Here is a 113,363-nt window from a genome sequence, read left to right as displayed (position 1 = left end):
GGCTTTCCCCAAGAAGATCGAAGATTGGGACATCGAGCGCATCATAAAGGACTTTGCCGACGCTGCAGAACGCATGAAGGCCGGGGGCATGGATGGCGTCGAACTGGAGGCCTATGGACACCTGCTTGACCAATTCGCGTCCCCGCTGACCAACGAACTCGAAGGTCCTTACGGTGGTTCGCTCGACAATCGCATGCGTTTCTGTCTGGATGTTCTAAAGGCGATCCGGAAACGGGTCGGAGAGGACTTCATTCTGGGAATACGCTACACCGCTGATGAATGTCTTCCCGGCGGCACCGGCAAGGCTGAGGGACTCGAAATTTCCAAGCGCCTCAAAAAAAGCGGCCTTATTGACTACTTGAATGTGATCCGCGGTCATATCGACACCGACGCCGGCCTCACAGATGTCATCCCGATCCAGGGTATGGCGAACTCCCCGCATCTCGATTTTGCCGGTGAGATTCGCGCCGCGACGGATTTCCCCACCTTCCACGCCGCCAAAATCCCGGATGTTGCAACTGCCCGCCATGCGATTGCGTCGGGCAAGGTCGATATGGTCGGTATGACCCGCGCTCATATGACGGACCCGCACATCGTTCGCAAAATCATGGAGAAGCGCGAAGAGGACATCCGTCCCTGCGTCGGCGCCAACTACTGTTTGGACCGCATTTACCAGGGTGGGGCGGCCTATTGCATCCACAATGCCGCGACCGGCCGCGAGCTGACTATGCCGCATGTGGTCAAAAAGGCGAACGTTCGTAAGAAAGTTGTCGTCGTCGGCGCAGGCCCGGGGGGGCTGGAAGCCGCAAGGGTTGCAGCCGAGCGCGGCCACGACGTCGTCGTATTCGAGGCGGCCAACGATCCCGGCGGTCAAATCCGCTTAACGGCCCAAAGCGAGCGCCGCAGGGAAATGATCAGCATTATCGACTGGCGGATGAACCAGTGCGAGAAGTACGGTGTGGTCTTCCGTTTCAACACCTGGGCAGAAGCCGACACGGTGGAGGCGGAGAGGCCCGACGTGGTGATCATCGCCACCGGTGGGATGCCGCATACTGACGTCCTCTCCACAGGTAATGAACTTGTCATCTCGGCCTGGGACATCATTTCGGGTGACGTGAAACCAGGAACGAACGTTCTTATCTTCGATGACGCGGGCGACCACGCAGGGCTGCAGGCTGCCGAGTTCATTGCCAAGGCGGGCGCCAAGGTGGAAATCATGACACCTGACCGTTCCTTCGCCCCGGAAGTCATGGCGATGAACCTCGTGCCCTATATGCGTTCGCTGCAGAACCTCGACGTCACCTTCACGGTGACCTTCAGGCTTGAAGCGGTCGAAAAGCACGGCAATCAGCTCATTGCCCATGTCGGCAGCGATTACGGCGGTGTTGCAAAGCAGCGCACGGCCGACCAGGTCGTCATCAACCATGGGACAATCCCGCTCGATGAACTCTATTTTGAGCTGAAACCCTTTTCCACCAATCTCGGCGAAATTTCGCAGCAGCAACTGATCGTTGGCGAACCCCAGGCTGTCGTGCGCAATCCTGAAGGGAAATTCCAGCTCTTCCGGATCGGTGATGCTGTGGCCGCTCGCAACACCCATGCTGCCATCTACGACGGGTTGCGGATCGCCAAGGATATCTGACGAAAAGGCGGTCCGACATGTCGGACAGCCAACCTTTACGCAGTGATGTCGGGCAGGGCAGTCGAAGCCTTTGCGCGCACGGCAATTCTTCAAATATTCTCCGCGCTCGCGGCCGGAGATGACGTGAACAAGGATGAACCTCCATGAAAATTCTCGTCCCCGTGAAGCGGGTGGTTGATTACAATGTGAAGATCCGCGTCAAGCCGGATGGCACGGGCGTCGAGCTTGCCAACGTCAAGATGTCGATGAACCCGTTCGACGAGATCTCGGTGGAAGAGGCGCTGCGGCTGAAGGAAGCCGGCAAGGCTGAGGAAGTGGTCGTCGTGTCGATCGGTCCGGCCAAGGCCGAAGAGACGCTGCGCACCGCGCTCGCCATGGGTGCTGACCGGGCGATCCTGGTCGAGACCGACGAGACGGTCGAGCCGCTTGCCGTGGCCAAGATCCTCAAGGGCGTGGCAGCCGCCGAACAGCCGGGCCTGATCATCGTCGGCAAGCAGGCGATCGACGACGACTCGAACCAGACCGGCCAGATGCTCGCCGCGCTGTTGGGCTCTGCCCAGGCAACCTTTGCCTCGAAGATCGAGATTACCGACGGTAAAGCGACCGTCACCCGCGAAGTCGATGGCGGCCTGCAGACGATCGACATCAAGCTGCCGGCCGTCGTCACCACCGACCTGCGCTTGAACGAGCCCCGCTACGCCTCGCTGCCGAACATCATGAAGGCGAAGAAGAAGCCGCTCGACAGACAAAGCCCTTCCGACTTCGGCGTTTCCACCACCCCGCGGCTGAAGGTGCTGAAGACCGAAGAGCCAAGTGGCCGCAAGGCAGGCGTCAAGGTCAAGTCGGTCGCCGAGCTCGTCGAGAAACTCAAGACCGAAGCCGGCGTCCTCTAAGGCGAGAAAGGAAATACGACATGGCCATTCTGCTTCTGGCTGACCACGACAATGCAAGCCTTTCCGACCAGACCGCCAAGGCGCTGACCGCTGCCCGCCAGATCGGCGGCGATGTCACCATCCTGGTTGCCGGCAAGGGTGCCAAGGCTGCCGCCGATGCCGCTGCCAAGCTTTCCGGCGTCTCCAAGGTGCTGCTGGCCGAAAGCGACATGCTTGCCAACAATCTGGCCGAGCCGCTGGCCGACCTGATCGTTTCGCTCGCCGGCAGCTACGACACGATCATTGCGGCTGCGACCTCGACCGGCAAGAACGTCGCTCCGCGCGTTGCCGCCCTCCTCGATGTGGCGCAGGTGTCGGAAATCATCGAAGTCGTCGCGCCTGACACCTTCAAGCGGCCGATCTATGCCGGCAACGCCATCCAGACGGTGCAGGTAACCGATGCCAAGAAGGTGCTCACCGTGCGCACCGCCTCCTTCGCTGCTGCGGCGACCAGCGGTTCGGCTCCGGTCGAGGCAATCCCGGCCGTTTCCGATCCGGGTCTTTCGACCTTCGTCAAGGACGCGCTGTCGGCTTCCGACCGCCCGGAGCTGACGTCGGCAAGGATCATCATCTCCGGCGGCCGCGCACTCGGCTCGGCCGAGAAGTTCAGGCAAGTCATCCTGCCGCTCGCCGACAAGCTCGGAGCGGCCGTCGGCGCAAGCCGTGCGGCCGTCGATGCCGGCTATGCGCCGAACGACTGGCAGGTCGGCCAGACCGGCAAGGTCGTCGCCCCTGAACTCTACATCGCGGTCGGCATTTCCGGTGCCATCCAGCACCTTGCCGGCATGAAGGACTCAAAGGTCATCGTCGCCATCAACAAGGACGAGGAGGCCCCGATCTTCCAGGTCGCCGACTACGGCCTCGTCGCCGATCTCTTCGAGGCCCTGCCGGAACTGCAGAGTTCAATTTGATCGCTGTTATTTCCGTGTTAACAGGCGCGCCGGTCTAATCCATGAACGTGCTGCCGGAGTCGTAGTCCGGTTTCATCCACGGCGGAGAAAAACATGTCGCAAGCCCCGACACCACTCAAGCGGAGCGCGGACCTGCTACTCAATGACGACAGCGCGCCAATACGACGACAGGTCTCCGTGCTTGGCGGAGGTTTTCGTCCCCGCGCTTTGCAGGAGGTTCTCAACGCAATTGGCGACGTCCTCTTGTCCTCCCAGGCTCCTGTCATGGCGAGTTACATTGCGGGCAAGATATACCAGAGGCTCGAAAAACGGGGTGTGGCCAGACGCATCGACACCGCCACACCGTTGAAACCTGAGCATTTTGACCGCGCTCTTTCCAATCTGCATGCCTCTCTGCCCCGGTTTGCTGGCGGCGCAACAGGCTTGGCGGAACTGAACGAGCAACTGTCCTGGCGAAGCGGCCGGACCGGCCCATTTGCAAGCCTCAGGTTCGAGCAATCTCACGCCCATGCGATCGTTGTCGGACCTCACGGCCTTGAGGAACGCAGTGACGTGCGCCTCGGACTGACCTTGATGGCCCCTTACAGTCGTTTTCCAGATCACGTGCAGTTCCATTCACGTGTATTCTTGCTTCTGTCCGGTGGCGAAGTTTGCCTCGACGACAGCAATTGGTTCCGTGCCACTGCAGGAACCGTCTTCTTCAACGAAGCTGGCAAGAAGTTCGCGATGCGATGCACTGCTGAGCCCTTACTGGCAGTCTGGTGCCACGTCGAAGACACGGCTCTTTGATCGATGCGATGATCCAACCGATATGTGAATTGCGAAACGAAATCAGGAAGGAAGAAACCCATGGACGTTCGTGCCGCCGTTGCCGTTCAGGCCGGAAAACCGCTGGAAGTCATGACCGTGCAGCTGGAGGGCCCGCGGGCCGGCGAGGTTCTGGTCGAGGTCAAGGCGACCGGCATCTGCCACACGGACGATTTCACGCTGTCTGGGGCCGATCCGGAGGGCCTGTTTCCGGCAATCCTCGGCCATGAGGGTGCCGGCATCGTCGTCGATGTCGGCCCGGGCGTCACTTCGGTCAAGAAGGGCGACCACGTCATTCCGCTCTACACGCCGGAATGCCGTGAATGCCCGTCCTGCCTGTCGCGCAAGACCAATCTGTGCACGGCGATCCGCGCCACTCAGGGCCAGGGGCTGATGCCGGACGGCACGAGCCGCTTTTCGATCGGCAAGGACAAGATCCATCATTACATGGGCTGCTCGACCTTTGCCAATTACACGGTGCTGCCCGAGATCGCCGTTGCCAAGGTCAATGCGGACGCTCCCTTCGACAAGATCTGCTACATCGGCTGCGGCGTCACCACCGGCATCGGCGCCGTCATCAACACCGCCAAGGTGGAGATCGGCGCAACGGCGATCGTCTTCGGCCTCGGCGGCATCGGCCTCAACGTTCTCCAGGGCCTGAAGCTTGCCGGTGCCGACATGATCATCGGTGTCGACATCAACAATGACCGCAAGGTGTGGGGCGAAAAGTTTGACATGACGCATTTCGTCAATCCCAAGGAGGTCGGCGACGACATCGTGCCCTATCTCGTCAACACGACGAAGCGTGGCGCCGACCAGATCGGCGGCGCCGACTACACCTTCGACTGCACCGGCAACACCAAGGTGATGCGCCAGGCGCTGGAAGCCAGCCATCGCGGCTGGGGCAAGTCGGTCGTCATCGGGGTGGCCGGTGCCGGCCAGGAAATCTCCACCCGCCCGTTCCAGCTGGTCACCGGCCGCAGCTGGATGGGCACCGCCTTTGGCGGCGCGCGCGGCCGCACCGACGTGCCGAAGATCGTCGACTGGTACATGCAAGGCAAGATCCAGATCGATCCGATGATCACCCATACGATGCCGCTCGAAGACATCAACAAGGGCTTCGAACTCATGCATTCCGGTCAAAGCATCCGCGGCGTGGTTGTCTACTAACCCAGCAGACGGGGCGGCGCGCGAACACCGGCATTCGGTTCGAAGCCGGCGGCCGCCCACCACTCCTTTGTCTTCGCGAGGTCAACTCACCGATGCCTCTCGTCCTGCGATACGGCTTCGAGCATCCCGAGGATCGAGTAGGCGGCCTTAATCCGCTCAGGGATGGGATAGTTACGATTGGCAAGCAGTACTATGCCGATCCGGCGCGTTGGCACGAACGCGGCATAGGCACCAAAGCCACCGGTGGAACCCGTCTTATTGAAAAACACGTCCTCGGCTGGTTTTTGTGGCGGCACCAGCGGAGTCACCGCGTGCGGCTTCATCGCCATGTCGGAAGAGTTGCCAGCAAGGAGTGTATCCAGTGTTGCCGGCCAGGCATAGAGCTCCCACCCCAGGGACTGGAACGTATCGCCTGTCCGATAGTAGCCGGTCTGGGTTGCGCCAATCGCCTTCTGCAGCGAAGATTCAAGCCCAGAGGTGTCTATGTTCGCCTCGACGAAGCGCAACAGGTCGGCGGCAGTCGTCTTGACCCCGTAGGCCTGGGCATCGAGCGCTCCTGGGCTTACTCGCACGGGGTTGTTTTTCTTGTTGTAGCCGAAGGCATAATCTCCCATTTCCGCCTCTGGAACGCGGATATAGCTGTTGGTGAGGCCAAGTGCAGGAAAGAGGGTGCCCTCCATGAGCTCGGGAAAGGGTTTTCTGAGGCTCGCAGCTGCGAGGGTTCCGAAGAGACCAATGCTGGGATTGGAGTAGACGCGATACGTGCCGGGTTCATAGCCAGGGCGCCATCCGCGGAAATAGCGCGTGAGCGTGCTGTTGTTGATGACCTCGTCGGGAAACTGCAGCGGCAGACCTCCCGCCGTATAGGTACCCAGTTCGAGCACGGTGATATGATCGAAGGCGCTGCCTGCCAGCTCCCGCATATGCTCGCTCGCAGCATCGGAGAGGGCGAGCGCTCCTTTGGCCTCAGCATAGGCGCCGAGCGTGGCGGTAAAGGTTTTGCTGACGGAGCCGATCTCGAACAGCGTGTCAGCGGTGACGGGCGTTGCCTTTTCCTTGTCGGCGAGACCGTAGTTGAAAATAAACCGGCGGCCATCAACAGAGATACCGACCGCCATGCCGGCTACACCGTTTTCGGTCATCAACCCCTTGATGGTCCGGTCGACCACGGGCCTGATCCTGCCTTCAACGACGTCTGCCTCTGCACTGCAGGCAAGAAAGGTGCCGAAAAGGGAAAAACATGCACCAGCGCAAACCGCATATGTCCTGCTGGATATTTGACTCATAGCTCCTGGTATCCTCGCTTCGATGGGATCGCCGCATTCCCGGAACCGGGCTTGCGCAGTGCGACGGGCCTGCAGCTGCGGTCACACGCAGCCGTCAAGGCACAGGCGACCGGCCGCAGGCGCGACACTTTATAGGCCGTCGTCCGCGCCTTGAGCAAACGACGAAATCTCGCCTGAGGCATAAGAAAATCTAGGCCCGCCGGTGGCTGTTGAAGTTCAGCTAACCCTTTGATTTCAACGGGCGCTGCCCATATCCATGTAAGCCGGTTCGAAAACGTGTCCGTCCGGATCAGCAAAGGTGCGCAGGTACATGAATCCCAAATCCTGCGGCTCGCCGACATCCGCCTGGCCGCCGGATCTCGCGGCAGCCTCCACCATGGCATCGACCTCCTCGCGGCTGTCGCGAGACAGAGCGATCAGCATACCGCTCGTTGCGTGCGCGTCAGCTATCGGCTTTGCCGTGAACGTCTGATAATAGCCATGTTGCAGAAGCTGGAACGTGATCGTTTCTGACCACACCATCGAGCTCGCATTTTCATTGGAGAACTGCTCGTTCTTGACGCAGCCGATGGCCTCATAGAAAGCCGTCGCGGTTGCCAAATCCCTGACCGGCAGGTTCAGAAAGATCATTTTAGTCATTATCGTGCTCCTCTCAGAGATGGCTTAAACAAAGGTTTGCTCGAACGTCTGGCTCGGATGGATGCAGACGATCTCCAGCCGGTCGGTGCCGACATTTTCGAAACGATGAGGAACGTTGGCCGGGCCAACAATGATGTCGCCGGCAGAGCCGCGCGTCTTGTCGTTGCCAACCGTGAACTCGGCCTCCCCCTTTCGAACCACCCAGGTCTCGGCATAGGGATGAACATGCAGCGCCGGGCCGCGGCCCGGATCCGCGTCCACGACAAAAAGCGATACCTCGCTGCCGAAGTGACGACCTTCGAAGCGGACCGTACGGCTCGTGCCGGGTTCGGGCTGCTGATAGCGATAAACCGAAAACATCCTGATCTCCTCCAACCGTTCACAGTTATCTTCGCAGGAAGACATATTGGCAAACTATCTTCTCGTCAAGATAAATATCTTCTCGCAAAGATATCTTTGCGCCTGAGGCTCCATGGTGTATGGAACGGCACCACGCAAATGTGGCACGACAAAGCAAACGAGGATCATGCGGGTGGCGCCAAACAACAACCGCGGCTCAAAGGAGGGCGCTGTCGAAGACCATGTCGACCGGCTCCGCGCGCAATGGGCCTGCGAATTGCCGGACCTCGACACCGAGCCGATGGCGATCCTGGGACGCGCGAAACGGCTAACGAACCTGGTGGCGCCCTCCATCGAAGAGACCTTTGCCAAGTTCGGCCTCGATCGCGGCGAGTTCGACGTTATCGCGACCCTGCGCAGATCTGGGCCACCCTACCAGCTGACGCCGACGGCAATGTATACGACGCTTATGTTGTCTTCCGGCGGGCTGACGCACCGCCTTGATCGGCTGGAAAAGGCTGGTCTGATTGTACGAGAGAAATCGGCCCATGACGGGCGAAGTGTTGTCGTTTGCCTGACCGCAACGGGAATCGCGCTGGCCGAAAAGGCGTTTCGCGCGGATATGGCCAGTGAACTCTTGTTCCTCGAAGGTTTGGATGTCGAAGAGCGCGCGGCCCTGGCCGCGCTGCTGCGCAAGCTTGTCATGAGCGTTGAGGCAGGCCCGAGTGACGGGGTCACGTCGTGATCTCAATGGTTGCGCTTGACCCTAGTCCTGTGTCCACGCCGAAAACGCGTCGGGCAATACGTTCGACCCGCAGATCACCGTGACCACCCGCTTGCCGCGGTATCGCGAGGGATCTTCCAGGATCGCTGCAACGCCAAGGGCGGCCGATGGCTCGACCACGAGGCCGGCGTGCCGATGGAGCAGGCGCATGCCCGCCTTGATGCTTGCCTCCTCTACCAGCGGCACGTGATTGGCGACGGCGAGCAGGTCCTGAAGGACCGCCGCGATTGGGAACCGGCCGGCGACACCGTCGGCGATGGTATCGGCGCGATCGGTGGTGACGACTGATCGCGCCCGCCAGGATAGGGCCATGGCGGGCGCCCCGCTGGGCTGGATGCACACCACCTCCGTTGCGGGCGACAGGCACTTGAAAACGTGGCCAACGCCGGTGGCGAGCGCACCGCCGCCGAGCGCGAGCAGCATCGTGTCGATGCGGTCGAACCCTTCGACAAGCTCCAGCCCGATGGTGCCGGCGCCTTCGCAGGTGTCGAGGTTTTCGCTGTCCTCCACGAGTAAAGCGTTGCCGCTGGCCGCGATCTCGCGAGCGCGCTTTCGCGCGTCCTCGATGTCGCCCTCGACAAGTTCGACGGCGGCTCCGAGCCGGCGCATGTGATCGATCTTCGCGCCATTGGCGCTTGTGGCGGCGACCACTGTCACGCCAATACCGCGTTCGCGCCCACTATATGCGAGCGCCTGCCCGAGATTGCCGGCGCTGGCGCAGACCGCGGCCTTCTGATCGGCTCTTTCGAGGCGGGACATTACGACCTCGGTCCCGCGTCCTTTGAAGCATCGGATCGGGTTTGCGGTCTCAAGTTTGATGATCAGTTCGCAGCCCAGAAGATCGCCAAGAGATGAACAGCCGAATTGGGGCGTGTCGCGAAACATCCGTGAGATTTGTTCCTTCGCCTCAAAGATGCGCCCGAGGTCGAGCCTGGTGTCTGGTTGCCCGATTTCCCGGGATGCTGCGGGTCTTTCACCGACAGGCTGCATGTGACATCCTCCGACGCTGTTGTTGCAGTTGCACATCTGTGCGTTATAGCGCACATTCGAAGTGTGCGCTATAACGCACAGATGCGAGGTCAGTCATAAATGAAGTCCCTCAGTCCCGTTGACACGGGGAATCTACTGAAATCGATCAGGCACGACCTTGGATGGAGCCTCGACAAGACTGCAGAGCGTACTGGAGTAAGCAAGGCGATGCTGGGCCAGATCGAGCGCGGCGAATCCACGCCGACGGTCGCGACGCTTTGGAAGATCGCGACGGGCTTGCGGGTTCCGATGACGGCCCTGCTCGAGCCGGATCGCGAAGAAGGCGATGTGTTGCTCTTGCGTGACGCCAGTCGTCTCCGGGTGCGCCCGTCGGAGGAAGGGATGCAACGCGCATTGTTGTTCCCTTATGAGACCCGGTTCGGCTTCGAACTCTATGAACTGACCTTCGCGCCCGACTTCGAGAGTATCTCAGAGCCGCATGACATCGGGGTTGTGGAGCATGTGACCGTCCTGCGCGGGGAGATCGAATTGCTGGTGGAGGAAGAGTGGAGGCGGGTCGAGCAAGGGCAGTCGCTGAGGTTTCCTGCCGACCGCCGCCATGGTTACCGCAATCGGACGCAAAGTGAGACTGTTGTCATGGATTTGATCCACTATCGGTTCATCCCGCAGAATATCGCGGAGCGCAAAACGCAAGCGGGTTCTTGATCGAGGCGTTCCGACGTCGCGACCTGCATCTCCACTCAGATAGCGGCGCCAAACGCCTGTGAGGTGAGCGATCCATCGCTGCCCAGTTCAGGCCGAAGCCTCCACAAAATCGGCTTAGACATCTTCCCAGGGAAAGGTGTCGAGCCGCTCGGCTCCTGTTGCCGTGATCAAGACTTGAGTCTCGAGCTTGATGCTTTCGGATCCCGCTTCCGCAATCAAGCTCTCCACGTTAAGTACCATGTCCTTTTCGATTGTGCCGCTGCAATTTCGGCCGAAATCCGGATGCAGGAGAACGCCTGGCCACTCGTCCGCCATACCCGTGCCGTGCAGCGCCAAGGTATAGCGGTAGGGGATATACTTTTCCGGGATACGCCAAGAACGATCGTTGAACTCCGCAAACCCGATTCCCGGCCTGAGAACTGCGAGGTTGTGATCGATCTGATCCCTGGCTGCGGCATAAAGCTCCCGCTGTTTTTCGTTCATGGTACGATGACCGCAGGTCCATGAGCGGGAGAGATCGGCACAGTAGCCATAAGGGCCGATCATGTCCGTATCGAATGAAATCATCTCCCCAGCCTTGATCTCGTAGTCGGAACACTCCTGGTACCAGGGATTGGTCCTCGCGCCGGCCGTCAGAAGCTTGGTCTCGAGCCACTCCCCGCCACTTCTGGCATTCTCGAAATGCAGTTCCGCCCAGATCTCCCTTTCCGTTCGACCGGGCTCGGACTTGTCGTACATCCTCGCCATTCCGGCCTCGCAGACACGGATCGTCCACCTCATGAGCTCGATTTCATCGGCGCTCTTGATCGATCTCGCCCGCTCTGCCAATTCCTGCCCATCCAGAAGGTCGAAGCCTCTCTTGCGCAGCTCGAAAGCACCCGCAGGCTCGAGCTTGTCGATGGCGATGCGGGCGTTGCGGCCCTGCGACCTAATGACGTCGGCCACCTCGTCGGCCCATTCCTTCATTCGGCTCTCGATCAGATCGCCGGCGGTGAAGAAGATCCAGGACTTCGCAGGCCTGACTTCGTCGATACCCGGAAGTCCGTCGTTCACATGTTCTGCGCCTTCAAACTCGAACAAGATCGCCGGGCCATCGGCAAGGATGAGCGCATAGCGGGACGCATTGTGCATGGTCCAGATGCTCATGTTCGATGAGTCGAACGCATATCGAATGTTAACGGGATCATAGAGCAGGAGTGCGCCGCAGTCCCATTCCTGCATCGTGGCCTGCAGTCTGCCGAGGCGATATCGGCGAGCCCTATCCAGAGTGGCGGAGGAAAGGGGACTTTTGAGCGGCCGGTCCGCTCCCTCCGGATTGAGATAGGCCTGCTTCCTTTCGTCTTTGAAAACGGTCGACCCCGCTGGGCCTCCTGGGGCGATGACGTTCTCATTCATTGGGTCGGGATCCTCTCGAACACAGTTCGTGCAAAAACGGACGCGTGTCAGCCCGAGGAGCCATGTCGGCCATCCAGGGATGATCAGCGGTCAATGACCAGATCGCTCAGCGGCTTTGAACAGCAAGGCAGGAATAGGCCGGCGTCGACCTCCCTCTGGCGAATGCCGCCGTTATGCTTCATCTCGACTGATCCCGAGACGAGCTTGGACTTGCACGTTCCGCAGACGCCATTGGCACATGATGACGGAAGCCTCAAACCAGCCTTCTTGGCACAGCCGAGAACCGTCTGTTCCGATGCAACCTCGATCGTTCGAGCCTGCTTCAGGAATTGCACTTGGAAGGTCTTCGCGACGACCGGCGCCTCGCCGATAGGCAGTTCGGCATCATCAATGACGGCGGCGTCGAAACTTTCCTCAATATAGTTCGACGTCGGTACCCCCAGATCGGCAGATATCTTCCTGGCCGCGGCCATGAACGGCGCCGGGCCGCAGCACATGACGATCCTCTCGGCTATATCCGGTACCGCCATCTTTATGTACTCGGACGTTATTCGTCCCGTGATGCCAGGCCACCAGCGTTCGCCCGTGAGATGTTCCGGAAGAAAATGGAGCCTCAGCCCCTTCATCTTCGTTGTAAGCATGGACAGTTCGTCACGGAAGATGAGGTCGAGCGGCGTCCTTGCAGCATGGATGAACACGACGTCTGTCGGGTCGCAGGTGTCGGCCAGATCACGGACAATCGACATCACAGGCGTGATGCCAGATCCGCCTGACAGCAGCAGCTTCTTGCCGGCACCGGAGGGACGGATGAAATGTCCCAGCGGACCTTGCGCCTTCACGGTCGCGCCGGACTTCAGATTGTCGTGCAGCCAGTTGGAGACCCGTCCGTCCGGCACCCGTTTCACGGTAACCGTGAAGGCATTCGGCCTCTGCGGTGACGAAGATATGCTGTAGCAACGGGGTTCGGCATCTGCTCCAAGCGGGAAGTCGAAGAGAAAATACTGACCGGCCTGGAAGGCGAACCGTTTGCCCTGGGGAGACGCGAAGGTGAAGCTTTTGACGTCGTGCGTCTCTTGATGCACGTCGATACAGACAAGGGTATCGTCCAGTTCTGGATCCCAGACGTCCGTCGGCGCGTTCGAAGCGCTCGTCAAGGTCTTAATATCCATGAGCTCGCATCCGGTCGATGTACCAGGTCGCGAACTTGTCGAGATTCGTTTCGGAGAAGCGCGAGTAGGGACCGGGGACATAGGCAGGGTCGAGGGCGCCTGCGTGAGATCGCGCGACAAGCTCCGCGTCCTGGTCGGTTGTCGCAACCCAAACGTTCGTCAACTTTTCGAGATCGTAGTCGACGCCTTCGACGGCATCCTTGTGAACAAGCCATTTCGTGCGCACGAGGGTCTTGTCAGCCGAAAGCGGGATGACGATTGCAACAACCGCATGGTCGCCCATGAAGTGGTTCCAGCTATTGTGTCCCCACAGATGCGTGTCGCCCAGGTCTTTCCTGGTCATGGTGCCGAGAAGCTTCGACGAAGCCGCGGTCGCGTCAGGCGTCTGCGATTCACCGGCACCCGAAATGATCAGCCGCTGTGTTCTGAAGTTTGTCTCGCAATCGACGAGCTGTTCGACGGCGGCGGAAGGATAGCCGTCGGCCTCCCAGCTCTTGGTTTTGTCTGCATAGAGAGCTTGATGCTGTTCTGCCTGCTCTCGGTCTTCCGGGCTCAGGCTTTCCGGATCGAATCCGAAATCCAGATCGACGAACGAGACGCAGAGCTCCGGATGGTTCGCAGAGCAGTGATAGCATTCGCGATTGTTTTCCATCGTCAGCTTCCAGTTGCCGTGTTCGACCACGTCAGTCTGAAAAGCCACCTTTGTGTTGCGGATATCGTAGGGCGCGAGCCGTTCCGTCATGACCTCTTCAAGGTGCTCGATGTCGGCCGGTGGGTTGTCGGAGAGGCAGGCGTAAATGAGGCCGCCGATCGATTTGAAACTGACCGGCCTGAGGCTCTTGCAGCTCTTGTCGAAATCGGCGCCCATGTGAGGCGCGTAGGCGAGCTCGCCGTCAAGCTCGTAGGTCCACTGGTGGTATGGACAGACGAGCTTGGAGACCACGCTCGATCCCGCGTCAAGGATCCGCGAGCCGCGATGACGGCATACGTTGTGCACGACGCGGATCTGATTGTCGTCGTCGCGAAGAATGATGAGGCTGCTGTTGCCAATTTCGATAACGTTGGCGTCTCCCGGTTCTGGAACATCGCATTCCAGACCGATGCAGATCCAGTGTTTGCGAAAGAACACGTCGACGTCGGCTTCGAAAACATCCTCACGGTTGTAGAGCCCGGCGGGAAGCGAATGGCCGTCGGCCCTTGAGTCGAGAAGCGATGAAATCGACGAAGCGAAGGTCTGAAGCATAATTCTACCTCATGGTTGGATGGGCAATCATCCGCTTCATCTTTGCATGGTTCAACGGCACAAATCGGCCGTCATGACATAACCAGATGTAATGGCAATGCGGAAACGTTGAAAAAAGAAGCTGCCCGGTCAGCCGGCAAAGCGGGTCGGTAAATTGTATTTTCTAACAATTTTGATTGTGTACACAAAGTACACAATAATTGACTTCTGTCCCAAGCCATGCGATCATGGGCTGTCAGATGAAAAAAGAGGGCTGAGATAACCGATGGCGAAGAGCGTCAAGAGCAATCTCTACGATGACCTGAAACGTCAGATCCTGACGATGGAGCTGGACCCCGACGCCGATCTGGACGAGTCCAGTCTCAGCGAGCGCTACGGCCTGTCGCGAACGCCGGTTCGCGATATTTTCCGCCGCCTGGCGGGTGAGGGCTACGTCGACATTCGCGAGAACAGGGGGGCGCGGGTCATCCCGATGAACCACGCGACCCTGCGGAACTTCTTTCTTGTTGCGCCGATGATCTACGCGGCGATTGGCCGCCTTGCAGTGCAGAACTTCAAGCCTTCGCAACTCTCGGACCTGAAGCAGACCCAGGAGCGCTTCCGCGCCGCTAGTCAGAACATGGACGCGCTGGCGATGGTGCTCGAGAACAACCGCTTCCACGAGATCTTCGGGGAGATGTCGGCCAACGTCTACCTGCAACCCAGCCTGGGCCGGCTTCTCATCGACCACGCGCGCATCGGTCATACCTTCTTCCGACCCAGGAACGCGGACATGAAGCGGCGGCTGCAGTTGGCTGTCGAGCACCACGACAGCTTCATCGAGGCGCTCAGCATTCATGACGAGGACGCTGTGGTCGATCTTGTCTTCGAGCACTGGGAGTTGTCCCGCGAAAACATGGAAATGTTCATTGCGCCGCACGGACTTAAGGCGGACGCCCCGATCGGCGCTCCAACCACGCAATCATTGGAGAAATCACCGTGAAGTTTGAGGGGATCTTTACGCCGGCGGTGACGCCGCTCGACCGGGATGGGCAGATAGACCGCGTTGCGTTTTGCGCCGTCATCGAGCAGCTCATCGATGCGGGCGTGCATGGCATCATCGTCGGTGGCTCGACGGGCGAGTACTATGCCCACAGCAGCCAGGAGCGCTTCGAACTTGCGGCCTATGCCAAGGATGTCATCGGCACCCGGCTGCCGCTCGTCATAGGAACGGGCGCAACGAGAACCGAAGACTCGGTCGAGTACGCCAAGGCGGCAAAAGAAATCGGCGCGGATGCGATCCTCGTGTCCTCGCCGCCCTATGCGTTGCCGACGGAACGGGAAAATGCGGTCCACGCGCTCACGGTGGACCGTGCGGCCAACTTGCCGATCATGCTCTACAACTATCCGGCCCGCATGGGCGTGATGATGGGCGAGGAGTATTTTTCCCGCGTTGGTAAATCCAAAAATGTGGTCGCCATCAAGGAAAGTTCCGGCGACATGGGCAATCTTCATCGTCTCGCGCGCAAGTATCCGCATATCTCGCTGTCTTGCGGCTGGGATGATCAAGCTCTCGAATTTTTCGCATGGGGCGCAAAGAGCTGGGTATGCGCCGGCTCCAACTTCCTTCCGCGCGAGCACGTCGCGCTTTACGAGGCCTGCGTGCTGGAAAAGAACTTCGACAAGGGTCGCGCGATCATGACCGCGATGCTGCCGCTTATGGATTTCCTGGAATGCGGGAAGTTCGTCCAGTCGATCAAGCATGGATGCGAGTTGATCGGCCTGAGCGCCGGGCCGGTCCGCGCACCGCTGCGTCCGCTGAATTCCGAAGAAAAGCGAACCCTCCAGACCGTCGTCGCCACGTTGAAGCGCACGGTTGCCCAGATCACGTCGGGAGCAAATCATGCATGAACCCTTGACCGCTGCCGAATACAAGGCGATCGCCGCAGGCCTTCAGTTCCCGACGAATGGATTCATTGACGGGGCCTTCCGTCCGGCGCATTCCGGTCGGACTTTCACGTCCACGAACCCTGCCACGGGCGACGTTCTTGCCGAAATCGCCGCGTGCGACGCCACCGACGTCGATTATGCCGTGATCAAGGCCAAGCAAGCCTTCGACGACGGCCGCTGGCGGTTGTGTTCGCCTGGCGAGCGCAAGGCCGTGCTCCTCAAGCTCGCCAAGTTGCTGGAGCGCAACCGTCATGAACTCGCTATCATGGAAAGCCTGGACAGTGGCAAGCCGATCCGCGAATGCCAGACGGTCGACGTTCCCGATACCATTCATACCATTCGCTGGCATGCCGAACTGATCGACAAGCTTTACGACAACACCGCACCTGTCGGGGCAAATGCACTGACAATGATCGTCCGCGAACCTGTCGGCGTCGTCGGATGTGTGCTTCCGTGGAACTTCCCGCTGCTGATGTTGGCCTGGAAGATCGGTCCGGCCCTTGCAGCCGGCTGCTCGGTGATCGTGAAGCCTGCGCAGGAAACGACGCTCACCACGCTGCGTGTCGCCGAACTTGCCCATGAAGCAGGGATCCCTGCGGGCGTCTTCAACGTCGTGACCGGCGGCGGCAAGGAGGTCGGCGAACCGATCGGCATGCACATGGACGTCGACATGGTGGCATTTACCGGATCGACGCCTACCGGCCGCCGCTTCCTGCGCTATGCCGCCGACTCCAACCTCAAGCGTGTCGTGCTCGAATGCGGCGGCAAGAATCCCGCGGTCGTTCTCGATGACGCCGAAGACCTCGACCTTGTGGCCGAGCAGGTGGTCAACGGCGCCTTCTGGAACATGGGTGAGAACTGCTCGGCCACATCGCGGCTGATCGTCCATGCCAAGGTCAAGGACGAGCTGCTGCAGCGCATCGGAGCCTACATGCGCGAATGGAAGACGGGCGATCCGCTCGATCCCGAAAACCGCATCGGCGCGCTGGTCAGCAAGACCCACTTTGAGAAGGTGAAATCCTTTCTCGACGACGCGAAGAAGGAGAAGCTCTCTGTCGCCCACGGCGGCGACACGCATGGCGGCATCTTCATCGAGCCGACGGTGGTCGAGGGTGTAACGCCTTCCAGCCGTCTGTTTCAGGAAGAGATCTTCGGGCCGGTCCTTGCGGTCACGACCTTCAATACGCTCAGCGAAGCCATCGCTCTTGCCAATGACACCAACTACGGTCTTACGGCGTCCGTCTATACCGCAAGCCTGAGAAACGCCATCAAGCTTTCGCGGGAAATCCGGGCCGGGGTCGTCACCGTCAACTGCTTTGGCGAAGGGGACGCGACCACGCCGTTCGGCGGCTACAAGGAGTCGGGATTCGGCGGCCGCGACAAGTCGGTCTTTGCCCACGACAACTATTGCGAACTCAAGACGATCTGGATCGACGTCTCGGACCGATCTGTGGACGAGACGATCCGATGACCCGACATGTGATCAAGCGTCTGCCGATCGACACCGGCACTTCGGGATGGGAGGCGGTCAGCGAACGCGCCTTTCCCGCAACGGCGCTTGATCGAGACGCTACGGTTGACTGGCTTATCATCGGCGCTGGATTTGCCGGCCTGTCGGCGGCACGGCGCCTCTCGCAATTTCGTCCCCAAGACAAGATTGTCGTCCTGGAGGCTCGTGAACTTGCGAAGGGACCGGCCGGGAGGAACTCCGGCTTCATGATCGACGTGCCCCACAACTTGTCGGCAGGCGAGTACTCGGTGGCAGACGAGCAGGCAACCAGAAACGAGATCAGACAGAACCGTTTGGCGATCGCTTTTGCGGCGGACGTCGCGGCCGAATACAACCTGTCGAGCGATACGTTCGATCCGTCGGGCAAGGTCAATGCCGCGGCCTCGGACCGAGGGCTCGGCCTCAACGACAATTACCGCAAATCTCTTGAGAAGATCGGCGAAGAACATCGCGTTCTCGATGCCGACCAGATGCGGGAAATGACGGGCTCGCGCTATTATCGTGGAGGGCTTTACACGCCAGGTGCCGTGATGATCCAGCCCGCCGATTATATCCGCGGGCTGGCGCGCGGACTTCGATCGAAGGTTACCATCTACGAACATTCGCCGGTGCTGGAGCTTTCACGCGAAGGTAAGTCCTGGAAGGCGATTTCCAATCACGGATCCGTCTCTGCGCCGAAGGTCATTTTAGGGGTGAACGGTCACGTCGAAAGCTTCGGCCACTTCCGTGGACGGCTGATGCATATCTTCACCTACGCGTCGATGACCGCCCCGTTCTCCCAGAACGAGTTCGCAGGCGACGTTACCGGCGCCGATCGATGGGCGCTGCTGCCGGCAGATCCCATGGGGGCGACCGTTCGCAAGATCACCACCAATGGCCGTTCGAGGATCGTCATCAGGACGAGGTTCACATACGACCCATGTCTCAAGGTGTCGGAGAGGCGGGTTGCCGGCGTGGCTGCCGAGCAGCGCCGGTCGTTCGATGCCCGTTTCCCCGGGCTGGAACGCCTGCCGATGGAGTATAGCTGGGCCGGTGCGCTGTGCCTCAGCCGGAACCACGTGCCGGCATTCGGCGAGGTGGAAGAGGGCCTTTTTTCGGCGTGCTGCGAGAATGGTCTCGGCACCGTCAAGAGCACGCTTGCGGGCATGATGGCGGCCGATCTGGCGACCGGCACTGCTAGCCCCGAACTCGACAAATACAAGAATCACCCGGAACCGAGCAGACTGCCTCCCGAGCCCGTCGCGTGGCTGGGCGTCAATTCGGTCATCCGCTTTCAGGAATTGCGTGCAGGCCGCGAGGGATGATCCGTCGCCGCGCAATATGAAGACTGCGCTGCCCGCAGGACTTCAATGAGAATGGGAACGAGAACTAGGAGTAAGAATAATGAAGGCTTTGTGGAGGGCGCTCTGCGCCGCTGCGATGATCGCAATGAGCATGCTTCCAGCGCATGCGGAAGAAAAGACGATCAACATGGGCACGCTGTCGTGGGAAGACCTGACGCCCATCACCGGAATAACAAAGAAGGTTCTTGAGGACGCCGGCTACACCGTGAAGGTGACCGAGTTCTCCGAATGGGGCATTGCCTATGCCGCTCTTGCCAAGGGCGACATCCAGGTGCTCGCCTCTCAGACCGACTACGTCGCCCAGGACTACTGGGATAAGAACAAGAACCGTCTGGAAAAGATTTCGCCCGTTTCGCACGGTCTCTATCAGGGTATCGCCGTTCCTAAATATGTCCCGATCGATTCGCTCGATCAGCTCAACGAAAACGCCGATAAGTTCGGCGGCAAGATCGTCGGGATCGAACCGGGCTCCGGCCTCATGCGTGACACGTCGGACGCGGTCAAGGACTACGATATCAAGCTGCAGCTTCTCGAAGGCAGCACGGCGGCGATGACGGCGGCGCTGAAATCCGCCTACGACCGCAAGGAATGGGTCGCGGTGACGATTTGGGAACCGTCGTGGATGGTCCAAAAGTATGAGGTGAAGTACCTGAAGGACCCCAAGGGCGTCTTCCCGCCGCCGCAGAGCTACTACTGGATCGGTCAAAAGGGCTTTTCGGAAGAGAACCCGCATGCACGTGAAGTGATGGCCAGCGTATACGTTCCACTCGCTGACATCACCACGATCAATGGCGAGGTCAAGGATGGCAAGACGATGGACCAGGCTGTCCAGGACTGGATCGGCGCCCATGCCGATCTCATCAAGCGCTGGGAAAACATCAAGAAATATTAATCGCGTCGTGGCTGTTCCGATCTTGTCGGGCGGCCACCTCGACGCCCAACGAGAAAAGCCAGCGCCAATTGGCTCAAAGGGGATCGCTATGAAAGCCGCAAATGTCGATATCAATGAAGTCCTGATTGACTGCCAATCCCTCTGGAAGGTCTTCGGAGACAAGTCCTCTGCCGCGATGAAGTCAATCGCCGAGCGCGGGCTCAGCAAAAAACAGGTCCTGCAGGAATTCAACTGCGTTGTCGGCGTATCCGATGCGAGCATCCAGGTGCGGCGCGGTGAAATCTTCTGCGTCATGGGACTGTCGGGGAGCGGAAAGTCGACGCTCATCCGGCTCCTCAACAAGCTGATCACCCCCAGTGCGGGAAAGGTCCTGGTGAAGGGACGGGACTTGGCTGCCTTGTCACCTGTTGATCTCAGGCAGATGCGCGCCCGCAATATCGGAATGGTTTTTCAGAGTGTGGCGCTCCTGCCCCACAGGACGGTCCTGGAGAACGCGGCCTTTGGCCTTGAGGTGCAGGGAATTGCCAAGCCCGAGCGAAACGCCACGGCGAGTGCGGCTTTGGAGAAGGTCGGCCTTGCCGACTGGGTGAATCGCTATCCCAGAGAACTTTCCGGCGGCATGCAGCAACGCGTCGGTCTTGCCCGCGCGCTTGCGGCCGACCCCGAAATCATCCTCATGGACGAGCCGTTCAGCGCGCTCGATCCCCTTATCCGGCGCCAGCTTCAGGATGAGTTCAGACAACTCACCAAAGCCCTGGGCAAGTCCGCGGTTTTCATCACTCATGATCTGGACGAGGCCATCCGTATCGGCGATCGCATCGCCATCATGAAGGATGGCGTGATCATCCAGACCGGCACGGCCGAGGAGATCATTCTCAATCCCGCTGATGCTTACGTCGCCGAATTCGTCGCTGGCATATCCCGGCTTCATCTGATCAAGGCACATTCTGTCATGCGCAGCGTCACCGATTTCCAGCGAAGCGAGCCGAACTCCGACATTTCGTCTCTGGCGCGCACCACGCCTGATGCCGACATCGACGAGCTCATCACGTTGACGATGCAGTCGGAGCGTGATGCCATCGCCGTCGTAGACAACGATCAGGTCGTCGGCGTGGTCACGCCACGCAGTCTTCTGATGGGCGTCAAGGGCACGTCCACAAACGATCTCGCGGCGGCGTGACCCTAACCTGGAGCTCAGTGACATGGACAGTTCAAGCTTCACCGATATTTTTGACGAATGGACGGACTCCGCGCTCGAGTGGGTGAGTGACAACGGAGAGTTCCTGTTCGATTACGTTCGATGGGTTCTCGAAGGGCTCTACGACGCGATCCTGTGGCTCCTGGAGCTTCCACCCTTCTACGTGGTTGCTCTCGTCATAGCGCTTGTTGGCTGGCGGCTGGTCAATGCCTGGTTCGCCATATTGAGTGGGGCTGCACTCGCGCTCTGCTTTTCCATGGGCCTTTGGCCGGAGACGATGAGCACCTTGGCTCTGGTGCTGACAGCGACCGTACTTGCGTTGGCTATCGGAATTCCGATCGGCATTGCAGCCGGGTTCTTCACCGCCCTGGATCGCTTCATGGAGCCTGGCCTGGATTTGATCCAGACGCTTCCGCCATACATCTACCTGCTGCCGGCGATCGCGCTGCTCGGCTACGGGCCGGCCACGGCGCTGATTGCGACCGTCGTCGTCGCCATGCCTCCTGCCATCCGGCTGACGTCTCTTGGCATCCGGATGACGCCCAGGGAATTCATCGAGCTCGGCGAGGCAAGCGGCATCACGCCAGCCAAGATGTTCTTCAAGATCCGCCTTCCGTTTGCGCTTCCCAGTATCATGGCAGGGATCAATCAAAGCCTGATGATGGCATTCGGCATGGTCGTCATCGCAGGTATCGTCGGATCCGGCGGGCTCGGGGAAACGATCTACGGCGCGATCCGAACGCTCGATATCGCAACCTCGATCAACGGAGCGATCGCCATCGTGGTACTTACCATGGTGCTTGACCGGATAACCCAGAGCGCAGCACGCCTCGGTGCGGGGAGGACGTCATGAACGCTACGACCGTTCAGTTTTCGCCTGGCGCCTTCCTGGCCCCAGCAGTCGATTGGCTCAACGCCAACCTTCATCCTTTGTTCGCTACGATCAGTTACGTTGTCGAAGCGGTTCTGTCTGGAATAGAGGCCGCGCTCCTTTTAGTGCCGCCCTATGCTTTGATTGCGACTGTCATCGTTTTGGCATTCGCGGCGGTCGGCCTCCGTGCCGCAATCCTCGCGGGTCTTTGCCTCGGTTTCTGCCTGCTCGTGGGACTGTGGACGGCCTCGATGCAGACAGTCGCTCTGGTGACCGTTGCCGTGTTGATATCCGTTCTCATTGCATTTCCGATCGGCGTGCTGTGCTCACGCCACAAGACCTTGGAGGCAATGGTTCGACCGGTTCTCGACGTGATGCAGACGGTTCCGCCGTGGGTCTATCTCATCCCGGCGGTCATGATTTTCAGCCTCGGACGGGTACCGGCAATTATTGCCACGATCGTCTACGGCATTCCGCCAATGCTGCGTTTGACGACACTGGCATTCAACCAGGTGCCGAAGGAGTTCATGGAGCTTGGCAGCGCCATCGGCGCCCATCCGCGATCGGTGCTTTGGAAGATCGAGATCCCCCTGGCCAAGCAGACGCTCCTTGTCGGGCTCAACCAATGCATTCTTCTGTCTCTGGCGATGGTCGTGTTGGCTGGACTTGTGGGAGCAGGTGGTCTCGGCGCAGAGGTGACGCGCGGTTTGACACGTATGGAGATGGGTCTTGGGTTGCGAGCCGGCCTGGCAATCGTCGCCGTCGCGCTGCTGCTGGACCGGTTGTCCCGTGGCTTGTTTAATCGCCAACCTTTCTAAGGATTGATGCACGCCGCTTGCTCGCGGTTTTCGGATCGAATGAACGTCTGTTCCAGCGAGCAACTGTACCAAGGAGACAAGATGATGCGACCAGAAGATTGCCGATCCTGCGATGCTACCGAGCCAGCTAAGCGTCTGAAGGTGGGCTTCGTTCTGGCTCGATCGTTTACGCTTTCGGCCTTTGCGCTGTTCATCGATACCCTGCGCCTGGCGAGTGACGAAGCTGATCGTTCCGGGAGGGTCCTTGCCGACTGGCAGGTCCTGGGAAGTACCAGACATCTGATTACATCGAGCTGCGGTGTCCAGGTCGCTCCCACGTCGGACTTCGTCGATCCGTCCCGTTTCGACTACATCGTCGTGGTTGGCGGGCTGCTTTGCGTGGAACGGCCTGTTGACCAGGACACGATTGCCTTCCTGAAGCGGGCCTCCGTCCAAAAGGTGCCGCTGATTGGGCTTTGCACCGGTACGTTCATTCTTGCGGACGCCGGACTGATGACACGTCACGAGACGTGCGTAAGCTGGCTGCATGCCAAGAGTTTCCGGGAGAGTTTTCCCGATCTTCCGGTGCGGTCGGATCGGCTTTTCAATCTCGATCGCCAGCGCGGATCTTGCGCAGGCGGAAGTAGCGCCGCCGACATGGCCGCCTTGCTCGTGCGGCGCTACATCAGCCGGGAGGCGGAGCGAAACGCCTTGGAGGTTCTGCAGATCGAAAGGGCGCGGTCTCCTGCAGATGTGCAGCCCCGCCGGCCGCTCCATGAGAACTATGACGATGCACGCGTGAAGGCCGCGATGATCACGATGGAACAGCATCTGGAAGACGGGATCTCGATCCCGGCGCTGGCGGCGTCGGTGGGACTGTCGCGGCGCCAACTCGAGCGCGTATTCCTTGAGAAGACCGGAATGTCGCCAGCCCAGGCCTATACCCGTGTGCGCATGGAGCGTGCAAAGTCTCTGCTGGCCCATTCAAGACTGCCGATGATCGAGATCGCCCTCGACGTCGGCTTCGAAAACGCGTCGCATTTCACCAGAACGTTCAAGCGCATATTCGGACAGACTCCCTCTCAGCTTCGCGCGACGACCGTGGGAGTTCACTAAACGTGCGCCAAATAGGAAAGATCAGTGAACTTTGGCGCTATCCGGTAAGTTCAGTCGCAGGAGAGCGGCTGGATCATGCAGAGGTTTCCATCGACGGATTGATCGGTGATCGACGCTTTGCCCTTGTGGAGGTAGCGACGGGAATTGTTGCACATCCCGAACGCGATCAGCGTTGGCATAAAGCCGCATTCGTCAAATCCAGAACGACGGCTGCCGGTGAAGTGGAAATCCAAGTGCCGGACGAAGATTGGCTTGCGACCGGTGCACCGTATCTCGCCCATCTTTTGTCGGCATTCTTCGGTTTCGAAGTGGCTGTGAGACCGTATCAATGTTCCGCAAACGCTACGGCTGAAACGGATCTTGCCGTCAATCGATATGACGTCGCGCCACTCCATCTGCTGACGAGCGCTTCTGTGGAACACCTCAAGTCCATCGATCCCGACGGCGATCCGGACCGACGCAGATTCAGGCCCAATATATTCGTGAAATCTGACGCCGACATCAAAGGCTTTGCCGAGCTGGACTGGGTGGGGTGTCCGCTCCACCTGGGAGCCGTCCCAAGCGCCATCGTTGCCCCGACAAAACGATGTGGATTTACAATTATCGCTCAGGAGGGCCTTGAGAATGATCCCGAAATACTCAGGAATGTCATGCGGCATGGCAACCGGAATATGGGCGTCTATTGCCGGCCCGGTCATAGGGGCACTTTGAGCGTGGGCGACAGCGTGCTTCTTTAAGGCTTACAACCGCCGCCGCCACGGCAAGAGGTCAGCGCTTTTATATGAGCTGCTTAGGCGAAAGGTGCGAGAAAGGCTTTTCAACAGCTGCTGCCGCGCTTCGAGCTCTCACACCGTGCCATAATCAGGGGTCATGTTTTAATCGCGGTGAACCCCGAAAAACGGCTTCTGCCGCGAGGTTTTCAACGTTACTTGACATAATCAATGTAATGCTAGCAAGACAGGCGGACAAGTTCATCGGAGGTCGGGCTGCCTTGGTCAGTTTGCGAAGAAAGCTTCCGCCTTTGACCGGATTGACAGCATTTGAGGCTGTTGCCCGGGTAGGGAGCTTCACGAAGGCGGCGCGCGAATTGGGCGTCACGCAAGCAGCCGTCAGCCGTCAGATCCATCTGCTGGAAGAAAGCCTTGGCTTTCCGCTCTTCCGGCGCCTGCATCGAAAGATCGAAGCCACAGACAAAGGTCGCTTGCTCTCTGCGGCTGCAACAACGGCCTTTAACCTCATGGCCGACACAATCGCGGAGATAAAAAGGGACGAGAGCCACGAAGGCCTTACAATCTCGGCCAGCGTCGCCTTCTCCCATTTCTGGCTTTTGCCGAAGATCGCCTCATTTTCCAGAAAGCACCCTGAGATCCCGCTACGGATCATCTCTCAGGACAATGCTGTAAGCCTCGATGGAGGCGATGTCGATTTGGCGATCCGCTACGGAAATGGGATGTGGTCAGACGGTAGAGCCGAGCTTCTCTTCGAGGACGAGATTTTCCCAGTCTGCAGCCCGCACTACCAGGCGAAGCTGGAGGGGTTTGCAGACCTGCACGACCTAACCCGGCATCCTCTCATCAGCTCTGATACTGAAGATCCAAGCTGGACAGGATGGGACGAGTGGTTCGCCGCCTTTGCAATCCGAGCCCCAAGGCGGCCGTCGGGATTGCGATGCAGCTTTTATACGGAAGCCATCTACGCAGCCTTGAACGGGCAGGGCATCGCGTTGGGGTGGAAGCGTCTTGTCCAAAACCTGTTGGATCAGAAGGCCCTGGTCAGGCTGACCGAGGATTCGATCGCAACGCGAAACGGCTATTTCGTCATTGAGCCGTCGCGAAGCGCCAAGAATGCTCGCGTCGCACAGTTTGTCGAATGGCTGAAACATGAAGCACGCGACTGCGAACCGGACCGGTAGCACATAGACGAGCCGCCGCTAAATGGCGCTTTTCGGACCGCGCAGGCCAACGCAAGTTGAGCCATTGGCCGGCCGTCAGGAGAAAGCCGTGGGAAGACCCTCAGCTCTCGAGATCGTGTGGCATGTGAAAGCCTTCGGGCAAGACCCCTAATATTTCAAGATCTTGAACTGCCGCCGGCTTCTTGTGCTCGCCTTTTACCGCGCATGCTGCCAATACCGCCCTCAGTGCGATAGGGCGGTAATGCTCCGGAAGTTCCTCAGAACTTTCTTCGGATTTCGGTTCCGTGGGCATGGTCGTTCTCAACTTTCAAAATTGCGGTGGCGGAAGCGGCCGCGCGGTCTGATCCGGACATGCGCGGCACTTCCCCGTGTCAGCCAATCGTCATGAGGCTTGCATTGCCGCCGGCCGCAGCCGTGTTGATCGAAATCGAAACCTCTTCCAGCAGCCAATTGAGGCAATATGCCTCGTGATCTTTTGCAAGTTCATCGGTCGTGGCCGACTGAACGAGGACAAGAGGCCCCTTCAAGGCCGCAATCCTTTTGTTGATAGAGCCTGTGCGTTCCACATCCCCTTCGACCAGGGCGCCGGAGAATGGACCGTCGGATTCCCAGTTCGAACTCCAGGAGATCCTAGCCAAAACGGACGCTGGAAGCGCGGTGAGGGCGATCTCAAGGTTCGACGCACGATCGATCACCATCTGGTTTCCGGTGGCCAATGCCGCCGCAAGCTGACGGAAGAGGCCCTTTGCGGTTACCGGCGCAAGGAGGATCCTCCCCCTTGGATGAAGGGCATAGAGGTTTCGTTCGCCCACAGGTCCCGCCAGTTCCTTTTCGAGCCCGAGCGCGGAAATCGCGGCAAGCTCGCGCGCTGCTTCGGCTTCGGCGTTGTGGCCTTTCCGGCCCAGCCAGGATGCGAAATCGCGAAGGGCAGGGTCGGTATGGACCGAACTGTGTTGCGGGGGGACGGGCGCGCGCTGTACGAGACGGCCGATGTAGAGGGGCCCGCCTGCCTTGGGTCCCGTGCCGGACAAACCCCGCCCGCCGAAGGGCTGGACGCCGACCACCGCGCCGATGATGTTGCGGTTGACGTAGAGATTGCCCGCTTTCACCCGTCCCGTGACGTGCTCGATTGTCTCGTCCAGTCGCGTATGGAGCCCGAAAGTGAGGCCGTAACCGGAATTGTTGATATCGTCGATCAAGCGATCGAGATCTTCGCGGCGATAGCGGATGACATGCAGCACAGGTCCGAACACTTCGCGCGTCAGGTCCGACATCTGCTTCAGTTCGATGATCGTCGGCGGAACGAAGGTGCCAAGAGCCGCAGTGTCGGGAAGCGGCAATTGCTCCACCTTGCAGCCCAGCGAGCGCATCCGTTCGATGTGCTGGTCGATCTCGGCCTTTGCCTGTTCGGAAATCACCGGTCCGACGTCGATGTTGAGCCGGTCGGTGCGTCCGATCCTGAGCTCCTTCAACGCCCCCTTCAACATGGCGAGCGTCCTGTCGGCGACGTCATCCTGGAGGCAAAGCACCCGCAAAGCCGAGCAACGCTGGCCGGCGCTGTCGAAGGCGGAGGCAATCACGTCGGCAACAACCTGCTCGGCGAGCGCCGAGGAATCCACGATCATCCCATTTTGTCCGCCCGTTTCCGCAATCAAGGGTATTGGTTTTCCGGCCGGCGAGAGGCACTCACTTAGCTGGGCCTGGATTTGACGGGCGACCTCGGTCGAGCCGGTAAACATGACCCCTGCCGTTTCCGGGGCCGCCACCAGTGCAGCTCCGAGACGGCCGCTGCCGGGCACGAACTGCAGCGCGCCACGCGGCACGCCGGCTTCATGCAGGATTTTCACGCTTTCATAAGCGATGATCGGGGTGACGCCAGCGGGTTTCGCCATCACCGAATTGCCGGCCACAAGGGCGGCCGCCACCTGACCCGTGAAGATCGCCAGCGGGAAGTTCCAGGGGCTGATGCAGACGATCGCGCCGAGCGGTGCATGCGCTGGACCGAGCGTCTTGCGTGCCTGGTCGGCATAATAGCGCAGGAAGTCGATCGCTTCGCGGACTTCGCCGACCGCGTTGGCGGCTGACTTGCCTGCTTCTCGCATGGCGATGGCCATCAGTATCTCGATGCGGGCCTGCATTATGTCGGCGGCTCTATCAAGGCAGGCTGCTCGCTCACGAGGCGACAACGCAGCCCATTCTGCGACACCATCGGCAGCCATACGTGCAACTCTGGGCGCATCGTCAACCTTGAGCTCCGTAACGTGACCCACGATATCGGAGTGATCGGCCGGATTGGCAATCGGCCGTGTCTCACCGTCCTGCGAGCCGTCGGCGAGTAACGGCATGGCATGGAAGTATCGGGAAAGGGTGGCGGCGAGATTAGCGGAAAGCTCCGACAAGGCTGCTTCATTCGAAAGGTCAATCCCCTTCGAATTGAGCCGGTCCTTTCCGAAAAGCGCAGCCGGAAGTGCGATCTGGTCATGCGGCATGCCGACCACGGGCATGGCTTCGACGACGTCCACAGGATCTGCAACAAGCTCATCGACCGAGATGTTTGGATCAGAGATGCGGTTTACGAACGATGAGTTTGCGCCATTTTCGAGAAGGCGGCGGACGAGATAGGCGAGCAAGGTCTCATGCGTGCCGACTGGCGCATAGATGCGGCACGGTCGATTAAGCTTGGCCTTGCCGACGACCTCGTCATAGAGCGGTTCGCCCATGCCGTGCAGGCATTGGAACTCGTATTTTCCAACCTGAAATTCCGGACCGGCCAGATGATATATCATCGCAAGCGTTTGCGCGTTGTGAGTGGCAAACTGAGGGAAGACTAAATCGACGGCAGCGAGCAGCTTGCGCGCACAGGCAATATAGGAAACGTCGGTATGAACCTTGCGGGTGAAGACGGGAAAGTCTTCAAGGCCGTCGAGCTGTGCGCGTTTGATTTCGGCATCCCAATAGGCGCCCTTGACCAGCCGCACCATCATCCGGCGACCGGAACGGCGGGCAAGATCAATGATGTAGTCGAGGACGAAGGGGGAGCGCTTGCCATAGGCCTGCACCACGAAACCGAGACCGTTCCAGCCGCTGAGATCCTGGTCGAGGCTCAATTCTTCGAGTAGGTCGAGAGAGAGTTCGAGCCTGTCGGCCTCCTCGGCGTCGATGTTGAGACCGATCTCGTACTTCTTTGCCAGGAGCGCGAGCTGCTTTACCCGCGGCAGCAATTCGCCCATCACGCGGTCTGCCTGAGCGCGGGCGTAACGTGGATGAAGCGCCGAGAGCTTGATGGATATTCCAGGCCCTTCATATATGCCGCGGCCATTGGAGGCCTTGCCGATCGCATGGATCGCTGCCTCGTAATCGCGATAATAGCGTTCTGCATCTACAGCAGTTGTGGCAGCTTCCCCGAGCATGTCATAGGAGTAGCGGAAGCCGCGGGCTTCGAGCGGCCGGGCGCGCTTCAGTGCTTCGTCGATCGTCTCACCGGTGACGAACTGTTCGCCCATCATGCGCATCGCCATATCGACGCCACGCCGGATCACCGGCTCGCCGGCGCGCGCGATGAGACGAGTAAGCGCTGCAGCCAGGCTGCGGTCGTTGACGGTGGACGTCAGTTTACCGGTGACCACAAGGCCCCAGGTTGCGGCATTCACAAACATCGACTTCGTGCCGCCCAGATGCGACTTCCAGTCTCCCTCGGCGATCTTGTCGCGGATCAATGCGTCGCGGGTTTCAGCGTCGGGGATGCGCAGCAGGGCTTCGGCAAGGCACATGAGGGCGACACCCTCCTGGCTTGAGAGAGAATATTCATGCACAAGCCCCTCGACCCCGGTACCCTTGTGCTTGGCACGCAGGGCTTCGATGAGGCTGCGCGCGGTCTTAGCCGCATCGGCCTTCGCCCAGGAAGGCGCCCGTGCCGCTTCTACGAGGGGAGGAAGGCATTCGGGCTCGGGACGACGATATGCTGCGGTGATTGCCTGTCGCAGGGGCGTCTGTGCTCTGATTGGTGGTGCAAACAGCGAAAAAGGCATCGGGTTCGGCAAAGTGTTGTCCTTGTGGATTTTGTCGGATTGGCTCGACATTTTGGTGCCTTTCAGTTCGCTGTGTTGGATGCCGATTGCGTTGTAAGCGTCAGTGATGCGGTTGGAGGGGTATCATGCGCGCCCGTTCCGAAGTCCTTGATCTCCGGAGAGGCGTGCAGCGCGGCACCGTGCGGTCGTAAGCGCCGCGCACAACCTCAACCTTGCGAAAGCGGAGCTGAACGATCTCGCTGCCGCCCTTCGGGAAGTCGTCGCGGATGTCGGTGGGAACCTTCTTGCCCGTCATCTCTTCGAGTGCCTGCGTGTTTTGAAAATTGCGGCGTTCCCGGCTGCGACGCTCCATGAGACCGAATGGAATATGCACCACGTTCATTACTTCTTCAAAATACGACAAGATAATGCCACTTGCATCACGAAAGCATCGGGTCGGATCAAACTCCGCCCGCCCGGTCGGGTGCCGAAACGAGGCCATACGTCGAATTGTACGCCTGGATGCGTTCAACAAACCTTCCGGCAGGGGAAGGCAGGCGAGCGCGCGGTCCATGTAAGTCTCGACACGCTTCAGAAACGAATCTCTGTGGTTGCGGATCCTGTATTCTAACGGGGCTGGTCAGGGTGGCATTCCTCCTCAGCAAGCAATCCACACTAGCACGCACGATCAAGGCATTCAGACTTGATTTTACTGGTTTATAGCCTGTATGGATTTATTGTTGCGCGCGGAGCTGTGTGAAATGACTAAAGATGAGCATGAAATTAGTGAACTTGACCTATTCGACAGGAAGATTCTCGAAGCGCTCTCCGACGACGGAAGGATGTCGATCACCGATCTTGCGGCGCGCGTCGGGCTTTCTAAGACGCCTTGCCAGCTGCGATTTAAACGGCTCATTGTTGACGGCTACATTGAAGGGTTCAAAGCCGTCATCAACCCCTCGAAACTGAATCTGGAGCATATAGCCTTTGCGGAGGTCAAACTCTCAAACACTCAGGAAGATGCGCTTCGCGCCTTCAATGCGGCAGTCAAGAAGATCAAGGAAGTCGAGGAATGTCACATGATTGCCGGACGCTTTGATTATTTGCTCAAGATCAGGACGCGTGACATACGCCGCTATAGACACGTACTTGGCGAACGGATTTCAAACTTGCCGTTTGTGGCGAGCACATCGACGAATGTCGCCATGGAAACGGTGAAAGAGAACTGGAGCGGGTCTAGCTACGCAAGCTAGCGCCCGGCTACGGCTTCCGCATGTTCTTTTAGCGTTATGAGATTGGCTGGACATACTCGAACCTTGCACGATTTTGCGTGTGGCCGGTGCGTTTTATGTCAACGGTCGGCACGGATATCGTTGCCGGATTGCGTCATCGTGGGCGCGGTCAGCTTGCCTGGGTCGTCATCGGACTTTTCAGAATTGGACAAATGCTCGCGACGAGGACCCGCCACGCCTGTGGCGGTCTCTCGTCAAGGTTCAATCCGCAGGACGTGTGCCGCCGCGATTTTGTCAGGCGGAGGACGCTTCCCATCCAACCGACGTGGATGGCGGCGCCTGATGCCTGACTGCGTCCGTTTCGGGTTGAAGGAGGCTTATGGTTCTGTGCACGTCAGTTCGACCTGCGCCTCCGATCGCCGCCGATGCATCTTTTTGGGGCCTGAAGCGTTCCCCACGCACAGCAAGGAGACGCACCATGGCCAGGCGGGAATTCACGAATACCGGCATGGGCAAGCGCTACATGCCCAGCGACAAAAACCTCCGCTCCCTGTCAGCCGATAGTCGCCGCAAAGCCAAGGGAGCGGACGACGATCGCGAAAACGCACTGAGGCAAAGGCAATGACGAACATCCGTTTCAAGGGCTTTGACAGTCCCACCCAGCTTCGTGAACACCTTGCGGACGTGGAGGAGGGCGCCTCGGCCGACGATCCGGCCGAAGACCTACCAGGCGAGGATGAGCTGCAATCGGCCCTGCGGGAGGTTGCCTGGCTCCGGAAGGACGTTGCCGACCTGCGTGAGCAGCTGGCCCCGTTCCCTGGTCAGCTCAAAGCCGAGGGGGGGAGCCGCGTCGGCGCCGATCCGTGGCTTCGCATGGGAGTAGCGGTTCTTGCCGCGATCGCGCTCGCACGATGGGTGCTTCATCTTCGCCAGGGTGCGCCAGGCATCCCTGCGGCGATGGTTCCGGCCCGCATCGATCGCGATCGTTGGTAGCTAGGTCCGCTGCCGTGGATTTCATCCAGACTGTGCCTCAGGATCTCCCATCGGTTAAAGGGACGCTCCTCAGCACGCGCAGAACATCTGGCATCAGCACGCCGACGCTGCCATAAATGGCTTCATCATTGGAGGCACATCATGCAGAGGAATGCGCCGGACTTCAGCCTTGGGGGCAAGGTGACTTTGGTGACGGGAGCGAGCCGTGGCATCGGTCGAGCTTGCGCGCTTGCCTGTGCCGCAGCAGGCTCCGATATCGTTTTGGGGGTCCGCGATGTCGCAGCGTCGGCGGGCCTGGTTGCCGAAATCGAGAGCGCGGGACGAAAAGTTCTCCCAGTTAAACTGGACATTCCCAATAAGGCCCATATCGCGCAAGCCGTCGACGGGGCGCTTGCGACGTTCGGTCGGATCGACGTCCTCGTCAACAACGTCGGCGTAGCTCCGGGCAATCTTGCGGAACTCGTTGAGGAGAAGGACCTTGACGAGATACTCGATGTCAACATCAAGGGCACCTTTCTGATGACGCAGGCAGTAGGCCGTCACATGATCAAGCGCAATAGAGGCCGGATCATCAACATCAGCTCACAGGCCGGTACCGTGGCACTGCGCGGCGAGGCAATCTATTGCATGAGCAAGGCGGCAATTAATCACCTCACGCGCTGCCTTGCAGCCGAATGGGCACGCTATGATGTCACCGTAAATGCCGTATCGCCGACGTTCATCCACACGGATGGTACAGCACCTTTTCTAGCCGATGCCGACAATCGCAAAGCGACGCTCGCTCACATTCCACTAGGCCGGATCGGTGAAACCGATGATGTGGTGGGTGCCGTAGTCTTCCTTGCATCACCGGCTGCGAGCCTCATCACCGGCGCGAACCTGCTGGTGGACGGTGGATGGTCTGTCGCCTGAGGCCGAGGCGCTCCTGCAGCGCAAGTCTTATGCAGACGAGAACAACGTTTGCCCGGATAAGATCGCCTTGCGTCATCGGCGCCGACGTAGCGGACCTCTCCGTCTCGGCCCGATCCGGCAACAGCGATAGCATTCTTCAGCTTGGCAACATCGATTCCGACAAAAGCTTCTCTATAATCTGCCAGGCTCGTCCTCCTATCGTGAGGATCGGCTCGGCCTATCCGAGCAACCCTCGCAAGACCAGTGTAGGGCGAGCCACCTCAGGCACGAAGACGGACATTACGGTCTTACACTCATTCGAGGCCGGCGAGGCCGTCTATCGGTCACTGGGGTTCGAGATCGCGCGAGAGATGCCGTTGAAATTCTCGTCCCCCAACAGAAAACACCGCTTTTGCAGGACGGCGCATTACCTCGCTGAGCCGCCAGTGCAGGCATTAGCTAGCACTGAACGAGTTCGATTGGCCGATCACAAGGTCGAAGGACTGCCGGCGACAGGCGGCTGGCCTGCGCTATCCTGGAGTTCCACCTCCTGGCTTTACCCCACAGTTCCGTGGCGCTGTTTCCTCGGCCCCAATGCGGTCGAGCCGGAGGATGATGACTGTCAAGGCGTGGGAGGGAGCGCCTTATCGATCTTGAGGCGTAACAGAAGCAAGTGGCAAAATTTATTATGTGTCGCTCCGCTTCAACAAGTAATCCAGGCCGCCGGCGCGGTACCAACGATAGGCGTAAGGTTCGAGCACCATATGGTGCTTACCCTTCTCGTCGGCGCGACTGTCACTGTCGTCGGCTATGTCAATCAACAGGTGGCCGGCGTCATCGAGGCCGGCGTCGAAGGTAATCTCCACCGGCTTGGCGTGGAAGTTGTGGATGATGACAACGGCATTATTCCGCCACTCGTAGCGGACGGCGAGCACGCCGCGATTGTTGCAATCAAGAAAGCTGAACTCGCCCCAACCGATCTCGGGTGCCTCCTTGCGCATGCGGATCATCCGCTCGGTCCAGTTAAGCATGGATTCCGGATCACGGCGCTGGAAGGCAACATTTATATGGTCGAAACCGTAGGGGCCCTTCGAGATGACCGGCAGGACCGGCCTGTCGCTCTTGGTGAAGCCACCCTGCGGCTCGTTCGACCATTGCATCGGCGTGCGGGCGCAGTTGCGCTCCGGCAGCGACAGGTCGTCGCCCATCCCGATTTCGTCGCCATATCGCAGAACTGGTGTTCCGGGCAGCGAGTACATCACACTGTAAGCAAGCCTCAGGCGGCGCATATCACCGCCGAGCATGGGGGCGAGGCGTCGACGGATACCGCGCTCGTAGAGCTGCATCTCTTTATCCGGGCCAAAGGCTGTAAACACCTGCTGGCGCTGCTTCTCCGTCAGACGACCCAGATCCAATTCGTCGTGGTTGCGCAGGAAAATGCCCCATTGACCGGTCTGCGGGCGTTCCTGTGTGTCATGCATCGCCTTGGCGAGCGGTCGGGTGTCTGCGCTGGCAAGCGCATAAAAAAGCGCCTGGTTGACGTGGAAGTTGAACATCATCTGCATGCGGTCACCGTCGTCACCGAAATATTGCAGGTTCTCCTTCGGCACGACATTGGCCTCAGCCAAGATGATGCTGTCGCCCTTACGCCACTGCAGGAATTCGCGGAAGGTTCGCAGCATGTCGAACTGTTCCTTCGGCACTTTCACGTTGGCGCCCTTTTCGGCGATAACGAAGGGCACGGCGTCCATGCGGAAGCCGGAAACGCCAAGTTGGATCCAGAAACCCATGATTTTCAGGATTTCCGCCTGAACATGCGGGTTTGCGGTATTGAGGTCCGGCTGGAACTTGTAGAAACGGTGAAAGTAGTACTCGCCGGATTTTTCATCATGCGTCCATGTCGCCTTCTGGACACCTGGAAACACAATTCCTTCATCGGCGTTGGCGGGTTTGTTCTTCGACCAGACATACCAGTCGCGATAGCGCGAGTTCTTGTCCGAGCGGGCCGCTTTAAACCATGGATGTTCATCGGATGTGTGATTGACGACGAGATCGATGAGCACGCGAATTCCGCGTTGCTTGGCTCCGTGAGTGAATTCGACGAAATCGCCGAGCGTTCCGTAACGGGGATCGACGTTGTAGTAGTCAGAAACGTCGTAGCCATCGTCGTGACCCGGAGAGGCCTGGAACGGCATCAGCCAGATCGCGGTGACGCCAAGCCCGGCCAGATAATCCAGTCGGCGCTGAAGGCCTTGGAAATCGCCGATGCCATCGCCATTGGCATCCATGAAAGTCTCAACAGAAAGGCAGTAGACGACGGCGTTTTTGTACCAGAGGTCGTTGATCACAAACATGCTCCTTGGGAAGTGGTGGTCCGGGGAACGAAGCGTGCGAGCAGGAGAAAGGTTCCCCGGTTAAGGTCGGTATGTCTTGCTCAGTTGATGCCTTCGGGTTCCATCGCCCCAACCGTTTTCCGCTTTTCGGCGAGCGTCAGCAGGCTTTCCCGGATAGGGTCAGTATCTATCGCCGCGGGACGAGTGCTTCATTCTGGTTGATGAGTTTTAGCGCATCCTTGGGACGGACCACATCTGCGACCCTTCCGAGGCTCGAAGACGACCGCGCCCTCGACGCCCGATGACCAACCTGGACGTGAGCAGGTGCTGCAAGAGAACCATGTGTATTCGGGGACCCTCGGGCCAACGCAGGCAAGCCCGAGGATTCGTAGTGGAAGGAACGCCTTGCCGAACGCTGAGGCGTAAAAGTCTACCCGTTCACAAGGGCAAGCTCCTGCTCGCGGTAACGGCTGCCGGTGACCTTTGTCGGAGCGAGCGCCTCGCCGATCTGTTTGAGCTCATTGTCCGACAAGGTGATGTCGGCTGCCGCAGCATTTTCTTCCAAATGCTTGAGCTTGCGCGCGCCGGGGATCGGCACGATGAAGTCGCCCTGATGCAGCACCCAGGCCAGTGCGAGTTGCGCCGCCGTTACGCCCTTTGCCTGCGCCATGTCCTTCAACGAGGCGACGAGGGCAGCGTTCGCGGCCATTGCGTCAGCTTGAAAGCGTGGCAGGTTCTTGCGCCAGTCATCGGCACCAAGTTCATCGGGTTTATTGATTGCGCCGGTCAAGAGACCACGACCGAGCGGACTGTAAGGGACAAAGCCGATGCCAAGCTCGCGGCAGACCGCCAACACCTCCAGCTCCGGATCCCGGCTCCACAGCGAGTATTCGCTCTGCACCGCCGCAATTGGGTGCACATTATGAGCGCGCCTTATCGTGGCAGCGCTTGCCTCCGAAAGGCCGAGTGCTTTCACTTTGCCTTCCTTGACGAGGTCCGCCATGGCTCCGACAGTTTCCTCAATCGGCACGTTGGGGTCGACGCGGTGCTGGTAGAAGAGGTCGATCTGCTCGATTCCGAGCCGTCCGAGAGAGGCCTCTGCTACTGCCTTTACATGTTCGGGGCGGCTGTCGACGCCGACCATGCGCGACGGCCCTTCGCCCTCATCGGTGATCTTGAAGCCGAACTTGGTTGCGATCACGACGCGATCCCGGTGCGGTTTCAAAGCCTTGCCCACCAGAATTTCATTATCGAAAGGACCGTAGACCTCTGCAGTATCGAAGAAGGTTACGCCGATCTCGACAGCGCGGTGCAGCGTGCGAATGGCGTCTGCCTCATCCTGACCGCCATAGGCGAAGGTCATCCCCATGCATCCGAGGCCCACCGCCGAGACGTTGAGTTCGTTTCCGAGCATCCGTTTTTTCATCACTGATCTCCTTTTATGATGAATGGAAGATAGGACAAGGAAGGTTGTTCGTTAATTCGCCTGGAAATTCACACGCTGTTCTATAGAATGGAACAATGGACAGAAGTCGCCTACCTCAACTTGCAATCTTCGCTACCGTGGCCGCTTGCGGGGGATTTCGGGGGGCGGCCAAGGAGCTGGGGATAGCACCGTCTGCTGTGAGCCACGCCGTCTCGAGCCTGGAGGCTGCTCTGGGAGTTCGGCTCTTTTCTCGCACGACCCGAAGCATCGCGGTAACGGAAGAGGGCGCGCTGCTTCTAAAACGGCTGAGGCCGGCGCTGGGCGAGATCGATCTGGCGCTTGATGCGGTAAAGGAAATCAAAAACCGTGTAGCCGGCAATCTTCGCCTCAGCGTGCCACCCTTTGCGGCGCATTGGCTTTTGGCGCCACGCCTTGCGGCTTTCAGCAGGGCTTACCCGGGCGTCGTTCTGGAAGTCCGGGTCGAGGAGCCGTTCAACGACATCGTCGCTGCGGGCCTTGATGGCGGCATGCGCCTCGGAGAGAGCCTGGACCCGGATATGATCGCCGTCAGAATGAGCGCTCCTATGCGGGCAAGCGTCGTTGCTTCACCCGCTTATTTCGAGGAAAAGACCGTGCCGGTCCATCCGCGTCAACTGATGGATCACGCTTGCATTCGGCGCCGATTTGCCAGCGGACAGGTCTATAGATGGGAATTCGAAAAAGATGGCGAAGAGCTGGTCCTTGATGTCGATGGCCCGCTTATTCTAGGCGACGACCGGCTGGTGATCGAGGCCGCGCTAGACGGCGCCGGCATCGCGTTCCTGCTAGAAAACATGGCGAACGCCGCCGTTGAAGAAGGGCGGCTGCGTTGGATTCTTGCCGATTGGTGCGCGCCGTTTCCCGGTGTCTATCTTTATTACCCAAGCCGGCGTCAGATGCGCCCAGCACTGCGCGCCTTTATCGAGTTCTTCAAGCATGCAGGCTGACAGTCATGCAAGTTGCCCTGGACCGTTTTGCCTGCAAAGTGGGGGAGGAGCCTCCCAGCCGGGCGGGATGACGTTGGAGGTGTGGGACCGACCCATGGCGCGCTGGCCGGCAGCAATGATCAGGCACTATTTCCACAAGGCTTTGCGCGTTCACCGATCCCAAGGAAGCGATGCCCTTTCTAATGATGCTGACCATGGATGGCCGGAACCGTGAACGAGGCAGTCTGGCCGCCAATCACACGGTGTTCAGGCGTGACAATTTCGATCAGTACCTTATGTTTGCCAGCCGGCAGGCCCGTCAGAACAATTGCACCCGTGCCGCCTGCATCCGCCCAGCGCCACGGAAGATCGTCGACGTTGACGTGCAGGTGGCCCACCCGTGGCGATACGTCGCTTGCGCCGGGACCGAAAATCGGCAGGATGCGAAAATTCTCCGTCCGATACGGAATAATGGCCACCCCTCGCGTGGTGAGTGGTTCTGCAAGGGGCTGATCGACAAGTAGTTTCGGCTCGGGCTCATCCTTGATAGGTAAAAACTGAGTCTGGACGCTGCCTGGCGTTTGGGCTTGGGCAATCGCGGTCGCTACAGTCAGAAGAGCGATTGCAGCAAGGCCGAGGGCTCTAACGGTCGTGATCATGACAAATATCATCCTATGATAACCGCGCCGGTCGAGACCGGAGATTTCCGATCGCCGGCGCGATGTCTGGTTGAAGGAAATAACCGAGATGCGGATCAAGCCACGCTGAGCTCGACTTCGATGTTGCTGCGGTGGCCTTCGAGTAAGGGCAAAGCTGGTGCGCCCGTTCGACAAGGATGGTCGCCAGTTCAGGCGCGCTTCCCGGCAGGCTCACACTCAGCCGCGCGCGTAGCAGATAGCCATATCACTCAAGACAAGGTCGACTTCGGTATTGATCGAGGCATCGGCAGGCAGGCGGAGGTGGCGCTTGCGACCGCGCCGAGGAAACATGCGGACCAGCCCGCCGCAAAGAGCTGCTCGGGATTGGCGCCAGCGCCCGTCGATCCGGGTGGCGACAGCTTGATGTCAAGACGCCCGTCTAAGCTGCGCGAGGCGCCGTCGCGCCCGCCGGTGGTGTGGGTTTTACCCGTGTAGACGACTTTCGACATTTCATTTGGTCCTGATCGGATGTCAGCCGGCCTGATAGCGGGCTGCTGGCTTGTTGGTGGACAGATTTCCCGCCATGGCCTGCCGGGCGCCGTCGAAGGCATCCCATTGGCCGGCATCGTGAAGGCTCGGGATGGTGACGAACTCCTTGCGCGAAAGCCCCAGTAGGGCAGCGTCGACCAGGTCTTGAGCCGGCATGACCATTTCTTGCGGCAAGTGCTGAACCGGAAGCCCCGCGACATCCCAGAAGTCAGTCGCAGTGGCACCTGGGAGAACGACCTGTACGTGGACGTTGCTGTCGGCCAGTTCCTGGCGCAGGCTCTGGCTGAAGGAGAGAACAAAGGCCTTCGTGCCGCCGTAGACGCCGTTCAATCTTTCCGGCGCGACCGCCACGATCGAAGCAATGTTGATGATCGTCCCCCGGTCCCGCTCGACAAACCCAGGGACGGCTGCGTAAGTGAGGCGCATCAGCGCATCGACATTGAGCGCAATCATCGCGCTCATGGCGTCGACGTCGGACTGGATGAGCGAGGCGGCCGCCCCGACACCGGCATTGTTGACCAGCATCGTGATCCGCGGGTCGTCAGTGATCAGCGTTGCGACCCGGGCGACGTCGTCCGTTTTCGTGAGGTCGGCAGTGACGGTCAAAACGGTGCGGCCCGTCCGTTCGCGGATGGCAGCCGCTACTCGTTGCAGCCGCTCGCCGTTTCGCGCGACGAGCATCAAGTCATAGCCCTGGCGGGCAAGTCGATCCGCATAAAGGGCGCCAATGCCGCCCGATGCGCCGGTAATGACGGCGATTCCTAACGTTTCCTGCATGGCATTTCCTTTCGGGTTGTCGTGGACACAGCCGAGCGTCAGTTGCGATTTGTGGACTGCGATGGGTACGAATATGAGCTCGCCAAAGTTGGCCCGGTAGCGAGCAAAAATGAGAGCCAGCCTCTCGTTTGACAGACTTGATCAGCGTTGGCGCTGATACCGAGGTGCCGGCTCACTGTTCATGAGGTCGTCAAGCAGTGCCTTGCGTGCGTGCTCATAACTCGCCCAGCGGCCGGTCTTTACCAGCGAGGGGATGGTGATCGCCTCGCGACGGTCGAAACCGACCATCGCGGCATCGACGAGATCGGCAGCCGTCATCATTGCGGGTATTGCTTCAGGCACGCAGGCGGGAAACCGCCAGAAATCGGTACGCACCGCGCCGGTCAGAACGCGCTGAACATAGACGTTTTGATGTGCTATGTGCGGCCACTGCTGCGGGGCGTGCATATGCCTTAACGTTCATTCCGATCAGGCGATCGAGATTGAGCACCCGGTCTTCCGGAAGCGGTTTGCCAGCTGGCAAGTCGAGATTGACGACAAGGTCAAAGCCCTTCTCCTCCACGAACCTAGCCTCCACGCCTTGGAGGCCTTGGTCCGTCGAAAGGTCGACAGCAACAACCTCGACCGCCACATCGGTCTCAGCTTGCAAAATGCTCGCAAGGGCGCGATTGGCCGGTCAGGGTTTTTTGCGAGCAACACGAGGTCATATCCGCGGCGAGCAAGGCGGTCGGCATATAACAAGCCGATCGCGCAGGACGCCGGGTGAAGAGGGCCTTGGGGTGAGTTCGCGACAGATGTAGTCGTTGCCACCGTTTGGGACTTGCCGGATTCAAGAGGTTGCCTCTCGCATTCTTGCTCTACCGCCCCGGGTGGCAATGCTCGATCCTCGGCGCCGATCATCAACAGGTCGTGACTGCCCGGTTCGATCAGCGCAAGGCGGTCATATCGAGGCTTTGAACCTTCAAAGGAAGAAGAACATGAACACGCAATTGAAACGGAAGATCGCCTTTGCCCTGTCGATGGGTATCATCACAACCGGAATTATCTCCTTCGTCCTTCTTGCGCTCAACCTCGGCTTTTCAAAAGGATTCGTCCTGACATGGCTGCGCTCGTGGAGCATCGGGTACCTAATCGTCATTCCCGCCATCCTGCTGATCGGACCGCGACTTCAGGCGCACGTCGATCGCCTGGTCCGATGATGAAAGGATCACCGATGGGCCTGGCTGTATGTATGAGAGCCTGCAGAAGCTGAAGGTGAATAGGTCGGCCCACCAGCCCCGTGCCCAGCTGAACAAAACCCGCGCGGATGCCTGGAAGAGCCTTTAGGAGAGGATTGGCCAAGCAAGCTCAATTCGGTTTCCCGGGAGTTGAAAACAAGACATTTCCAGCGATGGAGCAATGGCCACATGACTACGGCAGATGCTTTCTCCAATCACTACGTGCATTTTACAAGGACCAGGATTACTTCGAGGCAAATCTCGGCCTGCTCAAAAACAGCGGTGATGGTGGTCTGGGGTGAGAATGACTTTATATCAAGAAAGAAATGGGAATCGAGCTTGCCGAAAGGGGTCAATGCGGAATTCTCGCTCCCTCGCGGCGTCGGACACTACTCAAGACCCGGAGCGGACAATCGACAAGGTCCGCGCGTCATTGCGGTGAGTGCGCAATGCCACCATAGTTGCCGCACGTCGCGCGGAACCGTGGCAATGCCCAGTCGATGAATGTGCGCACCTTCAAGGCAAGAAGCCCTTGGCGCGAATAGACGATATGGATCGGCCTCGGCCCGCTATCGTAGCCTTTCAGGATCGGCACAAGCGCGCCAGCGGATAATTCGTCGGGAATCTGGTAGTCGAAGAGGCGGGCGATTCCGACGCCGCCTAACGCCGCGGCAACACAGTTGGCTGCGGTGTTGACCTCGATGCGGCTTCGCGGCACCGCTTCGATTGGTTTGCCCTCAACTTCGAATCCCCAGAAGAATGACCGGTTGCTGAACATGATGCCCTCGTGGTTCGGCAAATCGGTGGGATGTTGAGGAACGCCATGCCGCTCCAGATAGGCTGGGCTGGCACATGTCAGCAGGCGAAATTCGCCGGCCTTAACCGCATACAGCGAACTGTCGGCGAGTTCGCCTAGCCGAATGGCAACGTCCACCTGCTCATTCACAAGGTGAACTGAACGGTCGAGCGACAGAAGGTTCAACGTCACCTCCGGGTGCTCTTTCATGAAGTCCAGCGCGATAGGCAACACGTACCGACTTCCGAACTCCACTGGCATTGTGATCGTGAGGATTCCACGCGGCGTTTGATATTCGCCGGAGGCTCGGCGTTCAACCTCTTCGAGGTCTGCCATGATCTTGCGTGCGGCTTCGACATAGTCGCGCCCGGCGTCGGTAAGCTGCAGATTGCGACTTGTTCGGATGATGAGACTTGCGCCGAGGTGCCGTTCAAGATCGGCGACCTTGCGGCTGACGCTGGGCAGGGGAGCATTCAGCCTGCGGCTGCCAGCCGACAAGCTGCCGGCGTCGATGACCGCAAGCAGTACCCGCATCGCATCAAATCGATCCATAGGGCCCAACGACTGGAATGACCTTTCAAAGGTAGCCGAAATCACGTCCGGTGCCTAGATGGCGGCCTCGGCGACAATCGTTGCCGCGAACACTTACGGGACAGGCTCATGCGGGTCATTTATACGCTCTGGGGCAACCGATCCTGGCGTGACATTTGACACTCGCACGACTGGCCGATCACAATGTCGCCAGGACTGCGTTCGACAACCGGCTGCCGTAATTCGCGCGCGTGCTCACCTTCTTTTCCAGCGCTTCGATCACCACGGAGGAGAAATCCACGCCGTAGAGCCGCTCAATGTTTTGGAGCCCACCCGGCGTGAATACGTTGATCTCCAATATCTTGGAACCAATGATATCGAGACCGACCAAGAACATGCCATCGGCGACGAGCTTCGGTCTTACGATTTCGGCGACCTCAAGGATTTCTGGCGTGACCTTCACTGCGGCTGCGGTTCCAGCCGCGCTGATGTTGGAGCGCACCTCGCCCTTTGCCGGGACCCTGCGAAATGCCGCATAAGAACCATCCTTTTCCAGCGGCCTGCCGTTCATCAGAAACAATCGAATATCGCCTTCGACGGCATCGGGAAGATAGCCCTGGGCGATCAGATATCCCTCGCCGCTGACTGCTTCGAATATCTGATTAAGATTGGATTCCTTGCTTGATTTGATCTTGAACACGTGCCGGCCGCCCGATCCTTGAAGCGGCTTGAGGACGACGCCACGCTTCTGGCTGTCGATGAAGGCCCTGATCTCGTCCAGGCTCTTGGAAATAAGAGTAGTCGGCCGTATGACTTCGGGGAAGTCTTGAAAATAAAGCTTGTTCTGGGCCTTCGCCAAGGCGTCGGGATCATTGACGGCGATCACGCCGCGCTCAACCGCAAGCCGTCCGAACATTGCCCCGACATGCGCTGCCCAAGGCCGTTCATCGGCGTCCAGGGATGGGTCGTTGCGCAGGAAGAGAACATCGACATCCACCACGTCAATCGTTTTGGTCGAGGTTTTCTCATTAAGGGTCGCGATGAATGCGTCGGCGTTCTTGGGTTTTCCAACACCTGGAATGATGGCCCGCACAGAGAGACTGTCATCCGGTCGAAGCACAAAACCATCGGGCGTGACGTAGCAGATATCATGGCCACGGGCCATCGCCGCAATCGCCAGAGACGTCGTCGTAAAATACGAAGCCTCGCCCTCGATGGAGTTCACGAAGAACGCAATGCGCATCTAGCTTTCCTTTGGTTGGACCATGTCGATGGGCCGCATTCCCTGTCTGGCCCTGTCGAGCCTTTCGCGCCCTTCACCGGTGGCGAGAAACAGCGGATAGACAGACGGTTGCTTCAGCAACCCGCGTGCTGCAAGCTCTTCCATGACGCCAAAATGAGAAGAGGCGATCTTTCCCATCCAGAAGGGTTCAAGCGCACCGCCGCGCTTGAGGTGATCCAGGAGCTGAAGCAGTCCTCTCAGGTAGATCGCGTCTTTGGCGAGACCGCCGCCTCGGTAGACCCGCAGCGCAAGATTGAACGCCCCGAAGTGGGTGAATTTATAATCCTGAACCAGACGATAGAACGCATGTTCAAAGGGCACGTCCGCAAGCATGTCGGCGCATGCGACGACGCGGGCAGCAATTAACTTCAGCCGTTCCACGGTCATACCGCCTGAGAGGTATTCGGCGAACACCGCAAGACCTTCCTGCATCCCTTCATAGCCAGAAAGGCCAGAGCGAAAGAGCCGCAGGCCTTGCGAGGATCCGTTGAAGTAGGTGAGCAGGTGGACGCCGATCTCATGGGAAAGAAGTGGCTCCACGCGCCGTCGATCCATATTGGTCGTCTTTGATATCAGAAGGCGATGATTGGTCACCATCAACCCTGATGGAAGATCATCGCGAAGCTCGATTTCGACTTTGAAGTCCGGCCAGGCCCGCCGATACATAGCGATCATTGCCTGCGCCCGTTGCGAAACATAGTTGGCGTCCGCATTCGGCGCCTCGGAAACCCGGTCGTCAAAATCAGCCGGGTCGTCGTTCGAAAGCATGCCGAGAATGCTTTCGGCTTCGGCAAGAAGAGACGGTTCGACAGGCCCGTACAACGCTCTTCCGAACTCAATGAAGCTGGCTGCCTGGCGCGACGCGATCAAGGAAAGCTGCAAATCCACTTCGCGCTGCTTTTCCCGATAAAGATCGTAGAGAACCGGGTCTTCCATATGATCAAAGGAAACCGAAAAGAGGTGCTGCTTTGCGCTTTCGACCTGGATGGTCAAAGGCCGGTAGAGGAAGGCGGGATCGCCTTTGAAACTGTTCGACTTGAACTGTTGAAACGCCTGCTGAGCGTTGATGGGGGTAACCGCAAGGAGCACGTCAAAGGCCGAAGCAATTTCATCGATGCCCCGGTCAACACGGCTCACGGCATCAACAAAGGCGCGTCGGCCCAAGGATCGATGCGATGTTAGTTTCAAGATGCCACGAGAGCCTATGAATGCGGCACATGCCCGTAGCCCGGCATCGAACAGGGTTGCAATCAGCTGATCTCGAAGCTCCGGGTATATCTGTGCGGACTCGGGCGCGCGGTAGATCGGAGCAAACTCGGCCGATAGGACGGCGCAACCGGGTAAAATAGAAATTTCCTCATCGATCACCGATGGTGGAGCGCCTCGTTCCTCGACCCTTGGCGTGCGAAACCGAGCTTCGCTCGCCATGACGGCCTGCGAGAATGCCTCTTTAGCTACAACGGCATTTTCGGTTGACCAGACCGAAACCTCGAAGGGGGGCAGATAGGGCGCGTCATCGGTAAGGAACTTGTCGCGACCAAGCTCTCCGCTTCTGATGACCAGGAATGATCCAAATCGTTCGACCGCGATGGCGCTAAGAGCCTGGATGACGGGCATGACCTGCTTTGGGGTCGATGCGAGAAGATACGAAGCGTTTGACTGTGTTACCGAGCGGGCAACCTCTTCGGTCTTGCGGGTCTCAACGTAAATGAAGAGGAAGGGCAGCAGTCGATCAATATGAAGTCGCCCGCCTTCCGGCAGCTCCTTGCGGATCGGCTTATCATCACGCAGACACTGTGTGACCTCCTCCAGCCAACTTTCCTGAACTGCCGACGTCTGTTGCATCATCGAGGCTGCCCCACAATGCGTTCCAGAAGCGGAACCGCCGCCGTTACCGCGTCGCGAAGCTTGCCGAGTACGGCGTTGTCCGGCTGCCCGGTCCATTCGTCCATGAATATCTTCTTGAACTCGATGGCGATGGCACATCCCGTCTTGGGGAACTGCTCATGGATAAACCGTGTTTGCTCTCCCTTGCCCTGGAAGGCGATATTCTCGCCCACAGCCAGCGGCTTGTCTCCGATCTTGAAGGCTCGGAAGTGCTCCATCAACGGATCAACGACATGCGCCCAGCGATCGCGGTCCATCGAGAAGGTACCGATGTTGATATCTGGGGCTTGCTCGGGATCGGTCCGGATGTCGGGACCGGCGCGGCGATGGTTATAGCTGTGGACGTCGAGAAGGACGAACTCCCCGTGGTTTCGCTCAATAGCCTTTAGAAGGGAGCCAAGCATTTCATAGTAGTCATCGTAAACCATCAGCGAGGCCAAGTGTTGGGAGGCGGGAAGGCCATTTTTCCAGACGGTTAGCCCCCAAGCCTGCTCGGGACGGAAGTAGACGGCCTGTTCGCGACCCCGGTTGAGATCGATCTCAAACCGAGAACGATGAAAAACGATCTGGTTCGGCACGCCACTGATCAGGACGGCTGTGAAGGGGTCTTCCTCACGAAGACGCTCGGACTCGCTCAAAGCACAAAGCGGCAGCAAGTCCTGCCGCATAAGCCGACCGTCATGGATTGCCGTCGCGATGACCGGAGATTGGCCTCTCCTGACGCTCCATAAAGAACCGGTGGCGGAACACGCGCTGTTTAAAACCTCGATCTGGTTTGTCAGTGATCGACCTTTCTGAACCAAGCCCTGCCTAAAGTTGTCGGGATTGCTTTTCCGCCAGCTGGACACGCCGGTGCTCCTTGGTTGCCTCTGCTTTTTCGCGATCTTAAAGAGAGTGGATCACAATCAGGACCAACGAAGGCGGGACGATCCTTCAATGGAGGGACGACCGGTCGATGGCTGCAGAAGGTTTCCGGACACATATTATCTACCGATTGCAGGGCTCTCGCCTGTTAGAAAAGAAGGTAGATCGGCGTCCACCTTGATCAAGATGGGCGGCATCGAGGCATTTGCAGGAGGGGCACGAACACTTCGACGGGCGGGCATTGATGTTCGAGGAAACAAAGCCTGCCTGAACCGACGGATTGATCATCTTGAAAACGTGAGGTTCGCGGCCTTGGCTGCGAAATTTATGGAACAGCCAAGCCGGTCAGGTTTTGATGTGAAAGATGCATTTTGGGCCGGTTCAGGAGCTGGATGGACAGCGCATGTTGAACGAGAGCGCATTGGCTATGCGCGCCGGCAGGTGGAACATGCTCGCTATCTGATCGTCGGTGGTTGCTCCGGCACGCGGGCACCGCATTCGGCCGTCACAGATCTTAGCGGTCATTTAGCGCGCGTAGGTGTCGGAAAAAGGAGGAAGAATGCTCAAGATAGGTTCGATTGTCTGGGGTGTAAGGGATGTCCCGCGTGCCATTGAATTCTGGTGCGCTGCTTTGAATTATAAGCCCGCGAGGGAGCCGTCGGCGGATTGGGCGATCCTCGTTCCGAAAAAGGGCGAGGGGCAACAGATGGCGATCACAATCGTCTCATCTGATCCTGAAACGCATCAGCGCCATCATCTCGATCTTTACGCATCCAATCAAAAAGCCGAAGTCGAGCGGTTGTTGTTAATCGGCGCGCAACGCGTCAACTGGCGCTATCCAGAGGAAGCGGACTACATCGTCTTGGCTGATCCAGACGGCAACACGTTCTGCGTCATTCAAAAGGAATGAGTTCCGCATGACGTCGATTTTCCACCAAGCCCTAAAGAGCTTGCGCTGGATAGTGAGCCCGAAGTTGAACGGGCCGGCTTGGCTGTTTTCGGCGGTGATCATGCGAGCAAAAGGCGATGAGTGCGGGCAGCAGTTGCAGGGCCAGATCGCCAGATGTGGGGTGAACGCGCGTCTCGTTGGCCGACCATGACGCGCGAGAGAGTGCGCGCGAGCCGGAAGACGAGCATGTTTTCGCGAGAAGAAACCCCAAGGCTTAGATGCACTGAGCAATGGAAATCGGCTACTCCTAGGAAACCATCTTGGAGGCACGCCAATCGACAAATGCGGCCAAAATTGCTGCCAGCAATGCGAGTGATGCCGATATCAGCATCATACCGAGCAGTACATGCGTTGCACCTGCCTTCACAAGGAACAGGCCGGCGATTGAGGCTGTGAGCGCACCGCCAGCGGTTGTCATTGCAGCGGCCAGCCCCGCCGCGGTACCGGCGAGATCGGCGCGCACCGACAGCACGCCTGTGTTGGCGGCGGGCATGGTCAGTCCATTGCCGATGCCGATGAACATGCAAGGCCCAAAGAACGCAAGAACGTGGGCTGCTGTCGCCAAAATCGATAGGATCAGGCCAACCAACAGCCCCATACACGTTATGAGCCGCCCGACAATGAGGGTGGCGCCTAGCGCGTGCTTTGAGGCGAAGCGGCCAGCCAAATAGCTACCCAGGATGAAGCCCGCCGGGACCAACCCCATGTACAAGCCGAGTTTCGCACTTGAGCCGTCGAGCGTGTGACCGACGGCCAGTGGTGCTCCGCCCAGGAAGATGTAAAGTGTTCCCATGGACCAGGCCATACACAGGGTGTAGGCCCAGAACCGCGCCGAACTCAGGAGCTGTCCATAGGCGGCAAGATAGTTCCCATGCGGTCTCTGTGAGTGCGCGGCCGTTTCCCTTAAATCACAAAGGGCCAAAGCGAGCATAGCTGCACCAAGGACCGCAAAGACAATAAAGCTCGCCCGCCATCCAAACAACTCGTCCAACGTCCCGCCAAATATCGGACCGAGCATCGGCGCAACTGCCCATCCCACGGCGGCGTAGCCGATTTTGCTTGCGGCTTCGCGCTCGCCCGATGTCTCCTTGATCAGGACGAGGGCCACGGAAAAACACGCAGCAATGGACGCCTGCATTGTTCGAAACAGAAGGAAAACGCCGATATTGGTCGCCAGTGCACAGCCAACGGACGCGACAATGAAGATGGAGACAGCCATCAATACGACCGGCCTGCGCCCATATCGATCCGTCATCGCCCCTGCGATGACCGCTGTCAGCGCCGTTGCCGTTGCATAGCCCGCAACCGAAAGATTGACGAGCGCGAAATCAGCTTGGAACGTGGCTGCAATGTTCGGAAGCGACGGCAAGATCATGTTCACCGGCAGCACCGCAAGCGCCGAAAGCAAGATGAGGGTCGCTAGCCGGGGCGGGGCAGTCGTCAGGGTTTTGTCCGTTTTGCCGGTCAATCGGGTGCACGACGTCTGAAGGGGATTTTCGCTCGTCATGGTTTTGTCCGTCTCGTCAGTAGGGATTGCGGAAGTCTGACGAGGCGCGGCCCAATCTCGGGGGCATAAAAAAAGGCCCCGTCAGGAGCCTGCTTACCGCGCATGGGTGCTTTCGCCGGATGATTATACCATCCTGCCCATGCGCCCTATCACCACGACGAGAACCATTGCGATCTTCATGAGGATACAGCTAGAGAGGAATTTGCACGTCGTCAACGCGTATCCTCTGCAGACCACGCCCAGGCCAGGTATGGCGATGATCGCTTGGGCCGCGCGCTAATGCCCGCAACAGGGTCCGACGCATAGAGGAACCAGAATTATGTGCTGATCTCGCCGAGCTCCCGCTCCTGGAAAACAATTTGCCACGCCGCTCATCGCATCAAAGTGGATTGCCGTACTCCTCTTTAGCGGTTAAAGCGATGTCGCACATTCTGGTGGGGGTATCGCGATGACGAACAACGCACGTAAGATCATCACACTTCTTGGTCTGCTGGCTATGATGACTAGCAGCACTGTCTATGCCCAGGACGGCAAGACGCTTTCAGTTACCGATGACCGCGGGGTCAAAGTCGAGGTTCCATTTCAACCGAAGCGAATCGCTTCGATCTCGTATTTTGCGGATGACGTAGCGCTCGCATTGGGTATCAAGCCCGTCGCCAGCACCTACATGACAGCCGGCCGCGAACCTGACTTTCTTCTTGGCATGACTGCGGGTATGAAGCAGATCGGCCAGCGCGCCAAGCCTAATCTCGAGCTTTTGTCGGAGGCTAAGCCCGACCTGATCGTCGCGATCCGCCGTTACACGCTCGGCAATGCACCGCAACTCGAAAAGATTGCTCCCTTCGTCGCCTTTAACATGGAGCTCCTGGACGGGAGCGACCGCGAGATCGCAGAGCTTTCAAAAATCCTCGGCAACCCTGAGCGCGGCATCCAGCTCAACAAGGAGTTCCGCGAGCATCTTGCCGATTTTGCGGCAAAGGCACCCAAGGACGTGCGCCCCCGGTTCGCGATCATGTGGGGTGGCGAAACACCCTTTGCGTTCCACACCGAAAATACGGCTGCCTCCATCGTAACTGCGATCGGCGGCGACAACATCGCCGGAAACATGACGCCGGGCGGGGAGTTCGGCATCGATTTGAGCCTGGAGACAATGCTCGAGAAGGATCCCGAAGTTCTCTTCATCTATGACTCTGGTTCGGACCGGCCGCATGAGAACAACCCGATCTGGCAGGAGCTCACCGCCGTGAAGAACAAGCGGGTCTTCTACGTCGGCGACCAGTGGGTCGAGACGAACGGTCCGATTGCCCGCGAGATCGTCCTGCGTGAGGCCGCCCACTATCTCTATCCCGATGCGTTTTCTGCCGTCGACGTGAGGGCGGAAGCTGCGAAGATCATTCCGGGTGAGGCCCAGAACTAAGGCTAATGATCGCGACGACGATGGACGCACGGAAATCCTCAATAGCCATTGGGTTCGTCGTCGCCGCGACTTTGTTGATCATCGTCCTGGGGCTGCTGCCAGGCGCGAAAATGCTATCTCTCGAGAGTGTCCTGCGCGTGCTTTGGGCTCCAGACGGCAAGATCGACTCGATCCTTGTCTGGACCCTGAGGCTGCCGCGAAGCCTTGCGGCTTCCATCGCGGGTGCCGGACTGGCGGTTTCGGGGTATCTTCTACAGGCGCTGACGCGCAATCCACTCGCAGATCCGGGAATCACGGGCGTGACTGCCGGAGCGATCGCGCCTATCGTAGGCTGCTTCGTTCTTCTACCGTGGCTTTCTTCAGCCTATTATCCGTTCGTTGGCCTTGCGGGCGGTCTTGCCGCTGCTTCGGTGACCTTCTGGGTGTCGCGCGGCGGAAACGGACGTCCGCTGCACCTGGCGCTCGGCGGCGTCAGCATTTCCCTTTTCCTGGGCGCTATCACGATTTACGTCTTGCTCCTGGCAGGGCCGCAATCGACCGCGCTTCTGTTCTGGTTGTCCGGAGGCTTCCAGGGGCGCACGTGGTCGCACGTGATTCATATGCTGCCATGGGCTGTCGTTGGCGTGGCAGGCGCCTTGTTGCTGCACCGCGTGATCGCCATGTTTTCACTCAGCGACCACGCTGCCGCGGGCATGGGCCTCCAACTCAATGTCTGGAAGCCGATTCTCCTAGTTCTCGGAATCTGTCCCGTCGCAGGCGTTGCCCCCGTGGCGGGTCCTGTCGCCTTCGTCGGCCTTGCTGCGCCCCATATAGCTCGTCTGCTGAAGCCGCGGGGGGCCGTTTGGGAAATCGCCCTGACTGCGGCTATTGGGGCGCTGATGGTCACCTGTGCGGACCTCATTGCCCGGACGATTGCCATACCCAAGGAATTGCCCGTCGGTATCATCACGGCGCTTCTGGGTGGGCCGGTCTTCATCTATCTCATTCAGCGTGGACGTCTCGACTTCAAGGGGCAGGGCGCATGACGGCGGGTTCGCAAGTCCTTGGCAGACCAACACCGTGGCTATTGCCGGCTGCCGCACTGATTGTCTTCATGTCCTTCGCAGCCGCGGTTTTCCTCGGCGTAGTGGACATTCCCGCGTCGGACATTGCCGCGGTCCTTGCCGGAAATGGCTCACCTGAAGCCCGCTCCATCATCCTCGATATCCGCCTGCCGCGGATCGTCACAGGCATCCTTGCCGGAATTCAGTTCGCTGTTGCGGGATTTTTGCTGCAGACCATCACGCGAAACCCTCTCGCCGATCCTTCATTAATGGGGGTGTCGCAGGGGGCGACCTTGACGGTGACAGTCTTCCTTCTTTTCACAGTCTACATTTTTAATCCCGGCTCGAACACAGTAGCCGAACTTCCGATCGCCTGGCTGCCAGCAGCCGCCATGGTGGGCGGCATGACTGCAGGCGGCCTCATCTACCTGCTTGCCTTCAAGCTCGACCTCAGCCCACTCCGGGTCACGCTCTGCGGGATTGCAATTGGAGCCGTGCTCCATGCTCTTGCCATAGGCCTTATAGCAGGTTGGGGGTCGGCTCGTATTGAGATCATTCTCGAGTGGCTCTCGGGCAGCCTTTACGCGCGCACCTGGGAGCATGCGCTCTTCCTTCTGCCGTTCACGATCGCCGGCCTGGTCGTCCTGCCCTTGATCTACCGTCCGTTGATCCTGTTGCAGTTCGACGCGCCCGTCGCCCGTTCGTTCGGAGTGTCATACCGCAAACAGTTTTCCGTGGTGCTATTGGTCTCCTGCGCCCTTGCTGCGAGCGCCGTCGGCGCGGTCGGGCCAATCGTCTTCGTCGGGCTGATCGTTCCGCATCTGTCTCGCTTCCTGGCCAGACGCAATTTCCAGATGGTACTTCCTTTGACCGTTGTGCTTGGTGCGGTCATCGTCACCCTGTGCGATCTCATCGGCCGCCTCGTCGGTCGCGCCGAGGAGATTCCCATCGGCGTCGTCACAGCAATCGTCGGCGTGCCGGTCCTGCTCGCCCTTCTACGCAATGCCCCTTGAGATCGCTCATGCCTCTGAGTTGCTCGCAGTTGTCGGTTTTTTACGGTCGTCGCAAGGCGCTGGACGGCTTTCGGCTTTCCTTGAATAAGGGGGAAATCCGCGCTCTCATCGGCCCGAACGGATCCGGCAAGAGTACGGCCCTGCAAGCGATGGCCGGCCTGATCGATCCCGCCGAAGGCCACGCCGCAATCGAAGACGTTCCCGTGGCGTCCATGTCGCGACGGGCCATTGCCAGGAAGCTTGCCTTCCTGCCACAGCAACCATCAGCCCCTGACGAGATGACGATTGCGCAGCTGGTGCGGCAGGGCCGTTTTGCGCATGTCGGTCTGTTCCGCAGCTATAGCCGCAAGGACGAAGCGGCTGTCGAGTGGGCGCTCGAAAGCACAGGCCTGACGAGCTTGGCCGATAGGACGCTTCAGCAACTCTCCGGCGGTGAACGGCAACGCGCCTGGATATCGGCGGCGCTGGCACAGGAGGCGGGCATTCTTTTGCTCGACGAGCCGACATCGTTCCTCGATATCGGCTATCAGGTCGAGGTTCTTGACTTCGTGCACCGGCTAAGCAGGGAGAGGGGCGTGACGATCGTCATGGCGATCCACGACATCAATCAGGCGATCGCCGTCAGCGACCGCATCTCGCTGCTGGAGAAAGGTGAGCTGCGCTTCGACGGCGAGCCGAGGGCGCTCGCCCAAAGCGGCCTCATCGAAAAGACGTTTCGGGTGAAAGGGCGGTTTGTCGAGGTTGCCCCGAACAAGCCGCCGCATTTCGACGTCGAGCTTACGCGGCTACTCCGCCCCGACGCTTGACCAGACGGAAGACGACCTTGGTCTGGGTGTAATAATCCAGCGCGTCGGCGAAATCCGGCGTCCAGCCGTCCTCGACGAAAGGAATGAAGCCGTCATATTCCAGCTTTCTGCCGGAAACGTCGAAGCCCGCCTTGGCGAAGGCACGCCCGTAATCGGAGATGGAGCGGTCCTGCACCACCGTGTTGGTGCGTTTCGCCACCAGTTCCCGCCATTTCGGCCAGAGGGGATTATCGGTGTGGCAACCGGTCACGGCGTAGTAAACGCCACCTGGCTTCAGCGCTCTCCAGATATCGGCAGCGTGTGCATCAATATTCTCGATCAGATAGATCACCTCGTGGCTGATTGCGAGATCGAACTCCTCCACCCAGCCTTCGAGCGATCCGCCAACCGCATGCTGGACAGGAAGATTCCCTTTGAAGGCCTCGGCCTTGGCGATCGATTGCTCCGCGATGTCAATGCCGAGGGCCTTGCGGAACGGTCTGATGGCGTAAAGATGACGCAGGAGGCCGCCTTGATTGCAGCCGAAATCGAGAACGCACTTTTCCTTGAGATCACGCTCGACGATGAGGTCGACAAGATGTCGCCAGATAGGGGCGTGCCCATCCGCCATCCTCTCCTCGGCTTCAGGATCGACGTACCAGGTGGCGATGGTTTTCGGGGCAATTTGGCTCATGCTTGGTTTCTCCGATGCGACTCATCCGACGCCGTCTCATAAGTTGGCGAGCACGATGTGGATAGGTCTTGAAATCACGAAAACTGAACTTTCTGCGTAAAGCCGGGTCGGACGCAGAGGCAAAACTGGAGCAAGAACGGCATTATCCACGTCGATCTCCTCGATGGCGTCGCGGCGGCTTTCGAGCACCATCTTTGATGACGCGAGCGTCTGGCAGCAAAGGTCCGTGGTTGAGGACACAGCCGGCGTAAGGTGAGTTAAGGACTAGCTCGTTCGCATCGATCCTGATTATGGAGTCGTGTTGCAACCCGTGAAACAATTACTCTTTAGACTGAATGCTCCGCTCACCTCTCCTCTAGCAGCGGGCGGCAACCTATATCAGCGCTGAATTCACTTTGCAGTATTCGTGCCTCGACAGGAGACATGTATGAACCAGAACCCATATGAGCTTTTGGGCGTGAAGCCGGATGCGAACCAAAAGGAAATTCAAAGCGCTTTCCGCAAGCTCGCCAAGAAGTTCCATCCTGACCTCAATCCGGGTGACAAGAGAGCCGAGACGCGGTTTAAGGATATTTCCGCTGCCTACGAACTTCTGAGCGATGAGGAAAAGCGTGCCCGCTTCGATCGCGGCGAGATCGACATGACAGGCGCCGAGCAGGCGCCGCGCAACTATTATCGCGACTACGCCTCGGCGAGCGGTCCTGGCGGTCCCTACCATAATACCTCCGGCTTCGCCGATTTCGGCGACGCCGACGATCCTTTTGCCAGTTTCTTTTCGCGCCGCAGCGGTGGCGCGCAATTCCGCGCCCAAGGCATGGATCGTCAGTTCTCGATGGAGGTCGACTTCCTCGATGCCGTCAACGGCGCCAGAAAGCAGGTCAGATTGCCGGATGGCCCGCCCCTCGACGTGCAGATTCCGGCAGGCACCCGAGACGGACAGATGTTGCGGCTGCGCGGCAAGGGCGAGCCGGGAATTGGCGGTGGACCGGCGGGCGATGCGCTGATCGATATCCGCGTTCGTCCGCATCGCTTTTTCACTCGTGATGGTGACGATATTCGCCTGGAATTGCCGGTTTCGCTCAGCGAAGCCGTGCTCGGCGGCAAGGTGCGCGTGCCGACACCCTCGGGTCCCGTCAATCTGACGCTGCCGCCGTATTCGAATACAGGCAAGGTGCTGCGCCTCAAGGGCAAAGGTGTTGTAAGGAGGGGCGGTGAACAGGGCGATGTCTATGTCACTCTCAAGATCGTCCTGCCTGACAAGCCGGATGACCGGTTGACCGCATTCGTCAAGGATTGGGCCGAAACGAGCGCGCAGGATCCAAGAAGGAGCATGGAGGTCTGAGCATGGATGATGTTGAATTCCGGCGTTTCCTGAGGATCGACGTCACCGAGCTGAATTTTTGGATCGAAGAGGGATGGCTGGTGCCTGATGCCGTGGAGGAACGGCTGCGGTTCCACGACAGCGATGTCGCCCGCGCGCGATTGATCCTCGATCTTACCCGGAAGATGGGACTTAACGAGGCTGGCGTCGATGTCGTTATGGACCTGATAGACCAGCTTCACGGGCTGCGCGGAACCATGCGCCGGCTATTGACCGCGATTGGTCAACAGGAGCAGGAGGTGCAGCAACGGCTGCTGAGCGCCCTCGCCGATCTCGAACGCTATCGCGACTAGGCCGCTGCCGGACCAGCACGGTCATTTGAGCCTCCGTTAGTTCCACGCGGGCCCGAAGGCAACTTCAGTGGCGTTGACCGCGGTGACGATGTTATACTGGCGCGAAGGGCCTTCCAAGGCGTCTTTCGGGATTTGGTCTGATGGGTTCCGCACTCTGAAAAACGCGACGCTGCCTGAGAGACAACCCCGCAGCCGGCAGTGCAGACGTTTGCCATTCGCAGATCGTTCGGTGCTGCTGCACTTGGAAAAAGTTACAGCGTTTCAATTGCGTTCGTCAGAACCAGACGTCAGCGACCGTGCGTCCATCAAGCGGCAGATCGTGAAAGCTGTGGAGGCCGTCAAAGCGGCGCAGTGGAACTTCCGCCACCTGCTGCGGATCAGCGAGGCGAAGATTGACAGCTATTCTTGTTCGGCCGTTGTCGTTTGGCCTCAAGCTGCGCCAGGCGATAAGGTTGCCGCAGAGCTTGCAGAAATTGAATGAGATCCTGCGAGACCCGCAAATATACGCTGCCATAGCATTCCCTGGGTCTTCGACGGCGATTTCCTGACCATCGTATCCGTAGGTCCACAGCACGCCATAGCGGCGGCAGACCGTGCAATTGCAGATCGTGGCATCGGGTATGTCTCCTCGATACTCCCAACGCACAGCGCCGCAATGACAAGTGCCACGCGTTATCTTAGGTACGATTCGTACCGGCCGTCCCATGGCGCGTTTCCATCTGCATCCGTACCTGTTCGCCTGCCAGCTGATCGTGGCGCTGGTCGCGGGAGACTTCCTTAGCGCCTCTCGGAGTAAGCTAAACAGCGCGCCCGTCTCCCGGCTCGGCGAAATCCGAGTGCTTCATATCATTGCAACCCAGAGGAGCGCAAGCTTCGTAGCTTGCGCCGTCCATAGCACACAAGGCCATGGCCCAAATGCGGCCATATGCGGTGAAACGGTGGCCCGAATGGCGATCGCCACCGTTGGCACGCCAACCCTGCCGAGCGTGAAACTCAAATTGCAGCAGCATATCCGCGTGGAGCCAGCTCCACCATTGGCACTCAGGCGGGGGATACGACCTCAAGGCTGCGGTGCAGGATCGGCCTCCAACTCTGGAATCTCAACCTCGCGGACGGCAGCAAAACCGGATTCGCCAGCTGGCAATCCCTGAAGCCGACGGTTGCGTTAAGTCGTCGATTGTCCATTGATATGTCACAATAGTTGCACCAATGACACAGACGGATCCTGTCGTGCCATAATTGCCTTATTTTCTTGCTACCTGATGTTGCCCCGTCAAAGTCGGCTGGTATCTCTCGATATACGCGAATCGACGATGGGGAGACGTGATGAGGAAACTGGCGCCAGTGGCATTGATTGCCATTCTCAGTGCATGTGCAAGACCCGCCGACGGACCAAGCGCCAGCAATATCTACAACACCACACTCCCGCATTCTAACCAGAAGGTGCCGGTGCTGCGTCTTGCGGATGCTCCTGCTGCGCCGGCGAATATCTCCGCTCTTTCCTATGCGCCTGCCGACCGCGGCCTGGCGGTCCTGCGCTCCGGCGGCTATTCGGACGCACGCCTTCGCCGCGGGGACGTCATCGACGTGACGATCTTCGATTCGGGCGAAGAAGGCCTGTTTTCATCGACGCAGAGCAAGACGCTCAATCTCGGGCGCTTCACGGTTGATTCCAGCGGTTATGTCACGATGCCTTTCGTCGGCCGTCAGCGCGTGCTGGATTCCTCTCCCGAGGCGCTGCAGAGTCAGATCGTCAGCGGCTTGCGCGGTTCGGCGGTCAATCCGCAAGCGGTTGTGACGGTCGTGGACAAGCCGACGAGCGGTGTCACGGTCAACGGCGGCATCAACAAGCCGGGCGGCTATCCGCTGACGGCGCGCAAGGAACGCGTCCTTGATGCGATTGCGCTCGCCGGCGGGACATCGTCGGACCCAGGTTCATCCAGTGTAACCCTCATTCGTGGCCGCCAGCGCGCCAGCGCGCCGCTCGAACGGGTCATGAGCGACAATTCGCAGAACGTCTACCTGCTGCCGGGCGATCAAGTCATGATCGACAAGGATGCCCCGAGCTTCACCGCATTTGGTGCTTTCAAGAGCGTTGGTGAATTCGAATTCCAGCCGGGCAAGCTGACGCTTTCCCAGGCACTCGGACGCGCAGGCGGCCTGCTCGACGACCGCGCGGATGCGAGTAATTTCTATCTCTTCCGCAACCAGCCGGTCTATTCACCGGCCACCATGGTCAATGGAAAGCCCGTCGCCCCGGCGCGCATTGGCGCGAAGCCGGCGATCTACAAGATCAACCTGCGTGACGCCTCGAATTTCGTGCTGATGCAGCAGTTCCAGATGCAGGACGGCGATATCCTCTACGCGAGCAATGCCGGTCTCGTCGATGCGGCAAAGCTTTTGACGGTCTATCAGAAGAGCGTGCCGACGGCGGCCGCTCCCCAGCCCGGCGCAACGAACTGACGCGTCAGCCGGCCGCCATCACCTTCTTGAGAAGTGCCCCGGCCGATCGTGCATCGGCAGGGCGCTTGCCAGCATCCTCTTTGCTGAACTGCCCAGCCAGCGCGCGAAGGCCGGCGGCGTCTTCGTTGGCGTGATCTAGAAGATAATCGATGAGGCGGCCGAGCGAATAGATATCGCTCGACGGCATAAGAGACCGGCCAGCCTGTTGCTCGGGCGAGACGAAAGCCGGCGAACCGGCATGGGCGATCTCGAATTCCGCATGACTGTGACCGATTTCCAGTGCAATGCCGAAATCCGCCAGTTGCAGTTGTGACACGTCTTCGCCCGGGATCAGCAGGTTGCCAGGCGCAACATCGCAATGGACAAGGCCTTGGTCGTGGGTTGCGGTCAGGGCGGCAAGCAGCGCCAGAGTCAGCGAATAGACCTCGCGCACCGACAGCGCTTGCAGGCTCAAGCGATCGGCAAGGCTTTTGCCGATCCAGTCCATGAGCAATGCGGGCCGCCCATCGGCGAGCCGCAGCACGGCCCGGGTCGGGGCGATATTGCCATGCCGCATTCCAAGGCCAATCGTGCCTTCGCGCAGAAGCAGCGCGCCTGCAATCGGGTCGTCCGCCATGGCGGCCGGAACCGACTTGATGGCATGCGACGTGCCCAGGTCACGGTGGCGCACCTGCCAGATCTCGCTTCGCTTACCGCGGTGGGTGAACATTTCAAGGCTGAAGGTGTTGGCAATGATAACCGGATCATCGTCGTTCAGCCGGTTTTCGCGACGGTCGAGTGCGTCGCGGATGCGGTCTACAAGCATCCGGCGCTCGTCTTCCCGCCGCCGTCCTTGCGGGCCGTCGCAAAGAACCTGCATCATCGCCGAATATCTCGCGGCGATCTCGGCAAAATCCTTAGGACCGCTTCCGGTCATGGGCTTTTGAGCTCGATGACGAGGGCGCTCAGATTGTCACGGCAATTGCCGATCAAGCCCTCCTGTACGAGGATATCGGCCGCCTCCCTAGGGGAAGCGGACAGCAGGATTTCGGCAATCCCGCGCTCTGGCACAATACGCGCAAGAGGGGCGCTGCAGAGCATGAGCCGGTCGCCGTGCCGAGCCTCTTCCAGAAGCACATCAGGCACGAGTTGCCGCCGAAGCCCGACGGCATTCGTCAGTACCCGCCGGATGCCGATCTCGACATGGTCGCGGGTCAAGCAGCGCATCATGCCGTCGCGCACGAGGTAACAGCGCACGTCTCCGGCCCAAAGCACGGCAATGAAACCGTCAAGAATGGCGGTCGCCGCGATGCTTGCCAACGGCGGCTCGCGCCCTTCAGTGGCGGCTGCCGATTGCAGCAGACCATGCGCACGCCCGAGCTTGCCTTTGATATCCTGGACGAATGCCTCCATGGTTTGCGGCCGCTCGATCGCTGAAAGGGCATTGATCGTCAGACGCGCCGCCTTGACGGCAGCCAGGCCGTCTCCGACGCCATCGGCAACGCAAAAAAGCGGAGGCTCGTCGGAGACCAGGAGAGCGTCGGCATTGGTCGAAAGCCTGGTGCCGGCATGTGTTGCATGGCTGCGCTCAATTACCAGCCCCGGCCTGACGGGTGGTTTTGGCGGTGCAGGCGGCGAAATCGCAGCAGCCCGGCTCGGCAAGCTTTCCGTTACGGCTTCCGTGCCACCGAGCAGCCGCATGAAATCCTCGGCTTTCGGCGCCCCTGCCGTCCTGAAGCCAATGACCTTGCCCGTACCGGGTTCTGACTGCCACCAAAGCGATGTCGGTGGTGCACCGGCGCCACCGCGGCTCTCGCCCTCCGATGCCCTTGGCAGGCGCAACCGCTTCAATATCGTGGAGAAATGGCCAATGTCAAAGTCGCGATTGCCGACCGTCTCGGCCAGGCCTTCAGCTGCGGTGAACCAGGTGGCATCGAGATAGAGCTGTCGGGGATGGTCGGTGAAGTCTCGCAATTGAGCCGCAATCACGAGCGGGAAGCTGCGTCCTACACGGTCCCTGCTGGGCGACAATACCCCGGCAATGGCCGAACGGCTCCAGATTCCGGCCTCGACGATGAAGCGCCAGCTTGGCGTTTTGCCGAATTGTTGCTGCCACTGTTCGCCGAATGCATGGGCGCAGGCCGAAAGACCATTCTGCAGCCAGCGATCGAGCTCGGAACGCACGGCGGTGTCGAGACCGGACGAGACGAAATCGCCGTGTGTCGGCACCTTGCCGAAAAAACCGATCCGATCGGTCTCAGCAGCCTTTGCGTCAACGGCGGTCGCTCCGTTCATGGCCATGCTCAAAACTGCGACGGGCAGGAGAACTTCGAAAGGGCCTCCAGCCGGAATGGATTGAGCACGGAACCGAACTGGACGTCGAACTCGGCCGTCTGACCATTGGTTTCGAAGCGCGCCCGGAAGAGATCCTGGCTTTCGTTGAAGATCTTGGCATCGTCGAACAAGCGGAACGGCGACCAGTCGCCATTTTCCGTCATGGCCTGCTGCCAGCCACCCGGCTGGAAAGCGATCCTCGACAGGTTGGCGCTTTCCTTGGATGGCCAGGAGATCGATTTCGACTGGACGGGACCATGGAAATAGATCACCCGCTCGCCGTCGATCTCCATCATCACGGCATTGGCGCTTTCGCTCAGCGACACGGGCTTTACGTTGATGGCCACAACCGGCTCCTGACTGCCGGCCGGAAAGAAGGCGCGGTGGATCTTGTCGGCGTTTTCGAACTGGGCAATCGCATCGCTCGCAATGCCGGGCGCGCCGAAGGTGCCCTTCCAGCCCCAGGGCGAGGCGCTGGTATCGACAAAGGGTGCCAGCTTCTCCTTGAAGAAGGTCTGAAGGAGGCCATCGGGGCCGAAGAGGCGAACGAAATCGCTCATGGCGACATCACGCTGTGACGCGCGATCAAAGGGATAGCGGCCGGTGACGGCATTGGAGCAGAAGCTTGCGGCATCGCTGGTCCACAGATTGCTGATGCGGGTGCGCGCGGACTTCACGGCAAGTGAACCGACATCGGCCGACAGGCTTGCGATCCAGGTATCGACCGGCGCGGGAAGGCGGCGAGCATCTTGGAGGAGGTCTTGCGTGGCGGTGGTAAGCTGGCCGTTGACGTCGAAGACCTGGGCGATCTCGGCCGTCGAGGTCGAGGCGCGCGAGAGCTGTTCGTGGAGCTTCTGCAAGCTCGTCTGAAGCGAGGCGATCTTCGAGCGCGGCGCGCTGGTGCGATCCTGTCCCTGCAGCGCAGCCTTTGGCGGCTGCAGAGCCTCGCGCAGGTTCCCATACGGATCCGGGGCATTTTCGGCACCGGAGAGGATCGGGGTCGAGAGCGCTTCCGGCGCCGAGCCATCATTCGATGCGAGTTCGCGCCCGGCCGGCATCCGCAAATCGGTCGCCGCGGCGATCGATCGCGATATGGCTTCTATCACGCTCGGCTCGGCCGACAGAATACGGGTGGTTTCCGTAGCATCGCCAAGCGACTGCGAAGGACGCAGGCGGAAATCCGACAACAATGCGGACCACTGCTGGCTGAAATTGTCGAAATAGAGCTGCAATGCCGCCTGCGCCACACGGTCGACGGTCATACCGGCGGAGTTGGTGTCGGTGCCGCGCACCCATTTTTCATCGAATGCCTCGCGTGCGGCATCGGCAAGACGTGGCATGACGACGGTCCGATATCCGGTCGTCGTATAAAACCCGGAAATGCCGTCGCGAAGCGGCGCCTTCGACCTGCGCTCGAAGACCTGTTCGCCAAGCGGGCCGAAAGCATCGGCAGGCACCCACGGAGCAAGCGCGCGGGTTTGGCGATAGCCGGCAAGAATATCATGGGCGCGGGCGGCAAGGCTTTTCGAGCGGATTGTCTCACGCGTCCTGGCAATCAAGACATTGTCGAGTTCGACCGGCGAAAGCGCGCCCGTGGCCATCGTCTCGGCATGGGCAATCAGCGCACGGCGCGCGGCCGCACGACCTTCACCCGGATAAAGCGCCGTGAACATCTCCTCGGATTTCAGCGACACGAATTCCGGCTCGATCGGACCGAGGCCGCCCAACATGCCGTAGAGCTTCAACGCATCGAAAGCCTTGCCGGCATCTTTCGCATCCGCCATTTCGTTTTGTAGTTCAACGAGCATGCGCGGCAAAAGCAGGGCATTCAGTGCCCGTTGATAGGCATCGCGCTGGCGACTGGCGATCTTGCCTTTCTGGTCAAGGCCGAAACTGACCGGCCAGACGCGATCCTTGGAGAAGCCGCTGGTGACGGCTTTCAAATGGTCGAGCGCCGGAAGTATGCGCAGGAAATCCTGATCCGCGACGTTGCGCACCGGCACGCCCCTGACAAGCTGCTCGTATGCGCCGATATGTTGCTCGGCGCTTGCCAGTGCCCGCGCGTTCTGAAAATAGGTCATCGTCCAGCTGGTGAAAACGACAGCGAGCAAGACCAAGGCTGCGCCATAGGCTGCGCGGCGGAAATAGGTCTGGCGGCGCGAGAGCCTGGCGTCGCGCGAAACGAGCGAAGCCTCGTCGAAGATCACGTCCTTGAAGAGGCGCGTCAGGAAATAGCTGCGGCGCATGCGCGGCACCGCATTGGCCGCGAACGCGTCGGACTGGGTTCCCGAGGCAAAATAGATACCGCGCAGCAGCGGCGCTTCCACCAGTTTCGAACTGGAGCAGAGTTCCGTCAGCGTCTCGTGCAAACGCTCCTTCAGGGCAGCCAGTTCTGCGGGGAAGCGGAAGATGCGTCCGCGAAGCTCGGCATTCGGCTCCTGTTGCAGCCGCTCGACCAGCATGGCGCCGACGCGTTCCTGCAGTAGGGCAAATTCCTCCGAAAAACGGTCGGGGAGATTCTGCGACTTGTAGCTTTCCTCAAGCCCGAAGGTCGTGCCCCAGACCTGCTCGCGGTCACTCCTGTTGAGGCCATCGAAGAATTCGACGAAACCGGTCATCAGATCGGCCTTTGTCAAAACGACATAGACGGGCACGCGCGCCTGCAAGAAATCGTCGAGTTCCGACAGGCGCTGGCGGATGGCTCGCACCTCCTCGCGCTGAGCTTCCGGATCGCGTTTCAACAGATCGCCGATCGAAAGCGTTACAAGCACGCCGTTGATCGGCTGTGAACGGCGATATTTGCGCAACAGGCCGAGGAAACCTTCCCAGCCGGCCTTCGAGGCGCCGTTGAGATCATCCTGCGTCGTGTAGCGGCCGGCGGTGTCGATGAGGATCGCCTCATCGGTAAACCACCAATTGCAGTTCCTGGTGCCGCCGATGCCCTGCACGGCACTGCTGCCGAGAGCATCGCCAAGCGGAAACGTCAAGCCCGAATTTGTCAGCGCCGTCGTCTTGCCGGAGCCTGGCGCACCGAAGATCACGTACCAGGGCAGCTCGTAGATGTAGCCGAGACGCTTGCGCGTAATGCGCCGCAGCAGCGCCAGCGCCTCCTTGAGGCGCGTGTGTATTTCGCCGACCTCAGCCTGTTGGCTTGCGGCCGCGTCGGCCGCCGCATCCCGCTCGATGCCTTCGACCAGCTTGTCGTCGCGGCGGCGGGCTCGGATCAGCGAATAGACGAGATATCCGATCCAGGCGGCAAGCACGATCCCAAGCGCAATCAATCGGGCGCTGACACTCGCCAACGGCTTGAAGTCGCCATAGGCCAGTATGTAGCCGTAAAACCAGATGACGACGCAGATCGCCGCAACCCAGATAATGGAGAGGAACCGCCGACCGAGCAGGCCCGCATAGGATTCCACATAGGATCGGAGCGTATAGAAATAGCCAAGCGGGTTCACGGAGACTTGCCTCCTGCTGCGGATGTGGCAGGGCCATTATCGGTCCCGCCCGGTACAGGCGCATTCATGCCCGCATCGTTCAGTCGTTCACGGGGGTCCGTGAGCACGAGGATTTCGGTGCGCCGGTTGATCTCACGGCCCTGCGGCGTGTCGTTGCTGGCAATCGGATCGCTATCGGCGCGGCCATCCGTCAAAATCGCGCCGGGACCGGTATAAGCGGCAAAGATTTCGCCGACGGAGCGGGCGCGCGCTTCCGAAAGGTGCCAGTTCGACGGAAACTGGATTGTCCGGATCGGCACGTTGTCGGTATAGCCGACGACGACGGCGCGGAATTTTTCTGCCGCCAGTGCACCGCCGATGCGCTCCAGAAGGCCGCGGAACTGGCTGCTGACCTCGGCGCTGCCGGTTTCGAAGAGACCTGAATTGTTTATGCGGACCCGGAGCCTGCCGTCGTCATTGGAAAGCGTCACCAGCTTGCGCTCCACCTCTGGCTGGAGGAAGGCGAGCAGGTTGTCGAGGCGGCTTGGTTGCGGCGGCTTGACCGGCGGGGCGATCACGACCTTCGGCACCGGCGGCGTCTCGACCTGTGCCTTGGGCGGAGCAGCGGGCGGTTCCGGCGGCTCGATCAAGACGCTCGGCGTCTCGCGCGGCGGCAGCGAGGCAAGCCGCTCGAAGGTGCCGTCCGAGGCGCGGTTCAGCGAAAGCGTGAAGAAGAGATAGCCGAGGGCGAAAAGAAGGACGAGGGCGCAAAGCAAGGTCCACAGAGCGACGGCGGTACGAAGCGGGGTATGGCGAGCGGAAACGCCGCGCCAATGCGGCGACAGTTCCCGTTCGAAAACGCCGTACTGACCGAGCAGCGTCTTATAGAGGCTGTCTCGGATGCGACCGAGCTCCAGCGTGCCGCGCGTCGAAACGCGGGTTCGCCCCTCGAAGGCCAGAGACAGGCAGAGATAGATCAAGAGCAGCAGGTCCTTGTTGGCGCCCGGGCTTTGATGGAAATGGTCAAGAAGATCGAAGACGCGATCACCACCCGTCACGTCCATATGGAAGGTGGAAACAAGTCCGGAGCGCGCCCATCCGGTGCGCACGCCCCAGGGTTTGCTGAGAACCACGTCGTCGACCGTCGCGCAAACGATATAATGGGCTGCACGGGCCCGCTCAGGGCTGATGCGGGCTGCCGCAAGGTCACGTTCGTAACGGCCGACTGCCTCGATTGTCACACGGCGCAGCTGGTCGACATCCGGCTGGGCGTCACTGTAGCGGATCGCGTGCGCGAGATTGAGAAGCGGTGCGGCCGAACGCACGATGGTTGGAACTTCCTCGCCGCCGAAGCGGAAGTCGCGCACCAGTGCTTCTAAGGACAAGCCGCCGATACCCGCTTCTCCGCGGTCGTTGGGGATGCCCGGAATGATGTCCTTGACGTCGAGGGCATCATCGAGCAGTTCCGCCATCTTCCGTGCCGATTGCGTCTTCTTGACGCCGGCTTCGGTGATCTCGACCACGGTTGGCAGATCCTGCCAATTTGCAGACCGTTCGTTCTTCATTCTCTAAGGGCCCATAGTTCCATTTCGAGGCCGGGAAAGTCGCCTGCGAGATGCAGGGCGATGGCGCCCGAAGTGTCGAGTTGCTTCCAAAGCGGATTCTTGGTGTCGAGTTCGAAGTAGATGGTGCCCGAGCGATAGGGCAGTTGGCGCGGCAGAACGGGCAGCGGACGCACGGGAATACCGGGCAGCGCGACATTGACGAGATCGGCGATGCGCTCGACCGGGCCGACCTTGACCTGGGCGGGGAAGCGCCGCCGCACGTCCTCGGTAGGCATTTCGGCGCGCACGGCGAGCACGAAGCCGGCATCTTTGAGCAGCGAGCGGTCATGGATCGTGCCGACCCGTACGCCGTGGCGGCGCTCGGCAAGCTCGATCGAAACGGCGGCCTGTTCGAGAACGGCCGACAGCGAGGTCCTGAGATCCTCAAAGACGGCCGAAAAGGTCGCCTTCAGATCCTCATGGCGATAGGGCGGGAAGTCGCTTGCCCGCTTGCCGGCCGTGGTGAACGTCGCGAGCTCGCCGGCCAGCTGAATGCAATGTTCGTAAAAGGTGATGGGATGCATCCGCGTCGCGTTGGCGGAGATATGCCGCAGCATTGGGTCCGCGCGATTTAGGATCTGCAGCAGGAAATAGTCGCCGACTTCAGCTGTCCCTCTGATCGTTGGATCGCCGATGCGTTCGGCGATCGCCTGCGCCCGGTGGCGCACGATGCCAAGGAGCTCGGTGATGAGCTCGGCAAGGCGTGGCTGGGCAGCGCAGTTGAGGCTTGGGGCGATAAAGTCGGGATCGAGGATGACGGCGCGGTCCGATCGCACCTCGATGACGCGGGCAAGACCAAGCAGTTCGTAACCGGAAAGCTCGTCGCCTGTCTTCAGATAGCGCAGGCTCAGCCGGCCGACATCGATCGGCGCCATGAAATCCGTTTCGACATTGGCGTCGGGCGCTTCATAATGCGAAGCGACGATGCGCACGCTGTTCAACGCCGCGCTGCCGTTGATCGCGACGTCTGCTTTTCCGGGCTGTCTTGCCGGTAGAGCGAGATAGATGATGGCGTTCTTGGTGTTCTCGTCCAGATCGATCGGTGCCGGCAGATCAGCGTCCACCGGTGCTTCGAAGGGCGTACCGTCAGGCAGGATGCCGCGCAGGTTCGAAAGCGCGAACTGGCCGATCGCCAGTGCGCTGCGATCGATGCCTATTTCAGCGATTCCCCAAGGGTAGGGCATCAAGGCACGCGTCGTGGTCCGGACAAGCCGCTCCGTCCAGCGGTCGGATTGTTGGAAATGCTGTACGCGAAGGAACATGCCTTCGCTCCATGCCACCCGGTTTTCATTTCTCATGATGCGCGATCAATCCTTCCCGTTATCGGCTGGCTGTCCTGCCCGGCGCTGCCAGACGGCCCCATCATCGCTTCGCGAAAGAGCTCGCGTATGGAGAGGCTCCTGCCGCTCTTTTCGAACTGCGTCCGGTAGGCCTGCCAGTAGTTTCGCTTTCGCTGCCACGGTTGCCGGTACGGCTCCGCGTCAATCCTGGCTTCGACGATGCGCGGCTCCAGCATGTGGCTTGCTGCGCGGACCAGCTTTTCCAGTGCAGCGTTCAGCACCAATTGCCGCTGCAGCAGAGCCTCCAGCCGCGCGCTGAGTGCTGCATCCTCGCCGGTGATGAAGCTTGCTCCGTCGCCGATCTCGGCAGCTTCAATCTCAAAGATCGAAAGCGTCCCGTCGCTCGCCTCCTCAAGCTGCCGGACAAGCGCCTCAAGCGCCGGCATGCCGAGAGGTGGGCTTGCCGCCAACGCGCCGAAGGCCCTGTCTATTTCCTCGGCATTCTCGGCCGCTCGCGTCTGTCCGGTTACCTCCTCGGTCGTTTCCCCCGCTTCTGCCGCTGGCCGATTTTGCCGGAGGTTAACGGCGCTGCGCGTTGCTGCCCCATGCTCCAGCTCGCTGCTATAGCCAGCGTCGCTGTTCCAATCGTTTGGCACGATCGCCGCCAGACCTTCGACCTGCGGAGGTCCGCTCCAGCCGATCTCGACATCGCGCGACGATGTTCCGTTCCTTTTCGTCGCCGCAAGATCGGCTTGCGGCAGCCAGTCGTCATTTGCACGTTCGCCGAGAATGCCGGTCGCCGTACGCCCGCCGGGCGCGATATCGGCGAGAATCGACGAGATCGTCAGCGTCTCATCGGAAAGCCTCAGGCTTGCATCCGGATCCTCGAATTCAAGATTGTTGTCACCGGATATGTGGACTGAGAAGGCCAGTCCGCCGACCTCTAAGCGTGATTGGTCATTGAGCCTTGCACTTTGTCCTTCCAGCAAAAGCATGCCATCGACACGCGATCCGTTGGCGCTCTGGTCGCGCAGCAGGAAACCCTCGCGGTCCCGCTCTATCGTGCAATGATGCTTCGAGACGTGGCATTCCGGATCAGACATCTGCCAGTCACAGTCGCCAGCCCTCCCGAGTGTGCGCCGGCCGTGCTCGAAGAACCACTTGGGAGCGACGCTGTTGACAAAATTGCCGTTGATCTGCCTGAGTTCCAGCCGCATTACCATCTCCCCTCACACAGCTTTTACGGGTGCTGAAGCACGTTCGACGACGACCGCGTCGCTGCTGTCTCGGGCTGCAGGTGCTACGCGGGCCCAGCTGTTCCAGCCGAGCCGTGGCGGGTCACCGGCCTGGCCGAGCTGGCAGAAGGGAATTTGCTCCTTCTTCAGGATGATCTGGATGTCGAAATCGAAACCGGAACCGACATAGAGCCGCGTCAGCGCGAAGAGCTCCCCGATTGCCGGCCTGCCCGGCGAAAGCGTCAGATAGGCGTCATAGTCGAGCGGGCCGATCATGACGCGGAAGCCGCCGCTGAAATCGTGGATTGCAGCGCCTGCCGTGGCATTGACGCCGAGCTGCACGTCGCGTCCCGGCTCGAGTAGGCTTCGGTCCTCGACCGGGATCGTGAGCCAGCGTCCACGGAACTGCTCGATTTCGACGGGCAGTCCGGTGAACTCGCAGAGCATGGCGCGCAGGTTGACGAGGTTTCTGACGCGCGCGGAAAAGAAGCCGCTAAAGCGCAGGATGAGCTCATCATCGATGCCGCTTTGTTCGGCAAGCCTCTTCGTGCCGAAACCGGTGAGAGAAAAGAGCGTCGTGACGAAACTGTTCTTGCGCCGGTCACGACCCCAGCGCAACCGCCGCGCAATGCGGTATTTCTCGCAGGCATCGACGAACAGCGCGCTCATGCGGGCGCTGAAAAGATCAAAAAAGCTGGCAAGCGCGCGCGATCGGTTGCGCTCTTCGCGCATGATGAGTTCGTTATAAGCCGGTGGCATCGAGCCGAGCGGCCCGGTAAGGCCCGCCAGTGAGCTGCGGATCACGGCCTTGTCGCCCGTCCGGTTAAAGCCGCAGACGGCAAGCGGTGCCGGCGACACGCCGATATGCGCACGAACGCCAAGATCGTGTCCGGAAGCCTGCTGGGCGACACGGAAGGCCGTCGTCGGCTCGAACCGGCTTGGATCTTGCTCCAGCTTCTCTTCAAGGTGATCGCTCGTCTTTTTCACGGCCATGCTCATGCAATCACCTTCCTCACAGGAGCGGACGTTCGGCGGCTCGCGCCGGCCAGCTCGCGATTGGCTTCGATTGCCCCTTCATGGCGATCGAGAGGCGGGTGAAGCTGTTGAGCGAGGTGTAGAGGCCGAAAAAGCGATCGAGCACGCTGCCGAACAGGAAAGCGGATGCCCGATCGATGGCGCCGGGATCGAATTCGAGCGTGATCTCGGTGCCCGGCACCATGCCGCCGTTGCCAAGGCGTGCCGTCGAGTTGCGGGCATGGATCCGCGCTAGTGCATCGACGAGCTGCTTGGTTTCCGGGCTGTCACGGAAGGCATAAAGGGAAAGGATATCCTTAAGGGCGGTCCCTTCGTTGTCGAACAACGACAGATGATTGAGCATCAGGTGAGACATCAGTCGCCAGTTGCGGTCGTCCTGCTCGTTCATCCGCACCGATGGCGTCGGTGGAATGAGAGCCTCGACCCGGGCGACCGCCTCGCTGCCGGAAGCAAGCTGCAGCTGCGGATGCCCGCCGCCGAAGGGCAGCTGCTCCGGCAGGTCGCGGTTGAGGCACAATGTGTCAACGCTGGCGACCGCATCGATCGCGCCGGTCGGCCGGTGCATGCGGTCGACGAAGGCGATATCGACGTCGCTCGTGCCGTCATCGGCCTCAAAGCGGCGCGAAATCTGCCAGTAGGTCGAGGCCGTGCTGCCTTTCTGGCGGCGCCCGAAGAACGGCTGAGAGAATTCCTCCTGGCCGCCGCGGCCCGTCAAGAGGACGCGTTCGATTGCATAAATCTCCCGGGTCCGCTGACGTCGGGCATCCGGTAGCAGCCGGTATTCCGTGCGAGTTCCGTCGACGGCCACCGGCTCGCAGATCTGCCGGAAGAGATTGACGACCGGAGTGGCATTGAGAGCGAAGTCGCGCGCAGAAACGGCTCGCTCCAGCTTGGCATCGCTGTCGTTGAGATAAATGAAGATCTCGAGCGTTTCTCCATGCCAGGGATCCAGCCCTTCGATATCGAAGAACAGGAATTTCTGCGGCAGGGCGAAGAATTCCGTCAAAAGCCCGTAGCCGGTGAAGCTCGACGGGGGATAGGGCAACATCGCCTGCTCAGGGTCAAAGCCGACGGGCTGCAGATTGCTCGCCCGCAGAAATTTCGGCGTACGATCGTCGGCGTGATGGGCAAGCGCGATCCCGAGCGTATGGTTTGCCAGAAGCTCATAAATGCGGATCGCCTGCTGCCAGGGCGAGGCGATGTAGAGCCTCAGCCGCTTCAGTCCGCTCTCGGAAAGATGGCCCATGCGGGGTGCGCTCGAACGGATCGACAGCCTGAGGCATCCGGCTGCGCCGGGATAGGGCGAAAGCGGCGCATTGAACGGCTGGCCGGAAAGCGAGGCAGAGGCGATCTCGACAGGCACGATCTCGACGTCTTGCGTTGTGCGGAAGCGGCAGGCCTCGCCGCCGACCGGCTCAGCCAGGATTTCGCTATGACGCGGCACCGTCTGCACCGAAGCCAGCATCTCGCTCGGACGGAATTTCACGATGCTCATGGAGGGTAACGGCGCCAGGTAATGGGGATAAAGGGTTTCCAGAAGGCCGTCGGTAAGCTCGGGGAATTCATCGTCCAGCTTCTGGCGCACGCGGGCTGCGGAATAGGCGAAACTCTGGATCAGCCGCTCGACATGCGGGTCGTCGGCGACATCACCCGTCATGCGCAGCCGGCCGGCAATCTTCGGGAAAGCATCGGCAAAGCGTGCGGCGCGGCGGCGAAGCGCGCCGAGTTCGTCATTGTAGCGTTGCAGGAAGCCGTCAGCCATTTGCCGCCTCGACCATGAAGCGTTGCGTTGACGGGTCGATCATCGATTCGAAGCTGATCGGCGGCATGCCCTCATGCAGACGGAAGCTTGCCTGGATGCGCATGCGCAGCGCCCGCTCACCGTCGTGACGGCTCTTCAGGATCGTCACCCGCACATCCGAAAGGCGTGTTTCGAAAAGCGCAATCCGCCGCTCGATGACGCGCGCCAGCCGCAGCTTCGCATTGTCGGTTACCAGATTGGCGGACACGATGCCGTCCACCCCGTAGGAGACCAGTGCGTCCTTCAATTCGTCGAGGATGGCCGGTGGCGCCGTGGGGCAGCGCCGCGTATTGAGCAAGGCTTCGAGATCGCGGCGGATCGCTTCACGCATCTCGCGCACCTGCTCGGCAAGGCTCAGGTGGTCGTCGCTCGGCAGATCCGGGTTCGCGTCGATCAGCCGGTCGAGGATCGACTGCGACAGCATCCGCTCGCGCGGACGGCAGCGCTCGAGCGGATCAGCCATGAATGGTTCTCCTTGCTTCGAGGTGTTCGGCTGCGTCAAGGTTCACCGTCTCATGGAAGGAGACGAGTTCGTCGCCCGCCAAGAAGCACCGATGGCCGCGGCCCGTGGTGATGCCGCTCGGCTCCTTCACCCATTCGGTCTCGCGACCAAGAAGCAACGCCGGACCGGCTTTCGTGCCATGATAGATCGCGGGCAGAAGCACCGGCGCGCTGGCCCCGTCAATCAACGACAGCTTGCCCCGGCGAAAGGCAAGATCGCGCGGCCGTGCGATGGGCTCGATCGTCACCGAAGCGATTTTGGAAAAGTCCACCCAGAGATAGGCGCCGCCTGTCATGATGATTTCGAGCGCGTGGGGGATGCGATCGTCGAGGTCGCGAAAATCGGAAATCTCGCGTCCGTTCCAGACCATTGGCCTCTCGCCGCGCAGGTCTTCCAACCGGTCGAGGGCGATCTCAGCATCTGCCCTTTCCTGCGTCCGGGCGGCGATGCCAAGGCGCATCGCCGCCATGTCCAATTCGCTCGGCCCTTGCGGGAATTCCGGCACCGCACCCTTTTCGAACCAGGCATCGCGCGCGGCAATTGCCCGCAACTGGTTGCGCAGCAGCGCAAAGCCCATGGCATCTTCTGGTGAGAAGGTAACGGCGACATTGCACTGGGCGTCGGCGCGTTCGTAGTCGCCCGACAGAACCAGAAGGTCGATGTAAAGGTGCCGCGCTTCCTTGTCGGTCGGCGCGGATTTCACCTGTGCCTTCGCAAGTTCGAGCGCCTGCCCCAGAGCGTCTTGGCCAAGCAGATTGGCGATTTGGGCGGAGAGCGTCATGCGGACATCCTTTGCGGTGCGTCGGTCGGGCGGGCAAAGCGTGTCGTGGCGTTTGCCGTCTCGGCGATGAGGTGGAAACTGGTGGAAACGTCATCGAGTTGGAAATGCGGCTGCAGCCGCACAGTGCAGGAAAAAGTACCGGGCTTGCCGGGGATATCGTGAACGCTGATACCCGCCGAGCGCAGCGGCCGGCGCGTCCTTAGCGTCAGGTCGGCGTCGTCGTTGCCGAGTGTATAAGCCGCCAGCCAGTCCTCCAGCCGCCGCTGGATCGACGGCGCGTCCGACAGCTGGCCGATCTCGTCGCGCATGATGACCTTCAAGTAATGCGAGAAGCGCGAGGCGCAGAGCACATATTGCAGCATTGCAGCGATCCGTGCGTTTTGGCGCGCATGCTCACTGGAATAATGCGGCGGCGCATGCAGGGACTGGTTGGAGTTGAAAATTGCCGAGGCCGACAGGTAAGTCGTCGCGACCGGCACAATACCCAGATCGCAGAATTGCTGTTCCTGCATGCTGGTGAGGCTGATCTCGACCGGCGCCTGGGCCGAGAGCCCGTTGCTTTCGGTGCCGAAGTCGTAAGGCGCAAGCTCATCGGCACCCAGCATGCCGCCATCGATGGCATCCTGGGTCACGCCGCGGATATCGGCGAACCAGCCCGATTCATTGAAATTGCGAATGACCATCGAGGCGAATGCAAAGGCGCCGTTGCCCCACAGCAGCGAGCTTCCATCCTCGCTGATCGTCTCGCGGAACGGGAAGCCGTCGTTGCGGTGGCGCGCCAGCGGTTCATGGGGTGGCCGCATCAGGATGCGCGGCGCAACGAGGCCGAGGAAGCGGGAATCTTCCCGTGCCCTCAGGCTGTTCCAGCGGATACGCGACGGATCATGCGCAAGCCAGGAGAAATCTTGCACGCGGTCGAGCTCGTCGAACCGTTCCAGGCCGAGCGCCTGCGGTGACGCCCCGGCAATGAAGGGGCAGAAGGCGGCGGCCGCGACCGTGCCGAGCTGCACGAGCGTGCTTACCGCATCCCCGTCTCCCGCCATCTCCGGCGCGCACATATAGTCGCCGACGATGAGACCGAACGGCTCGCCGCCCGGCATGCCGAATTCGCGGCTATAGACCATTTCGAACAGATGGCTCTGGTCGAAATCGGCGGCGCGTTCCAGATTGCGTGCCAGCTGATCCCAGCTGGCGCTCAAAAGCTTGATCTTGACTTCGCCGCTGCGGCTTGCCTCGCGCACCAGCATGGCAAGGCCGCGCCAGCGGGCCTCCATCTTCTGGAATTCCGGATGGTGAAGAATTGCATTGACCTGCCTGTTGAGGGCATCGTCGATCAGCGCAATCAGCTGATCGGCCGTCCGTCGCCACTTTGTGCCTGAGTTCATCGTCATTGCGGTTCACGCATTGCAGAAGGTGAGGGACCGCGCGCCCGATGGACGCGCGGATATCGATCAGTTCTTGGAGGGAATACGGGCGACCATGCGCAGCGAGGTCGTCAGCTCTTCCATCTGCAGCCAGGGGCGCATCCAGGCGACCGCATTGTATGAACCCGGTTTGCCGGGGATTTCCTGGACCGTCACCTTGGCATCGCGCAACGGATACTTGGCGCGAGATTCCTCGCCGGCATCGTCGTTGGCGTTGACGTAGTTCGAAATCCAGCGGTTCAGCCACACTTCGCAATCCTCGGCTTCCATGAACGAGCCGATCTTGTCGCGGCCCATGACCTTGAGATAGTGGGCGAAGCGTGACGTCGCCATCATGTAGGGCAGGCGGGCGGAGACTGCGGCATTAGCAGTCGCTTCCGGCTTGTCGTAGAGCTTTGGCTTGTGCGTCGTCTGTGCACCGAAGAAGACCGCGTAATCGGTGTTCTTGTAGTGGCAAAGCGGCAGGAAGCCGAGCTTGCCGAGCTCGGCATCACGCCGGTCCGTGATGCCGACTTCCGTCGGGCATTTGAGATCGAGGTCGCCATCGTCGCTGGCAAAGATATGCATCGGCAGGTTCTCGACCTTCCCGCCATTTTCCGCGCCGCGGATCGAGGTGCACCAGCCGCTCTTGGCAAAGGCCTCGGTAAGACGCGTGCCCATGACATAGGCGGCATTCATCCAGCAATAGGCCTCGTGATCTAGCTCGCCGGTCTTGGAACCGCCCGTCTCGTCGAAGCCGAATTCGTCGATCGGATTGGTCTTCGGGCCATAGGGCATGCGGGCAAGCACGCGCGGCATGGCCAGTGTCACGAAGCGCGAATCGTCGCTTTCGCGAAGGCTGCGCCATTTCGTGTACTCGACCGTCTCGAAGATCTTTTCGAGATCGCGCGGCTTTGCCAGTTCGCGGAAGTCCTCGAAGCCGAACATGCGCGGGCTTGCTGCTGCGATGAAGGGCGCAAAGGCTGCGGCAGCGATCGACGAGATGCCCTGCAGCATCTGAACGTCTTCGAACGAATTGTCGAATTCATAGTCGCCGATCAATGTGCCCATGGGCTCGCCGCCCGGCGTGCCGAACTCATCATCATAGACCGACTTGAAGAGCCTTGACTGGTCGAACTCGACCGCCTTGGCAAGATCCTTGGAGAGCTCGCGCTTGGAAGTGTTCAGCACCCGGATCTTCAGGTTGACGCTGGTTTCGCTGTTCTTGACCAGGTAGTTCAGCCCGCGCCAGGAACCTTCGAGCCTGGCGAATTCCGGCGACTGCATGATCGCAGCCAGCTGACGGGAAATCGTCCTGTCGAGCTCGGCGATCGCGTTGTTCAACGTGATCGTCAGGTTGCGGTCGTACTTGACGGTGCCTTTCAACGCCTGGTCGGTCAGCGTGCGCAGCAGGTTCTGCGCGCGATCCGGCTCTGTCTGGCGGGTGGCGGCCACGACCTTTGACAGGAGGTTCTCATCGGGTACGTATGCGACCTCGTCCTGGGCCGCCAGTTGAGTATCTGCGCTCATTCCTCAATCCTTTTCGGTGCGAGCAGCCCGGAAAGCGGCAAACGGCCTTGGGAATATCCGGTGCTCATAAAAAGATGGGACGGACGTTCAAACGTCCGCCGGCCCTTCAGTTCACGTTGTCCTTGTTGCCGGCGGCGCCGAGCTCGGAGACCAATTTGTTGAGGTCGCCATTGTTCTGAAGGATGTCTTCGAGCATCCGCTCCAGCTCCTCCGAGCGGTCTGCCTTGCTCATCAGGTCGCGCAGCTCATTGCGCGCATCAAGCAGTGCCTTAAGTGCCGGAACCTGATTGACGACCGCGCCTGGCTCGAAGTCTTCCATGCTTTCGAACTTCAGCGATACGGCGAGATCCGAGCCGTCGTTCTGCAGCGTATTTTCGACCGTGATGTTGAGACCGGGCGTCATGCGGCGCATGACGTCGTCGAAATTGTCGCGATCGACCTGAACGAATTTCCGCTCGCCGAACGGCTTGAGCGGCTGCGTCGGATTGCCGGAGAAGTCGCCGAGCACGCCGACGACGAAGGGCAGCTCCTTGACTACCATCGCACCCTCGGTCTCCACCTCGTATTTGATGTGGACGCGCGGCTTGCGAACCCTTTCCAGTTTCTCATGCACACTTGCCATATAGAGTCTCCTTCATGCCCTTGGCAGATTGTAAATTCGGTTCATGCGAGCCGCGCTCGGCGAGAAGCGCGGGTAGGATTTTCCGGTCATTCACCCTTGTCGGCGGCAGACTTGATGCCCGCAGCACTCAGCACCGCGTTGCGGGCCTGGGGTTCGGGAAGCAGTTCGGCAAGCAGCTCGGAAAAATCCATTCGGCTGCGCCGGACCAGAGTTTCGAGCGCCATCGAAATCGGCGAATGAGGCTCGGTGCGGCGAAAATAGCGCGCGACGCCGGCGAGGATTTCGAGCGCTTCCTCGCGCGAAGCAATAGTGTCGGCGCTGCGCGGCCGCGGGGCCTCAGGCTCCGGGCTATTGCTGTTGGCAGCCAGGGGCGCGGTTTCCGCATCAGCTGCAGCCTCGTCGTTTTCGATACCCGCAAGCTGGCGAATTGCGGCTGCCGCTTCGAAAAGAACATTGCGCGTATTGGAACTTGGCGGTGCCTGATCACCGCAACGCTCCGCAAGAAGGGCAGTCAGGGCATCGAAACTGGCGATGCATTGGTTCAGCTGCTTGAGGTGCGCGGCCATGGCCGAGACGCCCGCTTCGCTTGCTGCAAGATAAAGGTCCTCGCGACGCTGCGATTCGTTTGGGCGCTGCGAAAGCTGGAAGTCCCAGAGCGAAAATTGGCCGAACTTCGCGCCGGGAACGAGCGGTGAAAGCCGTACCGCCTGAATGATCGTTCCTTCGCCGCCCATCCCGTTCAAGCCTGCCAGGGGCGCAAAACGCTCGTGGAAATCGTCGTCGCCGATCGAATGCAACTCATCCCAATGCTTGTCTAAAAGCGACATCATCGCAGCGTAGACTTCGCCCAGTCCTGCGAAGCCTGCAAGCCTTAGTTGAGCTTCGGCGAGCCAGGCTAATACTTCCAGGTCCTTGCTGTCTGAAGAAAGAATTCGCAATCCAAGATTGTTAACATCGATCCATGCAGGTGATACCCCAATGGTCTCGCCAGGGGAAATACCTCGTTCTACAGTCCGAGCGAGGTTCCTAGCATCTTTTATATTATAGTATATCTTGCGCGATACAGTATTGTTGCGGATGTTTTCTCCACAAGGCGCATTTTCATCAAATGGAATTGCGATGTCGCGAATGTTCAAATTCGATTAATCCTCATATTTGAAGACGATGACCGAGGTCATATTATTGTGGGGCAGCATTCTTCATTGTCAACCACGGTGGATTTGCAACATTTTTATGACACGCGATGGATAGACTTGACATAAAAAATTCTCGTAATTTAATCTTGCCAAATTGAAATACGCGCCCTAGCTGTCTCAATGCATCTCATAGGTGTTCCCCTTGGACATCGGGGGAGGGGGAATCACGAATGCCGCAGATCGATCTCAATCGTCTGATCAGAACGCTTGAGCCAAGCCTCCGTGTCGGTCTTGAGACAGCGGCATCCATTGCCGTGCGCCATCAGCACCCGGCTGTCGACATCGCCCACTGGCTTCGCGCACTGCTCGATGTCGCGGATGTTGCCCCGGTTCTCGAAGAGGTCGGCATCAGCTTGCAGACCTTGCGAAGCGAGCTCGATGCGGCAATTGGCGATGTCGCTCGCGAAGAGGGGCGGGCTCTCGCGCTTTCGCAAAATCTGCTGACGTTGGCGCGCGAGGCATGGTTGGTCGCCTCGCTGCAGTTCGGCCGAAACAGGGTCCTTGTCGCTGATGTCCTGTCGGCGCTGATTTCGGATTCGACGCTGCGTGTCCTGGTGCGCGCAATTGCGCCGTCGCTGCGCGATCTTGACGGCAAAGCCTTGGAAAAGTTGCTGAAAAAGACCGAGCCTGACGAGGGCGGCGCCGAGAGTGCCATCCTTCCGGCGGCCGGGCGAACGTCGCCCAATGGCGTCGACGATAACGAATTCCTGCGACTTTACACTCGCGACATGACAGCAGATGCCAGGGCCGGACGCATCGATCCGGTCATCGGCCGAAACCGGGAGCAGCGGCAGCTCATCGACATCCTGATGCGCCGGCGGCAGAACAATCCGATTCTGGTTGGCGAGGCGGGCGTCGGCAAGACGGCCGTTGCCGAGGCGCTGGCGCTTCAGATTGCCGATGGAAACGTGCCCGACAAACTGAAGGCAGTGCGACTGCTCACGCTCGATCTGAGCCTGCTGCAGGCCGGAGCGGGCGTCAAAGGTGAATTCGAGCGTCGCCTCCACGGTGTGGTCGATGCGGTGAAAGCCTCCGCCCAACCGATCATCCTGTTCATCGATGAAGCGCATAGCCTCATCGGCGCGGGCGGACAGGCGGGTCAAGGCGACGCTGCCAATATCCTGAAACCGGCGCTCGCGCGCGGTGAACTGCGTACCATCGCGGCGACCACCTGGAGCGAATATAAACGCTTCATCGAAAAGGATGCAGCACTCACCCGCCGTTTCCAGACGGTACACGTGCAGGAGCCGGACGAGGAAACGGCAATCCGAATGCTGCGCGGCGTGGCCGAAACCTTCGCCGCCCACCACAAGGTCCGCATCCGCGATGAAGCCCTGATTGCCGCAGTGCGGCTTTCGGCCCGCTATTTGCCGGCGCGGCAGTTGCCGGACAAGGCGATCAGCCTGATCGACACGGCGGCTGCGTCCGTCTCGCTCGCCCGCCAGACCATTCCCGAGCCGCTCCGGAACCTGCGCAGCGAACACGATCTGCTCGAAGCCGAAGCGACGTGGCTCTCAAGCGAGCCGGATACCCCTGAAAACACCGAACGTCTCGCCAGAATCGACGCGCAAATTAAGCTAATTTCAAGCGAGATCGACGCTCTTCAGACAAAATACGACGAGGAACTGCGCCTGCTGAAGGAGGCAGACCGACTGGAAGCGGCCTTCGTGCCGAGGAGGGTGGAAGATATCCCGGAGCCTGCCGAAGAACCGAGCAATGTCGCACCCTTCCCGGCAAGCGGACTATCGGCGCAAGGCGCACGCGCGGCCTTTGCGGTCGCCGAGCGAAAGCTGCAGCAGGCAGCCGGTGAGGCGGCACTCGTGCCGCGCGTTGTCGATAAAGACATCATCGCGACGATCGTCGCGCGCTGGACCGGCATTCCCGTCGGCAAGCTGCTTGCAGATCAGGTCCAGACCACCAAGAGCCTCGATGACCGGCTGAAGGAGCGGATCGTCGGCCAGGATCCGGCGATCGGCCGCATTGCTGATACGATGCGGGCTGCTCGCGCCGGACTTTCCGATCCGCGCCGGCCGCCGGCCGTGTTCCTGCTCGTCGGCATGTCCGGCACGGGCAAGACGGAAACGGCGCTGTCGCTTGCCGACCTTTATTACGGCGGCAGCCAGCAGTTGACGACGATCAACATGTCGGAGTTCAAGGAGGAGCACAAGATCTCCATGCTCCTCGGCTCGCCGCCCGGCTATGTCGGCTACGGCGAAGGCGGCGTGCTGACGGAAGCCGTGCGCCGACGACCCTATGGCGTCCTGCTGCTCGACGAGATCGACAAGGCCCATAGCGGCGTCCAGGAGATCTTCTACCAGGTCTTCGACAAGGGCACGCTGCGTGACGGCGAGGGCCGCGATATCGATTTCAAGAACACGACGATCTTCATGACGGCCAATGCAGGCTCCGAACTCCTGGCAGCCCTTGCCGCCGATCCGGATGCGATGCCGGATGGCGAGGCGCTGGAAGCATTGTTGCTGCCGGAACTGCAGAAGCATTTCAAGCCGGCCTTCCTCGGCCGCACGATTATTCTGCCCTTCCTGCCTTTGCAGCGCGAGGCACTTTCGGCGATCGTCGACATGCAGATCGGCCGCATAAGGGATCGTGTCACGGCCACCTATGGCACCGCGCTTTCGCTATCCGATGAAGCCCGCGAGGCGCTGGTTTCGGGTGCGAAGACCAGCGTGATGGGTGCCCGCGCCATCGAGGTGATGATTGCCCGCGAGTTGCTACCGGTGCTGTCAATCTTTTTCCTCGACCGGATGTCCGACGGACGGAAGGTCTCGCATGTTTTGATCAATTTCGACAGTGGCCGCTTCGGCATTAAGCCGAGCTCTGCGGCAGACGAAAAGGTATTCGCCGGACCGGATGAAAACCGGCAGGCGGATGAAGCAGTCCCGGACGGCGAGGGCCGTTCGGCCAGCACAACGGACCGAAAGGCAAATGCGCCTTAGACGCAACTAGGCAACCCCGCTCGATAAGAGGAGAGCTGACAGCATGCCGATTTATCTGCAAATCGACGGTATTCAGGGTGACGCAACCCATGAGCAGCACCGCAAGTGGATGGACATCGAAGCCATCCACTGGAACGTTTCTCGTAACATGAACACATCCGCCGGCTCCGCGGCCAACCGCGAAGCCTCCGAGCCGACTGTATCGGAAGTCATCCTGACCAAGGTCAGCGATTCCTCTTCCACGAAGCTCTTCCAGGAGGCCTGCGCCGGCCGTACCGGCAAGCGCTCGGTCATTCATCTGGTCACCACCGGCAACCCCGGCAACACTTATGTTGAATATTCCCTGGAGAACACGCTGATCGCCAGCTACTCCATCGATTCCAACGGGGACCGCCCGATCGAGACGATCAAGCTCAACTTCACCAAGATTGAAGTGAAGTACACGCCATACGACGATCAGCACTCGCCGCAATCGCCGATGATCGCATCTTACGATCTCGCAACAACGAAGGCTGCGTAAGACTTTCTCACTCTGGATGCCGGCAGCTGGCCGGCATCCGTTTTCGCGTTAAAAGAACCGGAGCTGTCGCCCCGCCGAACTGCAAGCCGCTGAACCAAAGTCCGATATCTGCCGGTGGACTTCGGTTGCTCGCGCGGCGTTTGGCGCCAACGAGGAAATTTCCCTCATGAGCACGCCTGCTATCGATAAGATTTCACTCACCTCCCAGCATTTGATCGTCGAATACACGTCGACCGAAAGCATCTTCGGCATGGTGGCCCCAAGCTATAAGATCAAGGGTGTCAAGGTCGTCGGTACGAGCCACCTTCAGGTCATGCGTTATGTCTACACGATCGCACGTGTCGAAGACCTGTACTTCGAAGGTGACAAGTTGCAGCACATGCCGGGCTTCCGCGAACTCGTTACCGAATGGATCAAGCCGGGTCAGCAGATCGTCAGCGTGCCAAACGGCAGGACGAGTATTGCTCATGTTTACACTGGCAAGAAGAATATCGCCCAGATATCGGCTGTCGAAAAATACAAGGCGACGGTGCCGATGGGATTCCTCGACATTATTGGCAAGGACCCAACACCGAAGAAGATTCTCTACGGCAATCCTGCTGTTCCCTTCATCCAGCAGGGGGACGACAAGCCGATGGCGGCTGCCTACTACAACAGCGCGACAAACCAATTCGAAATCCTTCGCCAGTTCGACAAACATTCGCTGCTGCAGAACTTCCAGCGGCGCTTCTCAAAGGCAATGACGGCAACCGGCTAAGCCGGCACGTCGCCGCATCTCCTGGCACGCGAGACGAAGGGCCCACGATGAACGATCTACCCTCGGCTGCCGATTTCATTCAGGCAAGCAGGAACCTGCGGGTGAACTCTCCGCTTGGGCCGGACCAGCTTTTGCCGGAGCGGGTTTCGATCGAGGAGGGGGTATCTTCGCTTTTCGAGATCCACGTCAGCGTTCGTGCCAAGCGCGAGGCCGTCAAGCCTGAGGAGCTGATCGGCCGGCTGGTCGATGTGTCGATCGAAGTCCAGCAGGGAGAGGATGGCGACGGCGTCCGCCGCCCCTTCAACGGACTGGTGACCGATATGAACGAGGGCCCGCCGATTACCCGGGGCTTGCGGTCTTATGCGCTGGTGCTGCGGCCGCAGATGTGGCTGCTCTCGCGCCGCTCCGATTGCCGCATCTGGATGGACAAGACCTCGCTGGAAATCGCCGAGACGCTGTTTTCCGAACACGGCATTCCGGCGCCCGATACGTCCGGCGTCATCACTCCACCTCCGCCGCAGCATTATTCCGTCCAGTGGAACGAGACCGATCTCGATTTCCTGATCCGCCGTTTCGAGGAGGACGGCCTGTTTTACTGGTTCAGCCATGAGGAGGGCGGTCATCGTCTTCATGTCGGCGACGGCGCAAGCTCCTGGGCAGGGCCGTCGCCGTCGGCGCGGGGCGAAGGCAGGGTGCGCCTGGCGCAGGGCTCGTCCGATCGCAACCACATCACCGAATGGATGCGGCGTTACTCCTACGTGCCCGGCCAGCGGGCAGGCGCCGACTGGAACTTCGAGACGCCGCAAATGGTGCCGGGCACGATGACGCCGTCGCTGGTGCAGATGCCGGAGGCTGCCAAGCGCGAGCTTTACGAATTCCCCTCCCGCATTGGCACGGTGGCCGCCGCCGAGCGGGCGCAAAAGCTCAGGATGCAGGCAAGCGAGGCCGACCACAATCGGGTGTCCGGTCTTTCGACCTCCCGCGTGCTGGAGGCCGGCCGCCGCTTCACGCCGTACGAGGAGGCGCATCCGGATCACGTCTATGAAGAGCATGTGATCATTAAGGCGCGTCATATGGCGGTCGATCGGTCCTATGAGACGAACAGCAACGAGCCGGAATACTACAACCATTTCGAGGCCGTTCCCTCCCGCGTGCCGATGACGCCGCACCGGGCGACGAAGCGGCCGAGGATCGAGGGCACGCAGGTAGCGATCGTTGCGGGACCACAGGGAGAGGAGATCCATCCGGACCAGTATGGCCGCATCAAGGTGTGGTTTCCTTGGGACCGCAGGGCGAAGAAGGACGGATCGGACACCTGCTGGGTACGTGTGGCGCAGAGCTGGGCGGGCTCCACCTGGGGCGGTCAGATCATTCCGCGCATCGGCATGGAAGTGATGGTCGCCTTCGTCGACGGTGACCCAGACCGGCCGCTCATCACGGGTGTCGTGCCCAATCCGGCAAACGGCGTGCCCTATGATCTCCCGGCCAACAAGACCCGCATGGTGATGCGGTCCAACACCCATAAGGGCTCCGGCTTCAACGAGATGAGCTTTGAAGACGAGGCCGGCCAGGAGAACATGTTCTTCCATGCGCAGAAGGATCATACGACTCGGGTGCTGAACGACCGGACGAAGCGCATCGACCGGCACGAAGTGGCCTCGATCGGCGCCAACCGCGCCGTGGAAGTCGGCGGCAATCAGAAGCACGAGATCGGTGGCTCGATGAACACCGTCGTCGGCGGCACGGGTCCGATGGCGATGGCGCTGATGGGGGCCGTGCAGGGGCTCTCGGGGCAAACTGCAGGTCTTTTGAGCCAGGCTGGTCAGATCGCCGGCGGCGGCGGACCTGGCGTTGCCGCCTTCGCCGGCACGCTCGCCTCCTCGGCGCTTGGCTTTCTGAGCGCCGGTGGTCTCGGCAGCCGCCAAGGCGTCGTTTCCGGCCCGAATCCGCGGGCCGATGCGGGCTCGGCTCTCGCCGGCTCGGGCACCGGCGTCGGCGATGCAGCCTCAAGCCTCTTTCCGCTTCCGGGCATCATGAACACGATCGTGGGTTCGTTCCAGTCGACAACCGTTGGTATTGCCAAGGCCGAGCAGATCGGCATGAGCAAGGTGACGAACATCGGCCAGACCGAAATGATCAACGTCGGCAAGCAGCAGAACATAGCGATCGGCGAACAACAAAATCTCACGATCGGCAAAGAGCAAAATATCAATATCGGAGAGGCCCAAGGCACGGTCGTGGGCGAGAAAATTACCGTCAATGTCGGCAAACTCTACAATCTCGTCTCCGGCGAGAAGTACCATGGAGAGGCGAAGGTCTTTGAGGTCTTTGCCGAAGACAAGATCTTTCTGTCCGCACCCGGGGGCTACATCGAAATCAACAAAGCCGGTATCCGCATCCGCGGATTGAAGGTCGATATCGAAGGTAACCAGATCAACTTCAAGAAAGGCGGTCCCGGGGAGGGGCCGTCCTGTCTGCGGCAGATGTCAAGATCGTCAACCCCGTTCGTGAGGATGTGACGATGGAAGCGACGCCAGCAATCGATCTGCCGGACATCTCCGAATCCTCCCGCGTCGTGAGGCATGCCGTCGATGATATGAGCGGGCACATCTGTGCAGTGCTGGATGGGGGGGCTTTTGATGATATGCCAGCCACGCTGGCCGGCGAAGGGATAACCTGCCGCTCGCTGTTCTTGGAGGGGGTGCCGGCGGATTTTCGCAGTGCAGGGCCGTGGATGGTCGATCTCCTGGCGGCGCCGACGCGATCCTATGTCGAGTGGTTGGACATCCATCATTCCTGCGCGGTCTACTGGTCGTGCCCCTCGGGGCCGGACGCCCTTTACCGGCACCTGAGAACGCTGAACGAGGTCATGATTCCGCTGGAAAGCGATCGTGACGGGACGCAAGGCACTTCGGAAAAGCAACGTTATGAACGGGTTCTTTTCCGCCACTGGGATCCCAATGTCCTCGGCGCCTTGCTGCCCATCCTCACGAAACCGCAGTTTGCCCGATTTCTAGGCCCGGCGGATAGCGTGGTCTTCAACGGGCCGGATTATGGGGGCGTCCGACGGGCGCGGAAGGCGATCAACATGCCAGATGCGGTCATTGGGCCGCTTAGGTTGGAGCCGGCCCAGATGGAGAGGTTGAAGGCCGCCATGCTCCATTCATCGCGGCTGCGGATTGCGCGTTTCCTCAAGAAGAACAGACCGCCTCACTTTTCGGGCGTGGACGACGACTTCGTATGGGGCGCTACGCTGGCCAGTGAACGAACGGCCGATGAGCTTGGAATTCGGACGGAGCGCGGGCGGGCACGTTGGGCCTATGTCATGGTCGTTTCGGACGGCAAGGCGGCGGATCTTCCGGAAGTGCGAAGCTTCCTCCAAGAAAAGGGAACCACACCGGACACCCGGGTCAGGGAATTGATCGGCCACACGGTCGACGCGCTGCGTTCCAGCAACATCCTCAATGGAGCAGCGTCATGACCTCGGTGGCGATAGGAACCGCAGGTCAGGTTGGGGGCCAGGTTGCAGGCGGCGTTCTGGGCGGGGCCATTGGAGGTGTGCTCGGAGGGCCGGTTGGAGCGTGGATCGGTCGCGCGATCGGGTCAAGGGTTGGTGGCATGGCTGGCCGCGCGGCTGCTGAAGCCATTGCAAGCTATATGGAAGGTGCGAACGAAGCTGCCGAGACCGAAACCAAGGAACAGGAAGCTGCAAAGCCCTGTGTGGATTGCGGAGAGATCGATTGCTTCAATCCACCGGAAGGATCGACACCCGAGCAGATCGAGGAATTCAAGCGGCAACTTAAAGAGCAGCAGGACGCCATCAACGATATTTCGCCCGACCAACTCGTCAAGAATATGGAAAACTACGAGGAATTCGGTCGGGGTGCGAAGGATGCTGTGGATCGGGCGACCGCAAGAGACAGTTGGATCCAGAACAGGGTCACCGAACTGCTCAAGCGCGACCCGAGGATGACGCGGAAGGGTGCGGAACAAGCTGCGAAGGGCGAACTGAGTACGATGGACGTTATCCATACGCCGGATCTGTCAGCCGGCGGATCGGGGAAAATCTCTCAGCACAACGGCGGAATGGGACCACGGTCGGCAAACAGATCGATCGGTTCCCAATGGTCCAAGACGGGCGCCAACTCGGACAAGACGCGATTGGAGCAACTCAAGGAGCATGCGCAGAAGGCCAAGGAAAAGGGTGAACGCACGAACGCAGACTTGAAAATCTGCGAGGATGGCAAATCATCTAAGTCGAGCAAGAAACCGGCAGGCTCGAAGGGCGGCTCAGGGAATGGTCAGGGTGGTCCCGGCAATGCCCCGATGTCATAGTATTGGTTATTGCATCTATCTGTTCTGACTGGAGGTAGCGTGAAAGATTATCAGATAAGGCTGGCTTCGATCATCGAGGATTTCGGTGCTCCGCAAGGCGGCGAGGCGGCGCCTGCTGCCGAGCCCGAGCGCTACCGGGGCAGAGTTCCCGATGCGGTGATCGAATTCTGGCAGCAGAACGGGACCGGGATCATATTGGACGGATATTTCCAATTTTGCGATCCCGACATGTACGCCCCGATCATGAAGCTGGTTTTCGACGGTGATTCCGAGATCGAGGCGGGGAAGACCCATGTGCTGGGATTTGGCGCTTTCGGGAAAATGATCGCCTGGAACGAAACCCATCAGGACATGATCATCGATCTCGTCAAGGGAATGGTGTCATGCCCGGCCCTGACAAGCGGCGAGAAATTCGATGAAAATATCGCCGTCACGAGCCAGTTGATGACGCTCGATCAAGCTTTTCTTGACGAATACGATGCGAATGCGAAAAAGCTTTTCAAAAGCGCGCGCTCGAAAATCGGCAAGCTGAGAGTGGGGCAAATCTATGGGTTCAAGCCCATTCTTGCTTTAGGCGGAAACCGTTCACTGGATAGTCTGACGATCTATGAAGCGCTTCCGCACATGGCCATCCTGGCACAGGCGCACGGCATGCAACTTATGGACAATGCGAGTTTTCCGCCAAAAGCGGTCCGCGCCATCGGAAGTTAATGTCAGTCCTAAAGGAGGTCTGAAAATGCTGCCGTCACCGAAAGTTCGAAGATGAGGAATTCCAGATGGTTGGCAGTCCGGTCACGCTCAAAGGCCATATGCATGTTTGCCCCATGGTTGATCCCGGTCCGCGGCCACATGTCGGCGGGCCAGTTGTTTCGACCTCTCAGTCCTTCGTCTGCGTCGAGGGCGTGCCGATTGCAACAGTGAGCGACCGATGCACATGCACGGGCGTGCCGACGACGGCCGGCATTACCGGTGGATCGTCGGTCGCGAAGATTAACGGCAAGAAGGTCGCCCGCTTTGGCGATTCCTGCGAGCATGGAGGTCGTTTGGTCCAGGGTGTTCCTTGGCTGACGTTCGAATAGCAGCCGGCAGGCCCGACGGGTCGCAATTCCACACGAAGGATCTCGATGATCTTCTCCGGCGAATGACCTGCGTGTGAAGAACAACCCAATGCAAGTGTGTTCCTGGAGCGGCGACGAGATAAAGGTCAGCCGCACGCATGAAAGACCGCATCACGTTCGAGTACGTCCTTGAAGCTGATCGAGGTCGAAAAGACCGTGTTTCCCCCGAAGGTCAGTCATCGTTTCTCAAACCGAACGAGTTTCTCATGCGACTGACCACAAGCATTGACAGCCATTTTCTTTGTCGTCACTTCAACCGCATCCGTTTTCGCAGGTGAAGTCGGCCTGCAGGATATCCGCGTCTTCTCGCATGAACGCGGCAGCGCACTTGCCGTGACGATCTGGTATCCATCGAAGGGCGATGGTGAACCCGCACTGGTCGGCGAAAGCAAAATTTTCGAAGGTACCCCAGCCTCGAAAAATGCTTCTATCGAGGTGGGTCATTTCCCACTGGTGCTACTTTCGCATGGCTCCGGTTCGAGGGTGGAAGGCATGGCGTGGATCGCCAAGGTATTGGCGGAGTCAGGGTTCATCGTGGCCGGCCCCAACCATCCCGGCACAACGAGCGGCGATTCCACGCCAGCTGCCACGCCAAAAATCTGGGAGCGCACCCAGGATATTTCGACCATCATCACGGCACTTGTCAGCGATGCGCGCTGGCAGGCATCGATCGACACGAAGCGCATCGGCGTTCTCGGTTTTTCCCTCGGTGGTAGCACGGGAATGGAGCTTGCCGGCGCTCGCGCCGATCTCGATGCATATATGCGCTATTGCGACGACTATCCGGCCATGATGGATTGCCGCTGGTTCGAAGGCGGGCGCGGCTTCGTCAACAACAAGCAGGTCGCGGTCGAAATATTCGATCTGCGCGGCATCGACCTGGCGCGCTTCGAACAATCGAACCGCGATCCGCGCATCGCCTCGGCGGTGCTGGTCGATCCCGGCCTTGCGACTGCCTTCAACGCCGAAAGCGTGAAAAGCATCGATATCCCGCTGACCTTCATCAATCTCGGCAGCATCGGCAAAATCCCGGTTGCGGTGCTTTCTGATCGGTTGGCGAAACAGGTCCCGAACGCCGCTTATGCGCAGATCGACGATTCCGACCATTTCAGTTTTCTGCCCGTTTGCAAGCAAGGCGCCGCGAATTTCCTGAAGTCGGCCGGCGATCCCGATCCCATTTGCGAACAGGGTGTGAGAAGATCGCGGGCCGATATTCACGAAGAACTCGCCATCCTTATAACGCAGGCCTTTGAACGGCACGCTGCTCAGCTCGATGCGAAAACCCGCGACGGGAGAAAATAGATCCAATGCCATTGAATGGTAGCGCGCGGCGAGCACAGGCGCCACATCTGTTGCACGGCAACTTGGAGTTCGGCGCTACCAATCATGCTCGAAGGGCACCTTTGTGACCAAGCCAGATATTCTGGATGCGTTGCCTCTAAGAAATATTCAGATCGGCGATTTCGCCATGCCTTGCAAGCAAGCGGGGTGCCGTCATGTCGCCGGTCTCGTCGTCGACCATCACTGCATAGGCCGCGACCCCGACGAAGCGCGCAGCCATCGAGGCAGCAATCTTCTCAGCCGATGGACCGTTTGAAGCCTGGCGCATCTCCCCCGGCACGAGATTTCCGCGGTTCTTCTTGTAGGGCAGGACGATGAACTTCTCGGCGATTGACATGGCTTTGCCTTTCATTTCGTTCTTTAAATGTTCCTATTGGGGAAACGAGTCAAGCGATTCATTTGCCGTCTGACCGGAGCGAGCCAAACATCCCGCCGCTCGCGGTTCCAGAGGTCGAACGCGTTACCGCGCTCTTTCTTTTCGGCGTGAGCGCAGCGCACTGCCAAGATCGCCGTTGTCCCATCAGCATAGTTCAGGCGAAGCCCGCCACATACTTATTGTCCTGTCCGTGCAACGCCCGGTAATCGTGCCCGCAAGAGACGAATGAGCGTGGCCGTCAACGAGAAAGCTTAGTCGATGCTTCGGCTCTGCCGTGATTTTCATTCGATGTCGTTACCGCGGCCGAGGGCATGCCGGATGCAGGTGTGAAAGGCCTGACCTGTCAACCTGCCCGCTGGGATCCCAACAGCCTCTTCGGCACTGCGGTCCTTAGGGCCGATGCATTTCAGGACAACGCCGCGGGCGATCGCGCGCGGGCTGCCACCGACAGAGCTGCGCGCGCCGTGTCTTCATCGCAGACGAGGACAGTTCCGAGCCCTGACAAGAGGACCGCGGCAATGGCCTCGACTTTGTTGATACCGCCTGACGCGAAGACGACGTTCGGGATCTTGCGCAACGCTTCCAGCGGCGGCGCGATTGCCCGTAGATTGAGCGGGTGGTCGATGGGGGTTCCGTTCCTGTCAATGAATTGCGCCAGAACATCGCCGCAAGCGCCGGTAGCGACAAGCTCGTCGATCGTGACGTCCTGCGGCAGCCCGTAGCGCATCAGAAGCGATCGCTCGGTCATATCGCCGATACTGAGCACGACAAGATCGTTTGAGGCAATCTGCCGGAAAGCCGCCTGGAATACGTCCTGGGTTACGATTGCCGTTTTCGATTCCGGGCTGCCGGCATAAATGGGAGCTGCAAGATAGGCGCACTCGGCGTTCAAGTGCCGGGCGAGGTCGCTTGCGATGTCGAATGTGTTGATCTCGATGCCATGCGTCAGTCCACCCATCACCGAGTTCACGCAAATGTCGGGCCGGCGCATGGATGGCATATGACGTACCATTTCGCGCAGCGTGGCTCCCCAGCCGACGCCAATACCCGACAGCTTGCCGTTGCTGAGCAGCTGGGCGATGTAGTCCGCGGTCGCTTGGCCGAGCAGAACAGGTATGAGATCGGGATCTGAAGGTGATGGCACGATGATCGCCCGGCTCAGCGAGAACTCCGCGACCAGCGTCTGCTCAAGCTCGACACAGGACGTAAGCCTGGAATTCAAGGTAATTGTCACAAGGCCGGATCGGCGAGCTTCGGCGATGATTTTGTTGACACGAAGCCGGTTGGTCGAAAGCGCGTCGGCAATCTCGCCCTGCGTACGGCCTTCCATGAAGTAGAGCCATACCACACGAACCTGCATCTGCTCGTCGGGAAGTGCAATTGGCGCGCCGGCCGTCTTTGCCTGTGTCATGGACCGCTCTCGCAACCTTTGCTTTCACGCTATGGGCACCAGATCGGCCGCCTTTGTCAATTGCCGTGGTCCGGTGGTTTTTTGCATGGATTTTTGTTAGTTGACCCGCCGGCCCGTCGCACTGTTGAAGAGGTGAAGACTGTCTGCCAGGGCAAAGCATGAGACGGTCTCACCGTCCGAAAGTCGCTGGTCGCCCGCAATGCTTGCCACAATCAGTTCGTTCTTCGCATCATTAAGGCGCAGATGGATATGGTTTTCGTCGCCCACGGTTTCGACGAGCTCCACTTTGCCCTTGAAACGAAGGGCAGGCGAAGTGGTCTCGCCGAGCCTGATGGCATTTGGACGAATGCCGATCACATCGGCGTCGGCGGACATAGTTAGTTCTTCCGCCGCAATGGTGCCGTTCGTTTTAAGTTCAACGAAGTTCATGGGCGGTGATCCGATGAAGCCAGCGACGAAGATCGTTTCGGGGCGCTGATAGACTTCGACCGGGGTCCCGATTTGTTCAATCCGTCCGCCATTCATGACAACCAGACGATCAGCAAGTGTCATGGCTTCCAGCTGGTCATGCGTCACGTAAAGGCTTGTCGTCTTCAGCCGCCGCTGCAGGCGCCGGATTTCCACCCGCATCTGGACGCGCAGTTTGGCGTCTAGGTTCGAAAGCGGCTCGTCAAAGAGGAAAGCGGCGGGATTGCGAACGATTGCCCGACCCATTGCGACGCGCTGGCGCTGCCCGCCCGATAGCTGACGTGGACGGCGCTCGAGGAATGGGCCGATTTCCAGAATGGCTGCGGTTTCGGCAATGCGCCGGTCGATTTCGGCGCGCGCGACGCGGCGATTTTTCAGTCCATATTCGAGGTTCTGACGAACCGTCATATGGGGGTAAAGCGCGTAGTTCTGGAACACCATCGCGATATCGCGCTTTGCGGGCTCGACGGTGCTCACGTCGGTTCCCGCAATATGCAAATGCCCTGAACTGATGCTCTCAAGGCCGGCAATCATTCGTAGAAGCGTCGACTTGCCACAGCCCGAAGGCCCGACAAGCACGATCATTTTGCCGTCGGCGACAGTCAGGTTGACACCTTTCACCGCTGGGACCTGACCATAATTCTTCTTCAGATCGATGAGTTCTATGGCTGCCATTTCGTTCCTCCCGTGCGCCGTCATACATTTGTAACATGGTATTGACATTTGTAACAAGTCACCCCTAACCTGTTTTCATCGCCACCTTGGGAGGGGTCAGCCGCAGCCGGCAAAGCCGACGCACAAACAGCAGGCGATGGAGAGGAAAACGAAATGACAGACAAGGCTTCAGAAAACCACCGCCAGTTCGGGCGGGTCTTCAAGAGCGTTGCGGCTGGCGCCGCCGCACTGGTCTTAAGCTTTAATATCGGAGGCAATGCGCTCGCCGCAGACCGGGTAAAGGTCGAATGGTGGAATGCCGCCAGCGGCCGGCTTGCCGAGATCACCAAGCAGCTGATTTCAGATTTCAACGCTTCTCAGGACAAATATGAGATCGTCGGTGTCAGCAAAGGCAATTATGAGGAAACGATGGCTGCAATGGTTGCGGCCTATCGCGTTGGTCAGCAGCCTGTTTTGATTCAGGCTGCCGAACGCGGCTTCCAGACAATGTACCGGTCCGGCGCGATCATTCCGGTTCCTGAACTCATGGAGCGGGAAGGCTACAAGATCAACTGGAACGATTTTGTTGCACCCGTTGCGGGCTTTTATCTCATTGACGGCAAGCCCGCCGCGATGCCGTTCAACAGCTCGACTCCGATCTTCTGGTACAATGCCGAACAGTTCAAGGCGGCCGGCTTTGAAAAGCCTGGTGAAACCTGGCAGGAAGTCGAAAAGCAGCTTTATGCGATCAAGGAAAAAGGCATCTCGAAATGCCAGATGGCACTCGCCAACGACTTCTACTGGAGCCTGATCGAGAATTATGCGGCCATACAAGACCAGCCCTATGGCACCAAAGCCAATGGTTTTGGCGGGCTGGATACCGAGTTCGTCTTCAACAAGAGCCCGCTGGTCGTCGGTCAGGTGGAGCGCTTGAAAAAGTGGATGGATGACGGCGTCTTGCAGATCGCCGGCCAGGGGCTTTCTCCCGATCAGCTCTTCATCTCGGGCACCTGCTCGACCTATGTCGCCTCGACGGCCGCCCATGCTGCTGTGGAGGCGGGCGCAAAGTTCAAATGGAGCGCGACCTTCCTGCCGCACGAGGAAGGCATCGAACCGAAGAACAGCACGATCGGAGGCGGTGCGCTCTGGGTGCTCAAGGGGAAATCCGAGGACGAATACAAGGGCGCGGCCGCCTTTTTGAATTTCGTCGCTTCGCCGAAGACACAGGTCTGGTGGAGCAAGCAGACGGGATATGTGCCGGTCACCAACGCAGCCTACGAGCAGGCCAAGGCGGAAGGCTACTACAAGGAGCATCCGACGCGTGAGATCGCCATTCTGCAGCTTTCCCGCGGTACGCCGGACGATAATTCCCGCGGCTTCCGTTTCGGCAACCACAATCAGTCGATGGCGCTTCTTGTCGAAGAGATCCAAGGGGTCTGGACCGGTCAAAAGACCCCCCAAGAGGCGCTTGATTCAGCGGCTGCCCGCGGAAACCAGATTCTTCGCCAATATGAGCAGCTCCATGCGGGGAAATAGTCCAGTGCAGGTCATCGGAGGCGCTCCACGGCGCCTCCGCATCCTGGGAAGGCCATTGTCCCGCCTGGCGACAGCGCGCTCCCCCGAGGCCGGTCTCAAGGCTGCGCATTTCAACAAGCCGTGGCTCGCTGCCCTGCTCGTTGCGCCTCAGTTGCTGATCCTGCTGTTTTTTTTCTTCATCCCTTCCTACAAGGCATTGTCGCTCGCCTTTGTACAGGTCGACCCATTCGGTGGCCTGCAGATCTTCGTCGGCCTGAAGAATTTTCAGACGTTGCTGGCGAGCCCTGAATATAGAAGCAGCGCCCTCTTTACGCTGTGGTTCACGCTGTTCCAGAACATTGCAACGCTTGGCCTTGCGGGGCTCTTTGCGTTCGCCACGGATTTCGTCATCCGCGGCCGCGCCATCTACAAGAGCATCATCCTGATGCCTTATGCGATTGCGCCTGTCATATCCGGCGTGCTTTGGGCCTTTCTGTTCAATCCGGCTGTCGGTCCGATCGCACAGTTCCTGCATTCGCTGGGCATTGCCTGGGATCCGAACAGACGGCCATTCGATGCACAGATTCTGGTGACGATTGCCTCCATCTGGAAGAACGTCTGCTATGACTACATCTTCCTGGTTGCCGCATTGCTTGCGGTTCCGGCCTCGCTGCTGGAAGCTGCCAAGCTTGATGGGGCGGGCCCGGTTCGGCGGTTCTTCACGATTTCCCTGCCGCTCGTCTCACCGACGGTGTTCTTCCTCGTCGTCATGAACTTCGTCTACGGCCTCTTCGAAACGTTCGGCATCATCGATGCCGTCACGCGTGGCGGGCCTGCAGGCGCCACAAACAGCCTGGTCTACAAGGTCTATCAGGACGGCTTCGTGCAGCTCGATCTGGGGTCGTCAGCTGCCCAGTCGGTGATCTTGATGATCGTCGCGGTCCTTTTCACGGTCCTCCAGTTCCGAGCGCTTGAGCGCAAGGTCAATTATCAGGTGTAGCCATGGGCGAACGAAATCTCGGTCTTTCGATCTTCTGTCACGTTGTTCTGTTGGTTGGCGCAGCTTTCGTATGCTTGCCGCTCTACTTTGCCTTCGTGGCAGGTTCGCTCACGCTGGAAGAGGTGCAGCAGGCTCCTTTCCCGCTCGTGCCGGGCTCGCATTTTATCGACAATGTCGCAGTCGCCTGGAGGCAAGGCGATTTTGCGCAAGCTTTCCTCAACTCGATCATCGTGACGGGCGGGATCGTCATCGGCAAGCTCGCCATTTCGCTCATTGCGGCTTTTGCCGTGACCTATTTTCGCTTCCCGTTCCGCATGACCGCATTCTGGCTGATTTTCGTTTCCTTGATGCTGCCCGTGGAAGTCCGCATCATCCCGACTTACGAGGCCGTCGCCGACGCTGCGGGCCCGATCCGCTGGCTTTCCGGCATCACAGGATTTGCAGGCCTTTTGGAAAACCTGACGGGCTACAGCATCGAAACATCCATGAAGTGGAACATGGTGAACACCTATGGCGGTCTGATCCTGCCGCTGATTGCCTCCGCGTCGGCGACATTTCTCTTCCGCCAATTCTTCCTGACCGTGCCTGAGGAGCTGTGCGAGGCGGCGAAACTCGATGGTGCCGGCCCCCTTAAATTCTTCAAGGATGTGCTGCTGCCGCTTTCCACCGCCAATATCGCGGCACTTGCAATCATCCTCTTTCTCTATGGCTGGAACCAGTATCTTTGGCCGCTGCTCTTTACCACCGACAAGACGATGGCGACCGCAATTCTGGGTCTTAAGGAGCTGGTTCCGGTGTCAGATTCCGTGCCTGCATGGAACATTGCCATGAGTGCCGCTCTCTTCGTCATGTTGCCTCCGGCAGTCATCATTCTCCTCATGCAACGCTGGTTCACCAAGGGGCTGGTAGACTCCGGCAAGTAGGCCTTTGCCCAGACAATAAGGACAATTTCGATATGGTTTACATCATCGGTCATCGCGGTGGCCGCAATCTCTGGCCCGAAAACAGCCTTTCTGGCTTCCGCAAGCTGGCTGAAATGCCAGTCGAAGGCGTCGAATTCGACGTGCATTTGACCCGTTTTGGCGAACTGCTCGTCATTCACGACGCAACCCTTGATCGCACGACCGATCACTCCGGACCGGTCTTCGACCTTGCTCCAGGCGAGCACCGAAGCGTCAGGCTGAAAGACAGCGACGGAGAGGCGATACCGACGCTTGACGAGGTTCTCGAGATATTCAAGTTCAGCGCCCTTGAGCTGCATATCGAGCTGAAGGCGGATGCGAAAGGGGATGCCTATCCGGGCCTTGAGAGGAGGGCTGCAAACCTCGTCGATAGCCTCAAGCTCGCCGACCGTTCGTTCCTGACGAGCTTTCACGCCAGCGTTCTTCAAACTGTCCGTGAGGTTGCGCCGCATATCCGGACGCTGTCTTCATTTGACCGCGCAGCCGCCGAGCGAGGTGGCCTCAGATCCGGCCTTAAGAAAATGGAGGAGCTCGCCGACATCATTGCCGTCGAAAAGTCTCTGCTTGCGACGCATTGGGACGAAATCACGTCCTTCATTCCCTTTGACCGGCTCGGCGCATGGGTGCCGAATCACACTGCAGACATTGCCTATTGGTTGGCCAAACCGGTCCGGCAGATCACGACCGACAGGCCGGATCTTGCCCTTAGCATACGGGGTTCGTGAACCGTGTCCTTATCTGCGACAGACCAAACGCGCGCCGCCAATCGCTCCAACCCGGATCCCCTTCAGAACATTGACCTGGTCATTTTCGACTGCGACGGCGTGCTCATCGACAGCGAGCCGATCGCAAGCCGCACGCTTGCGGAAGCCCTGCAGGAGGCGGGCGTGGCAATCACCCCTTCCGAAGCCCATGAAAAATTCACGGGCAATTCCGAAAGGGTGATCCGCGACATGTGCGTCCGCGACTACGGCTTGGGTGACGTTGCAAACGTCTTCCAAGCCTGGCATCGGCGGCTTTACGCCGAATTCGCACGGTCCTTGACGCCAATGGCTGGCATCGGCGACATCGTTGCCAGCCTAACCCGGCCGAAATGTGTTGCATCGAACAGTACGATGCACCGGCTTCGCGCGAGCCTCGGCAGGCTCGATCTCTGGCAGTGCTTCCACCCGGGGGTCTTCAGCGCCGAGGCCGTGGCGCGGCCAAAGCCTGCCCCGGACCTTTTATTGCATTGCGCGGAGAAATTCGCGGCAAGACCGGCACGATGTGTCATGGTCGACGACAGTCCGCATGGCGTTGCGGCAGCCGTCTCCGCCGGCATGATCGCCATAGGCTTCGTTGATCCTGCCGATCCGAGGCCGGCAAGGAAGGCATTGCTTGTTTCCTCGGGCGCCTTTGGCGTGGCAACCGGAGCCGGAGAATTAACGCCAATGCTGTTGGCAGCGAGCCAGTCGATCAAGGCCTAGGTCTCCATCCCTCCCGAGACGTCCGGGCCGACTTATCTCTTGAAACTCCGCCATCTCTCTGACGGCGGCTTTATGGGGCTCTGTGCGCGCGACTTCGTGGAACTGGAAGCAAAACGTTCTCACGCGCCGAGCCTCAGCCTACCTTAACTGTACAACAAGATGTCTGACCAGCGAGTCGCTACGTTTCGTTACACTTCGGATCATTTTGAAAACATGACCGATACGTCAATCGGGCAAATGACACTTCCCAAAACGACGTCGCCAGCGACGCAGCAAAGGAGTGTTTGGAGATGACGAAGATCGATAAGGTTCTTTATACGGGCAAGACCCGGACAACCGGCGGCCGCGAGGGGGCCTCTCGCAGTGACGATGGTCAGCTGGACATCAAGCTCTCGCCTCCGGGCAGCAATCGGGACGGCACCAATCCCGAGCAGCTCTTTGCCGCCGGATGGTCGGCCTGCTTCATCGGCGCAATCGGCATTGCCGCGGGCAAGCGAAAGGTGAAGCTTCCTCAGGATCTTTCCGTTGATGCCGAGGTCGATCTTGGAAACAGCGACGGCGCCTATTTTCTGCAGGCCCGCCTTAACGTTCGCCTGCCGGGTATCGAGCCGGCATTGGCAACGGTCCTGGTCGAGGAAGCGCATCAGACATGCCCATATTCCAAGGCGACACGCGACAACATCCATGTGGAACTGCAGATCGTCGAGTAACGCAAGCGGCCGCCTCAGGCCCCAAGGGTCTGCGGCGGCCGGATTACGCGCAACGCGAACGGAAGAAGACATCCCCCATGTTCTGCGGAGGACGAATGAGACTGCTGACCATCTCTATCCTGAGCGGGGCAATCTTCGCGACGCCCTGTCTCTACGATTTCGCCTCGCAGGAACCTTCTCCGCTGGATGGCCTGCGCACGGCGGCGTCTGCGCTCGCCGTTGAAGCGCCCGGCAGTCGCGCTAAAAACCGCTTGCCCCGGCAGCGTTGCGCATCCGGATACGCGAGTGAACCTCGACGCGTCGAGGTCGCGGCCGGCGGCTTGATCGCGACGGCGCAAGCTGGCCATTCGCAGGGTGCTGCCGGCGGCAGGATCAGTTCCTTTGCATCATCTCGCTGATGATTTTCGAGAGGCTATAAAGGCGCTGCTCGATCATTGTCGGAACCTCGCAGACATAAGAAAGCGACTGGACACGCTCTTCGAAGATGCGCGTCTCCCATGTCAGTTGCGCCGTCTGCCTGGCAAGCTCGGTCTGGTCGGCATCAGATGCCGTGCGCATCTTGTCGACCTCTGCGGCCTTTTTTCTGAGATCGGCGGCAAGCTGCCTTTGACTTTCGGCATAGCGCGAAATGCCGGAGATGATCAGGCCGCGTTCTATGTTGATCTTGTCAAACACGCCCATGAAAAGCTGCTCCAGCTTTTCATGGGCCTGATCCTTGGGCAGCGATGCGATATAATCGGAAATCTGCTTGCGGGCATCATCGATCGGATTGCTGCGCTTGACGAGTTCGGCGGCGAGGTCGGACAATCGAGGGTCCTTGTCCCATTGCTTGGCCGTTTCGGGAAGCTCGCCGGCGTTCCACACCTGGCCGATCGAAAGTTCAGGCACCTTGCGCTGAACGCAAGGCCAGTCCGGATCGGTGTTTGTTGCGGGGTGTGCCGCCGGTGCCGCAGACAGCGCGGCAAGGATTGCGATCACGAAAACGCGTCGGCTCACTGGCTTGCTCCCATCTCCTGCTTGCGGACGGTCAGGCCACGTGCGGGATTATAGGCCAGGATGGCTCCCCCCAACAGGGCAAGCGTGACGGCCAGAACGACGGCAAGTGATGTCCATTCGATACGCGCGTAAAAGGCGAAGCGGATGAGTTCGACCGCATAGGTGAACGGGTTGAGGAGGCATATCTTGTAGAGCAGCGGGCTTGCTTCTTGAACCCGCCAGAGCGGGTAAAGTGCCGAGGAGGCGAAATACATGGGAAAGATCACGAAATTCATGATCCCTGCAAAATTCTCCAATTGCTTGACAAGCGATGACAAGAGCATTCCCAACGCTCCAAGCATCAGCCCTGAGAAAAACAGGGCAGGCAGGATCATGAAATAGCCGGCGATTGGCGCCTTTACGTCCCATAACCAGGCAATCGCCAGGAATGCATAGACCTGGAGAAGCGAAACGGCAACGCCGGCCAAAAGCTTGGATACGAGAAGATACCAGCGCGGAAATGGACTGACGAGCAGGATACGCATATTGCCCATCTCCCGGTCATAGACCATCGACAGGGAGGACTGCATGCCGCTGAAGAGGAGGATCATCCCGCACAATCCAGGCGTGATGTAGACCTCGTAAAGAACATAGGTCTCATACGGCGGAATGATCGAAACGCCCAGCACCTGCCGGAAACCGGCTGCGAATATGAAGAGCCAGAGCAGCGGCCGCACCAGCGAGGAGACGAAGCGCTCCTTCTGCGAGAGGTAGCGCAGCCATTCGCGAAACAGAATACCCCGCAGGCACACGAGGTACTGGATCGGCGTGAAGCCTTTCCATTCCCCGGCGGTCGCACCGCCCAACGTTCTGGTCGCGCCGCTCATTGTTTTCCTCCCCGGATATTCATGTCCGCGATACCGGTAAGCTTTGAGAATGCCTGATTGATGGTCTCCGTGCCGGTGTGGGCAAGAATGGCCGAAACCGGACCATCGGCGACGAGCTTTCCCTGGTCCAGGACCAGGATCTGATCCGCCTGACCAACCTCGTCGATCAGGTGGGTTGCCCACAGCACGCTGATGCCGGCGTGTTCCACGAGAGCACGAATATCCCTCAGAATGGTCGCACGCGACTTGATGTCGAGCCCGACCGTCGCCTCATCGAGCAGCAAAAGGGAAGGCCGGTGCAGGAGCGCCCGGACGATCTCGACACGCCTGATCTGTCCGCCGGACAGACCGCGGACCTTTTCCTCGATGCGGTCGCTCATGTCGATGGACCGAAGAAGCTCGTCGATCCGTTGCCGCGCCACACGCGATCCGATGCCGTGCAGGGAGGCGTGATAGAGGAGATTCTGTCGGACACTCAAATCGAGATCGAGGGTGCGGGCCTGAAACACGATGCCGAGATGTCTGAGTGCGGGGCCGGGATTGCGATCTATGTCCTGGCCGAACACGCGAATGCGGCCCGCCGGCGGCGAAAAAAGATGGCTGACGAGTGAAAACAGCGTCGTCTTGCCGGCACCGTTAAGCCCCAGAAGAACGGTGAAGCGCGAGGGCTCTATGGAAAACGACACATTGTCGAGCGCCTTTCGCTGCCCATAGCTATAGCTGACGGAAGTGAGTTCGAGTGCGGCGAGCGCCGCACTCTCCTGCCTATTGGATGTCTCGTCCAAGCGGGATTCAAGCTTCATTGGATATACCTTTCACAAGCGGCGTTGCCGCAGGCGAGCAGGACGCCCGGGATGCCTACTTGATGATGATCTTGCCTGTCATGCCCTTGTCGGCAAGGTCGGGAATCGACCATGTGTATTCTCCCGGCCGCACTGTTGAAAACTGCACGTTGATCGTTCCTTCTGAATCGAATTCGAGCCATGCCGGGGCTCCATTCATGTGAACCTCGAGATCGTTGATGACGATCTGATTCATCCACACGTTGCGAAACAGATCGGTTACGAACTTGTACTCAAGGCCGGCCGCCGACGTGATCTTCCACCGGTAGCCCTGTCCTGAAACGAGTTCGAAGTCTTTCCGGTTCACTGCGTAGCTGTCGTCCTTCGATCCGAGGATCAATTCCGGCACGTTTTGGCTTGCGCGCGTAACCTTGGGCTCGGGATCGCCGTCATCGTCATCGCCGGACTGGGCAAGGGCCGGTTGTTGGGTAGAAAGAGCGCCGATAAGAATTGCAAAAGCAATGACTGCGAGTTTCATGCTGTCCTCCTTTTGGAAAGCGGAACGCCTATCAGTTGGGTGCTACGGTCACTCCCCACGGCATGGCGCCGACGGTGACGGATTTGACCGGCTCGTCGCCCGCCGTGTCGATGAAGGTGATATCGTTGGAAAGACCGTTCGTGCTGATCAGGTGCTGGCCGTCGGGCGTGAAAGCCAACTGCCAGACACGCTGACCGACAAGGATATATTTCTCGACCTCATAGGTTTGCGTGTCTATGACCGCCACGCGGTTGGCCGGGCCGAGGGCGACATAGGCTTTCTTGCCATCCGCCGAAATCCGCACGCCAACGGGCTGAACCGCCTCCGAGCGCAAGCCCTGGATCTCAAACGTGATCTTTTTGACGATTTGTCTGGAGCCATTGTCTATGACGGAGACGGTTCCACCGATTTCCGAAGAGATCCAGACCTGTGAACCGTCGGGCTTGAATTCGGCAAAGCGCGGACGCGAGTCGACGAGCACGTTGGCGACGATCTCATGGGTCGAGGTATCGATAAAATGCGCCATGTTCGTCGTTTCGGAGGTGTTCACCATCGTCTTTCCGTCGGGGCTGATGCCCATGCCTTCAGGCTCCACGCCGACCGGTATTTCGGTGATCACGGATTTATTGTCGACGTCGATGACGGTGACCAGATTGTCGTCCTCATTTGCGACGTAGAGCGTCTTGCCGTCAGGCGATAGCACGAAGAGCTCCGGATCCGGACCGGAAGGCAGTGTCCCGATGATCTGATGCGTTGCCGTATCGATGATCTCGACGGTGTCGTCGTCGCTCGCGCAGACATAAAGGTGCTTTCCGTCATGGGAAATCGTAATGCCGCGCGGCCTTTGTCCAACATTGATTGTCTGGGTGACTTCCATCGTCTTGGAGTCGACGACGGTGACGGTGTTGTCCTTCTCGTTCGAAACATAGACGGTATTGGCCAGAGACGGTCCCGCATACAAGACGGCGGCGATTATTCCCGCAAGCAGATAAACATGTCTGTGCATTCTTTCCTCCCATTGCCTGTTCAGTTCAATTTGCAGGCTGTCTCCGGTTGATCGATCCCCAATGTGTCGAGTTCGGAAAACTGGTGAAGAAAACCCTCCTGGGGCGAGGTGGAGATCACACCACGCCCATCGCCGAGCAGAATTGGCTGGCGGAGCTGCCAGTTCCAGCGACGGAAGCTCACCTTCTGTCCCTTGAAGGCCGCCAGTGAGAAATTCTCGTCTTTTATGAAGGCTTCGATCTGAGCAGGATCGTTGCCGTTGGTCCGCGTCGCGGCCTCGCCGAGGATGCGGGCTGCCGTCCAGGCCTGCATGTCCTTGCCGAGCATGCGCCGTCCCGTCGCCTTCACGAAGCGGTTCTGGATCTGAGAGCCGCCCCATTGTTCGCTGGCCGGATGCCAGGACGAGGCAATGAGGCCCGCCGTGCCGGCGACGGGCCGCGGGTCCCAGGTCCGGAAAGGAACATAGCTTCCAAAGACCTCGCTCTCGTCGGCAACAATGACGACATCATGGTCGGGCAGGCCCTGGGTGAAGACCGGCATCTGTCGCTGCACCTGAACGACGCCGCTGTCGGTTCTGCGGGCCGTGCCCGTATCCTTGTAGAGCCGCTCCTCGACGATCGTCGCACCGAAACGCTTGGCAGAGCGCCGGATCGCGTCCGCAAAAAGCTGGTCCGGTTCGTGGGAACCATAAAGCAGCACCCATTTGCGCCACTGCTTCCAGATCAGATACTGCGCCAGGCCATCGGCAAGCATGGTGCGCGTCGGCGCGGCGTGGAAGACGTTAGAGCGGCATTCCTGCTCGCGCAAAATGTCGTCGGTCGAGCCGACATTGAAGAGAAGCACACCGTTCTCCTTGGCGAGATCGGCAATCGAGAGCAACTGTTTGGTTGATATGTCGGTCAGCACATATTTCTCGCCGCGCGCCAGCATCTGCCTGAAAACCGGGACGACATCCTCCTCCCGTTTCGTCTCTACCACGTCCAGGCTGTACGACTGGCCGAGAAATCTGCCGGTCGTGTTGTTGTCGTTGATGGCGATATTGGCTCCGGCAACGCCTTCATCGCGCGGGGGGACATCCAGGACCGACAGCGCAAGTTGTGGCTCATAGGCGCGCAGATATCCTATGCGGATTTCCGTTGCAGGTCCGTTGGCGGGATTTTGCTGCGCCATCAGATGCGGCGCATTGACGAGCAGCGAAAAACAAGCGAATAAAAAGATAAGAGTATTCGGCACCATACTCTTCATGGTCATACCACGCTCCGCGCCGGCTTCAACGAAGGCGGACGCGCTGTCTCGATTAGGTGCCCACTATGTTTGTAGTCCAATCCCCGATAAACTCAATACTTGCACTCAACTTTTCCCGCCACGGTTGGGAAAAATGCGGCGCCTGCGGAGACATGCCATGACATTGATGTTGGCCAGTGTTCAAAATCGCAACGAGGCGGAGATCGTTCTACAGGCAGGTGCGGACATTATCGATCTCAAGGACCCTTTGCGCGGCGCGCTTGGGGCGGCAGACATCCCGCAAATCACCGACGTTGTCGATTTCGTGTCCGGCAGACGGCCCGTCAGTGCCGCCTGCGGCGAACTTGGCGGCGATCTGCAGGCTCTCAGGGCAAGGGTCGAGGAAGTGGCCGCGACAGGTGTTGATTTCATCAAGATCGGGTTTCTACCGTCGTCCCGTATCGGGGCGGATGCGCAAGCCTTGGCCGATATTGCCGGCCGCAAGAGGTTGATCGCCGTTGTTTTTGCCGACCATCGATACGAGGAGAACGTCATGACATCGTTTGCAAAAGCAGGCTTTTACGGCGTCATGCTGGATACGGATGACAAATCGAAGGGACGGTTGCTGGATCACATTCCTCCAGATCGGATTTCGGATTTTGTGGCGCAGGGACAACGGCACGGATTGATGACGGGCGTTGCCGGCTCATTGGAAGCACCCGACATCCCCCGCTTGCTGCCGGGCAAGCCGGATTTTCTGGGCTTCCGGGGAGCGCTGTGCGAGGGCCTGTCCAGGAACGCCGATCTGGACGCTGAAGCCACGGCAAAGATCCGTGCTCTTATTCCCGGGGAGCGGCCAGCTGAAAAAACGCCGAGCGTTGACCTCGAACTCCTGGCGGCACGAGGGTATTTCCCCGATGCGGCTGAGGACAATCTCGGCACCGACCAGATCTTCGTGCGGGATTTCGTCCTGCCGGTCGACATCGGCGCTTACAGCTTTGAACATGGCAAAAAGCAGAAGGTCCGGTTCGATGTGACGGCGGATGTCCTACGTCTCACCCGCGATCCGAAGGACATGCATCATATCGTTTCTTACGACCTCATCATGGACGGCATCCGCGCGATCGTCAGCCGTGGTCATGTCGATCTGGTTGAAACGCTTGCCGAGCAGGCTGCAGCGTTCATCCTTGAGAACCCGCGTGTGGCTCGTGTCGTTGTGCGCGTAGAAAAATTGGAGCTGGGTCCGGGCGGCGTTGGCGTGCAGATCGAGCGCAAGAGGGAAAGCGCCCGATTGTCAAAGCCGCTTCGCGTCGTAGCGGCAAAGGCCGAAGGAGGAAGGAAAGTGGTATGAAGCCGCTGGTCGTCAAGCTTGGAGGAAGCACGGCCGGCCGTATCGAGATGGACCAATGGATTGCGGTGCTGGCATCGGCGCGCCTGCCATTGGTGATCGTTCCCGGCGGCGGACCGTTTGCCGACCAGGTGCGCGTTTCGCAAAATAACATGCACTTCTCAAATGCCGCGGCACATGAGATGGCCATTCTCGCCATGGATCAGTTCGGCATCGTGATCGCCGAGCGGCATGCGCGTTTTCAACCGGCCCGGTCGCTGCGCGAGCTCGACGCAATTCTCGCCGAAGACGAAATACCGGTATGGCTGCCGTCCCAGATGACCCGCAACGCCGACATCGCACAGTCGTGGGATGTGACGTCGGATGCACTTGCGGCCTGGCTGTGCAGGCAGATCGGAAGCCGCCAGTTGCTGTTGTGCAAGCAGGTCGATCCGGAATCCCTTCCGAACGATCTGGAAGCGCTCGTTGACAATGGCGTCGTCGATGCCATGCTGCCGCAACTGCTCGGGGAGGAGACAGTCTTGTACGTTGCCGGACCATCGTCGCTCAGTTCGCAGCTTCTCGCGCTGCCCATGACCCGCATACCCGGGCGCCCAGTGGGATTGCCCGAGGAAGCCCGCAGAGAGACGTGCCGATGACGCGGCTTCGAACGCCGCGATGGGCCTGGGTGCTGACCGGGTCAGGCCATTTCTTCGTCGAATGCTTCGAGTTGATCCGCTCACTCGACCATTGCGACGTCTTCGTGACGAAGGCCGCAGACGAAGTTCTCAGGATGTATGGGCTGAAGCTCGATTTTTCGGACACGACGCGCGTGCTTCACGACAAGACGGCAAGTGCGGTCCCTGTCGGCGAATTCTATCACGGCGTCTATCATAGCGTCGTGATTGCGCCTGCCACGTCCAATACCGTCGCAAAATGCGTGGCGGGAATCTCCGACACGATCGCCACGAATGTCTACGCACAAGCCGGCAAATGCCGCCTTCCATCAATCGTCTTTGCTTGTGACACCGCGCCCGAGCTGGAGACAATGGCTCCCCACGGAATGGTGAAGGTCTATCCGCGGCCGATCGATCTTGAGAACACGGCCCGTCTCAAGACCTTTGAACGCACGCAGGTCGTGGAATCCTTTGCTGATCTGGAGCTGGCGGTGGCGCGGCGGAAAGGGGAGATCGACGGTCGTGGCTGAGCATCTCGTCTTCCTGACCGGGCACCTGGCAAAGGCCAGGCTTGAAAACATTCTCACCGGACTGGGAACAACCCCCTTCACCTACGAGATCATCGACATCGGTGTGAAGGTTGCCGCCCTGATGACGGAAGAAATCGTCAGCCGTCGCTTGCCTCGGCCGTTGAAGGCGGACCGGGTTGTCTTGCCCGGTCGGTTCAGAGGCCATCTGGAACGGTTAAGCGACGAATTCGGCATCCCTTTCGTGCGCGGACCTGACGAGGTGGCGGATCTGCCTGTCTACCTTGGCCGGGCGGGAAAGCCGCCGGATCTGTCGCGCCACGAGATGCGCATTTTCGCCGAAATCGTCGACGCATCGACCCTGTCGCTGGAGGCGCTGCTAAAAAGAGCGCGTGCGCTCGCAAACGGCGGCGCCGATGTGATCGACCTGGGCTGCCTTCCAGATACGCCCTTTGCCCATCTGGAAGAAGCCATCGGGCGGATCAAGGCCGAGGGGCTTTGCGTCAGCGTGGACTCAGCGAACGCCGATGAACTGGAACTTGCCGCCCGCTCCGGCGTCGACTATCTTTTGAGCCTGAACGAAAAGACAATTGGAATTGCCGCCCGCCACAAGGTCAAACCGGTTCTCATTCCAGCCGTGCCGGGCGACCTTTTCTCTCTCGGCCGTGCCATCGAGGCGGCGCAGAACGCCGGGATATCCTTCATCGCCGATCCGGTTCTCGACCCAATCCATTTCGGCTTCGCCGCCTCGCTTGGACGCTTCATCGAGGCTCGCCGCCGCTGGCCGGACGTCGAGATGATGATGGGTACCGGCAACCTGACCGAGCTGACCGACGCCGACACGTCGGGAATAACAGCCATCCTCGCGGGCCTTTGCTCGGAGCTTTCCATCGCCAACGTGCTGGTCGTCAACGTCAGCCCGCATACCGTGCGCACGGTGGAGGAACACGACCGGGCGCGACGCATCATGTATGCCGCCAAGCACGATCATGCGCTGCCCCGCGGCTATGACGCAGCCCTCCTGCAAATACACGACCGCGCGCCCTTTGCGAGCTCCATTGCCGATATCGAGGCGCTTGCGCAAGACGTGCGCGACGCCAATTTTCGCATCATGACTGCTCCTGACGGCATCCATGTCTTCAGCAAAGCCGGCCACTGGAAGAGCGACAACGCCTTCGACCTCTTTCCTGTGCTTAATGTCGAACAGGATGGCGCGCACGCCTTTTATCTGGGAGCGGAATTGATGAAGGCGGAAATCGCCTGGAAGCTCGGCAAACGCTATTCGCAGGACGAGCCGCTTACCTGGGGCGTGGCGAGCCCGGGCGCAGGCGAAGACCGCACACGGCTTGCCGTGGCCGGGCACACGCTGCGCGCAAAGAAGGGCGGCCCATGAGCTTCATTCGCGAAACGATCGTAACGACGGTGAATGCCAAGGGCCGGGTGCATATCGCGCCCCTTGGTATCATCGCTCAGGATGACGGATGGATCATTGCACCGTTCCGCCCCTCCACAACCCTCGAAAATCTTACCGCCGTGCCGTTTGCCATTGCCAATTATACGGACGACATGCGGATTTTCGCGGGCTGTCTCACCGGACGGCGGGAATGGCCGCTGGTTGCGGTGCAAGATTGCCCTGTCCCGCGACTGGAGGCAGCGCTCAGTCATTCCGTTTTGCAGGTCGTTTCCGTCACGCAGGACGAGATCCGCCCCCGCTATTTCTGCCGGATCGTAGCTGAGGCCACGCATGCCCCGTTCACAGGCATGAACCGGGCCAAGGCAGCCGTTCTCGAACTGGCAATCCTGGTGAGCAGACTGCATATGCTGCCCAAGCAAAAGGTCGATTCCGAGATTGCATATCTGTCGATTGCAATCGACAAGACGGCCGGTGCTGACGAGCGGCAGGCCTGGGATTGGCTGATGGAGCGCGTGAATGTCGATTCGCGCGGAGACTGACGGGATCCGTCCGGCATTTCGTCCGTAGTGCGTTTTACGATTTCGACCACAGGAGCGCGACGGCAGCGGCCGGCGCGGCCTTGCTTGCCTGATCGCGGATCTCGTCCGATGCTGCTGGAACGAGCATGCCGAAGTCGACGTAGGGCCGCTCCAGGCGTTTGGCGAGCTGCATGATCTGCGGGCGACCGATCCCCGCGCCCACCACAGGTGCGCCCGGGCTTAGTGCGGCATTGCCGCAAACCCGGAACGCACCGTCGTGGATCATGCGCAATTGGTGCTCGCTGAACCAGCGGGCGACATCGATCCATTCGCCTTCGCTAAGATCGGTGCCGTCACGTCCGACCATGCGAGCGATGCGGCCGATCGATCCATGGCGCGACTTGGCTCTTCGGTCGGCGGCGGGGTATTGGTCATCGGCCTCGTCCAATGTTCCGAGAATGCGCCCGAGATCGGCGGTATTGGCAAAATACTCGTTCATCAGCGGCGTCATCGTGGCGCGCACCGGAACTCTTTCGGCAATGCCGATCAGCGCCGAGCGCGTAAAGCCCGTGTAGACGAGTTCGCCGGTCAACAGACGCTCCGCATCGGAATAGCCATTGTTGCAGAGGCGTCCGTTCTGAAACGCGAGGATGTCGGTGGTCGTCGAACCCATGTCGACGAAAAGACCTTCTCCTTTGATCGAGGCGCTCAACGCAGCCGTGGCATGCCAATTGGCCGAGGCGATATCGGGGCCGAGATCGTAGGCTTCTGAAAGATCGACGAAACCTGCACGGCCACCATAAACCTGCAGGTCGTCGCCGCCGAATTCCGCTTTGATGAAATCCAGGATATGGCGAACACCGGCATCTCGCGACGGGAAGCCATCCGACAGCTCTCCCGTCATCGTGAAGACATGGATGGGATTGCCTTGAAAAAGCGGGCGGAACTGATCCAGCGCATCGCGCACCTGATCGAGCCCGAGCCACATCGGCGCCTTGAGGGTCCTGGCATGGGTAATTTGTCCATTGTCGGTCCGCGCCATCTTCAAATGCGCACCACCGATGTCCCAGCCGATAACTGTTCGCTTTTCTTTTGCTACCATTCCGGCTTTCATGTGAGTGATCGTTTCTGCCGAGGTTTGACCATTGCTTATCATTCCCGTTCTCGACGTCAAAGACGGCCAGGTGGTACGCGCGCAGATGGGCATGCGCGATACCTATAGGCCCATCGAGACGCCGCTCAGCGCGACACCGGCGATCAGCAATGTCGCCGACGGCTTGCGCCGAATCCATCCGTTTTCGATCTTTTATGTCGCCGACCTCGATGCCATCGAGAGCGGTTCGAGCCATTGTTTAGCCGCCGGGCCTCTATCTCTTTTGCAGCCGAGGCCGGACGTCTGGCTCGATGCAGGGTTTCGAAGCGCAACGGACGTCGGGCAGGCGCTTGCCAACGCGCAGATCCTTGCCGTCCTGGGTTCCGAAAGCCAGGTCGGTATCGACGTTCTCAGCGCGTTCGGTGCGCATCAGAGACTGATCCTTTCCCTCGACTTTCGCGGTGATACCTTCCTCGGGCCGCCCGCCATCATGTCAACGCCTGACCTGTGGCCGAGACGAGTGATCGTGATGACACTCGACAAAGTGGGTGCGCGCTGCGGACCCGACTTCGATCGCCTGCGATCAATCAAGGACATCGCCGGAAACCGCGACATCATCGCCGCAGGCGGAATCCGCAACGTCAATGACCTGGAACGGCTGAGTGACATGGGCATTGCTGGTGCCTTGGTCGCAACATCGCTGCATAGCGGCGAACTTACAGGAACCGACGTCTCCGCCTTTAATGGGAGCTAGGGGAATTCAAGAGAAGAGGCGCTCTGCCTCTTCTCTCAATCGTGAAGCCGAAGCACTGCCATTTCAACCATTGGCGCTTGAAGATGGCGTAACGCTGAAGCCTAAAAGCTTCGACAACCGGCGCAACAGGCCGCCTGTTTCTACGGCGGGCTCGCCCTGTGCGGGGTTGTTTCGTGTCTAGGCGCTGAAAGGATGCTTGACGGTGTCGCGCTGAGCAGTTGCCTCCGCCGCGGTCGGCTTGCCGGTGACTGCGCGTTCAATCGCTTCCTTCGTTGCCCTGTAGTTATAATCCTGGATCTTGGCGTCGTCTTCTGCTTCCCAGTGGATGAAGACGCCGACGCAGATGAAGATGTCATCGGCTTCGTCGGCGGGAATGATGCCTTCGGCTACGCTGTCTTGGACTGCCTTTGCCACAGCATGCTGTGCCGGGCCGAACATCTGCACGGCTTGCTTGGCACCCTTGATCGTAACTTTGTTGAACAATATCGTATTCGGCTTGCAGGCCAGGTTCGGGGCGATGACCGCCAGAAGTGACGTAAACCCGTCCTTGTTGTTGGTGAGCGCATTGCAAAATGCCGTTTCCACGGCGCTTCCACGCGGTCCGATCAGAAGATCGATATGCGCGACTTCATTTCCCTCGCCAACGAGTGATTCACCAACCATTACCTTGCTAATCTTTGCCACGGCCAATTCCTCCCTTGTACCGTATGGTCAAAAAGTTTCGTCCAAAGAAGCCGTACCACACGAGACACGACGCTCGATGGACAGCTATCCTTGTTCGCAGCACCCTTGACTGGGTCGGTTGGCCAGATAGCAGCGAGTAAGATTTATTCGCCGGCCAAATTCAAACATCTAAGCTGCGATTATGCAAGCCGAACTTCATGTTACGGACAAAAAGCGTCGCAACCGTGAGATCGGCGGAGGTCCCGGGGTTGATATCCCTGTCCTTCAGCCGCCTGTCGAAGTCCAGCAGAATCTTTTCCCGGCTGGGCAAGCGCGTCTCATCCATCACCCGACGGCGTATCGTGTCGGCCTCTTTGGCAATTTCAACAGAGAGACCGGTCCCGTGTTTGCGCCCGATATGACTGTCGGGAAACGAGGACAGGAAGTAAAGAAAGACGAAGATTGTCGGCCACATGTCCTCTTCGCCGCGCGCGGCCGCTTCTCTCCACGCCGACAGGCCGCCGTTGAAGATGTCTTCAAAGCCGTTCGTATATTGTCGGGCGATCATGTCGCGGTCGGCTGCCATGGCCATGGCGTTGACGAGAGACACCGTCGGCTCGTCTCTAACGTCATGTTCTTCGGCGCTGCCGAGCCCTCCCGGATTCGTGAGGCGGATTGCGGCGAAGACGTCGCGGGCATCGCCCGCATTCATTTCATCCAATGTCTGCGTGAGGCCCTTGCGGAAATCCCAAGACGTGCTCTCGGCCGCCTTGGCAAGCGGCGCGCAAAGCAGGAGGATACCGAGATTGGTGTTCGTTCCCACGCTTTCGCGGGTGGCAGTTACCGCACGAAGAATACGCTGACCGACCGATGCAAGCGGATCGGTGACCGACAGCGAGCTGACGGCCGCACTTTGGAGGAATTGATCCGCCGTCATCCGGTGGCCGTCTGCGAAGCGGTGCACATTGCCCGGCTTCAAGGCATCGATCTCGGCGCGGCAGGCGTCCAGGTAGGCTGCCATGATCTCTTGCCGCGTCAGCGTCATGCTGCGGGCCTTTCCTTTACGTCCGGACTGAGAAGGGCGACCATTGCCTGAGCGATGCAATCGGCGACGCGGACGGGGACAACGGATTGCAAGCCGGTCCAGGCCGGCATGCTGTTGACTTCCAGTACGAGAAGATTGCCTTCGCATCCCTGTACGATATCGATGCCCGCAAAGTCGGTTCCAACGGCGGCGGCGGCGGCAAGCGCAAGTTCGGCAAGCTTCGGGCGCAGCGGCCCGACGACCGGCTCGGCCTTCGCGCCGCGGGCGATATTGGTGATCCAGCCGTCGGCGCAACGACCCATCATGCCGAGAATTTCACCATTGCTGACGAATATCCGGTAATCCCGATAGGGCGGTCCGGCACGAAGTACAAGGCGCTGCAGGTAATAGACATTGTCGACCTCATCCGGGTCAGGCAGATCGTCGATCGAACGAATGAGCCTTATTCCGCGTCCCTGCGATCCAAAGAGAGGTTTCAGCACCAGGAGGCCATGGGGCACCTCGCGCTTGACGAGGGTCCTGGCATTGGCGGGACCTTCCACTGCGAAGGTTTCCGGTGTTGGCACTCCGGCAGCCGCAAGAAGAAACGTCGTCGTCGATTTGTCGACGCATCGCTCGATTGCTTTGGCGGAGTTCCAGACCGGCACGCCAAGTCGGGTCAGCGCGTGCAAGATGCCGAGACGGCGTGTGATCGCTTCGAAGCTGCCGCCGGAGATGGAGCGGACGATCACACCGGCCGGAAGGGCTCCGTCAAGCATCGGGATGGCAATGCCTGATGGATACCGGGTATCGAACGCGATATCGGCAAGCGGGCAGAAGATCGTCTCCGCGCCGAGTTTTCCGAAGGCGCGACGCAACTGTCTCACCTGGCGGTCTGGTTTGTCGGAAAGAATGAGAATTTTGTCTGAAATCACCGTCTGTTCAACCAAGGGATTGCTCCAGCATATCTCTGTTCCATTCACCGGCGCGGAAGGTGTCGCCTGTCTCGACAGCCGTAACGATCACTTCGGCCGGGCTGAAGAGATGCGGATCAATCGCGTAGAAATCGCCATTGAATTTCTCGAAGATTTCCGCAAAAGGCTGCCCGTAGTCACGCGACCTGCAGCTCGGCAGCTCTTCGGCGAGCGCGCGCGCGTCGGCCGCGCTGCCTAGAACGAACAACTGCACCAATCCGCCATAGATGATGGCATCGTTCGTCCGCCCCATGGCCTGCAGGAAGTCCGGATGAGGCGCGGGGACCGGCGCGCATCCCGTGCCGTCGACAATCGCGTCCAACGGAAATTTGAGGCTGTGGGCCTTGTGAAGAGCGACCTCCAGTGAGCGCCCGATAATCTGAACGGAGCCTGCAAGGCTTTGCGTCGGCGCGTAGATGAAGGTCAAAGCGTCAGGGCCTAGTCCTGTCGCCTTTGATACCTTTTCGACAACGGCTGGCGGTGGGGCCTTGCTCGTTTCAAGAAGCAGAACTGACGTCGAAGCATCGGTTTCGCTATAGGTAATTTCCTCGAAAAGCGGCTCCACGCGCGCCAAGAGACGCGCAGGGCCCGAGCCCATGGCGAAATATTTCTCATGCGAAAGCCGCCAACCCGCATACTGGCTGCCCAGGCAGGCAAGAACCGGTTGCGAGGAATGGACGGTAACGCTCAACGGCCATTTTCGGTTATGACGATCGAGCGCCAGCGACACCGTTCCCAGACCACCCATGCAGATTTCTGCCATCCGCAAACCCACTTCGAGGCCTCCGGGGCTTGCCGCGCCGGCGTCGATGAGATGTTCTCCAAGAGAGCCGCGGCCATATGCGACGCCAAATCTTTCGTCGTCGGCAATGATCTGATCGATGATCCGTTGCGCATTCCTGTTCAGATGGGCCATTCCGTTCTTCATTGGAATTCCTCCTTCCAATGCTGCGCTACTTGGTTGACACGACGTTTGACAGCGCGCTCTGCTGCGGAGGCGGATCGGGCATGCGCCAACACAGTGCAAACCGGATCGCCGGGGCCGAGCGCCGAACCCGGCCTTTGATGGTCGGCCGTCAGGTTCGGCCATTTGACATCGGGGAAACAGGAGATGGAACGAGACGTGTAGGCAATCGCCGCAGCCGCAGCCCCGCGATAGACTGGCACCTCGATCCTTTCCCCGCGCACGGCGCGCAAATGCTCAATGAGGAGGGGTGCGCTATCGGTGTCGAAGATATCCAGCGTTGCGCCAGGCCGTGGGTTGATTTCAATGAGATGAAGCCCCTCCGACCCATCGATGAAATCGGCGCTGCAAAGACCCACAAGGCCGCAGTGGCGCGTCAGCTTGTCGAGCCAGCAACCCATTTGCATTTTCTTTTGCCGGTCAAATCGCATGAGGCGGACGGCGCCGCCATAACGAAATGGTGACGTTGGCGAAGGCGAAGACCATTGCCGGCTGACGCCGATGATGCGGGCGGCACCATTTTGGGCCAGGAAAAGAGCCGAGATGCTGCGGCCGGACATGCGCTTTTGAAAATAGTAGCCTGGCAGGGCAGGCATCGTTGCGACCGGTCTGACATGCGACCCGCCGGCGCCGCCGCCAAGCTTCGTGAGCCAGCCCTCCGGTTTTTCTGGTAACGAGAACTGGATCGCCGGATGCGGGATATCCAAGCTTCGACAAAGTTGGGACAGGTTGGCGGGGTCCTTGATCGCGCGCACGGTGTCGGCGCTGTTGCCGGCAAGCGGAAACACTCGACCGAGTGCGTCGATGACCTCGGGCTGACGTTCGAAGCCGGAGCCGTAGAGCAATGCGGCCGGTTTCTCGTCGCCCATAAGGCGTGACAATATGCCTATGATTTTCTCGCAGTCTATTCCCTGGCTTATACTGCCCGACAGGCGCGCCGTCCTCTCGGAAAGGGCCACCGTATCGCAATCGCAGAACAGATCGGCCACCAGCGGTCGATAGCCGGCACGGCGCGCTGCTGCGGCAAGTGACCGGCCGGAAATGGCCGCGATCATAATCGCAGGACTATTTTTCGATGCTGCGGGCAAGGGTGAAAGCATCCTGAAAATCATAAATTACCGGTTTTTCAGCGCCGATCATCTGTTTGAACAGCCCTGATTGGGTCTTGTACTTGATATTGCCGATAGAAAGCGGACCGATGCCGACTGCGGCGGTTTCCCCGAGCGTGTCGGCTTTCGCATGGACGGCCAGGCCCTCGATGCCTGCCGGCGGCACGGCGTTGACATCTGCCGCAACAAGCAGATTTGCTGCCTGGCGCAGTTGTTCGGCAGAGATCACCTTGACGCCAGCCTTGGCTGCGGCCAGCACCACTTCGGCCTGGCGCATCAATTCCGTCTTCCTTTCTTCCGTTGAACCGTCCGCCGCTTTCACAGTGACGCCGAAGCGGGCCTTGATGGCCTCGGCGATGGCTTCGACACGCGCAATTCCGTCGTGACCGACCAGCGTGACGTCTGCGCCCTCCTTGGCTGAGATCACCGCGGTGCAGTAGCCGACGACGCCGGTCGCGCCGAAAATGCTCACTTTCGTTGCCGCCAGCTCACGATTGTGGAGTTTTCCAAGTGTTTTCTCCACTCTGGCGACCATCGCTGCGGCGGTGGTAAACGAGCCGGCAGGATCGGCGAAGACAGACACCTCGAAAGGGGGCACCATTGCCTGCTTTGCGGCATCGATCATGTCGAGTGCCAGGATCGTATCACGCCCGGCAATAAAAATGCCGGTGGCAACGCCGGCATCGGGCGGACGTGAGAAGACCGCATCCTGGACAAGGCCGGCTATGTCGGCGAGCGCCACGTCAGTGTAAGGAACGACATGGTCATAACCCGCATCAAGGGCCATATTGACGTCGAACGGGCTCATCTGCTTCAATGGCGTAAGCATATGGAGAATGGTTTTCCGGCTCATTTGGCTCGCCTTCTTTAGTATGTTTCCCGACCCAGTTCGAATTGCTGCGGCGCCCTCGTTCGCGCGATCTGCGCCCCCTCATTTCTGCCGGCGACGATGCGGATTGTCGTTTGTGTGTCCATCAGCGCGGCGCAAGCGACAACCCGCTCGGCAGCCGCCTGAGATGCGGCAAAGGCAAATCCGGTCGGTCCCCAGGAACTTTGCCCGATGCCGACG

At 59.6% G+C, this 113,363-nt stretch carries 107 protein-coding genes and 2 pseudogenes (2 of these 109 running past the window's edge); 55 read left to right on the top strand and 54 right to left on the bottom strand.

All coding sequences use genetic code 11. The annotated features are described in order from the left end of the window. From RGR602_RS31400 to RGR602_RS31380, 5 genes are all read left to right on the top strand, one after another. On the top strand, positions 1–1,642 hold the 3' portion of the coding sequence (locus tag RGR602_RS31400; RefSeq protein ID WP_040115858.1) for an NADH:flavin oxidoreductase. Its footprint begins 395 nt before the window's first position; 1,642 of the gene's 2,037 nt are visible here — the last part of the coding sequence; its start codon lies beyond the left edge, outside the window; the stop codon is at positions 1,640–1,642. A gap of 143 nt (positions 1,643–1,785) precedes the next feature. Next, on the top strand, positions 1,786–2,535 hold the full coding sequence (locus RGR602_RS31395; RefSeq protein ID WP_040115857.1) for an electron transfer flavoprotein subunit beta/FixA family protein: 750 nt from the start codon (positions 1,786–1,788) through the stop codon (positions 2,533–2,535). A gap of 20 nt (positions 2,536–2,555) precedes the next feature. Continuing rightward, positions 2,556–3,485 carry an electron transfer flavoprotein subunit alpha/FixB family protein gene (locus tag RGR602_RS31390; RefSeq protein ID WP_040115856.1) on the top strand — a complete coding sequence of 310 codons (930 nt, stop codon included), beginning with the start codon at positions 2,556–2,558 and terminating at the stop codon, positions 3,483–3,485. Positions 3,486–3,578: 93 nt separating this feature from the next. Continuing rightward, on the top strand, positions 3,579–4,274 hold the full coding sequence (locus RGR602_RS31385; protein ID WP_040115855.1) for a dimethylsulfonioproprionate lyase family protein: 696 nt from the start codon (positions 3,579–3,581) through the stop codon (positions 4,272–4,274). A gap of 60 nt (positions 4,275–4,334) precedes the next feature. Then, a complete protein-coding gene (locus RGR602_RS31380) occupies positions 4,335–5,462 on the top strand; it encodes an S-(hydroxymethyl)glutathione dehydrogenase/class III alcohol dehydrogenase (RefSeq protein WP_040115854.1) in 1,128 nt (375 codons plus the stop codon). An 86-nt stretch (positions 5,463–5,548) separates the two neighbouring features. Here RGR602_RS31380 and ampC read toward each other — a convergent pair whose 3' ends face one another. The 3 genes from ampC to RGR602_RS31365 all read right to left on the bottom strand — a co-directional run bounded on the left by ampC (position 5,549) and on the right by RGR602_RS31365 (position 7,747). Continuing rightward, complete coding sequence (gene ampC, locus RGR602_RS31375; RefSeq protein WP_040115853.1) at positions 5,549–6,748, bottom strand: class C beta-lactamase; 1,200 nt, start codon at positions 6,746–6,748, stop codon at positions 5,549–5,551. A 234-nt stretch (positions 6,749–6,982) separates the two neighbouring features. After that, positions 6,983–7,387, bottom strand: a complete 405-nt coding sequence (locus RGR602_RS31370) for a VOC family protein (RefSeq protein ID WP_040115852.1) — start codon at positions 7,385–7,387, stop codon at positions 6,983–6,985. Between the two features lie 24 nt (positions 7,388–7,411). Continuing rightward, positions 7,412–7,747 carry a cupin domain-containing protein gene (locus RGR602_RS31365; protein WP_040115851.1) on the bottom strand — a complete coding sequence of 112 codons (336 nt, stop codon included), beginning with the start codon at positions 7,745–7,747 and terminating at the stop codon, positions 7,412–7,414. A 172-nt stretch (positions 7,748–7,919) separates the two neighbouring features. On the opposite strand from RGR602_RS31365, the gene RGR602_RS31360 reads away from it, so the two are divergent. Then, a complete protein-coding gene (locus RGR602_RS31360) occupies positions 7,920–8,471 on the top strand; it encodes a MarR family winged helix-turn-helix transcriptional regulator (protein WP_223844094.1) in 552 nt (183 codons plus the stop codon). 21 nt (positions 8,472–8,492) lie between these two features. Here the strand turns inward: RGR602_RS31360 and RGR602_RS31355 are convergent, their stop codons facing one another. After that, a complete protein-coding gene (locus RGR602_RS31355; RefSeq protein WP_052451847.1) occupies positions 8,493–9,500 on the bottom strand; it encodes a threonine ammonia-lyase in 1,008 nt (335 codons plus the stop codon). Positions 9,501–9,599: 99 nt separating this feature from the next. Between RGR602_RS31355 and RGR602_RS31350 the strand changes: the two genes are divergently transcribed. Further along, positions 9,600–10,205: a helix-turn-helix domain-containing protein gene (locus tag RGR602_RS31350; RefSeq protein WP_052451845.1), complete on the top strand. Its 606-nt coding sequence runs from the start codon at positions 9,600–9,602 to the stop codon at positions 10,203–10,205. 114 nt (positions 10,206–10,319) lie between these two features. Here the strand turns inward: RGR602_RS31350 and RGR602_RS31345 are convergent, their stop codons facing one another. From RGR602_RS31345 to RGR602_RS31335, 3 genes are all read right to left on the bottom strand, one after another. Next, positions 10,320–11,600, bottom strand: a complete 1,281-nt coding sequence (locus RGR602_RS31345) for a M24 family metallopeptidase (protein ID WP_052451843.1) — start codon at positions 11,598–11,600, stop codon at positions 10,320–10,322. 83 nt (positions 11,601–11,683) lie between these two features. Next, positions 11,684–12,769: a hybrid-cluster NAD(P)-dependent oxidoreductase gene (locus RGR602_RS31340; protein ID WP_040115849.1), complete on the bottom strand. Its 1,086-nt coding sequence runs from the start codon at positions 12,767–12,769 to the stop codon at positions 11,684–11,686. Then, on the bottom strand, positions 12,759–14,012 hold the full coding sequence (locus RGR602_RS31335; protein ID WP_040115848.1) for an aromatic ring-hydroxylating oxygenase subunit alpha: 1,254 nt from the start codon (positions 14,010–14,012) through the stop codon (positions 12,759–12,761). Before RGR602_RS31335 ends, RGR602_RS31340 begins: the two co-directional genes overlap by 11 nt. Before the next feature lie 265 nt (positions 14,013–14,277). Between RGR602_RS31335 and RGR602_RS31330 the strand changes: the two genes are divergently transcribed. The 11 genes from RGR602_RS31330 (at position 14,278) to RGR602_RS31280 (ending at position 25,580) form a co-directional block, all read left to right on the top strand. Beyond that, positions 14,278–14,994 carry a GntR family transcriptional regulator gene (locus RGR602_RS31330; protein WP_040115847.1) on the top strand — a complete coding sequence of 239 codons (717 nt, stop codon included), beginning with the start codon at positions 14,278–14,280 and terminating at the stop codon, positions 14,992–14,994. Beyond that, positions 14,991–15,902, top strand: coding sequence for a dihydrodipicolinate synthase family protein (locus RGR602_RS31325; protein ID WP_040115846.1), 912 nt, complete (start codon positions 14,991–14,993; stop codon positions 15,900–15,902). The genes RGR602_RS31330 and RGR602_RS31325 overlap by 4 nt, the downstream gene beginning before the upstream one ends. After that, positions 15,895–17,412: an aldehyde dehydrogenase gene (locus tag RGR602_RS31320; RefSeq protein ID WP_040115845.1), complete on the top strand. Its 1,518-nt coding sequence runs from the start codon at positions 15,895–15,897 to the stop codon at positions 17,410–17,412. Before RGR602_RS31325 ends, RGR602_RS31320 begins: the two co-directional genes overlap by 8 nt. Further along, entirely contained in the window at positions 17,409–18,755 is a 1,347-nt protein-coding gene (locus tag RGR602_RS31315; protein WP_040115844.1) for an NAD(P)/FAD-dependent oxidoreductase, read from the top strand. The genes RGR602_RS31320 and RGR602_RS31315 overlap by 4 nt, the downstream gene beginning before the upstream one ends. 79 nt (positions 18,756–18,834) lie before the next feature. Next, positions 18,835–19,686 (top strand): glycine betaine ABC transporter substrate-binding protein, encoded by an 852-nt coding sequence (locus tag RGR602_RS31310; RefSeq protein WP_040115843.1) that lies wholly within the window; start codon positions 18,835–18,837, stop codon positions 19,684–19,686. Between the two features lie 88 nt (positions 19,687–19,774). Next, a complete protein-coding gene (locus RGR602_RS31305) occupies positions 19,775–20,866 on the top strand; it encodes a quaternary amine ABC transporter ATP-binding protein (RefSeq protein WP_040115842.1) in 1,092 nt (363 codons plus the stop codon). Between the two features lie 22 nt (positions 20,867–20,888). Next, positions 20,889–21,737 (top strand): ABC transporter permease, encoded by an 849-nt coding sequence (locus RGR602_RS31300; protein WP_040115841.1) that lies wholly within the window; start codon positions 20,889–20,891, stop codon positions 21,735–21,737. After that, a complete protein-coding gene (locus RGR602_RS31295; protein ID WP_040115840.1) occupies positions 21,734–22,573 on the top strand; it encodes an ABC transporter permease in 840 nt (279 codons plus the stop codon). The genes RGR602_RS31300 and RGR602_RS31295 overlap by 4 nt, the downstream gene beginning before the upstream one ends. 84 nt (positions 22,574–22,657) lie before the next feature. Beyond that, a complete protein-coding gene (locus tag RGR602_RS31290) occupies positions 22,658–23,668 on the top strand; it encodes a GlxA family transcriptional regulator (RefSeq protein WP_040116648.1) in 1,011 nt (336 codons plus the stop codon). Positions 23,669–23,670: 2 nt separating this feature from the next. Beyond that, the gene (locus RGR602_RS39960; protein WP_040115839.1) at positions 23,671–24,405 is read left to right on the top strand and encodes an MOSC domain-containing protein; all 735 of its coding nucleotides are present in this window, start codon (positions 23,671–23,673) and stop codon (positions 24,403–24,405) included. Between the two features lie 284 nt (positions 24,406–24,689). Further along, a complete protein-coding gene (locus RGR602_RS31280; RefSeq protein ID WP_223844093.1) occupies positions 24,690–25,580 on the top strand; it encodes a LysR substrate-binding domain-containing protein in 891 nt (296 codons plus the stop codon). Between the two features lie 371 nt (positions 25,581–25,951). Here RGR602_RS31280 and putA read toward each other — a convergent pair whose 3' ends face one another. Together putA and RGR602_RS37835 are read right to left on the bottom strand one after the other, a co-directional pair. Continuing rightward, positions 25,952–29,659, bottom strand: coding sequence for a trifunctional transcriptional regulator/proline dehydrogenase/L-glutamate gamma-semialdehyde dehydrogenase (putA, locus tag RGR602_RS31270; protein ID WP_052451840.1), 3,708 nt, complete (start codon positions 29,657–29,659; stop codon positions 25,952–25,954). Between the two features lie 49 nt (positions 29,660–29,708). Further along, positions 29,709–30,161 (bottom strand): hypothetical protein, encoded by a 453-nt coding sequence (locus RGR602_RS37835; protein ID WP_133938599.1) that lies wholly within the window; start codon positions 30,159–30,161, stop codon positions 29,709–29,711. Between the two features lie 187 nt (positions 30,162–30,348). Here RGR602_RS37835 and RGR602_RS31260 point away from each other — a divergent pair, with 187 nt between their 5' ends. The 4 genes from RGR602_RS31260 to RGR602_RS31245 all read left to right on the top strand — a co-directional run bounded on the left by RGR602_RS31260 (position 30,349) and on the right by RGR602_RS31245 (position 32,724). Next, entirely contained in the window at positions 30,349–30,840 is a 492-nt protein-coding gene (locus RGR602_RS31260) for an Lrp/AsnC family transcriptional regulator (protein ID WP_040115836.1), read from the top strand. Between the two features lie 457 nt (positions 30,841–31,297). Then, positions 31,298–31,444 (top strand): hypothetical protein, encoded by a 147-nt coding sequence (locus RGR602_RS37830; protein ID WP_166677368.1) that lies wholly within the window; start codon positions 31,298–31,300, stop codon positions 31,442–31,444. Next, positions 31,441–31,812 carry a hypothetical protein gene (locus RGR602_RS31250; RefSeq protein ID WP_040115834.1) on the top strand — a complete coding sequence of 124 codons (372 nt, stop codon included), beginning with the start codon at positions 31,441–31,443 and terminating at the stop codon, positions 31,810–31,812. The genes RGR602_RS37830 and RGR602_RS31250 overlap by 4 nt, the downstream gene beginning before the upstream one ends. A 141-nt stretch (positions 31,813–31,953) precedes the next feature. Next, entirely contained in the window at positions 31,954–32,724 is a 771-nt protein-coding gene (locus RGR602_RS31245; RefSeq protein ID WP_040115833.1) for an SDR family NAD(P)-dependent oxidoreductase, read from the top strand. Between the two features lie 68 nt (positions 32,725–32,792). Here RGR602_RS31245 and RGR602_RS39000 read toward each other — a convergent pair. From RGR602_RS39000 to RGR602_RS31235, 3 genes and pseudogenes are all read right to left on the bottom strand, one after another. Continuing rightward, positions 32,793–32,909 (bottom strand): annotated as a pseudogene (locus tag RGR602_RS39000) (IS110 family transposase); the annotation flags it as partial. A gap of 480 nt (positions 32,910–33,389) precedes the next feature. Further along, the gene (locus RGR602_RS31240; protein WP_040115832.1) at positions 33,390–35,051 is read right to left on the bottom strand and encodes an alpha-amylase family protein; all 1,662 of its coding nucleotides are present in this window, start codon (positions 35,049–35,051) and stop codon (positions 33,390–33,392) included. Between the two features lie 415 nt (positions 35,052–35,466). Next, entirely contained in the window at positions 35,467–36,462 is a 996-nt protein-coding gene (locus RGR602_RS31235) for an aldo/keto reductase (protein WP_040115831.1), read from the bottom strand. Positions 36,463–36,557: 95 nt separating this feature from the next. Between RGR602_RS31235 and RGR602_RS31230 the strand changes: the two genes are divergently transcribed. Further along, a complete protein-coding gene (locus RGR602_RS31230) occupies positions 36,558–37,448 on the top strand; it encodes a LysR family transcriptional regulator (protein WP_040115830.1) in 891 nt (296 codons plus the stop codon). 179 nt (positions 37,449–37,627) lie between these two features. Here the strand turns inward: RGR602_RS31230 and RGR602_RS31225 are convergent, their stop codons facing one another. The 4 genes and pseudogenes from RGR602_RS31225 to RGR602_RS37825 all read right to left on the bottom strand — a co-directional run bounded on the left by RGR602_RS31225 (position 37,628) and on the right by RGR602_RS37825 (position 39,838). Further along, positions 37,628–38,086, bottom strand: a complete 459-nt coding sequence (locus RGR602_RS31225) for a DUF6130 family protein (protein WP_052451935.1) — start codon at positions 38,084–38,086, stop codon at positions 37,628–37,630. A 95-nt stretch (positions 38,087–38,181) separates the two neighbouring features. Beyond that, a pseudogene (locus RGR602_RS36645) lies at positions 38,182–38,574 on the bottom strand (organic hydroperoxide resistance protein). A gap of 22 nt (positions 38,575–38,596) precedes the next feature. Continuing rightward, positions 38,597–39,391 carry an SDR family NAD(P)-dependent oxidoreductase gene (locus RGR602_RS31220; RefSeq protein WP_040115829.1) on the bottom strand — a complete coding sequence of 265 codons (795 nt, stop codon included), beginning with the start codon at positions 39,389–39,391 and terminating at the stop codon, positions 38,597–38,599. 141 nt (positions 39,392–39,532) lie between these two features. Continuing rightward, positions 39,533–39,838, bottom strand: coding sequence for a hypothetical protein (locus RGR602_RS37825; RefSeq protein ID WP_133938591.1), 306 nt, complete (start codon positions 39,836–39,838; stop codon positions 39,533–39,535). Between the two features lie 530 nt (positions 39,839–40,368). On the opposite strand from RGR602_RS37825, the gene RGR602_RS31205 reads away from it, so the two are divergent. Both RGR602_RS31205 and RGR602_RS37820 read left to right on the top strand, forming a co-directional pair. Beyond that, complete coding sequence (locus RGR602_RS31205; RefSeq protein WP_040115826.1) at positions 40,369–40,590, top strand: DUF2798 domain-containing protein; 222 nt, start codon at positions 40,369–40,371, stop codon at positions 40,588–40,590. Positions 40,591–40,724: 134 nt separating this feature from the next. Continuing rightward, positions 40,725–40,910, top strand: a complete 186-nt coding sequence (locus tag RGR602_RS37820) for a hypothetical protein (protein WP_170251562.1) — start codon at positions 40,725–40,727, stop codon at positions 40,908–40,910. Positions 40,911–41,038: 128 nt separating this feature from the next. Here the strand turns inward: RGR602_RS37820 and RGR602_RS31200 are convergent, their stop codons facing one another. The 4 genes from RGR602_RS31200 to RGR602_RS31185 form a co-directional block, all read right to left on the bottom strand. Continuing rightward, positions 41,039–41,956, bottom strand: a complete 918-nt coding sequence (locus RGR602_RS31200; RefSeq protein ID WP_040115825.1) for a LysR family transcriptional regulator — start codon at positions 41,954–41,956, stop codon at positions 41,039–41,041. Between the two features lie 178 nt (positions 41,957–42,134). Then, entirely contained in the window at positions 42,135–43,178 is a 1,044-nt protein-coding gene (locus RGR602_RS31195; RefSeq protein WP_040115824.1) for a glutathione synthetase, read from the bottom strand. Beyond that, on the bottom strand, positions 43,179–45,065 hold the full coding sequence (locus RGR602_RS31190) for a flavohemoglobin expression-modulating QEGLA motif protein (RefSeq protein WP_040115823.1): 1,887 nt from the start codon (positions 45,063–45,065) through the stop codon (positions 43,179–43,181). Further along, positions 45,062–45,886: an N-formylglutamate amidohydrolase gene (locus RGR602_RS31185; RefSeq protein WP_052451934.1), complete on the bottom strand. Its 825-nt coding sequence runs from the start codon at positions 45,884–45,886 to the stop codon at positions 45,062–45,064. The genes RGR602_RS31190 and RGR602_RS31185 overlap by 4 nt, the downstream gene beginning before the upstream one ends. A gap of 641 nt (positions 45,887–46,527) precedes the next feature. Between RGR602_RS31185 and RGR602_RS31180 the strand changes: the two genes are divergently transcribed. Beyond that, positions 46,528–46,878, top strand: coding sequence for a VOC family protein (locus tag RGR602_RS31180; RefSeq protein ID WP_040115822.1), 351 nt, complete (start codon positions 46,528–46,530; stop codon positions 46,876–46,878). Positions 46,879–47,164: 286 nt separating this feature from the next. Here the strand turns inward: RGR602_RS31180 and RGR602_RS31170 are convergent, their stop codons facing one another. Beyond that, the gene (locus RGR602_RS31170; RefSeq protein ID WP_407692075.1) at positions 47,165–48,292 is read right to left on the bottom strand and encodes an MFS transporter; all 1,128 of its coding nucleotides are present in this window, start codon (positions 48,290–48,292) and stop codon (positions 47,165–47,167) included. 580 nt (positions 48,293–48,872) lie between these two features. On the opposite strand from RGR602_RS31170, the gene RGR602_RS31165 reads away from it, so the two are divergent. Genes RGR602_RS31165 through RGR602_RS31150 form a run of 4 tightly spaced genes read left to right on the top strand, consistent with a single transcriptional unit; the run spans position 48,873 to position 52,703 of the window. Then, on the top strand, positions 48,873–49,841 hold the full coding sequence (locus tag RGR602_RS31165; protein WP_040115819.1) for an ABC transporter substrate-binding protein: 969 nt from the start codon (positions 48,873–48,875) through the stop codon (positions 49,839–49,841). Between the two features lie 20 nt (positions 49,842–49,861). Continuing rightward, entirely contained in the window at positions 49,862–50,866 is a 1,005-nt protein-coding gene (locus RGR602_RS31160; protein ID WP_040116643.1) for a FecCD family ABC transporter permease, read from the top strand. Then, the gene (locus tag RGR602_RS31155; protein ID WP_040115818.1) at positions 50,863–51,897 is read left to right on the top strand and encodes a FecCD family ABC transporter permease; all 1,035 of its coding nucleotides are present in this window, start codon (positions 50,863–50,865) and stop codon (positions 51,895–51,897) included. Before RGR602_RS31160 ends, RGR602_RS31155 begins: the two co-directional genes overlap by 4 nt. Positions 51,898–51,905: 8 nt before the next feature. Further along, the gene (locus tag RGR602_RS31150) at positions 51,906–52,703 is read left to right on the top strand and encodes an ABC transporter ATP-binding protein (protein ID WP_040115817.1); all 798 of its coding nucleotides are present in this window, start codon (positions 51,906–51,908) and stop codon (positions 52,701–52,703) included. Here RGR602_RS31150 and RGR602_RS31145 read toward each other — a convergent pair. Further along, positions 52,675–53,376: a class I SAM-dependent methyltransferase gene (locus RGR602_RS31145; RefSeq protein WP_040115816.1), complete on the bottom strand. Its 702-nt coding sequence runs from the start codon at positions 53,374–53,376 to the stop codon at positions 52,675–52,677. The two genes, RGR602_RS31150 and RGR602_RS31145, sit on opposite strands and share 29 nt — an antisense overlap. A 427-nt stretch (positions 53,377–53,803) precedes the next feature. Between RGR602_RS31145 and RGR602_RS31140 the strand changes: the two genes are divergently transcribed. Then, positions 53,804–54,718 (top strand): DnaJ C-terminal domain-containing protein, encoded by a 915-nt coding sequence (locus tag RGR602_RS31140; RefSeq protein ID WP_040115815.1) that lies wholly within the window; start codon positions 53,804–53,806, stop codon positions 54,716–54,718. A 2-nt stretch (positions 54,719–54,720) separates the two neighbouring features. Next, a complete protein-coding gene (locus RGR602_RS31135) occupies positions 54,721–55,050 on the top strand; it encodes a chaperone modulator CbpM (protein WP_040115814.1) in 330 nt (109 codons plus the stop codon). 274 nt (positions 55,051–55,324) lie between these two features. Here the strand turns inward: RGR602_RS31135 and RGR602_RS40060 are convergent, their stop codons facing one another. After that, positions 55,325–55,756, bottom strand: a complete 432-nt coding sequence (locus RGR602_RS40060) for a GFA family protein (protein ID WP_082046740.1) — start codon at positions 55,754–55,756, stop codon at positions 55,325–55,327. 620 nt (positions 55,757–56,376) lie between these two features. Between RGR602_RS40060 and RGR602_RS31125 the strand changes: the two genes are divergently transcribed. Then, positions 56,377–57,513, top strand: coding sequence for a polysaccharide biosynthesis/export family protein (locus tag RGR602_RS31125; protein ID WP_040115812.1), 1,137 nt, complete (start codon positions 56,377–56,379; stop codon positions 57,511–57,513). Positions 57,514–57,517: 4 nt separating this feature from the next. On the opposite strand, the gene RGR602_RS31120 is transcribed toward RGR602_RS31125, so the two are convergent. The 14 genes from RGR602_RS31120 to tssA all read right to left on the bottom strand — a co-directional run bounded on the left by RGR602_RS31120 (position 57,518) and on the right by tssA (position 76,135). Next, on the bottom strand, positions 57,518–58,429 hold the full coding sequence (locus RGR602_RS31120; protein WP_040115811.1) for a protein kinase domain-containing protein: 912 nt from the start codon (positions 58,427–58,429) through the stop codon (positions 57,518–57,520). Next, on the bottom strand, positions 58,426–59,787 hold the full coding sequence (tagF, locus tag RGR602_RS31115) for a type VI secretion system-associated protein TagF (RefSeq protein ID WP_052451933.1): 1,362 nt from the start codon (positions 59,785–59,787) through the stop codon (positions 58,426–58,428). The genes RGR602_RS31120 and tagF overlap by 4 nt, the downstream gene beginning before the upstream one ends. An 8-nt stretch (positions 59,788–59,795) precedes the next feature. Then, on the bottom strand, positions 59,796–63,284 hold the full coding sequence (tssM, locus tag RGR602_RS31110) for a type VI secretion system membrane subunit TssM (RefSeq protein ID WP_040115809.1): 3,489 nt from the start codon (positions 63,282–63,284) through the stop codon (positions 59,796–59,798). After that, the gene (gene tssL, locus RGR602_RS31105) at positions 63,281–64,828 is read right to left on the bottom strand and encodes a type VI secretion system protein TssL, long form (protein ID WP_040115808.1); all 1,548 of its coding nucleotides are present in this window, start codon (positions 64,826–64,828) and stop codon (positions 63,281–63,283) included. Before tssL ends, tssM begins: the two co-directional genes overlap by 4 nt. Beyond that, a complete protein-coding gene (gene tssK, locus RGR602_RS31100; RefSeq protein ID WP_040115807.1) occupies positions 64,825–66,165 on the bottom strand; it encodes a type VI secretion system baseplate subunit TssK in 1,341 nt (446 codons plus the stop codon). The genes tssL and tssK overlap by 4 nt, the downstream gene beginning before the upstream one ends. Then, a complete protein-coding gene (locus tag RGR602_RS31095) occupies positions 66,162–67,364 on the bottom strand; it encodes a type VI secretion system-associated FHA domain protein (protein WP_063856026.1) in 1,203 nt (400 codons plus the stop codon). The genes tssK and RGR602_RS31095 overlap by 4 nt, the downstream gene beginning before the upstream one ends. Before the next feature lie 12 nt (positions 67,365–67,376). Further along, the gene (gene tssG, locus RGR602_RS31090) at positions 67,377–68,381 is read right to left on the bottom strand and encodes a type VI secretion system baseplate subunit TssG (protein ID WP_040115806.1); all 1,005 of its coding nucleotides are present in this window, start codon (positions 68,379–68,381) and stop codon (positions 67,377–67,379) included. 13 nt (positions 68,382–68,394) lie between these two features. Then, complete coding sequence (gene tssF / locus RGR602_RS31085) at positions 68,395–70,179, bottom strand: type VI secretion system baseplate subunit TssF (protein WP_040115805.1); 1,785 nt, start codon at positions 70,177–70,179, stop codon at positions 68,395–68,397. Then, a complete protein-coding gene (gene tssE, locus RGR602_RS31080) occupies positions 70,172–70,681 on the bottom strand; it encodes a type VI secretion system baseplate subunit TssE (protein WP_040115804.1) in 510 nt (169 codons plus the stop codon). The genes tssF and tssE overlap by 8 nt, the downstream gene beginning before the upstream one ends. Beyond that, positions 70,674–71,501, bottom strand: a complete 828-nt coding sequence (locus RGR602_RS31075) for a type VI secretion system accessory protein TagJ (RefSeq protein WP_040115803.1) — start codon at positions 71,499–71,501, stop codon at positions 70,674–70,676. Before RGR602_RS31075 ends, tssE begins: the two co-directional genes overlap by 8 nt. Further along, positions 71,498–72,886, bottom strand: a complete 1,389-nt coding sequence (gene tssC / locus RGR602_RS31070; protein WP_040116641.1) for a type VI secretion system contractile sheath large subunit — start codon at positions 72,884–72,886, stop codon at positions 71,498–71,500. The genes RGR602_RS31075 and tssC (RGR602_RS31070) overlap by 4 nt, the downstream gene beginning before the upstream one ends. 66 nt (positions 72,887–72,952) lie before the next feature. Next, on the bottom strand, positions 72,953–74,434 hold the full coding sequence (gene tssC / locus RGR602_RS31065; protein ID WP_040115802.1) for a type VI secretion system contractile sheath large subunit: 1,482 nt from the start codon (positions 74,432–74,434) through the stop codon (positions 72,953–72,955). Between the two features lie 106 nt (positions 74,435–74,540). Continuing rightward, entirely contained in the window at positions 74,541–75,056 is a 516-nt protein-coding gene (gene tssB, locus RGR602_RS31060) for a type VI secretion system contractile sheath small subunit (protein ID WP_040115801.1), read from the bottom strand. Between the two features lie 86 nt (positions 75,057–75,142). Then, entirely contained in the window at positions 75,143–76,135 is a 993-nt protein-coding gene (gene tssA / locus RGR602_RS31055; protein ID WP_407692074.1) for a type VI secretion system protein TssA, read from the bottom strand. Positions 76,136–76,422: 287 nt separating this feature from the next. Between tssA and tssH the strand changes: the two genes are divergently transcribed. The 9 genes from tssH (at position 76,423) to RGR602_RS31010 (ending at position 87,238) form a co-directional block, all read left to right on the top strand. Continuing rightward, a complete protein-coding gene (tssH, locus tag RGR602_RS31050; protein WP_040115799.1) occupies positions 76,423–79,206 on the top strand; it encodes a type VI secretion system ATPase TssH in 2,784 nt (927 codons plus the stop codon). Positions 79,207–79,249: 43 nt separating this feature from the next. After that, a complete protein-coding gene (locus RGR602_RS31045; RefSeq protein WP_040115798.1) occupies positions 79,250–79,726 on the top strand; it encodes an Hcp family type VI secretion system effector in 477 nt (158 codons plus the stop codon). A gap of 166 nt (positions 79,727–79,892) precedes the next feature. After that, positions 79,893–80,483, top strand: coding sequence for a hypothetical protein (locus RGR602_RS31040; protein ID WP_040115797.1), 591 nt, complete (start codon positions 79,893–79,895; stop codon positions 80,481–80,483). 47 nt (positions 80,484–80,530) lie between these two features. Further along, entirely contained in the window at positions 80,531–83,002 is a 2,472-nt protein-coding gene (gene tssI / locus RGR602_RS31035) for a type VI secretion system tip protein TssI/VgrG (RefSeq protein ID WP_040115796.1), read from the top strand. Positions 83,003–83,004: 2 nt separating this feature from the next. Further along, complete coding sequence (locus tag RGR602_RS31030; RefSeq protein WP_223844091.1) at positions 83,005–83,964, top strand: DUF4123 domain-containing protein; 960 nt, start codon at positions 83,005–83,007, stop codon at positions 83,962–83,964. A gap of 137 nt (positions 83,965–84,101) precedes the next feature. Further along, positions 84,102–84,818, top strand: a complete 717-nt coding sequence (locus RGR602_RS31025) for a polymorphic toxin type 15 domain-containing protein (protein ID WP_223844090.1) — start codon at positions 84,102–84,104, stop codon at positions 84,816–84,818. A 39-nt stretch (positions 84,819–84,857) separates the two neighbouring features. Beyond that, positions 84,858–85,529, top strand: coding sequence for a GAD-like domain-containing protein (locus tag RGR602_RS31020; protein ID WP_040115793.1), 672 nt, complete (start codon positions 84,858–84,860; stop codon positions 85,527–85,529). 65 nt (positions 85,530–85,594) lie between these two features. Further along, positions 85,595–85,897: a PAAR domain-containing protein gene (locus RGR602_RS36635; protein WP_082046738.1), complete on the top strand. Its 303-nt coding sequence runs from the start codon at positions 85,595–85,597 to the stop codon at positions 85,895–85,897. 264 nt (positions 85,898–86,161) lie between these two features. Further along, positions 86,162–87,238, top strand: a complete 1,077-nt coding sequence (locus tag RGR602_RS31010) for an alpha/beta hydrolase family protein (RefSeq protein ID WP_052451839.1) — start codon at positions 86,162–86,164, stop codon at positions 87,236–87,238. Positions 87,239–87,374: 136 nt separating this feature from the next. Here RGR602_RS31010 and RGR602_RS31005 read toward each other — a convergent pair whose 3' ends face one another. The 3 genes from RGR602_RS31005 to RGR602_RS30995 all read right to left on the bottom strand — a co-directional run bounded on the left by RGR602_RS31005 (position 87,375) and on the right by RGR602_RS30995 (position 90,207). Continuing rightward, positions 87,375–87,614, bottom strand: coding sequence for a hypothetical protein (locus RGR602_RS31005; RefSeq protein ID WP_040116639.1), 240 nt, complete (start codon positions 87,612–87,614; stop codon positions 87,375–87,377). 445 nt (positions 87,615–88,059) lie between these two features. Next, positions 88,060–89,064, bottom strand: coding sequence for a sugar-binding transcriptional regulator (locus RGR602_RS31000; protein WP_040115791.1), 1,005 nt, complete (start codon positions 89,062–89,064; stop codon positions 88,060–88,062). Between the two features lie 96 nt (positions 89,065–89,160). After that, a complete protein-coding gene (locus tag RGR602_RS30995; protein ID WP_040115790.1) occupies positions 89,161–90,207 on the bottom strand; it encodes a sn-glycerol-3-phosphate import ATP-binding protein UgpC in 1,047 nt (348 codons plus the stop codon). A 153-nt stretch (positions 90,208–90,360) separates the two neighbouring features. On the opposite strand from RGR602_RS30995, the gene RGR602_RS30990 reads away from it, so the two are divergent. The 7 genes from RGR602_RS30990 to RGR602_RS30960 all read left to right on the top strand — a co-directional run bounded on the left by RGR602_RS30990 (position 90,361) and on the right by RGR602_RS30960 (position 96,237). Continuing rightward, positions 90,361–91,722, top strand: a complete 1,362-nt coding sequence (locus RGR602_RS30990; RefSeq protein WP_040115789.1) for an extracellular solute-binding protein — start codon at positions 90,361–90,363, stop codon at positions 91,720–91,722. Then, the gene (locus RGR602_RS30985) at positions 91,709–92,701 is read left to right on the top strand and encodes an ABC transporter permease subunit (protein ID WP_040115788.1); all 993 of its coding nucleotides are present in this window, start codon (positions 91,709–91,711) and stop codon (positions 92,699–92,701) included. The genes RGR602_RS30990 and RGR602_RS30985 overlap by 14 nt, the downstream gene beginning before the upstream one ends. Before the next feature lie 2 nt (positions 92,702–92,703). Continuing rightward, positions 92,704–93,624: an ABC transporter permease subunit gene (locus tag RGR602_RS30980; protein WP_040115787.1), complete on the top strand. Its 921-nt coding sequence runs from the start codon at positions 92,704–92,706 to the stop codon at positions 93,622–93,624. 32 nt (positions 93,625–93,656) lie between these two features. Then, the gene (locus tag RGR602_RS30975; RefSeq protein WP_040115786.1) at positions 93,657–94,388 is read left to right on the top strand and encodes a glycerophosphodiester phosphodiesterase family protein; all 732 of its coding nucleotides are present in this window, start codon (positions 93,657–93,659) and stop codon (positions 94,386–94,388) included. 3 nt (positions 94,389–94,391) lie between these two features. After that, positions 94,392–95,129, top strand: coding sequence for an HAD family hydrolase (locus tag RGR602_RS30970; RefSeq protein WP_052451838.1), 738 nt, complete (start codon positions 94,392–94,394; stop codon positions 95,127–95,129). 290 nt (positions 95,130–95,419) lie between these two features. Then, complete coding sequence (locus tag RGR602_RS30965) at positions 95,420–95,839, top strand: organic hydroperoxide resistance protein (RefSeq protein ID WP_040115785.1); 420 nt, start codon at positions 95,420–95,422, stop codon at positions 95,837–95,839. Positions 95,840–95,934: 95 nt separating this feature from the next. Next, positions 95,935–96,237 (top strand): hypothetical protein, encoded by a 303-nt coding sequence (locus tag RGR602_RS30960; RefSeq protein ID WP_040115784.1) that lies wholly within the window; start codon positions 95,935–95,937, stop codon positions 96,235–96,237. On the opposite strand, the gene RGR602_RS30955 is transcribed toward RGR602_RS30960, so the two are convergent. From RGR602_RS30955 to RGR602_RS30930, 6 genes are read right to left on the bottom strand one after another with little or no spacing between them, the layout of a single operon-like run. Continuing rightward, a complete protein-coding gene (locus tag RGR602_RS30955; RefSeq protein WP_040115783.1) occupies positions 96,212–96,835 on the bottom strand; it encodes a hypothetical protein in 624 nt (207 codons plus the stop codon). The two genes, RGR602_RS30960 and RGR602_RS30955, sit on opposite strands and share 26 nt — an antisense overlap. Next, positions 96,832–97,701: an ABC transporter permease gene (locus tag RGR602_RS30950; RefSeq protein WP_052451837.1), complete on the bottom strand. Its 870-nt coding sequence runs from the start codon at positions 97,699–97,701 to the stop codon at positions 96,832–96,834. The genes RGR602_RS30955 and RGR602_RS30950 overlap by 4 nt, the downstream gene beginning before the upstream one ends. After that, positions 97,698–98,504, bottom strand: a complete 807-nt coding sequence (locus RGR602_RS30945; RefSeq protein ID WP_052451836.1) for an ABC transporter ATP-binding protein — start codon at positions 98,502–98,504, stop codon at positions 97,698–97,700. The genes RGR602_RS30950 and RGR602_RS30945 overlap by 4 nt, the downstream gene beginning before the upstream one ends. Positions 98,505–98,559: 55 nt before the next feature. Next, complete coding sequence (locus tag RGR602_RS30940; protein WP_040115782.1) at positions 98,560–99,021, bottom strand: cupredoxin domain-containing protein; 462 nt, start codon at positions 99,019–99,021, stop codon at positions 98,560–98,562. Positions 99,022–99,052: 31 nt separating this feature from the next. Continuing rightward, the gene (locus RGR602_RS30935) at positions 99,053–100,027 is read right to left on the bottom strand and encodes a YVTN family beta-propeller repeat protein (protein ID WP_040115781.1); all 975 of its coding nucleotides are present in this window, start codon (positions 100,025–100,027) and stop codon (positions 99,053–99,055) included. Positions 100,028–100,047: 20 nt separating this feature from the next. Next, positions 100,048–101,271, bottom strand: a complete 1,224-nt coding sequence (locus tag RGR602_RS30930) for an ABC transporter substrate-binding protein (RefSeq protein ID WP_407692073.1) — start codon at positions 101,269–101,271, stop codon at positions 100,048–100,050. A gap of 157 nt (positions 101,272–101,428) precedes the next feature. Between RGR602_RS30930 and RGR602_RS30925 the strand changes: the two genes are divergently transcribed. The 5 genes from RGR602_RS30925 to RGR602_RS30905 are packed head-to-tail and all read left to right on the top strand — an operon-like array spanning position 101,429 to position 105,734. After that, entirely contained in the window at positions 101,429–102,601 is a 1,173-nt protein-coding gene (locus tag RGR602_RS30925) for a (5-formylfuran-3-yl)methyl phosphate synthase (RefSeq protein ID WP_040115780.1), read from the top strand. Then, entirely contained in the window at positions 102,598–103,236 is a 639-nt protein-coding gene (locus tag RGR602_RS30920) for an amino acid kinase family protein (protein WP_040115779.1), read from the top strand. Before RGR602_RS30925 ends, RGR602_RS30920 begins: the two co-directional genes overlap by 4 nt. Then, on the top strand, positions 103,233–103,784 hold the full coding sequence (locus RGR602_RS30915; RefSeq protein ID WP_040115778.1) for a flavoprotein: 552 nt from the start codon (positions 103,233–103,235) through the stop codon (positions 103,782–103,784). Before RGR602_RS30920 ends, RGR602_RS30915 begins: the two co-directional genes overlap by 4 nt. Further along, positions 103,777–105,174 (top strand): DUF6513 domain-containing protein, encoded by a 1,398-nt coding sequence (locus RGR602_RS30910; protein WP_040115777.1) that lies wholly within the window; start codon positions 103,777–103,779, stop codon positions 105,172–105,174. Before RGR602_RS30915 ends, RGR602_RS30910 begins: the two co-directional genes overlap by 8 nt. After that, on the top strand, positions 105,171–105,734 hold the full coding sequence (locus RGR602_RS30905; protein ID WP_040115776.1) for a DUF447 domain-containing protein: 564 nt from the start codon (positions 105,171–105,173) through the stop codon (positions 105,732–105,734). Before RGR602_RS30910 ends, RGR602_RS30905 begins: the two co-directional genes overlap by 4 nt. 34 nt (positions 105,735–105,768) lie before the next feature. On the opposite strand, the gene RGR602_RS30900 is transcribed toward RGR602_RS30905, so the two are convergent. Then, positions 105,769–106,815, bottom strand: coding sequence for a hydantoinase/oxoprolinase family protein (locus tag RGR602_RS30900; protein ID WP_040116634.1), 1,047 nt, complete (start codon positions 106,813–106,815; stop codon positions 105,769–105,771). A gap of 43 nt (positions 106,816–106,858) precedes the next feature. Here RGR602_RS30900 and RGR602_RS30895 point away from each other — a divergent pair, with 43 nt between their 5' ends. Next, on the top strand, positions 106,859–107,560 hold the full coding sequence (locus RGR602_RS30895; RefSeq protein ID WP_040115775.1) for a HisA/HisF-related TIM barrel protein: 702 nt from the start codon (positions 106,859–106,861) through the stop codon (positions 107,558–107,560). Positions 107,561–107,737: 177 nt separating this feature from the next. Here the strand turns inward: RGR602_RS30895 and fae are convergent, their stop codons facing one another. The 7 genes from fae to RGR602_RS30860 all read right to left on the bottom strand — a co-directional run. After that, positions 107,738–108,244 carry a formaldehyde-activating enzyme gene (gene fae, locus RGR602_RS30890; RefSeq protein ID WP_040116633.1) on the bottom strand — a complete coding sequence of 169 codons (507 nt, stop codon included), beginning with the start codon at positions 108,242–108,244 and terminating at the stop codon, positions 107,738–107,740. A 160-nt stretch (positions 108,245–108,404) separates the two neighbouring features. After that, positions 108,405–109,268, bottom strand: a complete 864-nt coding sequence (locus RGR602_RS30885) for a triphosphoribosyl-dephospho-CoA synthase (RefSeq protein ID WP_040115774.1) — start codon at positions 109,266–109,268, stop codon at positions 108,405–108,407. Beyond that, positions 109,265–110,197 carry an ATP-grasp domain-containing protein gene (locus RGR602_RS30880; protein WP_223844089.1) on the bottom strand — a complete coding sequence of 311 codons (933 nt, stop codon included), beginning with the start codon at positions 110,195–110,197 and terminating at the stop codon, positions 109,265–109,267. Before RGR602_RS30880 ends, RGR602_RS30885 begins: the two co-directional genes overlap by 4 nt. Beyond that, positions 110,190–111,149, bottom strand: coding sequence for a methenyltetrahydromethanopterin cyclohydrolase (gene mch / locus RGR602_RS30875; RefSeq protein ID WP_040115773.1), 960 nt, complete (start codon positions 111,147–111,149; stop codon positions 110,190–110,192). Before mch ends, RGR602_RS30880 begins: the two co-directional genes overlap by 8 nt. Further along, positions 111,146–112,273 (bottom strand): ATP-grasp domain-containing protein, encoded by a 1,128-nt coding sequence (locus RGR602_RS30870; RefSeq protein ID WP_223844088.1) that lies wholly within the window; start codon positions 112,271–112,273, stop codon positions 111,146–111,148. The genes mch and RGR602_RS30870 overlap by 4 nt, the downstream gene beginning before the upstream one ends. After that, on the bottom strand, positions 112,251–113,147 hold the full coding sequence (locus RGR602_RS30865; RefSeq protein WP_040115771.1) for an NAD(P)-dependent methylenetetrahydromethanopterin dehydrogenase: 897 nt from the start codon (positions 113,145–113,147) through the stop codon (positions 112,251–112,253). Before RGR602_RS30865 ends, RGR602_RS30870 begins: the two co-directional genes overlap by 23 nt. A gap of 14 nt (positions 113,148–113,161) precedes the next feature. After that, positions 113,162–113,363, bottom strand: partial view of a beta-ribofuranosylaminobenzene 5'-phosphate synthase family protein gene (locus tag RGR602_RS30860; RefSeq protein ID WP_052451829.1) — the final stretch only. 782 nt of this gene lie beyond the right edge of the window; only the last 202 of its 984 coding nucleotides appear in the window; its start codon lies off the right edge, out of view — the gene reads right to left on this strand; the stop codon is at positions 113,162–113,164.

Source organism: Rhizobium gallicum bv. gallicum R602sp, assembly GCF_000816845.1.
GTDB lineage: Bacteria > Pseudomonadota > Alphaproteobacteria > Rhizobiales > Rhizobiaceae > Rhizobium > Rhizobium gallicum.
This window is presented reverse-complemented; position numbering and strand designations above follow the sequence as displayed.

Excerpts from the sequence above, each read along its gene's own strand:
- tssI (WP_040115796.1), top strand. The coding sequence starts at position 80,531 with ATGAACGATCTACCCTCGGCTGCCGATTTCATTCAGGCAAGCAGGAAC.
- RGR602_RS31315 (WP_040115844.1), top strand. The coding sequence starts at position 17,409 with ATGACCCGACATGTGATCAAGCGTCTGCCGATCGACACCGGCACTTCG.
- RGR602_RS31335 (WP_040115848.1), bottom strand. The coding sequence starts at position 14,012 with ATGCTTCAGACCTTCGCTTCGTCGATTTCATCGCTTCTCGACTCAAGG.
- RGR602_RS30950 (WP_052451837.1), bottom strand. The coding sequence starts at position 97,701 with ATGAGCGGCGCGACCAGAACGTTGGGCGGTGCGACCGCCGGGGAATGG.
- RGR602_RS31140 (WP_040115815.1), top strand. The coding sequence starts at position 53,804 with ATGAACCAGAACCCATATGAGCTTTTGGGCGTGAAGCCGGATGCGAAC.
- RGR602_RS31160 (WP_040116643.1), top strand. The coding sequence starts at position 49,862 with ATGGACGCACGGAAATCCTCAATAGCCATTGGGTTCGTCGTCGCCGCG.
- RGR602_RS31005 (WP_040116639.1), bottom strand. The coding sequence starts at position 87,614 with ATGTCAATCGCCGAGAAGTTCATCGTCCTGCCCTACAAGAAGAACCGC.
- RGR602_RS30940 (WP_040115782.1), bottom strand. The coding sequence starts at position 99,021 with ATGAAACTCGCAGTCATTGCTTTTGCAATTCTTATCGGCGCTCTTTCT.
- RGR602_RS31230 (WP_040115830.1), top strand. The coding sequence starts at position 36,558 with ATGGACAGAAGTCGCCTACCTCAACTTGCAATCTTCGCTACCGTGGCC.
- RGR602_RS31350 (WP_052451845.1), top strand. The coding sequence starts at position 9,600 with ATGAAGTCCCTCAGTCCCGTTGACACGGGGAATCTACTGAAATCGATC.
- RGR602_RS30905 (WP_040115776.1), top strand. The coding sequence starts at position 105,171 with ATGAGCTTCATTCGCGAAACGATCGTAACGACGGTGAATGCCAAGGGC.
- RGR602_RS30945 (WP_052451836.1), bottom strand. The coding sequence starts at position 98,504 with ATGAAGCTTGAATCCCGCTTGGACGAGACATCCAATAGGCAGGAGAGT.
- RGR602_RS31180 (WP_040115822.1), top strand. The coding sequence starts at position 46,528 with ATGCTCAAGATAGGTTCGATTGTCTGGGGTGTAAGGGATGTCCCGCGT.
- RGR602_RS36635 (WP_082046738.1), top strand. The coding sequence starts at position 85,595 with ATGGTTGGCAGTCCGGTCACGCTCAAAGGCCATATGCATGTTTGCCCC.
- RGR602_RS30885 (WP_040115774.1), bottom strand. The coding sequence starts at position 109,268 with ATGACGCTGACGCGGCAAGAGATCATGGCAGCCTACCTGGACGCCTGC.
- RGR602_RS31295 (WP_040115840.1), top strand. The coding sequence starts at position 21,734 with ATGAACGCTACGACCGTTCAGTTTTCGCCTGGCGCCTTCCTGGCCCCA.
- RGR602_RS31305 (WP_040115842.1), top strand. The coding sequence starts at position 19,775 with ATGAAAGCCGCAAATGTCGATATCAATGAAGTCCTGATTGACTGCCAA.
- tssB (WP_040115801.1), bottom strand. The coding sequence starts at position 75,056 with ATGGCAAGTGTGCATGAGAAACTGGAAAGGGTTCGCAAGCCGCGCGTC.
- RGR602_RS31245 (WP_040115833.1), top strand. The coding sequence starts at position 31,954 with ATGCAGAGGAATGCGCCGGACTTCAGCCTTGGGGGCAAGGTGACTTTG.
- RGR602_RS31330 (WP_040115847.1), top strand. The coding sequence starts at position 14,278 with ATGGCGAAGAGCGTCAAGAGCAATCTCTACGATGACCTGAAACGTCAG.
- RGR602_RS31310 (WP_040115843.1), top strand. The coding sequence starts at position 18,835 with ATGAAGGCTTTGTGGAGGGCGCTCTGCGCCGCTGCGATGATCGCAATG.
- tssH (WP_040115799.1), top strand. The coding sequence starts at position 76,423 with ATGCCGCAGATCGATCTCAATCGTCTGATCAGAACGCTTGAGCCAAGC.
- tssC (WP_040115802.1), bottom strand. The coding sequence starts at position 74,434 with ATGAGCGCAGATACTCAACTGGCGGCCCAGGACGAGGTCGCATACGTA.
- RGR602_RS30935 (WP_040115781.1), bottom strand. The coding sequence starts at position 100,027 with ATGCACAGACATGTTTATCTGCTTGCGGGAATAATCGCCGCCGTCTTG.
- RGR602_RS31205 (WP_040115826.1), top strand. The coding sequence starts at position 40,369 with ATGAACACGCAATTGAAACGGAAGATCGCCTTTGCCCTGTCGATGGGT.
- RGR602_RS37825 (WP_133938591.1), bottom strand. The coding sequence starts at position 39,838 with ATGCACGCCCCGCAGCAGTGGCCGCACATAGCACATCAAAACGTCTAT.
- RGR602_RS40060 (WP_082046740.1), bottom strand. The coding sequence starts at position 55,756 with ATGGGACGGCCGGTACGAATCGTACCTAAGATAACGCGTGGCACTTGT.
- RGR602_RS31165 (WP_040115819.1), top strand. The coding sequence starts at position 48,873 with ATGACGAACAACGCACGTAAGATCATCACACTTCTTGGTCTGCTGGCT.
- RGR602_RS31235 (WP_040115831.1), bottom strand. The coding sequence starts at position 36,462 with ATGAAAAAACGGATGCTCGGAAACGAACTCAACGTCTCGGCGGTGGGC.
- RGR602_RS31075 (WP_040115803.1), bottom strand. The coding sequence starts at position 71,501 with ATGACGCTCTCCGCCCAAATCGCCAATCTGCTTGGCCAAGACGCTCTG.
- RGR602_RS30985 (WP_040115788.1), top strand. The coding sequence starts at position 91,709 with ATGCGGGGAAATAGTCCAGTGCAGGTCATCGGAGGCGCTCCACGGCGC.
- RGR602_RS31120 (WP_040115811.1), bottom strand. The coding sequence starts at position 58,429 with ATGACCGGAAGCGGTCCTAAGGATTTTGCCGAGATCGCCGCGAGATAT.
- RGR602_RS31225 (WP_052451935.1), bottom strand. The coding sequence starts at position 38,086 with ATGATCACGACCGTTAGAGCCCTCGGCCTTGCTGCAATCGCTCTTCTG.
- RGR602_RS31290 (WP_040116648.1), top strand. The coding sequence starts at position 22,658 with ATGCGACCAGAAGATTGCCGATCCTGCGATGCTACCGAGCCAGCTAAG.
- RGR602_RS30965 (WP_040115785.1), top strand. The coding sequence starts at position 95,420 with ATGACGAAGATCGATAAGGTTCTTTATACGGGCAAGACCCGGACAACC.
- RGR602_RS31155 (WP_040115818.1), top strand. The coding sequence starts at position 50,863 with ATGACGGCGGGTTCGCAAGTCCTTGGCAGACCAACACCGTGGCTATTG.
- RGR602_RS31250 (WP_040115834.1), top strand. The coding sequence starts at position 31,441 with ATGACGAACATCCGTTTCAAGGGCTTTGACAGTCCCACCCAGCTTCGT.
- RGR602_RS31390 (WP_040115856.1), top strand. The coding sequence starts at position 2,556 with ATGGCCATTCTGCTTCTGGCTGACCACGACAATGCAAGCCTTTCCGAC.
- RGR602_RS31365 (WP_040115851.1), bottom strand. The coding sequence starts at position 7,747 with ATGTTTTCGGTTTATCGCTATCAGCAGCCCGAACCCGGCACGAGCCGT.
- tssF (WP_040115805.1), bottom strand. The coding sequence starts at position 70,179 with ATGGCTGACGGCTTCCTGCAACGCTACAATGACGAACTCGGCGCGCTT.
- tssG (WP_040115806.1), bottom strand. The coding sequence starts at position 68,381 with ATGAGCATGGCCGTGAAAAAGACGAGCGATCACCTTGAAGAGAAGCTG.
- RGR602_RS31355 (WP_052451847.1), bottom strand. The coding sequence starts at position 9,500 with ATGCAGCCTGTCGGTGAAAGACCCGCAGCATCCCGGGAAATCGGGCAA.
- RGR602_RS31200 (WP_040115825.1), bottom strand. The coding sequence starts at position 41,956 with ATGGATCGATTTGATGCGATGCGGGTACTGCTTGCGGTCATCGACGCC.
- RGR602_RS31380 (WP_040115854.1), top strand. The coding sequence starts at position 4,335 with ATGGACGTTCGTGCCGCCGTTGCCGTTCAGGCCGGAAAACCGCTGGAA.
- tssL (WP_040115808.1), bottom strand. The coding sequence starts at position 64,828 with ATGAAGAACGAACGGTCTGCAAATTGGCAGGATCTGCCAACCGTGGTC.
- RGR602_RS31385 (WP_040115855.1), top strand. The coding sequence starts at position 3,579 with ATGTCGCAAGCCCCGACACCACTCAAGCGGAGCGCGGACCTGCTACTC.
- tssC (WP_040116641.1), bottom strand. The coding sequence starts at position 72,886 with ATGAACTCAGGCACAAAGTGGCGACGGACGGCCGATCAGCTGATTGCG.
- RGR602_RS31170 (WP_407692075.1), bottom strand. The coding sequence starts at position 48,292 with ATGATCTTGCCGTCGCTTCCGAACATTGCAGCCACGTTCCAAGCTGAT.
- RGR602_RS30865 (WP_040115771.1), bottom strand. The coding sequence starts at position 113,147 with ATGAGCCGGAAAACCATTCTCCATATGCTTACGCCATTGAAGCAGATG.
- tagF (WP_052451933.1), bottom strand. The coding sequence starts at position 59,787 with ATGAACGGAGCGACCGCCGTTGACGCAAAGGCTGCTGAGACCGATCGG.
- tssK (WP_040115807.1), bottom strand. The coding sequence starts at position 66,165 with ATGAGAAATGAAAACCGGGTGGCATGGAGCGAAGGCATGTTCCTTCGC.
- RGR602_RS37835 (WP_133938599.1), bottom strand. The coding sequence starts at position 30,161 with ATGGACCGCGCGCTCGCCTGCCTTCCCCTGCCGGAAGGTTTGTTGAAC.
- mch (WP_040115773.1), bottom strand. The coding sequence starts at position 111,149 with ATGAAGAACGGAATGGCCCATCTGAACAGGAATGCGCAACGGATCATC.
- RGR602_RS37830 (WP_166677368.1), top strand. The coding sequence starts at position 31,298 with ATGGCCAGGCGGGAATTCACGAATACCGGCATGGGCAAGCGCTACATG.
- RGR602_RS30925 (WP_040115780.1), top strand. The coding sequence starts at position 101,429 with ATGACATTGATGTTGGCCAGTGTTCAAAATCGCAACGAGGCGGAGATC.
- RGR602_RS31125 (WP_040115812.1), top strand. The coding sequence starts at position 56,377 with ATGAGGAAACTGGCGCCAGTGGCATTGATTGCCATTCTCAGTGCATGT.
- RGR602_RS31345 (WP_052451843.1), bottom strand. The coding sequence starts at position 11,600 with ATGAATGAGAACGTCATCGCCCCAGGAGGCCCAGCGGGGTCGACCGTT.
- RGR602_RS31260 (WP_040115836.1), top strand. The coding sequence starts at position 30,349 with ATGACTAAAGATGAGCATGAAATTAGTGAACTTGACCTATTCGACAGG.
- RGR602_RS31370 (WP_040115852.1), bottom strand. The coding sequence starts at position 7,387 with ATGACTAAAATGATCTTTCTGAACCTGCCGGTCAGGGATTTGGCAACC.
- RGR602_RS31190 (WP_040115823.1), bottom strand. The coding sequence starts at position 45,065 with ATGATGCAACAGACGTCGGCAGTTCAGGAAAGTTGGCTGGAGGAGGTC.
- RGR602_RS30930 (WP_407692073.1), bottom strand. The coding sequence starts at position 101,271 with ATGAAGAGTATGGTGCCGAATACTCTTATCTTTTTATTCGCTTGTTTT.
- RGR602_RS30975 (WP_040115786.1), top strand. The coding sequence starts at position 93,657 with ATGGTTTACATCATCGGTCATCGCGGTGGCCGCAATCTCTGGCCCGAA.
- RGR602_RS31025 (WP_223844090.1), top strand. The coding sequence starts at position 84,102 with ATGGCTGGCCGCGCGGCTGCTGAAGCCATTGCAAGCTATATGGAAGGT.
- RGR602_RS30900 (WP_040116634.1), bottom strand. The coding sequence starts at position 106,815 with ATGGTAGCAAAAGAAAAGCGAACAGTTATCGGCTGGGACATCGGTGGT.
- RGR602_RS31135 (WP_040115814.1), top strand. The coding sequence starts at position 54,721 with ATGGATGATGTTGAATTCCGGCGTTTCCTGAGGATCGACGTCACCGAG.
- ampC (WP_040115853.1), bottom strand. The coding sequence starts at position 6,748 with ATGAGTCAAATATCCAGCAGGACATATGCGGTTTGCGCTGGTGCATGT.
- RGR602_RS30990 (WP_040115789.1), top strand. The coding sequence starts at position 90,361 with ATGACAGACAAGGCTTCAGAAAACCACCGCCAGTTCGGGCGGGTCTTC.
- RGR602_RS31150 (WP_040115817.1), top strand. The coding sequence starts at position 51,906 with ATGCCTCTGAGTTGCTCGCAGTTGTCGGTTTTTTACGGTCGTCGCAAG.
- RGR602_RS31095 (WP_063856026.1), bottom strand. The coding sequence starts at position 67,364 with ATGCGGCTGGAACTCAGGCAGATCAACGGCAATTTTGTCAACAGCGTC.
- putA (WP_052451840.1), bottom strand. The coding sequence starts at position 29,659 with ATGTCGAGCCAATCCGACAAAATCCACAAGGACAACACTTTGCCGAAC.
- RGR602_RS31030 (WP_223844091.1), top strand. The coding sequence starts at position 83,005 with ATGGAAGCGACGCCAGCAATCGATCTGCCGGACATCTCCGAATCCTCC.
- RGR602_RS30920 (WP_040115779.1), top strand. The coding sequence starts at position 102,598 with ATGAAGCCGCTGGTCGTCAAGCTTGGAGGAAGCACGGCCGGCCGTATC.
- RGR602_RS31145 (WP_040115816.1), bottom strand. The coding sequence starts at position 53,376 with ATGAGCCAAATTGCCCCGAAAACCATCGCCACCTGGTACGTCGATCCT.
- RGR602_RS31000 (WP_040115791.1), bottom strand. The coding sequence starts at position 89,064 with ATGACACAGGCAAAGACGGCCGGCGCGCCAATTGCACTTCCCGACGAG.
- RGR602_RS31340 (WP_040115849.1), bottom strand. The coding sequence starts at position 12,769 with ATGGATATTAAGACCTTGACGAGCGCTTCGAACGCGCCGACGGACGTC.
- RGR602_RS31220 (WP_040115829.1), bottom strand. The coding sequence starts at position 39,391 with ATGCAGGAAACGTTAGGAATCGCCGTCATTACCGGCGCATCGGGCGGC.
- RGR602_RS31045 (WP_040115798.1), top strand. The coding sequence starts at position 79,250 with ATGCCGATTTATCTGCAAATCGACGGTATTCAGGGTGACGCAACCCAT.
- RGR602_RS31320 (WP_040115845.1), top strand. The coding sequence starts at position 15,895 with ATGCATGAACCCTTGACCGCTGCCGAATACAAGGCGATCGCCGCAGGC.
- RGR602_RS30980 (WP_040115787.1), top strand. The coding sequence starts at position 92,704 with ATGGGCGAACGAAATCTCGGTCTTTCGATCTTCTGTCACGTTGTTCTG.
- RGR602_RS31040 (WP_040115797.1), top strand. The coding sequence starts at position 79,893 with ATGAGCACGCCTGCTATCGATAAGATTTCACTCACCTCCCAGCATTTG.
- tssE (WP_040115804.1), bottom strand. The coding sequence starts at position 70,681 with ATGGCTGATCCGCTCGAGCGCTGCCGTCCGCGCGAGCGGATGCTGTCG.
- RGR602_RS31300 (WP_040115841.1), top strand. The coding sequence starts at position 20,889 with ATGGACAGTTCAAGCTTCACCGATATTTTTGACGAATGGACGGACTCC.
- RGR602_RS30995 (WP_040115790.1), bottom strand. The coding sequence starts at position 90,207 with ATGGCAGCCATAGAACTCATCGATCTGAAGAAGAATTATGGTCAGGTC.
- RGR602_RS31395 (WP_040115857.1), top strand. The coding sequence starts at position 1,786 with ATGAAAATTCTCGTCCCCGTGAAGCGGGTGGTTGATTACAATGTGAAG.
- RGR602_RS30960 (WP_040115784.1), top strand. The coding sequence starts at position 95,935 with ATGAGACTGCTGACCATCTCTATCCTGAGCGGGGCAATCTTCGCGACG.
- RGR602_RS31195 (WP_040115824.1), bottom strand. The coding sequence starts at position 43,178 with ATGCGCATTGCGTTCTTCGTGAACTCCATCGAGGGCGAGGCTTCGTAT.
- RGR602_RS30915 (WP_040115778.1), top strand. The coding sequence starts at position 103,233 with ATGACGCGGCTTCGAACGCCGCGATGGGCCTGGGTGCTGACCGGGTCA.